This is a genomic window from Castellaniella sp. S9, assembly GCF_027257175.1.
Classification (GTDB): domain Bacteria; phylum Pseudomonadota; class Gammaproteobacteria; order Burkholderiales; family Burkholderiaceae_B; genus Castellaniella.
In genome coordinates, this window is the sequence record NZ_JAPFGD010000001.1 from 55,642 (window position 1) to 166,872 (window position 111,231).

Consider the following 111,231-nt stretch of genomic DNA (forward strand, 5'->3'; position numbering starts at 1 on the left):
GCCAGGGTGGCGACGGGCGGCCGGGTGCCGATTGTTACACCGTGAAGGACTCTCCGCAGCCGCAGGCCGCCTTTTCGTTGGGGTTGTTGAAACGGAAGCCCTCGTTCAGTCCCTCGCGGGCATAGTCGAGTTCCATGCCCTCGAGAAAGGGCAGGCTCTGGGGATCGATGTAGACGCGGGCCCCGAATTGCTCGAACAGGCGGTCCTCGGCCGATGCCTCGTCCACGTATTCGAGCTGGTACGACATGCCCGAGCATCCGGAGGGCTTGACACCCAGACGCAGGCCCAGGCCCTTGCCGCGCCTTTCAAGGTGGCGCTGGATGTGCCGGGCGGCTTGTTCGGTCAGAATGATTCCCATGGTTTACCTCTGCTTTTGCGTATAGTCGGCCACGGCGGCGCGAATGGCGTCCTCGGCCAGCATGGCGCAGTGCGCCTTGACCGGCGGCAACTGGAGTTCCCGGACGAAATCCTGGCTGTGGATGGTCAGCGCCTGGTCGAGCGACCGGCCCTTGAGCCACACCGTGGCAAGCGATCCCGCCGCGATCGCCGAGCCGCAGCCAAATGCCCGGAAACAGGCATCCTCTATGGTAGCGCCTTGCAGGCGAATCTGCAGCTTGAGGACCTCGCCCAATGCGGGTGCCCCGACCATCGCCGTACCGACACGGTCGTCCTGCGGGTCGAAAGAGCCGACGTTGCGCGGATTCCGGTAGTGATCCAGGACCGGCGCGCTGTATCCACGCACAGCCATCAGGATGCCTCCGATCCCGCCCAGGTGACGGCCTCGAGGTCGCGGCCCTGCTCGCGCAGCTCCCAGAGCGGGGATATCCCGCGCAGGCGCACGATCTGGGTGCGCAACGCCTCGATGGCACGGTCGATCTCGGCCTCGGTAGAGTAGCGGCCCAGGGTCAGGCGCAGCGAACTGTGCGCGAGCGGATCGCTGCGGCCCAGGGCGCGCAGCACGTAGGAAGGTTCGAGGCTGGCCGAGGTGCAGGCCGAGCCGCTGGAGACGGCCAGTTCCGGCAGGGCCATCAGCAGGGCCTCGCCCTCGATGTGCGCCACGCTGACGTTCAGATTGTGCGCCACCCGGCGATCCATGTCGCCGTTCAGGTACAGGTCGGGGATGTCGCGCAGGCCGGCCCACAGGCGATCACGCAGCGCGCGTATGCGGGCGACCTCGGCCGGGAACTCGAGCGCGGCCAGCGCATAGGCCTCGCCCATGCCGACGATCTGGTGCGTGGGAAGCGTGCCGGAGCGCAGGCCGCGCTCGTGGCCGCCCCCGTGCATCTGCGCCGCCAGGCGGACGCGCGGCTTGCGGCGCACGTACAGGGCCCCCACGCCCTTGGGGCCATAGGTCTTGTGCGCGGAGAAAGACATCAGGTCGACGTCCATGGCACGCACGTCGATGGCCACCTTGCCGGTGGCCTGGGCCGCGTCGGAATGGAACAGCACGCCGTGCTCGTGGCAGATCGCCGCCAGCGCGGCGATGTCCTGCACCACGCCGATCTCGTTGTTGACCAGCATGACCGAGGCCAGGATCGTGTCCGGGCGCAGGGCCGCGCGCAGCGCCTCGGGGTCGAGCAGGCCGTGGGCATCCACCGGCAGGACCGTGACCTCGAAGCCCTGGCGCTGCAGGTCGTGACAAGGATCGAGCACGGCCTTGTGCTCGGTGGCGACGGTGACGATGTGGCGCCCCCGGTCGCGATGGAATTCGGCCACGCCCTTGATGGCGAGATTGTCGGATTCGGTCGCCCCGGACGTCCAGATGATTTCCCGGGGATCGGCGCCGATCAGCGCCGCCACCTGGGCGCGCGCGCGCTCGACGGCGTCCTCGGCGTCCCAGCCATAAGCGTGGCTGCTGGAGGCCGGGTTGCCGAAACGTGCGCCCAGCCACGGCAGCATGGCCTGCAGCACCCGTTCGTCAACGGGCGTGGTGGCGGAATAATCCAGGTAGACGGGAGGGCTTGCGACCATCGGGGCTCCGGTTCAGGCCGATACGACCTCGCCTCGAGGGAAGATATCGGCGGTGACAGGCTTGATCGGGATCGAGCGCGCCTGGTTGGCTTCGTGCAACTGGCGCATGCGCTGCTGATCGACCAGATCCTGCAGCGATACGGAATCCAGGTACTCGACCATTTTACGACTAAGCGTGGCCCATAGGTCATGGGTCATGCATTTGCCGGTGCTGCCGTTGCGCCCGATGTTGCAGTTTTCCTTGCCGCCGCAGCTGGTGGCGTCCAGCGGCTCGTCGACGGCGAAGATGATGTCCGCCACGGTCATGTGGCGCGCCGCCCGCGCCAGCGTATAACCGCCGCCCGGTCCGCGGATGCTGTCGACCAGTTCATGGCGGCGCAGCTTGCCGAACAATTGCTCGAGGTAGGACAAAGAAATGTTCTGGCGCTCGCTGATCGCGGCCAGCGTCACGGGCCCGCTATGCTGACGCAGGGCCAGATCGATCATCGCGGTGACCGCGAAACGTCCTTTGGTCGTTAAACGCATGGTGGTTCCTTGCCTGGGGGGTGAGTGAATGGCCCAGCCGGCGGTACCCGACTGTTGAAGTCAAGTATATCAATTTACTTGACTAAAATACTCGGCTTTATGGCCTTGTTGCCCCCGGAACTTGATTTACATCATGCTCCCGGCGATAAACAGTAAAACGCCGCGCCTGAATGCCAAACGCCCCTTGCGGGGCGTGTCCGTGGCGGTCGGATCCTCAGGCCGCCTGGTACTGAAGCACGCGCTTGCGGACGAGTTCGAGCACACCCTGACAGGCGTCCTCGATGTAGTCGAGCACCTTGTTGAAGCCCTCGGGCGCCCCGTAGTAGGGATCGGGCACGGTGGCCTCCTCGTATTCGTTCGAGAAGCGCATCAGCAGCATCAATTTATGCTGGTAGACCTTGGGACATTGCTGCTGCAAGGCGGACAAATTTTCCCAGTCCATGGCGAGGATCAGGTCGAATTCGCGGAAATCCTGGGCGGTGATCTGGCGACCCACGTGGGTGGACAGGTCGTAGCCGCGCTTGCGCGCAGCCGCCTGGGCGCGAGGATCGGGGGCCTCGCCCACGTGAAAATTGTGCGTAGCCGCAGAATCGACGCGAACCACATCCGCCAAGCCCGCCTCGCCGATCATGTGCTGAAAGACACCTTGCGCGCTGGGAGAGCGGCAGATATTACCCGTACAGACGAAAAGTACTTTATTCATGATAGGTGAAAGTGTGCGGGAAAACCCGGAAATTGGCAAGCAATTTCGGGGGTTTTCCATAGTGGATCATCTTTTCCGCGGCCCGTGGAATCCCTTTTTTGCTGCGAGGCAGCATTCCGTGCGGCACCCGGGCAAATCCGCCAGCGGCATGCCGCATATGAGCTGTCGGTTTTTTCCAACGCTGCGCCGCCGGCATTCCCGCCCCGGCGTGCGGCTAAGTCAGCAAGGCGCGTTCCTTCAAGGCCTTCAAGGCGTCCCGCGCCGAGGCGGCCTGCTCGAATTCGAGGTTGCGGGCATGGTCGAGCATTTTTTCCTCCAGCCGGCGGATCTCGCGCGCCAGGGCCTTCTCGTCGTGCAGCGCGGCCTCGTCGTACGGTGCGGCGCCCGCCGGGCGGCCAGCCGCCGGGACCGAGACCCCGTCGATCAGGTCGCGCACCGCCTTGCTGACGCCCCGCGCGGTGATGCCGTGCGTCTCGTTGAAGGCGAGCTGGCGTTCGCGCCGGCGCTGGGTTTCCTCCATGGCGCGGCGCATCGAGTCCGTCACCTGGTCGGCATACAGGATCGCCCGGCCGTTGAGGTTGCGGGCCGCGCGGCCCATGGTCTGGATCAGGCTGCGCTCGGAACGCAGGAAGCCTTCCTTGTCGGCGTCGAGGATGGCGACCAGCGAAACCTCGGGGATGTCCAGCCCCTCGCGCAGCAGGTTGATGCCCACCAGCACGTCGAAGGCGCCCAGGCGCAGGTCGCGGATGATCTCGACGCGTTCGACAGTGTCGATGTCGGAATGCAGGTAGCGGACCTTGAGGCCGTTCTCGGCCAGGTACTCGGTCAGGTCTTCGGCCATGCGCTTGGTCAGGGTCGTGACCAGCACGCGCTCGTGGCGCGCCACGCGCAGCTTGGCCTCCCCCAGCAGGTCGTCGACCTGGGTGACCGCCGGACGCAGGTCCACCTCGGGGTCCACCAGCCCGGTGGGCCGCACCAGCTGCTCGACCACCTGGTCGGCGTGCTCGGCCTCGTAGGCGGCCGGCGTGGCCGACACGAATACACACTGTGGCATGCGCGCCTCGAATTCCTCCAGGCGCAGGGGCCGGTTGTCCAAAGCCGAGGGCAGGCGAAAGCCGAACTGCACCAGGGTTTCCTTGCGGGAGCGGTCGCCCCGGTACATGCCGCCCAACTGGCCGACGGTCACATGGCTTTCGTCGATGAACATCAGGGCGTTGGACGGCAGATAATCGATCAGCGTGGGCGGCGGCTCGCCCGGCGCCGCCCCCGAGAGGTGACGGGAGTAGTTTTCGATCCCCTTGCAGAACCCGAGCTCCTGCAGCATCTCGAGATCGAAGCGGGTGCGCTGCTCGAGGCGCTGGGCCTCGACGAGCTTGCCCTCGGCCGTGAGCACGGCCAGGCGCTCGCGCAGTTCCTCCTTGATGGTCTCGATGGCCCGCAACACGGTTTCGCGCGGCGTGACGTAGTGCGAACTGGGGAAAATCGTGAAGCGCACGAGCGGCTGCACGACCTTCCCGGTGAGCGGATCGAACAGGTCCAGCGATTCGATCTCGTCGTCGAACAGCGTGATGCGCAAGGCCTGCTCGGCATGCTCGGCCGGGAACACGTCGATCACCTCGCCGCGCGCGCGGAACACCCCGCGCGCGAACTCGGTGTCGTTGCGCTCGTATTGCATCGCCACCAGCCGGGCGAGGATCTCCTGGCGGGCGATGCGGTCGCCCTTGCGCAGGGTCAGGACCATCGCGTGGTAATCACCGGGGTTGCCGATCCCGTAGATGCAGGACACCGTGCCTACGATCACGGTGTCGGGGCGCTCGAGCAGGCTCTTGGTGGCCGACAGGCGCATCTGCTCGATGTGCTCGTTGATCGAGGAGTCCTTTTCGATGAACAGGTCGCGCGAGGGCACGTAGGCCTCGGGCTGGTAGTAATCGTAGTAGGACACGAAATATTCGACGGCGTTGCGCGGAAAGAACTCGCGCATCTCGGCGTACAGCTGGGCCGCCAGGGTCTTGTTCGGCGCCAGGACGATGGCCGGGCGCCCGGTGCGGGCGATGAGGTTGGCCATGGTGTAGGTCTTGCCCGAGCCCGTCACGCCCAGCAGGGTCTGGTACATCAGCCCGTCGCGCACGCCCTCCTCGAGGGCGTCGATCGCCGCGGGCTGGTCCCCGGCGGGCGGATACGGCTGGTAGAGCTGGAACGGGCTGTCCGGAAAGCGGACGAAGCCGGGTGCGGCCTGAGTCATGGGCAACTGGACACCTCTTCGGGAAACCCCTTATTATCACACCATTGTCCGTCGCGACAAAAATCGGCATTCAGCCTTCCTTTCCGTGCCTTTTCTTCTTTCCTAGCCTGCCCTCCCAAACCAACATGTCCTCCCTTTTCGCTTCCGTCGAACTCGCTCCGCGCGACCCCATCCTGGGCCTGAACGAACAATTCAAGGCCGACACCCGCGACTCCAAGGTCAATCTTGGGGTGGGCGTCTACTATGACGACCAAGGCCGCATCCCGCTGCTGAACGCGGTGCGCCAGGCCGAGACCCGCCTGTTCGAGCGCGCCGAGCCCCGCAACTACCTGCCGATCGACGGAATCCCGGGCTACAACACCGGCGCGCAGACCCTGCTGCTGGGCAAGGATTCGCCGCTGATGTCCGAACATCGCTCGCTGACCGTCCAGACGCTGGGCGGCACCGGCGCACTGAAGGTCGGCGCGGATTTCCTGCGCCAGATCCTGCCCGGCGCCCAGGTCGCGATCAGCAACCCCAGCTGGGCCAACCACCAGGCCTTGTTCGAGGCGGCGGGCTTTCCGGTCGTCAGCTACGATTATTACGACGCCGCGACGCACGGCCTGGACTTCGCGGGCATGCTGGCCTCGCTCGAGGCCCTGCCCGCGGGCACCATCGTGGTCCTGCACGCCTGCTGCCACAACCCCACCGGCGTGGACCCCACCACCGAGCAATGGGCGCAGATCGCCGACACCATCCAGTCCCGCCGCCTGGTGCCCTTCCTGGACATCGCCTACCAGGGCTTCGGCGCCGGCATCGAGGAGGACGCCGGCGTGGTGCGCCAGTTCGCCGATCTGGGGCTCACCATGTTCATCAGCTCATCGTTTTCCAAGTCCTTCTCGCTGTACGGCGAGCGCGTCGGCGCGCTGACCCTGGTGACGGGCAGCGACGACGAAAGCGCGCGCGTGCTCAGCCAACTGAAGCGCGTCATCCGCACCAATTACTCCAACCCGCCCACCCATGGCGGCGCCATCGTGTCGCTGGTGCTCAATACGCCGGAACTGTACGCCACCTGGGCGGGCGAACTGGCCGGCATGCGCGACCGGATCCGCGACATGCGCAGCCAACTGGTCGCGAAGATCCAGGCGGCCGGCGTCGAGCAGGATTTCAGCTTCGTCATGACGCAACGCGGCATGTTTTCGTATTCCGGGCTGACCAAGGCCCAGGTCGAGCGCCTGCGCGAGGACTTCGGTATCTATGCCGTCGGCAGCGGCCGCATCTGCGTGGCCGCCCTGAACAGCGGCAACATCGACTACGTGGCCCATGCCATCGCCCAGGTGATCAAGGGCTGAGCGTCCGCCTTGCCTTTTTGAGGGCTATCGGCCACAATTCAGACTGTGTTTATATACAGTTGATGCCCATGGCCCTCAAGCTCACCGCGCGGCAATCCCAGATCCTCGACCTGATCCGCCAGGCCATTGCCGCGAACGGCCGCCCCCCGACCCGCGCCGAAATCGCCGATGCCCTCGGTTTTCGTTCGGCCAATGCCGCCGAGGATCACCTGCGCGCCCTGGCACGCAAGGGCATGATCCGCTTGTCGGCTGGCACCTCGCGCGGCATCCAGCTCGTCGAGGGACACGAGGATGCGGCCCCCATCGTGGGGCCGGCCGCTCACGGGGCGGCGTCCGCGCCACGCCTGGTCCAGGCGGCCGATCATCTGCTGCTGCCCATCGTCGGGCGCGTGGCGGCGGGTCATCCCATCCTGGCGGCCGAACACGTCGAACGCGAAATTCCCGTCGGCGCCGGCTTGTTCAGCCAGGCACCGGACTACCTGCTGCGCGTGCGCGGCGCCAGCATGCGCGACGCGGGCATCCTCGACGGCGATCTGCTGGCGGTCCGGCGCAGCCCCGAGGCCCGCAACGGACAGATCGTCGTCGCCCGCCTGGGCGACGACGTCACGGTCAAGCGCCTCGACCGCCAGGGCGGCCGCCTGCGCCTGCTGCCTGAAAATCCCGACTTCCAGCCCATCCTGGTCGGCCCCGAGGACGATTTCGCCCTCGAAGGCATCGCCGTGGGCCTGATCCGGACCGGCGCCCTGCACTGATCCGCCGCCCAGGCGGCAAAAAGGCCACGCACGGTTTCCCGTACAAGTGGCCTTTTCGCCTCTGGGCAGGCTTCAGTGCTTGGTCACGTCGCCGTTGCTCGACCCCGCGGGACGCGAGGCTGCCACGGCCTCGGCCGCCAGGCGCGCGACCTCCTCGTCGGACAAGGGGGTGGGCATGTGCTGCAAGGCCACCTCCAGGACCCGGTCGATCCAGCGCACTGGAATGATGTCCAGGTGGTTCTTGACGTTGTCGGGGATCTCGACCAGGTCCTTGACGTTTTCCTCGGGAATCATGACGGTCTTGATCCCGCCGCGGTGAGCCGCCAGCAGCTTTTCCTTCAGGCCGCCGATGGCCAGCACCTCGCCGCGCAGGGTGATCTCGCCGGTCATGGCCACGTCCGAACGCACCGGGATGCCCGTGAGCGCCGATACCATGGCCGTGGTGATGGCGATGCCCGCCGACGGCCCGTCCTTGGGCGTGGCGCCCTCGGGGAAGTGCACGTGCAGGTCGCGCTTTTCGAAGGCCTGGTTGGCAATGCCCCATTTCTGGGCCCGCGCGCGCACCACCGTGCGCGCCGCCTCGACGGATTCCTTCATCACGTCGCCCAGCGAACCCGTGCGCACCACCGCGCCCTTGCCGGGCATGTCGGCCACCTCGATGGTCAGCAGTTCCCCGCCCACCTCGGTCCAGGCCAGGCCCGTCGCCAGGCCGATGCGGTCTTCCTTCTCGGCAATGCCGAAGGTATAGCGGCGCACGCCCAGGTAGTCGTTGAGATTGGCGGCATCGACCGTGATGCGCTCGGTGATCACGCCCGCCTTGCGGCCGCGCGTCACCGGGTTGGCCGCGAGCAGCTGCTTGACGACTTTGCGGCACACCTTGGAGATCTCGCGCTCGAGGGCGCGCACGCCCGCCTCGCGCGTGTAGTAGCGCACGATGTCGCGCACGGCGTCCTCGGTGATGGTCAGTTCGCCTTCCTGCACACCGTTGTTCTTCATGAGCTTGGGCAGCAGGTGGTCGAAAGCGATGTGGACCTTTTCATCCTCGGTGTAGCCCGACAGGCGAATGACCTCCATGCGGTCTAGCAGCGCCGGCGGAATGTTCAGGGTGTTGCTGGTCGCCACGAACATCACGTCCGACAAGTCGAAGTCGACCTCGATGTAGTGGTCCTGGAAGGTGTGGTTCTGTTCGGGATCCAGCACCTCGAGCAGCGCCGAGGACGGATCGCCGCGGAAATCCGCGCCCATCTTGTCGATCTCGTCGAGCAGGAACAGCGGGTTGCGCACACTGACCTTGGCCATGTTCTGGAGGATCTTGCCGGGCATCGAACCGATGTAGGTGCGGCGGTGGCCCCGGATTTCGGCCTCGTCGCGCACGCCGCCCAGGGCCATGCGCACGAACTTGCGGTTGGTCGCGCGCGCAATGGACTGGCCCAGCGAGGTCTTGCCCACGCCCGGGGGCCCGACCAGGCACAGGATCGGTGCCTTGAGCTTGTCGACGCGCTGCTGCACGGCGAGGTATTCCAGGATGCGTTCCTTGACCTTTTCCAGGCCATAGTGGTCCGCGTCGAGGACTTCCTCGGCGTTCTTGATGGAATTGTTGACGCGGCTCTTTTTGCGCCACGGCAGGCCCAGCAGCGTATCGATATAGTTGCGCACCACGGTCGCCTCGGCGGACATGGGCGACATGAGCTTGAGCTTCTTGAGTTCGGCGGCGGCCTTCTTCTGGGCCTCCTTGGGCAGATGCGCCTCGGCGATCTTGCGCTCCATCTCCTCGATGTCGGCGCCTTCCTCGCCTTCGCCCAGTTCCTTCTGGATGGCCTTGACCTGCTCGTTGAGGTAGTAGTCGCGCTGGCTCTTTTCCATCTGCTTTTTCACGCGGCCGCGAATGCGCTTTTCGACCTGCAGGATGTCGATCTCGGCCTCGAGCTGCGCCAGCAGCGCCTCGAGGCGGCCGGCGGCGCCGGTGGTCTCGAGCATGACCTGCTTTTGCTCGATCTTGAGGGGCAGGTGCGCGGCGATGGTGTCGGCCAGGCGCCCGGCATCCTCGATGCCCGAGAGCGAGGTGAGGATTTCCTGGGGGATTTTCTTGTTGAGCTTGACGTATTGCTCGAACTGGGCGACCACCGCCCGGCGCAAGGCCTCGGCCTCGGCGTTCTGGGAATGATCCTCGTCGACGCCGGCCACGTGCGCGGCGAAGTGGGTCTCGACGTCCGTGACCTCGAGGATGCGGGCGCGCTGCAGGCCCTCGACGAGGACCTTGACCGTCCCGTCGGGGAGCTTGAGCATCTGCAGGATGCTGGCGGCGCAGCCGATCTCGTAGAGGTCCTCGGGCGAGGGCTCGTCCTTGACGGCGGATTTCTGGGCAACCAACATGATGCTGTTGCCCGCCTCCATGGCGATCTCGAGCGCCTTGATCGAGCGGGGCCGCCCCACGAACAGCGGGATGACCATGTGGGGGAACACCACCACGTCCCGCAGCGGCAGCAGCGGGAGCTCGACGGGCTCCTGAGCGATGATTTGGGTAGCAGACATGGTTGCTTCCTTAAACTGATGACTTCCGGATGCAAAAGGACGCTGGAAAGCCCCTTTTGCGTGCATTGCCTGCGTGTTATATGGCGACTGGCGGCGAGGTTTCAAGGCCTCGCCGCCAGTTCAGTATAAGAGGATTTTCCGGCCCCGTGGGGCCGGGGGCATCCCTAGGCCGCGGCGGTGCGCAGGGGCTTGTCGTCGGATCCGTGGGCGTCGCGCGGGCCGGTGACCAGGGTGGGCGGCTGGCGGCCCTCGACCGCGTCCTCATCGAGGATGACGCGGTTGACGTCGCGACGCGACGGCAGGTCGTACATGGTGCCCAGCAGCGCCTGCTCGATGATGGAACGCAGGCCGCGTGCGCCGGTGCGGCGCTTGATGGCGCGACGCGCGATCGCGGTCAGCGCATCCGGGGTCACCTCGAGCTGGACGTCCTCCATCTCGAAGAGCTTCTGGAATTGCTTGACCACCGCGTTGCGCGGCTCGGTCAGGATGCGCACCAGGGTGTCTTCCTGCAATTCCTCGAGCGTGGCCACGACCGGCAGGCGGCCGACCAGTTCCGGAATCAGGCCGAATTTGATCAGATCCTCGGGTTCGGCCTCGGCGAAAAGCTCGCCCACGCCGCGTTCGGTCTTGGCCCGCACCGAGGCCGAGAAGCCGATCCCGGAGCGCTCGCTGCGATCGCGGATGATCTTTTCCAGGCCGTCGAAGGCGCCGCCCACGATGAACAGGATGTTGGTCGTATCGACCTGGACGAAATCCTGGTTGGGGTGCTTGCGCCCGCCTTGCGGCGGCACCGAGGCGACCGTGCCCTCGATGAGCTTGAGCAGCGCCTGCTGCACACCCTCGCCCGAGACGTCGCGGGTGATCGACGGATTGTCGGACTTGCGGGCGATCTTGTCGATCTCGTCGATGTAGATGATCGCGCGCTGGGCTTTTTCAAGTTCGTAGTTGCAGTTCTGGAGGAGCTTCTGGATGATGTTCTCGACGTCCTCGCCCACATAGCCCGCCTCGGTCAGCGTCGTGGCATCGGCCATCACGAAAGGAACATCCAGCATGCGCGCCAGCGTCTGCGCAAGCAGCGTCTTGCCCGAGCCGGTCGGCCCGATCAGCAGGATGTTGCTCTTGGTCAGCTCGACGTCGCCGCCCTTGGCGTCGGCGTAGCGGATGCGCTTGTAGTGGTTGTAGACCGCAACCGCCAGGTTGCGCTTGGGCGTTTCCTGGCCGATGACATAGCCGTCGAGGAAGGCCTTGATCTCGTGCGGCGCCGGCAGCTCGTTGCGCACGGCCTCGCGCGCCGCCTCCTGGGTTTCCTCGCGGATGATCTCGTTGCACAGGTCGATGCATTCATCGCAGATGAACACCGAGGGTCCGGCGATGAGCTTGCGGACTTCGTGCTGGCTCTTGTTGCAGAAGGAACAATGCAGCGTCTTGTCGTCGCCTGAACCTTTTCTTTCCGTCATAAAACTATACTCAACTCGCCTCGTTGCTGCGTGAAACCAGGACCTTGTCGATCAGGCCGTATTCCTGCGCCTCGTCGGCCGACATGAAATTATCGCGCTCGGTGTCCACACCGATGCGCTCGATGTCCTGCCCCGTGCGGTCCGCCAGGATCCTGTTCAGACGCTCGCGCAGGCTGAGGATTTCCTTGGCCTGGATCTGGATGTCGGAGGCCTGCCCCTGGGCACCGCCGGATGGCTGGTGAATCATGATACGCGAATTGGGCAAGGCGTAGCGCTTGCCCTTGGCGCCGGCGGCCAGCAGGAAGGCGCCCATGCTGGCGGCCAGCCCGGTGCACAGGGTGGACACATCGGGCTTGATGAATTGCATGGTGTCGTAGATCGCCATGCCGGCATACACCGACCCGCCCGGCGAGTTGATGTACAGCGAGACGTCCTTGTCGGGGTTTTCCGATTCGAGGAACAGCAGCTGCGCCACGACCAGGTTGGCCGACTGGTCGTTGACCGGACCGACGAAAAAGATCACCCGCTCGCGCAGCAGGCGCGAGTAGATGTCGTAGGACCGTTCGCCGCGGCCGGACTGCTCGATGACGATGGGGACGTAACCCAGCCCCGTGGGGACCACCGAATCCCCGCCATGCATGGCTGCATAGAAATCGGCGAACCTGGACATCAGCGCGTCCCCATCAAGGTGTCGAAGTCGACCGTCTCGGCGGTGACCTTGGCGCTGGCCAGGACGTGTTCGACGACATTGTCCTCGAGCACCAGGGACTCGATCTCGGCACGGCGCTGCCGGTCGGACAGGTAGTAGGCGACGACCTGCGCGGGCTGCTCGTAGCTTTGGGCGAATTCCTCGATGCGGGCACGGACCTGTTCGGGCTTGGCCTGCAGCTCGGCGGACTTGATCAGTTCGGAGACCAGCAGCCCCAGGCGCACGCGGCGCTCGGCCTCGGCCTTGAAGGTGTCCTCGGGAATGGGGATGGAATCGGCGTTGGGCAGGCCGCGATTTTTCAGTTCCTCGCGGGCGGCGGCGGTGCGGTTGGCGATTTCGCTGTCGACCAGCGCCTTGGGCAGGTCGAATTGGCAGGCGGCCGCCAAGGCGTCCATGACGCTGGACTTGGTGAGGTTCCTGGCGCGGGCCTTGGCCTCGCGCTCGATGTTGCCGCGCACGTCGGCGAGCAGCGCCTCGACGTCGCCTTCGGCCTGGCCCAGCGCCTTGGCGAAATCGGCATCGATCTCGGGCAGTTCGGGCTCGGCCACCTCGGTGACCGTGATCCGGAATTCGGCGGTCTTGCCGGCGACCGCCTCGCTGCCGTAGTCGGCCGGGAAAATCAGCGGGAAGGTTTTTTCCTCGCCGGCCTGCATGCCGGTGACGGCTTGCTCGAATTCGGGCAGCATGCGGCCCTCGCCCAAGACGAAGGGGAATTGGGTGGCGGTGCCGCCTTCGAAGGCGACGCCATCGATGGTGCCCGCGAAATCGAGGGTCACGCGATCACCGTCCTGGGCGGCGCGCCCCTCGGCGGGCTTGAAGACCGTGCGCTGCTTGCGCAGGATGTCGAGGGTTTTCTGCACCTCGGCATCGCCGACTTCGACCTCGCTGCGGGTGATCTCGAGGGCGGACAGCTCGGGCAGTTCGACGTCGGGATAGACCTCGAAAGTGGCGGAGAACGCCAGCACGTCGTCGCCCACGCCTTCGGTGCGGGGTTCGAGGCTGGGCGTGCCGGCCACGCGCAGCTTGGCCTCGCCGATGACCTTGTCCAGGGATTTGCCGATCTCGGTGTTGATCACCTCGTAGCGCACGCTGGGTCCGTGGCTGCGCTCGATGACCGACAGGGGCGCCTTGCCGGGACGAAAGCCCTGGATCTTGGCGGTGCGGGCGACGCGCTTGAGTTGCGCCTGGACCTCTTTCTCGATGTCGGCGACGGATACGGTCAGATCGACTCGGCGCTCGAGGCCGGACAATTTTTCAACCACAGGCTGCATTCGGGACCTATTGAAATAGTGAAATTGGACGGTAAACGACGTATTTTAGCGGAAACGGGAATCGCTCGCGGACCGCGGAGGCGCCGTGGGGAATCCCGCTATAATACTCGGCTTGCCGTGCGAACGTGGCGGAATTGGTAGACGCACCAGATTTAGGTTCTGGCGCCGCAAGGTATGAGAGTTCGAGTCTCTCCGTTCGCACCACGATACCAAATTAAACACGCGGTTTTTCGAGCGATCGTCTACAATCGCCCGCTCAAGGGGAGTAGCTCACCTTTCGCGGCATCGTCAATACGGCCCGCCTGCCTGCAGGTGCCCGGTGCCCCGGCAACCGATGGTTGGAGCAAGACCTTGCCCATGGGCAAGGTGCGTCTTCTCTATGACAGGCCTGGCCCTTGGTGGTCCAGGCCTTTTTGTTGCCAGGCCCGTGTCCGCGTTCCGGGCACGGCGGCGCGCATCCGGGCCCGGCTTGTTTTTCAACGTCAACGAAACACATCCTAAGGGAAATCGATGCTCGAATTCTTTCAAACACTGAGCTGGGTCGCGGTCTTCCAGATCATCATGATCGACATCCTGCTGGGTGGCGACAACGCCGTGGTGATCGCGCTGGCCTGCCGCAACCTGTCGCCCAAGCAACGCATGCAAGGCATTCTATGGGGCACGGCGGGAGCCATCGGTCTGCGCGTCGCGCTGATCGCCTTTGCCCTGACGCTGCTCAGCGTGCCGTTCCTGAAGATCATCGGCGCCCTGCTGCTGCTGTGGATCGGCGTCAAGCTCCTGCTGCCCGAGGAAGGCGCGCACGACAAGATCACCGGCGGGGCTTCGATCATGACAGCCGTCAAGACCATCCTGATCGCGGATTTCGTCATGAGCCTGGACAACGTCATCGCCATCGCCGGCGCCGCCCAGGGGGCGCATGCCGACCACCAGATCGGCCTGGTGGTATTCGGCCTGCTGGTCAGCGTGCCCATCATCATCTGGGGCAGCACGCTGGTGCTCAAGCTGATCGACCGCTATCCGCTGGTCGTCACCTTCGGCGCGGCGCTGCTGGGCTGGATCGCGGGCGGCATGCTGGTCACCGACATCGTGGTCGTCGAGCGTCTGGGCGAGCCCTCCACCCTGCTGAAACTGTCTGTCGAGCTCGTGTGCGCGCTGCTGGTCGTCGGCCTGGGATCGCAGTTGGCCAAGCGCAAGAAAGCGCATCAGGCACAAGGCTGAGCGGCGGGGCCGGGCGCGGGGGCCATCCGCTACAATAACCGCCTTTTCTCGAAACCGTCCGGGCATCGACCTCGATGCGCGGACGAGACACCGAGCGCCAGCACTGCGAGCCCGCCATGAACCGTACGTCACGACAGGACATCATCGAAGCCGCCTGGGAGGACCGCGCGTCCGTGGACCCGGGACAGGCGCCCGAGGCGCTGCGCGCGGCGGTGGCCGCCACGCTGGCGGAGCTGGACGACGGCACGCTGCGCGTCGCCGAGAAGATCGACGGCGACTGGCAAGTGCACCAGTGGGTCAAGAAAGCAGTCCTGCTGTCGTTCCGGCTGGAGAACAACCGCGTCATGGGGCAGGCGCCGCAGCTGTACTACGACAAGGTGCCGCTGAAGTTCCAGGACTACGGCGACGACGACTTCCGGCGCGGCGGCTTTCGCGTGGCGCCCACGGCCACGGTGCGCAGGGGCGCCTACATCGCCCGCGACGTGGTGCTGATGCCCTCCTACGTGAACATCGGCGCCTACGTGGGGGAAGGCAGCATGATCGATACCTGGGCCACGGTGGGCTCCTGCGCCCAGATCGGACGCCACGTGCACCTGTCCGGCGGCGTGGGCATCGGCGGCGTGCTCGAGCCCTTGCAGGCCGGCCCCACCATCATCGAGGACAACTGCTTCATCGGCGCCCGCTCCGAAGTCGTCGAAGGCGTGGTCGTCGAGGAAAACTCGGTCCTGGCGATGGGCGTGTTCATCTCGCAAAGCACCCGCATCTATGACCGCACGACCGGTGAGATCCGCACCGGGCGGGTGCCGGCCGGCTCGGTGGTGGTGCCGGGCGCCCTGCCGGCGGCCGACGGCAGCCACAGCCTGGCCTGCGCGGTGATCGTCAAGCGCGTCGACGCCAAGACCCGCGCCAAGACCAGCATCAACGATTTATTGAGGGCCTGAATGTCCCACTCGCCCGTGCGCGCCCTGTGCGAGGCGCTGATCGCCCTGCCCTCGGTCACGCCCGATGACGCGGGCTGCCAGGCCCTGATCGCGCAGCGGCTTGCGCCGCTGGGCTTCGTCTGCGAATCCATGGACAGCGGCCCGGTGGCCAACCTATGGGCGCGGCGCGGCACCGAGGCGCCCGTCCTGGTCTTCGCCGGACACACCGACGTGGTGCCCACCGGCCCGCTCGACGATTGGACGAGTCCGCCCTTCCACCCCACCGAACGCGACGGCCTGCTGGTGGGCCGCGGGGCGGCCGACATGAAATCCTCGATCGCGGCCTTTATCGTCGCCGCCGAGGAATTCATCGCCGCCCGCCCCCGCCACCGCGGGTCGATCGCGCTGCTGATCACCTCGGACGAGGAAGGGCCGGCCACCGAAGGCACCACGCACGTCTGCCGGCGATTGCGCGAGCGCGGCGAGGCCCTGGACTACTGCATCGTGGGGGAGCCCACCAGCGGCCAAACGCTGGGCGACACGATCAAGAACGGCCGGCGCGGCTCGATGTCCGGGCGCCTGACGGTGCACGGCATCCAGGGCCACGTGGCCTATCCCCACCTGGCCCGCAATCCGATCCACGCGGTGGCGCCCGCCTTGGCCGAGCTGGCCGGCACGCACTGGGACGAGGGCAACGCATATTTTCCGCCGACCACGTTCCAGGTCTCCAACATGCACGCGGGCACAGGCGCCGGCAACGTCATCCCCGGCGTCGCGGTCCTGGATTTCAATGTCCGCTTTTCCACCGCCAGCACGCCGCAGACGCTGCAGGCGCGCATCGCCGCGATCCTGGATCGCCACGGCCTGGACTATGGCCTGGACTGGACGATCAGCGGCCTGCCCTTCCTCACGCCGCAAGGCGCCCTGTGCGACGCGCTGCAGCAAGCCATCGCCGACGAGACCGGCGTGCAGGCCGTGCTCTCGACCACCGGCGGCACCTCGGACGGGCGCTTCATCGCGCAGATCTGCCCGCAGGTTGTCGAATTCGGTCCGATCAACGCGTCCATCCACCAGGCCGACGAGCATATCCGCCTGGATACGCTCGATCCGCTCAAGAACATTTACCGGCGCACCCTCGAGCATCTGCTGCCGGATGCGTCCTGAGCCGCCGGCACCTTTCTTCCAGAGACCGCCCATGTCCGTCCCCTATTCCGCCGAATTGCTCACGCTGCGCGATCTGCTGCGCTGGTCCATCAGCCGCTTCAACGCCGCCGGCCTGCATTTCGGCCACGGCAGCGACAATGCCTGGGACGAGGCGGCCTACCTGCTGCTGCACGGCCTGCACCTGCCGCTGGACACGCTGGAGCCTTTTCTGGATGCACGCCTGCTCGAGCGCGAGCGCCAGCGCTGCATCGACCTGATCCAGCAGCGGATCGCCACGCGCAAGCCCGCCGCCTACATGACGGGCGAGGCTTGGCTGCAGGGCCGGCGCTTCCTGGTGGACGAGCGTGTGATCGTGCCGCGCTCGCCGATCGCCGAGCTGCTGACCGATGCGCTGTCGCCATGGATCGCCGAGCCCGAAGCGGTCAGCCGGGTGATGGACCTGTGCACCGGCTCGGGCTGCCTGGCGATCCTGGCCGCCCAGGCCTTCGAATCCGCACAGGTCGACGCGGTGGACATCTCGCAGGGCGCGCTCGAGGTCGCGCGCAGCAACATCGCGCTGTACGGGCTGGAGAACCGCGTCCAGGCCCTGTATAGCGACGGCTTCGAGCAGGTCCCGGAGGGTACGGGCTACGACCTCATCCTCTGCAACCCGCCGTACGTGAATGCGCGCTCCATGGCGGTCCTGCCGCCCGAATACCAGCACGAACCGCGTCTGGCGCTGGCCGGCGGCGCCGACGGCATGGACCTGGTGCGGCGCATCGTGCGCGACGCGCCGCGCTTCCTCGCGCCGGAGGGCCTGCTGGTGCTCGAGATCGGTCACGAGCGCGCGCATTTCGAGGCCGCCTTCCCGAAGCTGGAACCCCTCTGGATCGAGACCGAGGCGACCAGCGACCAGATCATGCTGCTCCGGCGCGAGCAGCTCGAGCCGTGATCCGCGCCAGCGGCCTGGCCCTCAGGCGCGGCGCCAAGGTCCTGCTCGAGGGTGCCGAGTTCGTCGTGCATCCCGGCGAACGCATCGGCGTCGTGGGCAAGAACGGCGCGGGCAAGTCCACGCTGTTCGCGCTGTTGCGCGGCGAACTCGATGCCGATGCCGGCGCCCTGGAGATCCCTCCGGGCTGGCGCATCGCCAATGTCGAGCAGATCCTGCGCGATACCGGCCGGCCGGCGCGTGAATTCGTGATCGACGGCGACACACGGCTGCGCGCGCTGCAGGCCCGCCGCGCGGCAACGTCCGATGAGGATGGCCAGGCGATCGCCGAACTGGAGGCCGCGTTGGTCGAGGCGAACGCCTGGAGCGCGCCCTCGCGCGCCGAGCAATTGCTGGCCGGATTGGGCTTCGCCCCCGATGAATGGGAACGTCCCGTCGAAAGCTTTTCGGGCGGCTGGCAAATGCGCATCGCCCTGGCGCGCGCGCTCATGGCGCCCTCGGACCTGCTGCTGCTGGACGAGCCGACCAACCACCTGGACCTGGACGCCATGCTGTGGCTGGAGCGCTGGCTGTCGAACTATCCGGGCACGGTGCTGCTGATCTCGCACGACACGGAGTTCCTCGATGCGATCGCCCGGGCGATCCTGCATTTCGACCAAGGCACGCTGGTGCGCTACAAGGGCGGCTACGAGGCCTTCCTCGAACAGCGCGCCGAGCGCCTGCGCCAGAACCAGCTGGCGCGCGAGCGCCAGGCGCGCACGGCGGCCCACCTGCAATCCTTCATCGACCGCTTCAAGGCCAAGGCGACCAAGGCCAAGCAGGCGCAAAGCCGGGTCAAGGCGCTGGCGCGCATGCAGACCCTGGCGCCCCTGGCCGCTGAATCGGGGATCGACATACGCCTGCCCGATCCGGTCCAGACGCCCGACACCCTGCTGACGCTCGAGGCGGCCGAACTCGGCTATGCGGGGGCGGCGGACGGGCCTCGCCGCGTGCTCGAGGGCGTCGACCTGATCGTGCGCGGCGGCAGCCGCATCGGCATCCTGGGCGTCAACGGGGCCGGCAAGAGCACGCTGGTCAAGACCCTGGCGCGCGAACTCGCGCCCCTGGCGGGGGCCTACCGGCCGGCCAAGGGCCTGGAGATCGGCTATTTCGCCCAGCAACAGCTCGACGTCCTGGATCCGGACCTGACGCCGTTGCAGCATTTCGTGCGCATTGCGCCCGAGGCGCGCGAGCAGGAACTGCGCAACATGCTGGGCGGCTTCGGCTTCGGCGGCGCCATGGCCGATGCGCCCGTGGCGCCGTTCTCTGGAGGTGAAAAGGCGCGCCTCGCGCTCGCGCTGATCGTCTGGCGCAAACCCAACCTGCTGCTGCTCGACGAGCCCAGCAACCACCTGGACGTGGATACGCGAGAGGCCCTGGCGCGCGCCCTGGCGGGCTTTCCCGGCAGTGTGCTGCTGGTGTCGCATGATCGCCATCTGCTGCGCACCACGGTGGACGATTTCTGGATCGTGGCCGACGGCCGCGTCCAGCCCTTCGATGGCGATTTGGAGGACTACCGGGACTGGCTGCAGCGGCGCGGCACGGCTGCACGGGCGCAAGCCCGCGAAGACGCGCGCGCCGACACGCCCGCCGAACCCGGCCGCAAGACGCAGCGCCGCCTCCAGGCCGAGGCGCGCCAGCGACTGGCGGCGCAGCGCAAGCCCCTCGAGGAACGCCTGCGTCGCATCGAGGCCGACATGGCGCGCGCCGAGGCCCGCCTGAAAGACATCGACGCGCAAATCGCCGATCCTGATTTCTACACGGACGCGCATAAGGAGACCCGCCCCGCCTTGCTCGCCGAGCATGGCGAGCTCAGCAAGGCGCATCAGGCGCTGGAGGACGACTGGCTGCAGGTGCAGGAGGCCATCGAGGCGATCGAGCGCGAACCCGACCCGGCCTGATCGTCGCCGCGCGGCCGCGGCGGAACTGTCCGGCACCGCCATATTCCAGGCTTGAATAATCTAATACCGTTATATTCGTTCGGTATGAAGAACGGCATCCTTAGAATGAAAAACTGTTTCAACCTTCATTCCGAGTATGCTGATCATGAGCCGCCTGACCATTCAATCCATCGACACCGCGCATGCCGACGCGCAGGACCGCCTGCGCGCCGCGCAACAGGCCAATGGCTTTCTGCCCAACCTGCTGGGGGTGCTCGCCAATGCCCCCACCGCCCTCGAGACCTATCAGGTGGTGGGCGCCATCAATGGCCGCAACAGCCTCACGCCGACCGAGCGCGAGGTGGTGCAGATCACGGCGGCGACCTATAACGGCTGCGGTTTCTGCGTCGCCGGGCACACCAAGATCGCCTACAAGAAGCTGCAACTGCCTGAGCCTCTCGTGGAAGCCCTGCGCAACATCCAGGGCCTGGCCGATGCCAAGCTGGACGCCCTGGCGCGCTTCACCCTGAGCGTGCTCGAGAACAAGGGCCAGGTCCCGGACGAGGCCATCGAGGCCTTCAAGGCCGCCGGCTACAGCGAGGCCAACGCGCTGGACGTGGTGCTGGGCGTCAGCCTCGCCACGTTGTGCAATTACGCCAACAACCTGGCCAGGACCCCGATCAACCCGGAACTCCAGGCCTACGCCTGATCCTGGAGGCACCGGTCATGACCACAGCACGCTTGTCCGCGGCACAAGGCGAATCCCTCGAGGCGCTGATCCGCGAGGCGCTCGCCCCGCAGGCGCAGGCCATCGACCAGGACGGCCTGTATCCCCGCGAGTTCCTCCAGGCCTACGGCCGCCTGGGCGGTTTCTCGGCCGCCATTCCCCGGGCCCATGGCGGCCAGGGCCAAGGCCTGGCCGCGCAGATCGAGTCGATCGCGCTGGTCGGCCGCGCCTGCGGCTCGACCGCTTTCCTGGCCTGGTGCCAATCGGCCTGCGCCTGGTACCTGCTGCACTCGCCCGCCGAAGGCCCGCGCGAGCGCTACCTGCGCCCGATCGCCGGCGGGGAACTGCTGGCCGGCACCGGCATGTCCAACGCGGTCAAGCACCTGGCCGGCATCGAGCGCATCAACCTGCGCGGCCGCCGCGACGGCGACGGCTACCGGGTCAGCGGCTCGCTGCCCTGGGTCTCGAACATCGGCGAGGGCCATCTGGTCATCGTCGCCGCCGCAGTCGAGGACGGCGGCTACATCATGTTCGCCGTGCCGCCCGGCACGGACGGCCTCATCCTGCACGATTGCCCGGACTTTGCGGGACTGGCGGGTTCGGGCACCTACAACGTGCGCCTGAAGGACGCCTTCATCCCGGCGCACGACGTCATCGCCCGCCCCGAGCAGTTCCAGGCCTACATCAAGCGCATCAAGCCCGGCTTCGTGCTGACGCAGATCGGCATCGGCCAGGGCATCGCCGAGGCCAGCCTGCAGACCATCCGCGACAGCAACAACACCCACGCCCACGTGAATGTGTTCCTGGACGACCAGGCCGATACGCTGGAGGCCGAGCTGCGAGGCCTGCAGGACGCCACCGGCGTGCTGGCCGACCAGGACGATGCGGCGCGGCCGCTGGACATTCTGCGCGCCCGTGCGCAGGCCTCCGAATTGACCCTGCGGGCGACCCAGTCCGCGGCGCTGCATGCCGGCGCCAAGGGTTACCTGATGCGCCATCCGGCGCAGCGCCGCCTGCGCGAGGCCCTGTTCGTCGCCATCGTCACCCCGGCCCTCAAGCACCTGCGCAAGGAGATCCATGCGCTGGAAGAACAGCAGGCTGCCTGAACGCATGGATACCCTCCTGTCGATCGACCCCGCCGGCACCGAGGCGCGTCCCGAGGCCGTGCTGCTGGCGGCGCGGGACATCGTCCTCAGCTATCCCCGGCCGCAGGCGGCGCCGCTGACCGTACTGCGGGATTTCTCGCTGGAGCTGCGGCGCGGCGAGATCGTCGCAATCCTGGGGCCCAGCGGCGTGGGCAAATCCTCGCTGCTGCGCGTGCTGGCCGGCCTGCAGAAGGCCGAGCGCGGCGAGGTGCGTGTCGATGGACAAGTCCTGCACGGCCCGCATCCGCGGCTGGGCTTCGTATTCCAGGACCCCAGCCTGCTGCCCTGGCTGACCCTCGAGGAGAACGTCGGCTTCGGGCTGGATTTCAAGCACCAGCCCGCGCTGGATGCGACGCAACGGGCGCGGCGCGTCGACCGTGCAATCGCCGAGGTCGACCTTGCCCCCGCACGCAAGCGATTCCCCGACGAGCTCTCGGGCGGCATGGCCCAACGCGCATCGCTTGCGCGCACCTTGGCCCGCGAGCCCGAGATCCTGCTGCTGGACGAACCTTTCAGCGCGCTCGACGAAGTCACCCGCGAGGAAATGCAGACCCTGCTGCTGCGTATCGTCCAGCGCCACGGCACCGCCGCGATCCTCGTCACGCACGATATCGACGAGGCCCTCATCCTGGCCGACCGCATCCTGCTGATTGGCGAGCAACCCGGCCGCCTCATCGCCCAATGGACGATCAGCCAGCCACATCCCCGCGACGAAGTCGATCCGCGCCTCACCGCGATCCGCGTCGAGATCGTCCAGAAACTGCGCGCCACGCGCTCCATCCGAAAAACCTGACAGACACACCCCATGAAACTGCTCGATCTCTGCTGCGGCCCCGACGAAGGCACCCTGGCGCGCCGCCGCCAATTCCTGAAACTGTCCTCGCTGTTCACCGTGGCCGGCGCCCTGCCGCTGCTGCAGGCCGGCCGCGAGGCGCGCGCCGCCGAGCCCGATGCGCCCGTGCGGATCGGCTACCTGCCGATCACGGACGCCACGCCGCTGCTGGTCGCCCACCACAACAAGCTGTTCGAGGCACAGGGCCTGCAGGTCGAAAAGCCCCGGCGCTTTCGCAGCTGGTCGCAGATCGTGGAGGCCTTCCTCGCCGGCCAGGTCAACGTGGTGCATTTGCTGATGCCGATGACGATCTGGTCGCGCTACGGCAGCCGTTCGCCCGCCAAGGTGGTCGCCTGGAACCACATGGAGGGGTCCTGCCTCACCGTGCTGCCCGACGTCGACAAGCTCGAGGACCTGGGCGGCACCACCGTCGCCATCCCGTTCTGGTATTCGGTCCACAACATCGTCCTGCAGCGCATCCTGCAGGAGGCCGGCCTCGAGTTCATCAGCGAGGGCGAGCCCGGCGCCAAGCAGGTGAAGCTCGTGGTGATGTCCCCAGGCGACATGCTGCCGGCTCTGGGGTCGCGACGCATCTCGGGCTACATCGTGGCCGAGCCCTTCAATGCCATGGCCGAACTGCTGAAGGTCGGCAAGGTCTGGCGCTTCACCGGCGACGTCTGGCGCAACCACGCCTGCTGCGTGGTGACCATGCACGAACGCGATCTGCAGGAACGCCCGGACTGGTCGCAGAAAGTCGTCAGCGCCATCGTCCAGGCGCAGGTCTGGACGCGCGACCACCGCGCCGAAGCCGTGGACATCCTGTCGCGCGACAATGCGGCGGACTACACGCCCCATACCCGCGAAACCCTGGGTCGCGTGCTGCTCCCCTCGGCCGAACTGGACGCCGAATATGCCCGCACCGGCGCCATCCGCCATGCCGACTGGCAGGAAAAGCGCATCGACTTCCAGCCCTACCCCTTCCCGAGCTACACCGAGAAGCTGGTCGAGCTGCTGAAGACGACCTACGTGCTGGGCCGCAATGAATTCCTCCAGGAGCTGGACCCCGCCTTCGTGGCCCGCGATCTGGTCGACGACCGCTATGTCAAACAAGCGATCCAGGCCGCCGGCGGCATGGCCGCGTTCGGCCTGCCCGAATCCTTTACCCGCACAGAAACGTTCTCGGTGAGCTGATGAATACCCGCCTCGCTGCCCTTCCCGCCCGCCGGCGCCTCGCCCTGAGCGCCTGCGGCCTGCTGGCGCTGTTCGCCCTGTGGGCGGGCGGCATCGCCCTGATGGGCCAGGACCAGGGCATGGCGCGCCTGTTCGCGCCGGGCGTGGCGCTGAGCAGCCTCAGCGAGCTGATCGCCGGCAATGAGCTGACCGTGCACACCCTGGTCAGCCTGCGCCGGGTCGCGGTCGGCCTGTTCTGGGCCCTGCTGTTCGGCATCCCCATCGGCCTGGCGATCGGCTCGTCGCGCAAGCTGGAATCGGGCACCAGCGGGGCCTTCCAGTTCCTGAGGATGATCTCGCCGCTGTCCTGGATGCCGATCGCCGTGATGCTGTTCGGCATCGGCGACGCCCCCATTTATTTCCTGCTGAGCTTCGCCGCCGTGTGGCCCATCATCCTGAACACCAGCGCCGGCGTGCGCAGCCTGGACGGCCGCTGGCTGATGCTGGCCCACAGCCTGAGCGCCACCCGCCGCGAGATCCTCTGGCGCATCGTGCTGCCGGGCTCGATGGGCCACATCCTGACGGGCCTGCGCCTGGCGATCGGCATCGTCTGGATCATCCTCGTGCCCTGCGAGATGCTGGGCGTGAGTTCCGGCCTGGGATACTTCATCCTGGACACCCGCGACCGCCTGGCCTACTCGGAATTGATGGCGGTGATCGTGCTGATCGGCGCACTGGGCTTCGTGCTGGACACCGTCGCGCAGAAGCTGCACCGGCGCTGGGCGCGCGGGCGCGCCTGAGTCCACGCGGCGGATCCCGTCCCCCGCGATACGCGGCGCAAGAGGCCGGTCGCCCTACTCCAGGATTTCGAGCTTGGCCACGGCCAGGGCCAGGGTCTTGGCGCCGGCGTCGCGGAATTCGATCCGGGCCTGCGCGTCCTGGCCCGAGCCGGTGAGGCTGACCACGGTGCCCTCGCCGAAACGGGCGTGGCGCACGCCCAGGCCGATGCGGAAGCACTGCTCGCCCACTGTGACGCCGCTGGCGGCGGTGCGCGGTGCGCGTGGCGCAAAGGCGCTGCCGCCCTCGGCATGCCAGCCTGCGCCGCGCCGGAACGCGCCGCTCCAGGCGGGCGGCTCGGGCGCCTGGCGCGCACGCGGCGTAAGCCACTTCAGGTGTTCCTCGGGGATCTCGTCGAGAAAGCGCGACCGCATGGCATAGCGCGTCTGGCCGTGCAGCATGCGGCTCTGGGCCAGCGTCAGTGTCAGCCGCTCGCGGGCGCGGGTGATCGCCACATACATCAGGCGGCGTTCCTCCTCGAGCCCGCCCGGGTCGAGCAGGCTGTTTTCGTGGGGAAACAGGCCTTCCTCGAGACCGGTGATGAACACCACGTCGAATTCCAGCCCCTTGGCCGCATGGACGGTCATCAATTGCACCGCGTCCTCGCCGGCCTGCGCCTGGTTGTCGCCGGCCTCTAGGGAGGCATGGCTGAGGAATGCCGCCAGCGGCGACATGACGGCGGGCGGCTGCTCCGCCGGGCCGAAGGCGAGGTCCGCATTCGCGTCCTGCGCCCCGAGCGGCGCGGACGCCCCTGAGGCCGCGCCGGCGTGATCCTCGGGAATGCGGCCTGCGGCCAGACCCTGGAAGCCTTCCTCGGCGACGAAGGCCGCCGCGGCGTTGACCAGTTCCTGCAGGTTGTCGAGCCGGTCCTGGCCCTCGCGGTCGGCGCGGTAGTGCGCCTCGAGCCCGCTGCGGTGAACGACGTGGCCGATGAGCTCGGGCAGGTCCAGGGACTGCGCCTCGTGTGCCATGGCCTGGATCAACGCGGCAAAGCGCGCGAGGTTCGCGCCGCCCTTGCCCGCCACGTAGGGCACCGCGCCGAACAGGCTGACGCCGTACTGCGCGGCCAGGTCGGCCTGTTGCTCGAGCGTACGCGCGCCGATGCCGCGCGTGGGCAGATTGACCACGCGCATCCACGAGGTGTCGTCCTGCGGATTATCGATCAGGCGCAGGTAGGCCAGGACGTGCTTGACCTCCTGGCGCTCGAAGAAACGCTGGCCGCCATAGACGCGATACGGCAGGCGCGCGGAAAACAGGGCGTGCTCGATCGGCCGGGACTGCGCGTTGCTGCGGTAGAGCACGGCGATCTGGTGCGGCGCGCGACCCTCGCGGATCAGGGCACGGATCTCGTCGACCAGCCATTGGGCCTCGAGGGCGTCCGAGGCCTGCTCGACCACGCGCAAGGGTTCGCCCTCGGCCATCTCGGTCCAGAGGTTCTTGCCCAGGCGACGGGTGTTGTGTGCGATCAAGGCATTGGCGGCATCCAGGATGTGGCCATGGGACCGGTAGTTCTGCTCGAGGCGGATCACGTTGCCGCGCGCGTAGCGCTGTTCGAAGTCGGCCATATTGCCGACGTTGGCCCCGCGAAACGCATAGATGGACTGGTCGTCGTCGCCCACGGCGAACACCGGGGTGTGCGGCCCCGCCAGCAGCATCAGCCAGCGGTATTGCAACACGTTGGTGTCCTGGAACTCATCCACCAGGATGTGCTGGAAACGGCGCTGGTAATGTTCGCGGATCGGCGCCTCGCGCTGCAGCAGCTCATACGCGCGCAGCAGCAGTTCGCCGAAATCGACCACGCCTTCGCGCTCGCATTGGTCCTGGTAGCGCTGGTACAGCTCGGCCAGGCGGCGGCCCTGGGGGTCGCGCACGTCCAGGTCGGAGGGACGCAAGCCGTCCTCCTTGGCGCTGTTGATCATGCGCTGCACGTCGCGCGGCGGGAAGCGTTCGTCGTCGATGCCCGCCGTCTTGATCATGCGCTTGATGGCGGACAGCTGGTCGGCGCTGTCGAGGATCTGGAACGTCTGCGGCAATCCGGCATCGCGGTGATGGGCGCGCAGCAGCCGGTTGCACAGGCCATGGAAGGTGCCCACCCACATGCCGCGCGTATCCAGCGGCAGCAGCGCCGACAGGCGCGCCAGCATCTCGCGCGCCGCCTTGTTGGTGAAGGTCACGGCCAGCAGTCCGTAGGGGCCGGCCTGGCCGGTCTGGATCAGCCAGGCCATGCGGGTGGTCAACACCCGGGTCTTGCCGCTGCCGGCCCCGGCCAGGACCAGGGCGTGCACGGCCGGCTGCGTCACGGCCTCGCGCTGCCGTTCGTTCAAACCATCGATCATACGGCGTAGCGGCGCAGACGGTGCGAAAACTGTTCGAGGCCCTCGATGCCGCTTTGCTGGGCGCGCTGGCACCAGGCGCGCAGATCGGCCAGCAGTTGCTCGCTGCTGGCGCTGGAGGATTCCCACAAGGCGGTGAGTTCGCGGCGCATCTGCACCAGGGTCGAGAGCGAAGGCGCCAAGGCCAGGGCGCGATCCACCTCGGCGCGCTGCGCGGGCGCCAGGTCCGGGGCCTCGTGCAGCAGCCACTTGCGGCAGCGGCGCAGCAGCCGCCACTCGCCCTGGCGCCCGCGGGCGACGGCGAGTTCGCGAGCCACGGCTTTTTTCAGGACCCGGCTGTAGCGGGCCAGGACCTCGTAGCGGTGGGTGATGATGCCCTGCAGGTGCGCCATGTCGAGCGACTCGATCGGCACGGCCTCGGCGCGCTGCAGGCGCAGGCGCGGCGCCACCCGGCGCACCTGCGCCAGGCGCAGGGCCTGGAGAATGCGGATATAGCACCAGCCCAGGTCGAATTCATACCATTTGGTGGAGAACTTGGCCGAGGTGCCATAGGCATGGTGGTTGTTGTGCAGTTCCTCGCCGCCGATCAGCAGGCCCCAGGGCGACACGTTGGTGCTGTCGTCCGGGCAGGCATAGTTGCGATAGCCCCAGGCATGGCCCAGGCCGTTGACCACGCCGGCCGCCCAGAACGGAATCCAGGCCATCTGGATCGCCCACACCGTCAGCCCGATCACGCCGAACAGGGCCAGGTCCACGATCAGCATGATCAGGATGCCCAGCAGGTTGTGGCGCGAGTACAGGCGGCGCTCGAGCCAGTCATCGGGCGTGCCGTGGCCGAAACGCGCCAGAGTCTCGGGGTTGGTGGCCTCGGCGCGGTAAAGTTCGGCGCCGCGAAAGAACACCTTGGACAGGCCGAACACGGCCGGCGAATGCGGGTCGCCCTCGCGTTCGCACTTGGCGTGGTGCTTGCGGTGGATGGCGACCCATTCCTTGGTCACCATCCCGGTGGTCAGCCACAGCCAGAAGCGGAAGAAATGCATGACGGCCGGATGCAGATCCAGCCCGCGGTGCGCCTGGCTGCGATGCAGGAAGATCGTCACGGCCGCAATGGTGATGTGCGTCAGCACCAGGGTGACCGCGATCAATTCCCAGGCGTTCAGGTGCAGCAGGCCACCCTGCAGAAAGTGGAGCAAATCGTTCATGGCAATGGGCGAGGCCCTTGGTCAATCGAAATCATGAGGAAAAGTGTAGCCCACCCCCGCCGAACGCGTCAGGCGGGTTTACGCGGCCACGCCACGCACGCTCAGTCGGGCGATGCCTCGCCCGCCCCGTCGGGCCCGGTGGCCGGCGGCGCCGCGGGTTTGCTGCGCTGCATGACCGCGGCGAAAAAACCGTCGGTGCCGTGGCGGTCCGGCCGCAGGCGCAGAAACGGCCCGTCCATCTGGGGCACCGCGCAGCGGTCCGCGAGGATGGGGCCGGCCTCTAGCAGCGAGAATTCAGGGTGCTCGTCCAGGAAGGCCTGCACCTGGTCCTCGTTTTCCTCGGGCAGGATGCTGCAGCTGGCATACACCAGCCGTCCGCCCGGCGCGACGCAGGCCGCGGCCTCGCGCAGGATGCGCGCCTGGGTCTCCAGCAAGGATGCCAGGGCCTCGGGATGCTGGCGCCACTTGAGGTCGGGGTTGCGCCGCAGGGTGCCCAGCCCGCTGCACGGCGCATCCACCAGCACGCGCTGCGCCTTGCCGCGCAGGCGCCGCACCCGCGTGTCCTTGTGTTCCGCGATCACCACCGGCACGATGTTCGACAGGCCGCTGCGGGCGAATCGGGGCTTGGCGCGCGCCAGTCGCGCCGCCGAGACGTCGAAGGCATACAAGCGCCCGGTGGAGCGCATCAGCGCGCCCAGCAGCAGCGTCTTGCCGCCCGCGCCCGCGCAATAATCGATGACCATCTCGCCACGCCGGGGAGCGACCAGCGCCGCCAGCAGCTGGCTGCCTTCGTCCTGCACCTCGATCTCGCCGCGTTCGAACGCCTGCCAGCGATTGACGGGCGGGCGGCCCTCGATGCGGATGCCCCAGGGCGAATACGGTGTGGGCCGCGGCGACCAGCGCGCCTCGGGACCACCGGCCCAGGCCTCGAGCAGCGCCGCGCGTTCGAGCTTGAACGGATTGATCCGCAAATCCAGGGGCGCCGGGCGGTTGAGGGCTTCGAACAGGGCTTCGCCGTCCTCGAGGGCGGCCGCCCGTTCGGCCAGCCAGTCGGGCAGGCTCAGGCGCACGGCATCCGGCAGCGCGCGCACGTCGATGGCGCGCACGTGATCCAGCCAGGCGCGTTCATGCTCGTCCAGGCCCGCATCCAGGGTCGCGCGCGGCCAGACCGACGCCAGGCCCAGGATCGCCAGGCGCCGGGCCGCCGGTCCGTGGCCGCTCTCGGCGAACTGCCGATAGCGGCGCAGATGGCGCAGGACGTCGAAGACCGCCTCGGCGATCTCGCCGCGGTCCCGGCCGCCCGCCTTGGGATGGGCCCGGAACCAGCGCGACAGCACCGCATCGGCCGGATGCGACCACTGCAGGATCTCACCCAGGACCTGGCGCACCTGTTCGATGCGCGCCGCGGCCATTACGTACGGCCGCGGGGCCGCTGCGGGACTGCGCCGCGCACGGCGCGGCTGATCGGATCGGGTCATGGGTTCCATCAGGATATGAGGTCATGGGCCGTGAAGGCGCGCCGATCGACGCCGTCCACCCGCACCAGGCCGTCGTCGCCGATGGCGACCCGCCGGTCGGCCAGCCAGGCTGCGACCTCGGCATACATATGGTGTTCCAGCGCCAGCAAGCGCTGGGCCAGGGTGTCGGCGGTATCGCCCGGCAGCACGGGAATGGCGCCCTGGGCGATGATCGGCCCGTGATCCAGCACGGGCGTCACGAAGTGTACCGTACATCCGTGCCACTGTACCCCCTGCGCCAGGGCCTGGGCATGGGTGTGCAGGCCCGGAAAGGCCGGCAGCAGCGAGGGGTGGATATTGATGATGCGGCCCTCGAAGCGGCGCACCAGGTCGGCCCCCAGCACGCGCATGAATCCCGCCAGCAGCACGTAGTCGGGGGCGAGTTCGTCGATGCGCTGCGCCAGGGCCTGATCGAAGGCCTCGCGGCTGTCGTAGGCGCGATGCGGCAGGACCTCGACGGGTATGCCGCGGGACCGGGCCCAGGCCAGGCCGGCGGCGTCGGCGCGATTGGACAACACGGCGCAGACCTCGGCGCGCAGGCCGCGCGCGGCAATCGCCTGGACGATGGCCTGCATGTTCGAGCCGCGGCCCGAAATCAGGATGAGGAAACGCACCGGGGGTGAGGGCTGCTGCGCCAAGGTCTGGGCCTCCGACATACAATCGAGGCAAAATTGTAAACTCTTGCCTGTGAAATCCGCTCCCACACTTTATCGCGGCCTGCCGCGACGCGACTCGACTGCGCCCAGCGCGCTGACCATCGGGAATTTCGACGGCGTGCACCGGGGGCACCAAGCCATCCTCGCGCACGTCCGCGACCAGGCCGCGCAGCGCGGTCTCGTGCCCAGCGTCATGACCTTCACGCCGCACCCACGGGCGTTCTTTGCCCGGCGGGGCCATCGGCCCGAGCTCATCCCGACCCAGATCAGCGCCCTGCGCGACAAGGTCGAGGCCCTCAGCCGGCACGGCATGCGCCAGATCGTCATCCTGCCCTTCCGGCAGCGCCTGGCCGACATGGGCGCCGAGGACTTCATCCGCCGCCTGCTGGTGGACGGGCTCAATACGCGCTGGGTGCTGGTGGGCGAGGATTTCCGCTACGGCCGCCAGCGCAGCGGCGATATCGAGCTGCTGCGCGGGATGGGCGAAATCCACGGCTTCGAAGTGCGCACCCTGGCCGACGTCGTCGACGCCCAGGGCCGGCGGATTTCCAGCACCGAGCTGCGCACCGCCCTGGCGGTGGGCAACCTCGAGCGCAGCGCGGCGCTGCTGGGCCGGGACTACAGTATCAGCGGGCATGTGATCCACGGTCGCCGGCTGGGCCGCAGCCTGGGGTTCCCAACCCTGAACCTGCGCGTGCCCGAGCCCTGTGCGGCGCGCTCCGGGATCTACGTCGTGCGCGTGTGCGGCCTGGGTCCCGACGCCCTGCCGGGGGTCGCCAGCCTGGGCGTGCGCCCCACCGTCTCGTCGGACGGACGCCTGTTGCTCGAGACACACGTGCTCGATCATCGCGTGGACGCCTACGGTAAACTGGTGCGCGTCGAATTCCTCGAGTTCCTGCGCGACGAGGAAACCTTTCCCGATCTACCCACTTTGACCGCCGCCATCGAAAAGGATGTGCAAGGCGCTCGCGACTATTTCGCCTCCCATGGACTATAGAGACACCCTCAATCTTCCCGAATCCCCCTTCCCCATGCGGGGCAACCTGGCGAAACGCGAACCCGGCTGGATCGCGGCCTGGGAGGAAAAAAAGGTCTATGCCGCCATCCGCGAGGCGGCCCGTGGACGGCCCAAGTTCATCCTGCACGACGGCCCACCCTACGCCAACGGCGACATCCACATCGGCCACGCGGTCAACAAGATCCTCAAGGACGTCATCGTCAAGAGCCGCGACCTGGCGGGCTTCGATGCGCAATACGTGCCGGGCTGGGACTGCCACGGCATGCCCATCGAGATCCAGATCGAAAAGAAATACGGCAAGCACCTGCCGGTGGCCGAGGTCCAGGCCAAGGCGCGCGCCTACGCCGCCGAACAGATCGAGCGCCAGCGCAAGGATTTCAAGCGCCTGGGCGTGCTGGCGGACTGGAACAATCCCTACCTCACCATGAATCACAGCAACGAGGCCGACGAGCTTCGCGCGCTGGCGGGAATCATGAAAAAGGGCTATGTGTTCCGCGGCCTGAAACCCGTCAACTGGTGCTTTGATTGCGGCTCGGCGCTGGCCGAGGCCGAGGTCGAATACGCCGACCGCGAAGATCCGTCCGTGGACGTCGCCTTCGCCTTTGATGACCGCGCCGCCGTGGCGCGGGCCTTCGGCCTCGAGGGCGAGGTCGACGCGGGCGCCATCGTCATCTGGACCACCACGCCCTGGACGCTGCCCGCCAACCAGGCCCTCAACCTGCATCCCGACCATGAGTATGCCTTGCTGCGGCTGGCGCAGCCCCGGGACACCGGTCCGCTGTTGATCGTGGCCGCCGAACTCGCCGAAAGCTGCCTGCAGCGCTGGGGCCTCGAGGGCAGGATCATCGCCACCGCCGCGGGCACGCAGCTGGCCGGCCTGGCCTTCCGCCATCCGCTGCATGACGCCGACCCGGGCTACCGCCGCCTGTCGCCCGTCTACCTGGGCGACTACGTGACGCTGGACTCGGGCACCGGGGTCGTGCACTCGTCGCCCGCCTACGGCGTCGAGGATTTCCAGTCCTGCAAGGCGCACGGCCTGGCCGACACCGACATTCTCAATCCGGTCATGGGCAACGGCCACTATGCCGACAGCCTGCCGCTGTTCGGCGGCGAACTGATCTGGGCCGCCAATCCGCGCATCGTCGAGGCGCTGCGCGCCGCCGGCACGCTGCTGCATACCGAGGCCCACAGCCACAGCTACATGCACTGCTGGCGCCACAAGACGCCCGTCATCTACCGCGCGACCAGCCAATGGTTCGCCGGCATGGACCTGCGCCCCGACGGCGGCGCGAGCCTGCGCGAACTGGCCCTGGCGGGCATCGAGGCCACCGCGTTCTATCCGGCCTGGGGGCGCGCGCGCCTGCATGCCATGATCGCCAACCGGCCCGACTGGACGCTCTCGCGCCAGCGCCAGTGGGGCGTACCCATGGCCTTTTTCGTCCACAAGGAAACCGGCGAACTGCATCCGCGCACCGTCGAACTGCTGGAACAAATCGCCCAGCGCGTCGAGCGCGAAGGCATCGAGGCCTGGCAGACCCTGGACCCGCGCGAACTGCTGGGCGACGAGGCCGAGCACTACGAAAAGAACCGCGACACGCTGGACGTGTGGTTCGATTCGGGCACCACCCACGCCACCGTCCTGGGCGGGCGCGACCACCAGATGAAGGGCTCGCACGCGGATCAGCTCGCCTGGCCCGCCGACCTCTACCTCGAGGGTTCGGACCAGCACCGCGGCTGGTTCCATTCGTCCCTGCTGACCGGCTGCATGCTGTACGGCCGCCCGCCCTACAAGGGCCTGCTCACCCACGGTTTCGTGGTCGACGGCCGGGGCCGCAAGATGAGCAAGTCCGAAGGCAATGTGATCTTCCCGCAGGAGGTCTCGGACTCCCTGGGCGCCGAGATCCTGCGCCTGTGGACCGCCGCCACGGACTATTCGGGCGAACTGTCGATCAGCAAGCAGATCCTCGCCCGTGTCGTCGAGAGCTACCGCCGGGTGCGCAACACCCTGAAGTTCCTGCTGGGCAACCTGGCCGACTTCGACCCGGCGACGGACGCCCTGCCGACCGATGCGCTCTTGGAGATCGACCGATACGCCCTGCAGATGACCGCCGCCATGCAGGCCGAGGTGCGGGCCAGCTTCGAGCGCTATGAGTTCCACACCGCGGTCTCGCGCCTGCAGATCTTCTGCTCCGAGGACCTGGGCGCCTTCTACCTCGACATCCTCAAGGACCGGCTCTACACCGCAGGCCGCGACAGTGCCGCCCGGCGCTCGGCGCAAACCGCGCTGTACCACGTGACCCACGCGCTGCTCAAGCTGCTCGCGCCGATCCTGTCCTTCACCGCCGAGGAGGCCTGGAGCGACCTGCACGGCAGCGCCGAGACGCCCAGCATCTTCACCGGCCTGTTCCACGAGGTGCCCGCGCCGGCCGACGCGCAGGCCTTGTCGGCGCGCTGGACGCGGCTGCGCGAGATCCGCGCCGAGGCCATGCGCGAGATCGAGACCGTGCGCGCGCGCGGCGAGATCGGCTCGTCGCTGGCGGCCGAGCTCGACTTCCGTGCATCGGGCGACGACCTCGCACTGCTCCAGAGCCTGGGCGATGACTTGCGCTTTGTGTTCCTGGTCTCGCGCGCCGAGGCCCATGCCGCACAGGGGCCGCTGGCGATCGAGGTCCACGCCACCGGGCACGCCAAGTGCGCCCGGTGCTGGCACCACCGTCCGGACGTGGGCCACGATCCCGCGCATCCTGAATTGTGCGGCCGCTGCACCGACAATCTGTTCGGCGACGGCGAGCCGCGCAGCCATGCCTGAGTCCGCCCGGGCGGCGCGCCTGGCCCCGATGGCCGGCTGGCTGGCGCTGGCCGCCGTGCTGATCGTCCTCGACCAGGCCAGCAAATCGGCGGTCGAGGCCTGGCTGGCCTACGGCCAGCGGGTGCCCGTCCTGCCGGTGTTCGATTTCACCCTGCTCTATAACAGGGGGGCGGCCTTCAGCTTCCTCGCCGACGCCGACGGCGGCCAGCGCTGGCTGTTCACCGGCATCGCGCTGATTGCCGCCATCGTCATCCTGCGGCTACTCTACACCCATGCGGCTCAGCGGCTGTTCTGCGCATCGCTGGCCTGCATCCTGGGCGGGGCGCTGGGCAATGCCCTGGACCGCCTGGCCCATGGCCACGTGGTGGACTTCCTGCTGTTTTACTGGAAGGACTGGTATTTCCCGGCCTTCAACATCGCGGACATCGCCATCACCTGCGGCGCCGGCCTGCTGATCCTCGACGAGATCCTGCAGTCCCGGCGGCGCAAGGCGGCGCCCTGAACCGGAGGCATTCATGCTCGAACTTGCCGGCACTCGCATCGTACTGGGCCTGACGGGCGGCATCGCCTGCTACAAATCCGCCGAACTGCTGCGCCGCATGCTGGACCAGGGCGCGCAGGTGGACGTGGTCATGACCGAGGCCGCGACGCACTTCATCACGCCGACCACCCTGCAGGCCCTGTCGGGCCGCCCGGTGTACCTCGACCCGCTGGATGCGCGGGTGCCGAACAGCATGGCGCACATCACCCTCACCCGCGGCGCGGACGCCGTGCTGATCGTGCCGACCAGCGCCGATTTCATGGCCAAGCTCGCGCACGGGCACGCCGACGACCTGCTCTCGACCCTGTGCGTGGCGCGCGGCGAGGTCCCCCTGCTGATCGCGCCCGCGATGAACCGCGAGATGTGGACCCATCCCGCCACCCAGCGCAATGCGCGGCAGCTGCACGCCGACGGCGTCGCCCTGCTGGGTCCCGGCGAGGGTGACCAGGCCTGCGGCGAAACCGGCGAGGGCCGCATGCTCGAGCCCGGCCAGATCCTCGATGCGCTGGTGGCCTATTTCCAGCCCAAGGTGCTGGCCGGCCGGCGCGTGCTGCTCACGGCCGGCCCCACCAGCGAACCCATCGATCCCGTGCGGGTCATCACCAACCGCTCCTCGGGGCGCATGGGTTATGCCCTGGCGCGCGCCGCCGCCGAGGCCGGCGCCACGGTGGAACTCATTTCCGGGCCGACCGCCCTGCCCACGCCCCAGGGCGTGGTCCGCATCGACGTGGGCACGGCGGCGCAGATGCACGCCGCCGCGATGGCCTACGCGCCCAGGGCGGACATTTTCATCGCCGTCGCGGCGGTGGCCGACTGGGCGGTGGCCCAACCCTCGGCCGCCAAGCTCAAGAAACAGGACGGCCAGCCGCCGTCGCTGTCCTTCGTCCAGAATCCCGACATCCTCGCCGAGGTGGCCGCCCTGGCCGGCGGGCCCTGGTGCGTGGGCTTTGCCGCCGAGACCGAGCGCCTCGACGAACACGCCCAGGCCAAGCGCCTGCGCAAGGGGGTGCCGCTGATGGTCGGCAATCTCGCCCAGGACACCATGGATGCCGAATCGGCCCGCCTGGTGCTGTACGACGAGGCCGGCGCCCACCCGCTGGAGCCGCAACACAAGCTGCATGCGGCGCGCGCGCTGATCCGCGAGATCGCGCGCCGCATGCCTGGCTGAACACATTCTTGCCAACCCGGCCCCGTCCCGCGGACGCGCGGCCAATCCGCCCGGAGCACCATGCAATCCATCGCCCTGAAGATCCTCGACCCCCGGATGCACGACTGCCTGCCGGCCTACGCCACATCGGGCTCGGCGGGGCTGGACCTGCGCGCCTGCCTCGACGCCCCGCGCACGCTGGCCCCCGGGGACACCGACCTCGTGCCCACCGGCCTGGCCATCCACATCGCCGATCCGGCATACGCGGGCATGATCCTGCCGCGCTCCGGCCTGGGCCACAAGCACGGCATCGTACTGGGCAACCTGGTCGGCCTGATCGACTCCGACTACCAGGGCCCCTTGATGGTCTCGGTCTGGAACCGCGGCACGCAGCCCTACACCCTGCAGCCCATGGAACGCCTGGCCCAGCTGGTGATCGTGCCGATCCAGCAGGTGCGCTTCGACGTCGTGGACGATTTCGCCGACAGCGCCCGCGGCGCCGGCGGCTTCGGCAGCACCGGCCGAGGCTGAACGCCGGAGCCCGCCGAGGTCGCGCGGGCCGGCGCCGGCCAGACCGCCGTCAGGCCGCGTCTTCTTCGCCCAGGTAGGCCGCACGCACCTTGGGATCGTCGATCAGCTGCCGCGACGGCCCCGACAGCGTGATCTGGCCCGACTCCATCACATAGCCGCGCGCGCTGACCTCCAGCGCAAGGCGGGCGTTCTGCTCGATCAGCAGGATGGTGACCCCCTCGGCGGCGATGGCGCGCACGACCTCGAAGACCTTTTCCACCATCAGCGGCGCAAGCCCCATGGAGGGCTCGTCGAGCAGCAGCAGGCGCGGCTTGGACACCATGGCGCGGCCCATCGCGAGCATCTGTTGCTCGCCGCCCGAGAGCGTACCCGCCGATTGGCGGCGCCGCTCGGCCAGCCGCGGGAACAGCTCGAAGACGTGTTCGATCGTGGCGCGCACCTCGGCGTGGTCCTTGCGGGTATAGCCGCCGATGTTGAGGTTCTCCTCGATCGTGAGCTGGCCGAAGATCCCGCGCCCCTCGGGCACCATCACCAGCCCGTCGAGGACCATCTCGTGCACCGGCCGCCCGAGGATCGGCCGGCCGTCGTAGAGGATCTCGCCGCCGGCCGCCGGCACCAGGCCGCAGATGGCGCGCAGGGTGGTGCTCTTGCCGGCGCCGTTGGCGCCGATCAGGCTGACGAGCTCGCCCTGCCCGACCGTGAGGTCCAGGCCGCGGACGGCGCGAATGCCGCCATACGAGACGTCCAGCCGGCGGATCTCCAGCAGATTGGGGGTCGTCATGCGCGGTCTCCTTGCGAGGCGGCGGCACCCGCCCCCAGATAGGCCTCGATCACCTTGGGATCGTGCTGCACCTCGGCGGGCTTGCCCTCGGCCAGCACCTTGCCATATTCCAGAACCAGGACCCGGTCGCACAGGCCCATGACGAGCTTCATGTCGTGCTCGATCAGCAGCACGGTCACGCCGTCGGCGCGGATCTTTTCGATCAGGCGGCGCAGCACCAGGGTCTCGGACGCATTCATGCCGGCGGCCGGTTCGTCCAGCGCAAGCAGCATGGGCTCGGTGGCCAGGGCGCGGGCGATCTCCAGGCGGCGCTGATCGCCATACGGCAGGGAACGCGCCATGTGGTTGGCGCGCTCGCCGATGCCCACGTAGTCCAGCAGCTCGCGGGCCCGCGCCTCGATCGCGGCTTCTTCGTCCCGGGTGCGCCGGTTGCGCGTGATCGCGCCGAACACCCCGGCATGCGTGCGCACGTGGCGTCCGATCATGACGTTCTCGAGCGCACTGAGCGCACCGAACAGGCGGATGTTCTGGAACGTCCGGGCCATGCCGGCCTGTGCGATCTGGTGCGGCTTGAGCCGGGTGAATTCGCGGCCCATGAAATTGCAGGTGCCGGACTCGGGGATGTAGAGGCCGGTCATCACATTGAATAGCGTGGTCTTGCCCGCGCCATTGGGGCCGATCAGGCCGTAGATGTCGCCCTTGCGGATGGCGAAGCTCACGTCCGACAAGGCCTGCAGTCCGCCGAAGCGCTTGTTCAGCTTGTTGGCGACCAGCAGCAGGTCGCTGCCGTGGCCCGGATTCTCGCGTTCGACGGGTCTCATGCCTCGCCCTCCGTGCCGCGGGCGAGCTCGCGGCGCCGCACCGCCGAGGGCCACAGGCCCGCCGGACGGAAGATCATCACCAGCACCAGCGCAAAGCCGAACATCAGCATGCGGATGCCGTCGGGATCCAGCACCACCTCGCCGAAGGCCGCCTGCTGCAAAGGCACGACCACGGCGCGCAGCACCTCGGGAAAGATCGACAGCAGCAAGGCGCCCAGGATCACGCCGGGAATATTGCCCATCCCGCCCAGCACCACCATGCACAGCACCAGGATGGATTCGGTCAGGCTGAAGCTCTCGGGGCTGACGAAACCCTGCATCGAGGCGAACATCGCGCCCGCCAGTCCGCCGAAGGTCGCCCCCATGGAGAACGCCAGCAGCTTGATGTTGCGGGTATTGATGCCCATGGCCTTGGCGGCGATCTCGTCCTCGCGCACGGCCTCCCAGGCGCGGCCGATGCGTGAATTCTGCAGACGGGCGCAGACGATCACGATGAGGATCGTCAGCAAGAGCAGCAAGTAGTAGTATTTTTCCGGCCCCGTGATGCGAAAGCCCAGGATCTGTTCGCTGCGTCCGAACGAAAATCCGGCCACCGAGAATGTATCTACCCTGTTTATCCCTTGCGGACCGTTGGTGATGTTGATCGGTGCATCCAGGTTGTTCATGAAGATGCGCACGATTTCGCCGAAGCCCAGGGTGACGATGGCCAGGTAATCGCCGCGCAGCTTCAGTGTCGGCGCGCCCAGCATCGCCCCGAAGAACGCCGCCAGCACGAGTCCCGCCGGGATGATGACCCAGAACGGCAGGTGCAGGCCGAAATGCGGCGAGGCCAGCATCGCCCAGACGTAGGCCCCCACGGCATAGAAGGCGATATAACCCAGATCGAGCAGGCCGGCGAAGCCCACCACGATGTTCAGCCCCAGGGACAGCATCACGTACAACAGGGCGAAATTGATGGTGCGCACCCAGCTCTGGCCGTGCATGCCCAGCACGAAAGGCAGTACCGCCAGCACGACACCGGCCAGGGCGATGCCCAGCCAGACCTTGGGCGGCACGGATTTGGATGGTATCGTCATGCGCGGTCTCCGACCCGTTCACCCATCAGACCCGAGGGCCGGAACACCAGCACCAGGATCAGCACGATGAAGGAAAAGACGTCCTGGTAGTTGCTGCCGAACACGCCACCGGTCAGATCGCCGATGTAGCCGGCCCCCAGGGATTCGATGATGCCCAGCAGCAGTCCCCCCAGCATGGCGCCGCCCAGGTTGCCGATGCCGCCGAGCACGGCGGCGGTAAAGGCCTTCAGGCCCAGCATGAAGCCCATGGTGTACTGCGCCACGCCGTAATAGCTCACCACCATGATGCCGGCCACCGCGGCGAGCGCCGAGCCGATCAGGAAGGCGGCCGAGATGACCGTGTTGATGTTCACCCCCATCAAGCCGGCGACCTCCTGGTTCTGGGCCGTGGCCCGCATGGCGGTGCCCAGGCGGGTGCGATGCACCACGGCCAGCAGGCCGGCCATGATCAGCAAGGAACCGAACACAATGACCAATTGCAGGGTCGTCATGCGCGCCCCCAGGAACTCGTGGACGGTGGGCTCGATGATGCGCGGAAAGCTGAGGTAGTTGCGGCCCCAGACCATCATCGCGACGTTCTGGATGATGATCGAGACGCCGATCGCGGTGATCAGGGCGGTCAGGCGCGGCGCCCGGCGCAGGGGCCGGTAGGCGTAGCGCTCGGCGAGCCAGCCCAGGCCCATGCAGAACGGGATCGCGACCGCCAGGGCGGCGGCCAGCAGGATCACGGGCGAGGCGCCCGCCCAGGCACCGCCGACCAGGCTGATCACCAGCGTGGTCGCCAGCATGGCGCCGACCATCACGACGTCGCCATGCGCGAAGTTGATCAGGCCGATGATCCCGTACACCATGGTGTAGCCGAGCGCCACGAGGGCATAGACGCTGCCCACGGTGACCCCGTTGATCAATTGCTGCAGGAGGATATCCATACGTGTGTCCAGGACTGGGACGGGCCGGCGCCACCCTTGCGATCCGGCCGCCGCACGGGCGGGGCCGGGGGTCGGTCCGTCGATTCGTCAGGAAGTCCGGACGGCGCGCCCCTCGTGGAGGCGCGTGCGCCGCCCGGCGCATCGCGCTTACTCGGCGGCCTGGCTGACCATGCTCTTGAACATGGTCCACTTGCCGTTCTTGACCAGGTAGATGGTCACGGCGACTTCCTTGAGATCGCCCTTGCCGTCATAGGCGATGTGCTTGCTGGTGGCGCCGCTGCGCGCGAGGCTGGCGAGCTTGGGCAGGTACTTGGCGGGATCCGAGGAGCCGGCCTCCTTCATGGCGGTGATCATGTTCCAGGCGCCGTCGTAGGCGTAGGGCGAATAGACGCCGGGCTCGACGTTGAAGCGCGCCTTGTAGTCCTTGAGGAACTGTTCGCCGGCCGCCATCGTGGACAGGGGCACGCCCGCCAGCGAGGCATAGGTGCCGTCGGCCGCATCGCCGGCGAGCTTCAGGAAGGTTTCGCTGCGGGTCATCTCGCCCGACACCAGCGGCGCCTCGATGCCCAGGCGCACCATCTGGCTGCGCATCGGGCCCGACTGCGCGTCCAGGCCGCCGAAGAAGATCGCGGCCGGCGCCTTGGATTTGATGTTGGTGAGGATCGCCGTGAAATCGGTCGCCTTGTCGGTCGTGTATTCGCGGGCGATGATCTCGCCGCCCGCGGCCTCGACGGCCTTGGCGACCTCATCGGCCAGGCCCTGGCCGTAGGCGGTGCGGTCGTCGATCAGGGCGACTTTCTTGGCGCCCAGGTCCTTGACGATGAACTCGCCGTCGGCCGCACCCTGCTGGGTGTCGCTGGTCATCATGCGGAAGGTGGTGTCATAGCCCTGCTCGGTGTACTCGGGCGAGGTCGCCATGGCGATCTGCGGCAGGCCCGCATCGTTGTAGACGCGCGATGCCGGGATGGTCGTGCCCGAGTTGAAATGCCCCAGGACGCCCTTGACCCCTTCGTCGACGATCTGCTGGGCGACCTGCACGGCGGTGCGGGGGTCGGCCTGGTCATCGCGCGAGACGAGCTCGAATTTGGCGGTCTTGCCGTCGAGCTGGATATTCTGCTTGTTGGCTTCCTCGAGGGCCAGCTCCAGGCCGTTTTTCATGTCCTCGCCGTAGTGCGCCTGGGGTCCGGTCAGCGGCGCGGCGAAACCGAGCTTGACGACCTGGGTGTCGGCATGCGCCGGGCCGAAGGCGAGGCCGGCCAGCAGCGCGGCGGACGTGGCCAGCAGCTTGAAGCGTTTGGTGGATTGCATATCGTGGTTCTCCTTGGTGTCGGGGATGCCTGCGGCTCGTGGCCCATCCGGACGTCCCCTGTTGACTCAAAAACACATACAGTCTTCATGGACTGTCACCCTCGTCGCAGCCGCCGGGTGGCGGCCGCACGACACTAGCCGACCATCATCAGGCTGGCGTTGCCGCCCGCGGCCGCCGTGTTGATGCAGATCGATGTCTCGCGCACCAGCATCTCGAGCGCATAGCGGCCGCCTGCGGCCAGTTCCTCGCTGCGCAGCCCCAGGACCGGCACGATCGGCCCCGGCCGGTCCACGACCGCCGCGTTCAAGGCCAGCAAGTCGTCGCCGTCGCCCTCGAACAGCACGACCTGGAAATCCCCCGCGGCCAACGCGTCCTCGCCCGCCAGCACGACCGACGCGTCGCCCGCCTGGGCCTGGAAGGCCCGGCCCGCGGGCGTATCCATGAACAGCATCCGGTTGCCCGTGCGTCGGCAGGCATCGTGCTGCGCCTGCGCGCCCCGCGCCGTCAGCGCCCGGCACAATACAGTGCCGCGGGGCTTGAGGCGATAGACGTTGCTCTCGCCCGTGGGACCGGGCAGCACGCAGTCGGCGGCGTCGCGGCCCGGAATCCCGGCAACCGGCAGGCCCGCCGGCCCGCGCGACAGCAGCCGATGCAGGTACAGCGGGCCGCCGGCCTTGGGACCGGTGCCCGACAGGCCTTCGCCGCCGAAGGGCTGCACGCCCACGGTCGCGCCGACGATATTGCGATTGACGTAGATGTTGCCCGCGTTGACGCGTTGGACGATGTGCTGGATGGTCTCGTCCAGCCGGGTGTGCACCCCGAAGGTCAACCCATAGCCGCTGCCGTTGATGTCGTCGAGCAGCTCGTCCAGCGCCTCGCGCCGGTAGCGCAGCACATGCAGCACCGGCCCGAACACCTCGCGCTCGAGCTGCGACACGTGCGCGATCTCGATCAGCGTGGGCGGCACGAACGTGCCGTTGCGCGCCTGCTCGCCCAGCGACAGCCGATCGACCGCATGGCCGGCCTCGCGCATGGCGCGCACGTGCGCCTCGATGTGGTCCCGGGCCTCGGCGTCGATGACCGGCCCGACGTCGGTGGACAGCAGCTCGGGACGACCCACGCGCAGTTCCCGCATGGCGCCGCGCAGCATCTCGAGGGTGCGGTCGGCGCAGTCCTCCTGCACGCACAGCACGCGCAGGGCCGAGCAGCGCTGGCCGGCGGAATCGAAGGCCGAATTGAGCACGTCATAGACGACTTGCTCCGTCAGCGCCGAGGAGTCCACGATCAGGGCATTCTGGCCGCCGGTCTCGGCAATCAGCGGAATCACGTGGCCGCGCGCGTCCAGGCGCTGGGCCAGCGTCGCCGCGATGTGCCGGGCGACCTCGGTGGACCCGGTGAACATCACCCCGCGCACGGCGGGATCGGCGACCAGCCGGGCGCCCACGGTCTCGCCGCGCCCCGGCAGCAGCTGCACCGCATCGGCGGGAATGCCGGCGCGCCGCAGCGCCGAGACACCCAGCGCGGCGATCAGATTGGTCTGCTCGGCGGGCTTGGCCAGCACGACGTTGCCCGCGGCCAGCGCCGCACTGACCTGGCCGATGAAAATGGCCAGCGGGAAGTTCCAGGGACTGATGCACAGCACCGGGCCCAAGGGCCTATGGCTGTCGTTCGAGAACCCGCGCTCGATGCCGGCGCCGTAATAGCGCAGGAAGTCGACCGCCTCGCGCACCTCGGCGATCGCATTGGGGTAGGACTTGCCCGCCTCGCGCACGATCAGGCCGATGGCCGCCTGCATCTCGTCCTCGAGGATCTGTGCGGCCAGCCGCAGGCACTGGGCGCGCTCGGCCACCGGCGTCGACTGCCAGATGGGCGCCGCATACTCCGCGCGCCGCAGGGCCTGCTGGATATCGGCGTCGCCCGCCTCGACCACGCGGCCGACCACGTCGCGATGATCCGCGGGATTGAGGACCTCGCGGGCACGCGCGTCCTCCCAGACCCCGTCAGGCGCCGCCCGCCAGTCCTGCGCGGCGCTGCCCAGCAGCGCCGCCGACAAGGAGCCCAGGCGATGTTCGTTGCTGAGGTCCAGCCCGGCGGAATTCAGCCGGCCTTCTTGTTCGAGGTAGAGTTCGCGCGGCAGCGGAATGCGATCGTGCGGCGCGCCCAGCGGCTGGAGGCGCCGCGCCGCCGTCACCGGATCGGCCACCAGGACCTCGATGGGCAGATCCTCGTCGGCGATCTGGTTGACGAAGGACGTATTGGCGCCGTTCTCGAGCAGGCGGCGCACCAGGTATGCCAGCAGCGTCTCGTGCGTACCCACGGGCGCGTAGACCCGGCAGGGACGATTGAGCTTGCCCTCGGCCACCGGCCCGACGACTTCCTCATAGAGCGGTTCGCCCATGCCGTGCAGGCACTGGAATTCGTATTGCCCCGGATAGTAGTTCGCCCCGGCCATGTGATAGATCGCGGACAGCGTCTGGGCATTGTGCGTGGCGAACTGCGGATACACGGCCTCGGGCGCGCCCAGCAGCTTGCGGGCGCAGGCCAGGTACGAGACGTCGGTATGCACCTTGCGGGTATACACCGGATAGCCCTCGAGGCCGTCCACCTGCGCCCGCTTGATCTCGGTGTCCCAGTATGCGCCCTTGACCAGCCGCAGCATCAGACGGTGTTTGCTGCGCCGCGCCAGGTCGATCACGTAGTCGATGACGAAGGGCGCGCGCTTTTGATAGGCCTGGATCACGAAACCGATGCCATTCCATCCCGCCAGCCGTTCATCGAAGCACATCGCCTCGAGCAGGTCCAGGGACAGTTCCAGCCGGTCGGCCTCCTCGGCATCGATGTTCAGGCCGATGTCGTAGCGCCGCGCAAGCACCGCCAGCGCGATCATGCGCGGCAACAATTCGGCCATGACCCGGTCGCGCTGAGCGCGCGAGTAGCGCGGATGCAGCGCCGAGAGCTTGATCGAGATGCCCGGCCCCTCGTAGATGCCGCGGCCCTGCGAGGCCTTGCCGATCGCATGGATGGCCTGCTCGTAGGATTCGTAGTAGCGGCTGGCGTCCTGGGCGGTCGTCGCCGCCTCGCCCAGCATGTCGTAGGAATAGCGAAAGCCGACGTCCTCGAATTTGCGGCTGTTGGCCAGGGCCGCCGAAATCGTCTGCCCCGTGACGAATTGTTCGCCCATCAGCCGCATCGCCATGTTGACGCCACGCCGGATGAGGGGCTCGCCACCCTTGCCGATCAGGCGGGTCAGCGCCCGGGACAGGGTCTGTTCGCTGTTGACGCTGACCAGCTTGCCGGTGACCAGCAGTCCCCAGGTGGCCGCATTGACGAACAGGGACGGGGATTCGCCGACGTGCGAGCGCCAATCGCCATGGCTGATCTTGTCGCGGATCAACGCATCCCGCGTGGCCCGGTCCGGAATCCGCAACAGCGCCTCGGCCAGACACATCAGGGCCACGCCCTCCTGGCTGGACAGCGAGAACTCCTGGATCAGGGCCTCGACCCCCCCGGCCTTGCGCTTGCCGCGCAGCGCGGCGACCAGCCGATGCGCCAGGGCTTGCACCGCATCGCCATCATCCTGGGCGGCCAAATCCAGCAGCATGGGCACGCATTCGGGTTCCGGGCGCCGGTAGGCCGCCGTGATGGCCGCACGCAGCACGGACTGGGGTTGCACCTCTTGGGCAAACTCGTAGAACGGTTGCTGGCGTTCGGGTTCCACCACGTCCTCGGCAGGCTCGTCGCCCGCAAGGTGGCCGATCTCGGCCGGCAGCTGGCCGCGCTCGATCGCCTCGATGTAAGCCAGCAAGGCTTGTTTATGCAGCCAATGCGGCGTGCAGCCGAGGCCGTCGGCAATCTGCCGCAGGCGTTCGCGCAACGCCTCATCCACCTTAACGCCGAGAGTAACGGTAGCCATGATCAGAATCGTCCAGCCTGTCCAGCAACAACGGATGGCACCTTGGCCATCCGTTAGGTTTACCACCGGCATGCTATATCTTTAGATGGGGTTTCACCACTAGGGATAACCCAGGAAATGAAAAGTAAAACCCAGGTGGACCCGGCAGGGATTCAGGTGCAACTATCTCGCAAGATCGCTGGATCGTCCGGTGTGGGCGCGACCGGATCCATACGCGCGGCAATCACGTCCGCCAGCAGCGCAACCGCCGTGCGCTGGGCCTCCACCAGCGCCGCAACCCCCTGCCCCGCCGTCGGCACCCTCAGGACCACGCGGCACAGCTGCGCTCCGGATCCGGCATGGCGACCCTCGGCCCAGTTCGCCTCCAGGCCGGCATACTGGTTGAACACCAGGTCGAATCGTGTCACCTGGACGGCGACCTCGCGCAGTGGCAAATCCTTGGGCGCGGCCATCAGGCTGAGGTCGGGCACGTCCAGCGCGCGCGACACCCGGGCCGCCAGCGCCGCCCGGATCTGGTCGGCGAGAGGCGCCGCCCACAGGGACTCGTTCAGCAAGGCGACATCGGCGTCGGCGGCGTCGCGGCGCACCACCAGTTGCGGGCGATCGACCTCGGCGGGGATGCGCACGGCCTCCATGCGCACACCGTAATCCGCCGCGCGAACGGACGGCGACGGTTCAGCGGGCAAGGGGCCGGACAGACTGTAGTAGGCGCTGGGCGGGGCCGCGCACGCGCCCAGCAGCACGGCGATTCCCAGGCTGGCGAGTCTCATCATGTCTCCTTGAGTGTGCCGGCGCTAATGCAGATTGTCCGCCGGATGGCCCCGGACCAGGGCCTGGGGATGCGCCTGCAGATAATCCGCCAGAGTGCGCAGGGCACGCGCGGCGCGCTCCAACTCACCCAGCGTCGATTGCAGCCCCCCCAGCAGCGGCGCCTCGGGCCCGAGCGTCTGGCCGATCCGATCGAAGGAGCGCTGGACGGATTTCAGGGCCGCGGTCGCCTGCGGGGTCAGGCGGGTGTCGAACTGCTCGAGCAGCGAATTCAGGGACTTGAGGCTCGTATCCAGGTTCTCGCCGATCTCCTTGAACGGTACGGCATCGAGCTTGGAGACGATGCTGCCGACCTGGCGCTGCAACTGATTGAGGTCGCCGGCCACCGTGGGGATGCCCATGGCGCCGCCGGCGCTGGCGGCGGTCTCGGTCACGGGTTTGGTTTTGGGGAAGAAATCCAGGGCCACGTATTGCTGTCCGGTCACCAGCGCGGCGGAACGCAACTGCGCCCGCATGCCATGGTCCACCAGGCTCTGGAAGAGCTCTTCGCCGCTCTTGCCATTGGCGGCGGCAAGCAGCGAGTCGTAGGCCTCCGCAAAGCGCAGCGGATACAGGTCGGCACGAACGCGGGCAAAGAAATGCCGTTCCTTGGGATCGAATTCCAGGTCGATATCCACGACGTTGCCCAGTTCCAGGCCGCGGAAATCGACGGGGGCGCCCACCCGCAGGCCGCGCACGGACTGGTCGAAACGCATGACGATCTGCAGCGGCGGGCCGTCCGGATCGGCCAGGGCGTCGTCGCGTGTGGCGAACAGGGTGAACTCGTGATCCCGGGCCGCCGGCGTCCGGTCGGCCGCGCCGTCATAGGAGCTGACCTCGTCGGCCTGCGCGAAGGCGACCCCGCCGCTCAACACTGAGCTGAGGCCTGCGATGCGCATGTTGATGCCTTCGGGCGACAGGGTGACGTCGATGCCGCTGATATTCCAGAATCGGGAATCCGCCGTCACGAAGCGATCATAAGGCGCGTCCACGAAAAACTGGATGAGCACCGAACGGCCATCGTCGGCCATCTCGTAGCCCACGACGCGGCCCACCAGGATGCGCCGATAGTAGACCCCCGTCCCGATGTCGAGGGACCCCAGGTCGCGGGCGCGCAGCACATAGCGCGTGCCCTGGCGTCCGCTGGTCACCTCGGGGGGATGTTCCAGCCCGGTGAATTGGTAGGTCCGCGGGCCCTTGACCTCGGTGGGCGCGTCCACGCTGATATAGACCCCGGACATCAGCGTGCCCAGCCCCGACACCCCGGTGAGGCTGAGCTGCGGCCTCACCACCCAGAAGTGCGCATCTTTTTGGGTGATGTACTCGGACCCGTCCTGGTCGAGCTGGATGTCGACCTGCACCCCCTGGCGGTCGTCCGCGACCCGCAAGGCGCTGACCTGGCCGACGATCACGTCCTTGTAGCGCAGCTTGGTCTGGCCCGCCGCCAGCCCTTCGGCGGACTGGAACGTGACGGTGATGACCGGGCCGGTGCGCAGCCAATGGGTGACCAGCAGGGAGGCGCCCATGAGGACCGCCAGCAGGGGCACCAGCCAGATCCAGGACCAGCGGACGGCCTTTCCGGGGCGGATCGCGGGCTGTGCGGCCGCCATGGATTCGTCATCCCGTCCTGGTTCCGTCATCGTTCGCTGCCCCGTAGTCTGTCCCATCCCAAACGCGGATCATAGCTCATCGCGGCCCACATGGTCAGGACCACGACGGCACCGAAACTGAGCGCGCCCAGCCCGGGCAGGATGCGCATCAAGCCCGGGAAGTTGGCCATCGCCCCCATCAGGATCACCACGAACACGTCCAGCATCGACCATTGCCCGATGAATTCGACCAGTTCGTACATGCGGGTGCGCTGACGCTGCAGGCGGGCGCCGCGCGGGCGGCGAAACAGCATCAGCACCGCCAGGGCCAGCAGCTTGGTGATCGGCACCACCACGCTGGCCACGAATACGATCACCGCCAGATCCCAGGACCCCAGACGCCAGAGCTCGATCACGCCGCCGAGGATCGTATGGTCGCTGGTCCCCAGGACGGACTGGATGCGCATGACCGGCAGGACATTGGCCGGGATATAGACCACCGAGGCCGCGATGACGAGGGCCCAGACCCGTGCGGAGACATTGACGCGGCGCCGGTGCAAGCGTGCGCCGCAACGGTGGCAATGGCCGTCGACGGGAGCGCCCTGGACGCAGCCGCAGGAATGACAGGCCAGGCCGTGCCCGTGCGCCCCCGAGGCCTCGACCAGGCCCGCGCGCTCGGCGAGACTCCAGAGTTCGTGGGCATCCAGGCGGCCCAGGCCGGTGAGGAAGAACGACAGCGCAACCAGGCCCACCATCCCGGGCTCGACCGTCAGCGAGGCCATGCCGGCGAATTTGACCACGGCGACAAAGATCGCCAACACCAGGACCGGGGCCATCGACCAGGGCGTGATGGCATGCAGCAGCCGCATGCCGATTGTGAAGTCGCCCGGTATCCGGCCCGTGGAGATGCAGCGCACCGCCCACAGGGTCAGGATGATCTTGAACAGCGGAAACCAGAAGCCGAACAGGCCGGTCATGATCGACAGCAGCCAATCGCCCTGGTCCCAGATGTAGAGCAGCGCCTGCCAGTACGCCACGCTGACTTCCCGTCCTTGCAGCGACAGGCTGGCGATGGGAAAGCCCTGGGCGATGACGAACACCGCCAAGGTCGCCAGCGACATGGCGGTCCAGCCGTTCAAGTCCAGTACGCCCCGCCGGTACAGGATGGCGCCGCAGCACACGCAGGACGCGCGCGCCCGTGCCGTCAGTTCCACCCGTTCATGCAAGGTGTCGCATTGCGGGCAGGCGACCAGCCTCATGCCCGGCGGGCCCTGGAACCGGTCGACGCGCGACGCGTCCCCATCAATCCACGAGCTCGGGCTCGGGATGCGAAGGCTTGGGCACCGTGCCGCGATTGGCCGGGCCATCGGGGAAATTCAGAACCACCCCGCCCTGCTCGTCCACGCCCACCTCGACCAGCCCGCCATTGACCAGGCGCCCAAAGAGCAGCTCGTCGGCCAGGGCGCGCCGGATCGTATCCTGGATGAGCCGCTGCATGGGACGCGCGCCCATCGTCGGGTCGAAGCCCTCGCGGGCGAGGTGCTCGCGCAGCGCCGGGGTAAAGACCACCTCGACGTGCTTTTCGTGGAGCTGGTCCTCGAGCTGCATGAGGAATTTGTCGACCACCCGCAGGATGATTTCGCGCGGCAGCACGGAAAAGCCGATGATCGCATCGAGCCGGTTGCGGAACTCGGGGGTGAACAGGCGCTTGATGTCGGCCATCTCGTCCCCGCCCTTGGCCGGCGTCGCAAACCCGATGGCGTTGCGGTTCAGGGCCTCGGCCCCCGCGTTGGTCGTCATCACGATGATGACATTGCGGAAATCCGCCTTGCGTCCGTTGTTGTCGGTCAGCGTGCCGTGGTCCATGACCTGCAGCAGGATGTTGTAGACGTCAGGGTGCGCCTTTTCGATTTCGTCGAGCAGCAGCACGCAGTGCGGCTGCTTGGTGATCGCCTCGGTCAGCAGGCCGCCCTGGTCGAAACCGACGTAGCCCGGCGGCGCGCCGATCAGGCGCGACACCGTGTGCCTTTCCATGTATTCCGACATATCGAAGCGCAGCAGCTCGATGCCCAGCACAAAGGCGAGCTGGCGCGCGACCTCGGTCTTGCCCACCCCTGTCGGCCCCGAGAACAGGAACGAACCGATGGGCTTGTCGGGGCGGCCGAGGCCCGAGCGCGCCATCTTGATGGCGGCGGCCAGCGCCGCGATCGCCTGGTCCTGGCCGAAGACCACGGACTTCAGGTCGCGCTCGAGGGTGGCGAGCTTGTTGCGGTCGTCGGTCGAGACGCTTTGCGGCGGGACGCGGGCGATCTTGGCCACCGTGGCCTGGATCTCGGCCTTGCCGATGAGCTTTTTCTGGCGCGACTTGGGCAGCAGGCGCTGGGCGGCGCCCGCCTCGTCGATCACGTCGATGGCCTTGTCCGGCAGGAAACGGTCACTGATGTGGCGCGCCGCCAGTTCGGCCGCCGCCGTGATGGCCGCCGAGGAATAGCGCACCTGGTGATGCGCCTCGAAGCGGCCCTTCAGGCCCCGCAGGATCCGGATCGTCTGCTCGACGGAGGGCTCGGACACGTCGATCTTCTGGAAGCGGCGCGCGAGCGCGTGGTCTTTCTCGAAGATCCCGCGGTACTCGGTGTAGGTCGTCGCACCGATGCACTTCAGGTGGCCCGAGGACAGGGCCGGCTTGAGCAGGTTGGACGCATCCAGCGTACCGCCCGAGGCCGAGCCGGCCCCGATCAGGGTGTGGATTTCGTCGATGAACAGGATGGCGTTGCGGTTCTCGCGCAGCGACTTCAGCACGAGTTTCAGGCGCTGTTCGAAGTCGCCGCGGTATTTCGTGCCCGCCAGCAGCGAGCCCATGTCCAAGGCGTAGACCTGGGCCTCGTGCAGCACCTCGGGCACGTCGCCTTGCGTGATGCGCCATGCCAGGCCCTCGGCAATGGCGGTCTTGCCCACGCCGGCCTCGCCCACCAGCAAGGGGTTGTTCTTGCGGCGGCGGCACAGCACCTGGATCACGCGCTCGACCTCGGCCTCGCGCCCGATCAGCGGATCGATCCGGCCCTTGAGCGCCTCGGCGTTCAGGTCGGTGGCGTAGGTCTCGAGGGGCGATTTCTGCTGGTCGGACTTGGGGTCGGCGGCGGGAGGTTCCGCCCGCGGGCTGGCGCCCTGGGGCGGCCCGGCCTCGGGGGCCTTGGCGATGCCGTGCGAGAGGTAATTGACCACGTCCAGGCGCGAGATGCCCTGCTGGACGAGGAAATACACTGCGTGGGAATCCTTTTCGCCGTACATCGCCACCAGGACGTTCGCCCCGGTCACGGCAGCCTTGTTCGAACTGCTGGAGGAGACATGCATGATGGCGCGCTGGATGACGCGCTGGAATCCCAGGGTCGGCTGGGTGTCGACCTCGCCCTCGCCCGGGAATACCGGCGTGTTCTCGGCGACGAACTTGCGCAAATCCTGGCGCAGGGTTTCGAGGTCCGCCGCGCAAGCGCGCAACACCTCCACTGCGGCCGCGTTGTCCAGCAGCGACAGCAACAAATGCTCGACCGTGATGAATTCATGCCGGGCGGCCCGGGCCTCGACAAAGGCCATGTGCAGGCTGACTTCAAGTTCTTCGGAGATCACGCTTCCTCCATGCCTAATCGGAGCGGATGAATAAATCCATGGCTCTATTCTATGACTAAAACGCTATGGCGCAATGCCGGCGGCGCGGATCGCCGCTCGCGGGATCCCATCCGCTCAGGGCGAGACGGGCTCCATCACGCATTGCAGGGGATGCTGATCGGCATGGGCCATCCGGCGCACGGTGTCCACGCGCGTCGAGGCGACGTCGCGCGTATAAATGCCGCAGACGCCCCGCCCCTCGTGGTGCACCTTGAGCATGATGCGCTCGGCCTCGGGGTCGGTTTTGTGAAAGACTTCGCGCAGCACCAGGATGACAAAATCCATGGGGGTGTAGTCGTCGTTGAGCAGGACCACCTGGTACATGGGCGGCGGCGCCACGCGCACCGGGGCGGTGTCCTGCAAGAGTTCGCGCTGATTCTGGATATCGGTCGGCATTTCGCGAAAATACGAATCAAGCTAGCGGATCACAGCTGTGGAGCCTTGATACTAGTGGTTTCCATAGTTGACTAGCGAACGATGAATTAAGCATTATCGACGGTGTTCTTCGGGGTGGCCCGCGCGTCGGCGCGATGCCCGGGGGAACGGGTTTGGTGGCATCCGCTGCACCAAGGTATCAACCCCACACTATAGTCGAGAGGCTGGTCGCATGTCCGATTCAATCGAAAGCACCGGAGAGTCACAAAAACTGACTGGAACGGTAAAGTGGTTCAATGATGCCAAAGGCTTTGGCTTTATTACCCCCGACAATGGGGGCGAAGACCTGTTTGCGCATTTCTCGTCCATCCAGATGAACGGCTTCAAGACCCTCAAAGAAGGCCAGAAAGTCCTGTTCGACATCGCCCAAGGACCCAAAGGCAAGCAGGCCCTGAACATCACCGCCGCCTGACCGGACATGCCCAATGCCTGGATAACATCAAAAACAGACTTATTTTACCGCTGTGCAGGACTCGCCATGAGTCCTGTTTTTTTTATGCTGGCGGCCGTGGCGGCCACGCCCGCCGCCCTCGGGCAGACCGTGCTGCCGATGGCTGAACTGTCGGTGGGCGCGCACCGGGTGCAGGCCGAGATCGCCCGCACACCCCAGGCCCGCAGCCGCGGCCTGATGGAACGGCGCGGCCTTGCCCGCGACCACGGCATGCTGTTCGTGTTCGACGAGGACGAGCCGCAGTGCTTCTGGATGAAGAACACGCCGCTGCCCCTGTCGATCGCCTTCATCGACGCCCGCGGGCGGATCGTATCCATCCAGGACATGCAGCCCTACGCCCTGGATACGCACTGCTCGCCGGGGCCGGTGCGCTATGCCCTCGAAATGTCGCAGGGATGGTTCAATCGCGCGGGTATCTCGGTGCGGGACACGGTGTCGCCGCTGCCGCCGCCCTGAGGCGGCGGCGCGCCAGGCGGCGATCAGCCCAGGTTCTGGGCGGCGAATTCCCAGTTGACCAGCGCCCAGAAATTCTCGAGGTATTTCGGGCGGGCGTTGCGGTAGTCGATATAGTAGGCGTGCTCCCAGACGTCACAGGTCAAGAGCGCCTTGTCGCCGGAGGTCAGCGGGGTGCCGGCGTTGCTGGTGTTGACGATGTCCAGCGTGCCGTCGGCCTTTTTCACCAGCCAGGTCCAGCCCGAACCGAAATTGCCCGCAGCCGATTGCGTGAAGGCCGTCTTGAAGTCCTCGACGCTGCCCCACTTGGCCTCGATCGCCTCGCGCAGCGCGCCGGCCGGTTCGCCGCCGCCGTTGGGAGACAGGCTGCTCCAGTAGAAGGTGTGGTTCCACACCTGGGCGGCGTTGTTGAACACGCCACCGGACGACTGGCGGATGATGTCCTCGAGGCTGGCGGATTCCAGTTCGGTGCCTTCGATCGCCTTGTTCAGATTGGTGACGTAGGCCTGATGGTGCTTGCCATAGTGGAACTCGAGAGTTTCCTTGGAAATGTGCGGTGCCAGCGCATCCATTGCGTAGGGCAGCGGCGGAAGGGTAAAAGCCATGGTATTTCCTTCAAACAGACAGTGAACAGACACAGAAGCCGGACCGCTCACGCCGCGCAAAGGAACCGCGCGGCGGCGGGAAGCCTTTCAGAACCGGTGCGCCGTACGGGCCGACCGAACACGGCACTAGGCATCGGTGCGCACGATATCGGCCTGGGCGCGGCCCGTACCGAACTCGACGTCGATGCGTTCTCCAATGTTTAAGTCTAACGCATTTTTGACGATGGCCCCGGAGGGTCCGCGCACGATTGCGTAGCCGCGGCCCAGCACGCCGCGCGGGTCCAGCGCCTCGAGCCTGCCATGCACCGCCGCCAGCCGCGCCGCCCGCGATTCCATCCGGTGCGCGAGGGCGGCGTGCAGACGCTGAGTCGCCGCCGTGAGGCGCTGTCCCTGCAGGCGCAGGCGCTGCGCCGGCGAGACGAGTTGCGCAGCCGCCTTGTCCAACCGCATCGCCCCGCGATCCAGCAGGCGGCGCTGGGCGACGGCCAGCGCGCCCAGGGCGCCGCGCAGGCGGTCCTCGCACGCGGCGTGACTGTCGCAGCACAGCTCGGCCGCGGCCGTGGGGGTCGGCGCCCGCAGGTCGGCCACGAAATCGGCGATGGTGAAATCGGTCTCGTGCCCGACGCCGCTGACGACCGGAATCGGGCTGGCCGCGATAGCGCGCGCCAGCGCCTCGTCGTTGAAGCTCCAGAGATCCTCGAGGCTGCCGCCGCCGCGCACCAGCAACAGGGTGTCGACCTCGGCGCGCGCGATCGCCAGCGCCAGTGCATCGCACAATTGCGCGGCGGCCTCGCGGCCCTGGACCGGTGCGGGGTAGACCACCACCCGCACGTGCGGCGCGCGGCGCGCCATCACCGACAGCACGTCGCGCAGGGCGGCGGCGGCCAGCGAGGTCACCACCCCCACCGCGCGCGGCATGGGAGCCAGCGGCCGCCGGCGGGCCGGATCGATCAGCCCCTCGGCGGCCAGCCGGTCGCGCAGGCGCAGGAATGCCTCGTGCAAGTCGCCCCGCCCCGCCCGGCGCAAGGCCTCGACCTGCACCTGATAGTCGCCCCTGGGCTCGTACAAGGACACTTGTACGCGGAACTCGAAGCGCTCGCCCGGCTGGGGCACAAAGCCCACGGCCTGCGCCCGGCCCCGGAACATCACCGCGCGCACCGCGGCGGACTCGTCCTTGATCGAAAAATACCAATGCCCGGAGGCCGCGCGGGTGAAGTTCGAGACCTCGCCGCACACCCAGACCCGTGGAAAGCCCGATTCCAGCAGCCGCGCCACCTGCCGATTGAGCTGGCTGACCGTCAGCACGCCGTCCGGGCTCGAAGATCCGCCCCGCAGGCCGTCCGCATCCGAAAAATTCATGAAAACCTATCCACAGCAATGCGCCTTTTGTCAACTACGCCTATTTTCAAGCTTTTTGAGGCGCAACATTAAATATGACTTTAATGTCATCATGCAAGTTATTGATTCTAAACAATAAGGCAAGATATGAAGCCATGTTCGAAAATCAACCAATCAACCGACGAGATGCATGAAACAAGCGGATGACGGACCTTGTGCACAGAATTATCCACAGATTCTGTGGATACCATCCGCAAAGCCAGCAGATACGCCACTTTCGACCCCAAAGCCGCCATTTCACACGCCTCGCCGAGCCACGTCGGCGCGAATTTCAGGCCGCGCGGGCTTTTCCGCCGTAAAACCGCGACCCAGCGGCGAGCAGGCCTTAAAATAGCCGTTTCGCATCGCACCCCGAGAGGCTCATCTTGCTGGACATCATCGAGGCGGCCGGCTGGCCGATCTGGCTGCTGGTCGCCACGTCGGTCGCCACCCTGGCGATCATCATAGAACGATTCGTCGCCCTGCGCGAAAGCCGGATCATGCCGCCCGGCCTGCCCGAACAGGTGCTGGAGCTCATGCGCCGCCAGCAGGACCAGGCCGACACCATCCTGCGGCTGGCGCGGCAGTGCCCCATGGGCCGGATCCTCGCCGAGGTCGCCGCGCACCGCAACGAGCCCGATGCCTGGCGGCTGGATGCCATCGAGGACGTCGGCAAGGACGTCGCCTGGCGCCTCAACCGCTACCTGCCGGCCCTGGCCACCATCGCCGTGGTGGCGCCCTTGCTGGGCTTGTTCGGCACCGTGGTCGGCATGATCGAGATCTTCGGCGCCTACAATCCCTCCGGCAGCGACCCGGCCCAGCTTGCGCACGGCATCTCCATCGCCCTGTACAACACCGGCTTCGGCATCCTGATCGCCATCCCGGCGCTGATCTTTCACCGCTATTTCCGCTCGCGCGTGGATTATTTCCTGCACACGATGGAACGCGAGGCGGGCGTGCTGAACCGGCTGGTCAGCCACAGGGCCGTGACATGAACTTCCGGCCGGCGCCCCCCCGCGACGATCCCGAGATGAACCTGATCCCGCTGATCGACGTGCTCCTGGTGATCCTGATCTTCCTGGCGGCCTCGACCTCCTTCACCCAGATGCGCCAGCTGCAGATCGCGCTGCCCGAGGCCAGCGCCCAGGCGCTGGAGGACGACCGGCCGATCTCGCTGGCGATCAGCCAGGAGGGCCTGTACGCCCTGAACGGCGAGTACGTCGGCGCCGACGGCGACGAGGTGCTGGCGCAGGCGCTGCGCAAGGCGGCGCAAGGGCGCGATATGCCCACCCTGCGCATCAACGCCGATGCGCAGGCGACCCATGCCGCGGTGGTGCGCGCGCTCGAGGCCGCGCGCCTGGCGGGCATCGCGCGCGTGCACTTCACCACCCAGGCCCGGCCTTGAAGCGTCTCGAGGCCCGCCTGCACGACCTCTGGAACCGCCGCACGCTGGCCAGCGACCTGCTGCTGCCGCTGTCCTGGCTGTACGCCGGCGCCGCCGCCTGGCGCGCCCGGCAGGCCCGGCGCTCGGCCCCGGCGCGCGCGCCCGTGCCGGTGGTGGTGGTCGGCAACATCCTCGTGGGCGGCACCGGCAAGACCCCGGTCGTCATCGCCCTGTGCCGGGCGCTGGCCGCCCGCGGCTGGCATCCCGGCGTGGTCAGCCGCGGCTACGGCACGCCTGGCGGCCCGGAACCCCGCCTCTCGCGCGACGGCGCCGGCGCTGAGCGCCTGGGGGACGAACCCGCGCTGATCGCGCGCGCGACCGGCGTGCCGGTGGCCGTGCATCCCCGGCGGCCGCACGCCATCGCCGCCCTGCTGCACGCCCACCCGGCGGTGGACCTCATCGTCTCGGACGACGGCCTGCAGCACCTGGCCATGGCGCGCGACGTCGAGATCATCGTCCAGGACCGGCGCGGCATAGGCAATGGGCGGCGGCTGCCCGCCGGCCCGCTGCGCGAACCGCCCGCGCGCCTGGCGCGCGCCGACTGGATCATCGACAACGACACGGATGCGCCCTCGCGCCCCGGCGCGATCGGCATGCGGCTGCAGCCCGTACGCGTCGAACACCTGGCCAGTGGCCGGGTGTTCGCCTGGGACGACTGGCTGCGCGAGCACGCCGGCACGTCCTGCAGCGCAGCCGCGGCCATCGGGCAGCCGCAGCGCTTCTTCGACATGCTGGCCGCCGCCGGGGTGCGCCTGGCCCGCACCCTGCCCCTGCCCGACCACCACGACTATCGCGACGACCCGCTGCGGCACCTGCCGCCGGGGCCGGTCCTCGTGACGGCCAAGGACGCCGTCAAGTGCGCCGTCCCCGGCGATCCCCGCCTCTGGGCGGTGCACGTCGTGGCGGTCTTCACGGATCCCGCCTGGATCGACGCCCTCGATGAGCGGCTGCGCGCCGTGCGCGAGGGCTTGCGGCACAAGGCCGCCGACTCGCATTAAACTAGTCCTTTCCCCGCACCCTCCCCGGAGCCTCTGATGGAGAACCGCCTGCTACAAATCCTGGTTTGCCCGATCTGCAAAGGCGGCCTGCGGCATGACCGCGAGCGCCAGGAACTGATTTGCACGGCCGACAAGCTGGCATTTCCCATCCGCGACGGCGTACCCGTGATGCTCGAAGGCGAGGCGCGGGCGCTCGAGCCCGAGACGGCCCGATAGCCCGCCCGCCCATGGCCCCGCGACCGCATCCAGGGCACCCGGCGTGAGCTTCATCGCCGTCATTCCGGCGCGCGCGTCGTCCACGCGCCTGCCCGGCAAGCCCCTGCTCGACCTCGGCGGCAAGCCCATGGTAGTGCGCACCGCCCAGCGCGCCGCCCGCTCGGGCGCCGCGCGCATCCTCGTGGCCTCGGACCATGCGGACATCATCGAGGCGGTCCGCCGCGCAGGCTTCGACGCCATGATGACGCGTGCCGACCATCCGACAGGCACCGACCGGCTGTCCGAGGTGGTCCAGGCGTTGGCGCTCGATGACGATGCCATCGTGGTCAACGTCCAAGGGGACGAGCCCTTGATCGATCCCGCCGCGATCGATGCCGTGGCCGACCTGCTGGCCGCCCGGCCCGAGGCGGCCATCGCCACTTGCGCCAGCCCCATCTGCGATGCGCGCGTGTTGTTCGACCCGAACGCGGTCAAGGTGGTCTGCGGCGCCGACGGCGGGGCCCTGTATTTCTCGCGTGCCCCCATTCCCTGGGCCCGGGACGCGCTGTCCGATGGTGCACAGCGACTGGCGCCGGGGCTGCCGGCCTGGCGCCACATCGGGCTGTACGCCTATCGCGCCGGGTTCCTGCGGGCCTTCCCCGGTCTGCCGACGGGCGCGCTCGAGCGCTTCGAATCCCTGGAACAACTGCGGGCCCTGGAACACGGCTACCGGATCGTCGTCCATCTGGGCGCCGAAGATCCGGCCGCCGGGGTGGACACCGCCGCCGACCTCGAGCGCGTGCGCGCGCTGTTCGCCGCCGGCCAACCATGAATGCCCCACGCCGCGGCCGGCCATCCGGCACTGCAGGATTTGCTGCATTGCGGCATAATCAAAAACATTTTTCAAAAGAAAAACTTTTCGGGAGGAAACCATGCGTTTGATTCTGCTCGGCCCCCCTGGGGCCGGTAAGGGAACCCAGGCCGCCTTCATCACAGAGGCCTTCGGCATCCCCCAGATCTCGACCGGCGACATGCTGCGCGCAGCCGTCAAGGCACAGACGCCGCTAGGCCTGGAGGCCAAAAAGATCATGGATAGCGGCGGGCTGGTGTCCGACGAGATCATCATCGGGCTGGTACGCGACCGCCTGCGCCAACCCGACTGCGAGGCCGGCTATCTGTTCGACGGCTTCCCGCGCACCATCCCGCAGGCCGACGCCCTCAAGGACGCTGCGGTGCGCCTGGATTACGTCATCGAGATCGCGGTCCCCGAGGACAACATCATCGAACGCATGAGCGGGCGGCGCGTGCACGTCGCCAGCGGCCGCACCTACCACCTCGCGTTCAACCCGCCCCGGCGCGAAGGCCTGGACGACGAGACCGGCGAGCCCCTGATCCAGCGCGACGATGACCGCGAGGACACCGTCAGGCATCGCCTGTCGGTCTACCGCGAGCAGACCCGCCCCCTGGTCGACTACTACGCCGGCTGGGCCGGCACCGGCGATCCCGCCGCGCCGCGCTACGCGCAGGTTTCGGGCCTGGGGGCGGTCGACGAGGTCCGCCAGCGCATTCTCGACATCCTGCGCGGCTGAATCCGCGCCCCACGCCGACCGGAGGCCGCAATGGACATCCAGGACAAGGTATTCATCATCACCGGCGGCGCCTCGGGACTGGGCGCCGGGACCGCGCGCCGCCTGGCCGCCGACGGCGCCCGCGTGGTGCTCGCCGACGTCCAGGACGAGGCCGGCGAGGCGCTCGCGCGCGAGCTGGGCCAGGCCTACGTCCATTGCGACGTCACCGTCGAGGCCGACGCGCAAGCCGCCGTCGAGGCGGCGCGCGCGCGCGGCCGCCTGTTCGGCCTGATCAATTGCGCCGGGATCGCCCCGGCGGCGCGCATCATCGGCAAGGCCGGCCCGCATCCGCTAGACCTGTTTCGCAAGGTGATCGACATCAACCTGGTGGGCTCGTTCAACATGGCGCGCCTGGCGGCGCAGGCCATGGCCGACAACGCGCCCGAGCCCACCGGCGAGCGCGGCGTGATCGTCAACACCGCCTCGGTGGCCGCCTATGACGGCCAGATCGGCCAGGCGGCGTACGCGGCCTCCAAGGCCGGCATCGCCGGCATGACGCTGGCCATCGCCCGCGACCTGTCGCGCCTGGGCATCCGCTGCATGACCATCGCCCCGGGCATCTTCGGCACCCCCATGCTCTTTGGCATGCCCCAGGAGGTCCAGGATTCGCTGGCCGCCAGCGTCCCCTTCCCTTCCCGGCTGGGCCGCCCCGAGGATTACGCCAAGCTCGTGCGCGCCATCCTCGACAACGAGATGCTCAACGGCGAAACCATACGCCTGGACGGCGCCATCCGCATGGCGCCCAAGTAACGCCGGATGGGCCTGCTGCGATCGGCCGCCACCATCAGCGGCCTGACCTTTTTTTCCCGCATCACGGGGCTGCTGCGCGACGTCCTGATTGCCAGCGTCTACGGCGCGGGGCCGCTGACCGACGCCTTCTGGGTCGCCTTCCGCATTCCCAACCTGCTGCGGCGCCTGTTTGCCGAAGGCGCGTTCTCGCAGGCCTTCGTACCGATCCTGGGCGAGGTCCGCAAGCAGGGCGACCATGAGGACGTGCGCCGCGTCCTCGACCACGTGGCCCTGGTCCTGCTGGCCGTCCTGACCCTGGTCACGCTCATCGGCATCGTCGGCGCCCCCTGGGTGGTGACCGCCATGGCCAGCGGCATGCGCACCGCGGGGCGGGCGGCCGAATTCGAGGCGGCCACCTGGATGACGCGGCTGATGTTTCCCTACATCATCTGCATGTCGCTGGTGGCCTTCGCCTCCGGCGTACTCAACACCTACAGCCGCTTTGCCGTGCCGGCCTTCACCCCGGTGCTGCTCAACCTGTCGATGATCGGCGCCAGCCTGCTGCTGGCACCGCACACCGCCCAGCCCATCCATGCCTTGGCCATCGGCGTGATGATCGGCGGCATCCTGCAGCTGGCCGTGCAGTGGGCCGCCCTGGGACGCCTGGGCTTGCTGCCGCGCTGGGGCGCGGGGCTGCGGACCGCCTGGCACGACACCATCGTGCGGCGCGTCATGCGCCAGATGCTGCCCGCCATCCTCGGCGTCTCGGTGGCGCAAGTCTCGCTGCTGATCAACACCAACATCGCCACCTGGCTGGCGCCCGGCAGCGTCACCTGGCTGTCCTTCGCCGATCGCCTGATGGAATTTCCCACCGCCCTGCTGGGCGTGGCGCTGGGCACGGTGCTGCTGCCCAGCCTGTCGGCGGCCCACGCCGGCGGCGATCAGCACCGCTACAACGCCTTGCTGGACTGGGGCTTGCGCCTGGTGTTCCTGCTGGGCCTGCCGGCCGCGCTGGGACTGGCGCTGCTGTCCGACGGACTGGTGGCGGTCCTGTTCAACTACGGCGCCTTCGGCGCCGCGGACGTGGCCCAGACCCGCCTGGCCGTGATGGCCTATGCGGTGGGGCTGCTGGGGCTGCTGGCCATCAAGATCCTCGCGCCCGGATTCTATGCGAAACAAGACATCCGCACGCCGGTGCGCGTGGCCATCGTGGTCCTGGTCGCCACCCAGGCCCTGAACCTCATCCTGGTGCCTTGGCTGGCGCACGCGGGCCTGGCCCTGTCGATCGGCCTGGGCGCCAGCCTCAACGCCTTGAGCCTTGCGCTGCTGCTGCGCCGGCGCGGCCTGTATGCCCCGCGACCGGGCTGGGGGCGCTTCGCCCTGCGCCTGCTGCCCGCCCTGGCCGCGCTGGCCGCGGTGCTGCTGGCGGCGGGCCGGCACCTGGACTGGATCGCGCTGGCCGCCACGCCGGGCCTGCGCGCGGCCTGGCTGGCCGGCGTGTTGTGCGCGGCCATCGCAGCCTATTTCAGCACCTTGTTTTTATTCGGGTTTCGGCCGGCGGACTTTACACGGAAACCCGCTTAATATACACTTATCGTCTTTGCCGGGTTAGGTATTTGACGATTTGAATTTGAAATCGAGAATGTACAAGGCCTTGCCCAGCCCACGATTTCCAACGACAGCTTTCAACGACAGATTTCCATGGCCAATTCCGCTCAAGCCCGCAAGCGCGCCCGCCAGGCCGTTGCCCGCAACAAACACAATTCCAGCATGCGTTCGATGCTGCGCACCGCCATCAAGCGCGTGCGCCAGGCCATCGAGGCCGGCGACCAGGCTGCCGCCAACGAGGTCTTCCAAAAGACCAGCAGCATCATCGACCGCGTGGCCGACAAGCAAATCATCCACAAGAACAAGGCCGCCCGCCACAAAAGCCGTCTGTCGGCCGCCATCAAGGCCCTGGCCTGACCATCGGGCCGTCGGCTTGACCGGCAATACCCAAAAGGGCGCCCAGGCGCCCTTTTCGTTGTGTCCGCCCGCGGGCACGCCCGCCGCGGCGTCAATCCTCGCGGCGCCCCAGCAGCAGGAATTCCATCAAGGCCTTCTGGACGTGCAGGCGATTTTCCGCCTCGTCCCAGACCACGCTTTGCGGGCCGTCGATCACCTCGCCGGCGACCTCCTCGCCCCGATGCGCCGGCAGGCAGTGCATGAACACCGCCTCGGGGTCCGCGACGGCCATCATGGGCTCGTCCACGCACCAGTCGGCAAACGCCAGCCGCCTGGCCTCGTTCTCGGATTCATAGCCCATGCTGGTCCACACGTCGGTGGTCACCAGATGCGCGCCGCGGCAGGCCTCCAGCGGGTCGTCGAATTCACGCAGGACCGCGGCGGGCTGCGAGCCCACGCGGCGCGGGTCCAGCCGGTACCCCTCGGGCGCCGACACATGCAGCGTGAAGCCCAGCAGTTCGGCCGCCTGCAGCCAGGTGTAGGCCATGTTGTTGGCATCGCCGATCCAGGCCACGGTGCGGCCGCGGATCGGGCCGCGATGCTCGACGAAGGTCAGGATGTCGGCCAGGATCTGGCAGGGATGGAACTCGTTGGTGAGACCGTTGATGACCGGCACGCGCGAATGGGCGGCAAAGCGCTCGATCCGGGTCTGCTCGTAGGTGCGGATCATCACCAGGTCGACCATGCGCGAAATCACGCGCGCCGTGTCCTCGATCGGTTCGGCGCGTCCCAGTTGCGAGCCCTCGGTGGTCAGGTGGATGACCGAGCCGCCCAACTGGTACATGCCCGCCTCGAAGGACACCCGCGTGCGCGTGCTGGCCTTTTCGAACACCATCGCCAGATTGCGGTCGTGCAGGGTGCGGTGCGGCAGATAGCGCTTGAACCGGTCCTTGATGATCCGGCCGCGTTCCAGCACATAGAGGATTTCGGACTCGGAGAAATCCCGCAGCTGCAAGAAATGACGCAAAGGCCCGGGGGTGGTGATGGCAGACATACGAAGCCCTGGTTAAAACACGCATCTTACCGTGGGCGCCCGGCACGCGCAAAATCCCAATCAGATACAATGCGCGGCGAAGCTCGCCTCGCACTTCCCCGAGAAAATGCCCCCAGGCCGCAGCTGCCGCCCGCCGCCTCCACAAGAGGCTTGCCGGCGCAGAGGAAGCCGAACGGCACACGAGGGCGGGCTTTGTTCCTGGAAACCACATGACTGATCCCGTTCCGCAACTCATCATCCATGGCACCACCCTGGAGGGCCAGCGGTTCAGGCCCAGCGATTGGGCCGAACGCCTGGCAGGCGTCATGTCGCAGTTCCGGCCCGAAGGTTCCGCCCCGAATCCCCTCAGCTATTCCCCCTACGTCACCCCGCGCGTGATCGACGGCGTGCGTTGCGTGGTGGTCGACCACCGCCTGCGGCGCATCGAACCCCTGGCCTGGAAATTCGTCTGCGATTTCGCGCAGAGCAACCATCTGCGGACCACCGACATGGGCGCGGCGGACGCCGGCGAACCTACCGCGTCCCCTTGTCCTGCTTGAGCTGCGGGATCGCGGTCTGCTCGGACGTCGACAGCAAACCCGCCCGGGAGTAGGTGAAAAGCTTCGCCCGAGTGTCGACGATGTCGAGGTTGCGCATCGTCAGCTGGCCGATGCGGTCGCGCGGCGAGAACGTGGATTCGCCCTTCTCCATGGTCAGGCGCTCGGGCTGGTAGGTCAGGTTGGGCGAGCGCGTGTCCAGGATCGAATAATCGTTGCCGCGGCGCAGCTCGAGGGCCACCTCGCCGGTGACCGCGCGCGCCACCCAGCGCTGTGCGGTCTCGCGCAGCATGATGGCCTGGGGATCGAACCAGCGGCCCTGATACAGCAGGCGCCCCAGGCGCAAACCGTTGATGCGGTATTGCTCGATGGTGTCCTCGTTGTGGATGCCGGTGACCAGGCGCTCGTAGGCGGCGTGCAGCAGCGCCATGCCCGGCGCCTCGTAGATGCCGCGGCTCTTGGCCTCGATGATGCGGTTCTCGATCTGGTCGCTCATGCCCAGGCCGTGGCGCCCGCCGATGCGGTTGGCCTCCAGCATGAGTTCGACCGGGTCGGTGTACTCGACGCCGTTGAGGGCCACGGGGCGGCCCTCGTCGAAGCGCACCGTGACCTCCTCGGCGGGCACCTCGACCTCGGGCCGCCAGAAGGCCACCCCCATGATGGGCGAGACGATGCGGATGCCGGAATCGAGGTGCTCCAGGTCCTTGGCCTCGTGGGTGGCGCCCAGCATGTTGGAGTCGGTCGAATAGGCCTTTTCCGCCGACATCTTGTAGTCGAAGCCGTTCTCGCGCATGTATTCGGACATCTCGGCGCGGCCGCCCAGTTCGTCGATGAAGCGCTGGTCCAGCCAGGGCTTGTAGATGCGCAGTTCGGGATTGGTCAGCAGGCCGTAGCGATAGAAGCGCTCGATGTCGTTGCCCTTGTAGGTGCTGCCGTCGCCCCAGATGTTGACCGCGTCCTCTTTCATGGCGGCCACCAGCATGGTGCCGGTCACCGCGCGCCCGATGGGCGTGGTGTTGAAGTAGGTCACGCCGCCGGTGGAAATGTGGAAGGCATTGCACTGCAGCGCCGCGATGCCCTCGGCCACGAGCTGGGCGCGGCAGTCGATCAGGCGCGCGCCCTCGGCGCCGTAGCTCAAGGCCTTGCGCGGGATTTCGTCATAATCGGGCTCGTCGGGCTGCCCGAGGTTGGCCGTGTAGGCATGGGGCAGCGCGCCCTTGTTGCGCATCCACAGCAGCGCGGCGCTGGTGTCCAGGCCGCCCGAGAAGGCGATGCCGACCTTCTGCCCGATCGGCAGGTCTTCGAGTATGGTTGTGCTCATGTGAAATCCGGCAAGTCCGTTTGAATCGATCGGGCATTATATCGCCGGCCCCGTCAGGCAGCGCCCAGGGATCCTCGGAATCAGAGGGTCCCCAGGGTCTCGTCGAGCCAATCCATGGTCACGGCCGCCGACAAGGCCAGGTTGCTGGTCTGGCAATGCGCGTCCGCGCCCTCCAGCGCGGTGAACAGCCGCGGGGTGCACGGCCCGCCGACCAGGTCCTGGAAGACCTGCCATTGCCGCAGCGGTTCCGCGCCCTCCCCGTCGCCCACCAGCGCCAGCGAGGGGCAGCGGATGGCGGCCAGTTCCTCGGGACTCAGCCTGAAGTCCTTGATGCGGCGATAGGTCTGAACGAAGGAGGCCGGCCGGCCGAAACGCAGCATGAGGTTGCGCGACATGATGCGCTTTTGGGCGTTCATCACGGCATCCGGGATGTGCTCGAGGTCGGCCACCCCGAAGTCGTCCGACTCTGGCAGCGTCGCCGGATCCAAGCCGATGAAGGACGTCATGTAGGCGTGCAGGTCGATGATCGGCGAATTGGGAATCAGTGCCCGGATCCGAGGTTCGTGCGCCGCGATGCGCGAGGCGAAATAGCCGCCGAAGCTGATGCCCATCAGGGCCAGGCGGCGGGGATTCACGCCCGGCTGCGCGAGGGCGTAGTCCACCGCCTGCCGGCCGACCGCCTCGAATTCGGGGGCGAAATGGCTGGACGCGTTGAAGCGCCACGTGTCCATCTGGCCCGGCCCGGTGAACAGCAGGAGGTCGTAGCCGCGTTCCAGCGCCGCCCGGCCGTTGGCGATATAGGATTCCTCGAGGGTGCCATCGAACCCGCTGACGATCATTAGCACGCGGTCGCCGGCGCTGCGCGCGCCGCGGATGTGGTATGCGGGCAGGCGCAGGCCCTCGTGCGAGAACCAGAGCTCGACGCACGATGCCTCGTCCCATTGCATGGACCATAGAAAGGCCTGGCGGCTGGCCATGCCGTATTCCAGGTGACGGGGATCGTCTACCGGGCAATAGTATTCCGCCGCGCGATAGCTGTTGCAGGCCACCAGGTACTGGTCCCGGGCGCTGATCGCATGCCCGTTGCGCGCCCGCAGCGTGGCGTCCTCGGACTGGCGCCGGCCCGCCTCGGAAAATTCCAGCGACCACGAGGCCGGGTCCGCATCGCGGATCCTGGAGGCCGCCGCCAGGCATTCGCCGATCGAGGCGCCGCCGTATCGCACCGAACCCAACTGGCGCATGAGCTGGTGATCCATTTCGGGGTCCTGGAAGCCCTGCACCCTCGTGTGTCCGCGCTCCAGAGTCTCAACCATGTCTCCTCCCAAGGCCCGATGGGCCTGTCGGTCTCTGCTTGTCGATCTCTGTATGCTACTTTAATTCGTTACCACCCCGACACATTTCCCCACGAGGAACTTGCGAATGAGCACTCACCCGATCAGCCGCTTTCCGATCCCCGACATCGACACCCTGCCCGAGGACGTCCGCGCCCGCATCCTGGCCGTGCAGGAAAAGGCGGGCTTCATTCCCAATGTGTTCCTGGCCCTGGCGCATCGTCCCGCCGAATTCCGGGCGTTCTTCGCCTACCACGACGCCCTGATGGAAAAGGACGGCGGCCTCAGCCTGGCCGAGCGCGAGATGATCGTCGTCGCCACTTCGGGCGCGAACCAGTGCCAGTACTGCGTGATTGCCCACGGCGCCATCCTGCGCATCCGCGCCCGCAACCCGCTGATCGCCGACCAAGTGGCCATCAACCACCACAAGGCCGACATCAGCCCGCGCGAGGCGGCCATGCTGGATTTCGCCATGAAGGTGTCGCTGGATGCCCAGTCCATCGGCCAGGCCGACTACGACGCCCTGTACCCCCACGGCTTCAGCGACGAGGACATCTGGGACATCGGCGCCATCAGCGCCTTTTTCGGGCTCAGCAACCGCCTGGTGAATTTCGCCTCGATCCGGGCCAACGACGAGTTCTACCTGATGGGCCGGGTGCCGCGCGACCAGGCTTGAGGCCGTGTCCGGCAGGGGCGGCGTCCGGCGTCGGCCACAAGGCTGGACGGCGGTATTCCGGCGCCCCCGGGATGGCCCCACACAGCATCGGAATCTGCTAGAATTGCTGTCTTTCGGGGACGTAGCTCAGCTGGGAGAGCGTCGCGTTCGCAATGCGAAGGTCGTGGGTTCGATCCCCATCGTCTCCACCAGAACACACGCCTGACTGATTTCAGTCAGGCGTTTTGTTTTGGATAGCCTCCGGACGGTGCGGCGCTGCGACGCCGAGCCCATCCTGTGTCAAGCCCGCTGCCTATGCGTAAACCTTGACGAAGTAAATCAGGGACAATGCGAACCCTATGAATATGATGCCAATGCGCAACCACTGATGAGGAATATGCCGCGCAACCACGGCGCCGGCATACCCACCCACAGTGGCCGCTACCAGCATGATGAGCGTTTGCGACCATGCCACCTTGTTGGCCAGCACAAAAGTCGCCACCGCAACACTGTAGATAATCGCACTCAGCAGGTTCTTGAATGCATTGAGCACCAGAATATCATCAAGGCCGCCAATTGATAATGCTGCCAGCAGCAATATGCCCATCCCCGCGCCGAAGAAACCGCCGTACACGGCAACCGACAGGTAAGCGAGAGAGGAAAGGACCAGCTGGCTCCGCGAATCCAGTCTGAAACGAGCCCCCGCCTTTGTTCTCAGGGATTTCAACTGGTGGCTTCCGGCGAATAGAAGCGTGGCAAAAAGCAATAGCCATGGAATGAGGCTGGTGAAGACAGCCTCTTGTATTTGCAGCAGCAACAATCCGCCGCCTATCCCCCCGATGAACGAAATCCCGGCCAGCCGGGCGAGACCCGCCTTGTGCGCCACAAGCTCCCGACGAAACTCCCAGGCGCTCGAGAGGCTTGCCGGCCAAAGCGCCACCGCATTGCTTGCATTGGCAACGACCGGTGGAACCCCGACGGCCAGCAAGGCCGGGAAAGAGAAAAAAGTCCCTCCACCGGCCACCGCATTGACCGCGCCCGCAATGAATGCGGCCGCGACAAGGAACAAAACTTCAAGAAGGGTCATATGCGCCTGTGCCGGTACAGCCCGGAGAACTCCGCCATGATACGCGGAACATCCCGAATCAGGCGCCGGCCTTGCGCGCGGCGCGTTCCTTTTCCACCCGCTCGGTGACGTCGCGGTGGATTTAAAATCGCATTTGCGCATCGAGCAGCAGGCGCGCGTGATCCTTGCGCACAACCTGCGGCGCGCCGCTGCGGGGGCGCGAGCCGGCGCGGGCTCGCCCTCGGTCAGGATGGCTTGACGGCGACCTTCAACACGCCGTCGCGCTGGTTGGCGAACAGATCGTAGGCCTCGACGATGTCCTCCAGCGCATAGTGGTGGGTGACCAATGCACCCAGGTCCAGACGTTCGGCGGCGATCACGTTCATCAACCGGCGCATGCGCTCTTTACCGCCGGGGCACAGGGCGGTATTGATGCGGTGGTCGCCCAGGCCCGCGGCGAAGGCATCGAGCGGGATCGTCAGATTCTGCGAATACACGCCCAGGCTGGAGAGCGTGCCGCCGGGCTTGAGGCTGCGCAGGGCCTGCTCGAAAGTGGCCTGCGTGCCCAGCGCCTCGATGGCGGAATCCGCGCCGCGTCCGCCCGTGAGTTTCATGATTTCCGCGACCACGTCGCAGCTGCGAAAGTCGAGCGTGACGTCGGCGCCCAGCCGTCGCGAGATACCCAGCCGGTGATCATTGCCGTCCACCGCGATGATGGTGGTCGCCCCCAGCAGGCGCGCGCCGGCTGTCGCGCACAGTCCGATCGGCCCTTGGGCAAAGACCACCACCGTGTCGCCCAGGCGGATGTTGGCGTTTTCCGCGCCCTTGAAGCCGGTGGACATGATGTCCGGACACATCAGCACCTGTTCGTCGGTCAGGCCATCGGGAATCGGCGCGAGGTTGGCCTGGGCGTCCGGCACCAGCACGTATTCGGCCTGAGTGCCGTCGATCAGATTGCCAAAGCGCCATCCGGCAGTCGCCTTGTAGCCATGGCAGCCGCAGCGCCCGGAAGGGATCAGATAGCTGCCGTCCTGCGAGGGCACGCCATCCTGCGCCGCGTACGAGCCGAAGTTCGGGCAGATCGCGCCGGCGATGACGCGCTGGCCCTCGGCATAGCCGGTGACCGCGCTGCCGAGTTTCTCGATGATCCCTACCGGCTCGTGGCCGACCGTCAGGCCCGGCGCGACCGGATACTCGCCCTTGAGGATGTGGACGTCGGTGCCGCAGATGGTGGTCGTGGTGATGCGAACGAGCGCGTCGTTGGGACCGACATCGGGGATGGGTTTATCGGTCAGCTCGATGCGGCCGGGCTGGACGAATACAGCGGCTTTCATCATGGCAGCCATTGGGTTCTCCTGGCATGGAATCGGCGAGGCTGCGGGCGGGTGGCCCGCAGGTGATGGTTCCATGATATCGGCCGGCCACAGCCCGCATATTGCGCCAGATCAGAAAGCGGCGGCCTTGCGCGCGGCGCGCTCCTTTTCCACCCGCTCGGTGACGTCGCGCGCCATGGCGACCGAACCGACGACCGCGCCGTCCGGATCCTTGACCAGGGCGAAGGTCATCTCGACATAGAGCTTGCCGCCGCCCTTGGCCACCGCCCGCGTCAGCGTCGGCAGCCCTTGCAGCTTCAGGCTGCCGCTGTCGACGGCGGCGTGGTAGCCGGCCCAGTGGGCGGCGCGCAGGTGTTCGGGGATGATCAGGTCCAGGCTGCTGCCCAGGGCCTCGTCCGCGCCGAAGCCGAACAGCCGGCAGGCGGCCTGGTTCCAGCGCACGATGGTGCCCGCGCGGTCGGCGTAGATCAATGCATCGGACGTCTGCTCGATGATCCATTCGGCCAGGGCTGCGGCCTCGTCCATGGGGTGTTCTCCGGAAGGCGCGCGTTCGCCGCGCGGCGCGGCAGGCCTGCGGGATGCAAGGCGGCTGCCCCGTCTTTATACCGCCGGCGCACCCGCCGGGACAAACCGGCGGCTCAACGTCCGCCCAGGCCCTGCAGCAGTTTCCCGAGCTCGCCCTTCAGCGCGGAGGGCTGCGCCGGCAAGTCCAGGCGGCCCGGGGCGAGGGGCGCCACGGTCAGCGTCTCGACGCGGAACTCTGAACCATAGGACAGGACCCCCAGCCCGCGATCATCGAGGGCGCCCACGACCTGCTCCATCCCCTGCGCCGGCGCCTGCGAGGCGGTTTGCAGGCGCTGGGCGATCGCGGCCAGGACCTGCGTCAGTTCGCGCACCTCGGGCTGGTCGCCGAGGACGCCTTTTCCGCTGCGGTCCCGTCCCTCGAGATCGCGGTAAGAAACCTCGTAGACCTCGCCGGCGCGGCCGGCGACGGTCTGATGCTCGCCGGTGGGCTCGAGCGCGGTCAAGCTGTCGATCATCTGCGGGGAGGGTTTCCAGGCCAGGCTGCCCAGCAAACCGGCCGCCGCCTGCGCATCCATCGCCATGGGCGTCCCGTTCATCCGCAACACCGTGTAGAGGCGCCCGTCGCGCAGCAGGAAGTAGCCCTGCGCCACGCCGGACACGTCGACCCGGGCATCCGGCCCGTCGAACGCCACCGTCAGGGTCCGATCCCCCGCCCGCACCGTCGCCTGTGCCGCGGCCAGCACCGCGGCCGGCGCCAAACATCCCCACGCCAGCAACAGCCACGCCAAGCTTCGCATGCCGATCTCCTGAAAATCCCGGAACCCTTCCACGATAACGGTTTTGCGGCCGCGCGGCAGCAAGCAATCGGCTCAGTTGTGTCCGGATCTTGCGGCGCCCAGCCGGTCAGGACCGTGCCGGCGTCACGGGCATGGGATAGACCCGTCCATCGAACAGCCGTCGCGCCGTGCGGAAAAAGTATCCCCGCTCGGCCACCCAGTGATCGTCCGCGCGCCGGACCTCCGCGCCCACGGTGAGGATGCCGGAGGGCATGCCGATCCGCAGCACATCGCCCTGGGTGGGACGGGCCGCCTCGTGGACCAGGGTGCCCTCGATGCGCGCGGCGACCGCGATGCATAGCGAGGCCGTCAATTGCAGCGCCTGGTGGGGCTGCCCGCTGGAAATCATGCGCACCGTCAGGTCGACATCGCCGGCCGGGATGCAATCGCCCGACAAGGTCCGGGCATCCTGCGCGGGCGACACCATGCCCACGAACGGGATCATCCGCCGGGCCCGGGCCTCATCGGGGGTCGCGGCAATGCCCATCGCCAGGGAGGCCTGGACACGGATGCGCTCCAGCACCTGCAGGACATCGGGCCGGGCTGACAGATCGGCCGGCATCTCGATGCCGCCAAGCCCCAGGACTTCAGGGTTGACGAACACGCAGGCATTCGCGGCATCCACCATCGACACCCGGACCCGTCCCGTCCCCGGAACATCCAGCCACTGGGCCGCCTCGCCGGTGGGCAGCAGGCGGCCTGTGCTGGCGCCGCCCGGATCGAGGAATTCCAGGCGGATGGGCGCGCCCGGGTCCGCAATGCCCGGTATCCGGAGATCCCCGGCCACCCGTGCCCTGCCGTTGTCCACAGGAAAGAAGGCATGGATGATCTTGCCGGTGTTCGTGTTGTGGATGCGGACGCGGACCTCGCCGCCGTCGGCCGCGATCAATCCTTCGTCCACGGCGAACGGGCCGATCGCCGACGACATATTGCCGCAATTGCCGCCGTAATCGACGCGCGCCTCGTTCACCATGACCTGCCCGAAGGTATAGTCCACATCCGCGCCCGGCACGCTGGGCGGGCCCACGACACACACCTTGGAGACCGAGGAGACGCCCCCGCCCATGCCATTGAGCTGCCGGCCATAAGGGTCGGGGCTGCCCATCAGGGCCAGGAACAGGCCGTCCCAGTCCTCGCGCCGCGCGGGCAAATCCTCGCGATGAAAGATCAGGCCCTTGCTGGTGCCGCCGCGCATGAACACGGCGCGGATGCCGCCGGCACCCACGCGATTCGAAGACGATGCGTTCGTCATAGATAGTATTGCCTCGCCAGTTCCTCGTGGTCCTTTTCGAGTTCGGACACCGACCCCTCGGCGACCACCCGGCCGGCCCGCAGCATGTAGAAGCGGTCCACCACCTGCGCGGCCAGCAGCATGTTCTGCTCGACCAGCAGGATCGATACCTCGCCCTCATTGCGCAGATTGCGCATCATGGCGCCGATCTCTTGCACGAACAACGGCGACAGGCCCGCCGACGGCTCGTCGAACAGCATGACCTTGGGCTCGGCCATCAAGGCCCGCCCGATGGCAAGCATCTGCTGCTCTCCGCCCGACATGGTGGCCGCCCGCTGGCCGGCGCGCTCTTTCAGGCGCGGAAAGTAATGGAAGACCTTCTCGACATTGCGCTCGAAGGTCTTGGGCGCGCGCGCCAGGGATCCCAGACGCAGGTTGTCCAGCACGGTCAGATCGCCGAACAGGTCCCGTTCCTGGGACAGCTGCAGCACGCCTCGCCGCACGATCACGTGCGGCGGGCACTGATGGATGGGCTCGCCGCCCAGCGCCAGCGAGCCGGCGGCCGGACGCAGGAAGCCGGAAATCGTGTTCAGCAAGGTCGTCTTGCCCGCCCCGTTCGTGCCCAGCAGGCCGACGGCCTCGCCCTCGTACACATCGATGCTGACCTCGGACAGGGCCTGGGTCCTGCCGTGGCGCACGTCCAGGTCGGCAATATGAAGGATGGGATCAGCCATGGCCTAGATAAACCTCCAGCACGTCTTTGTTGTTGCGGACCTCGTCGGGCGGACATTGCACGATCTTCTTGCCGTAGTTGAGGACGAGCACCTGATCGGACACCGCCATGACGAGGTCCTGGACGTGCTCCACGAGCAGGACCGCGATGCCGTCGGCGGCCAGTTCGCGCAAGGATTGCCCCAGGTGGAGCCGGTCTCCGGGGGACAGGCCCACGGCGGGCTCATCCAGCATGATCAGTTCCGCGCCGGCCACCATGGCCCGGGCGATTTCGACCAGGCGCTGCTGGCCGAACGACAGGTCGCCGGCGAAACGCTCGGCCAGGTCGGCGATGCCCATCCGGCGCAGCATGTCGCGCGCCCTGCCGGTCGCATCGCGCTCGGCCTTGACCGAGGCCGGCGCCCCGACGACGCAGCCCCAGAAGGTGCTGGGCGTGGCAAGCTCGAGACCGGTCAGCACATTTTCCAGCACCGACATCTCGCGCAAGATGCCGTTGTTCTGAAAGGTGCGCCGAATGCCCAGCGCGGCGATCTGCGCGGGGCGCAAGCCGCTGATCTGCCGCCCCTTGAAGGCCACCGTGCCGCCGGTGGGCGCAATGAAGCCGCCGATCGCATTGAACGCGGTGGTCTTGCCCGCCCCGTTGGGCCCCATCAAGGTGAACACCTCGCCGGGCCGCACGGTGAACGACAAATCATCGACGGCGGTCAGGCCGGCAAAACGCACCGTGAGGTTCTGGACGTCAAGCATGTTCGCGCCCCTCCCGGTACAGGCGTTCCTGCATCCAGGGGAAGCGGGCGGACAGGAATCCGCCGATCCCCTTGGGCATCAGGAACAGCACCACGATCAACAGCAGGCTGAAGACGATTTCCTCCAGCCCCGGAAAATTGCGCAGCAACTCGGGCAGCCCGGTCAGCAGCACGGCGCCCACCATCGACCCCACCAGGCTCCCCAGGCCGCCGATCATCACGATCACGAAATGCATGAGCATTTGCGAGATGCCGAAGGTATCGGGGGACACACGGCCATTGAGCAAGGCATACAAGGCCCCGGCGAGGCCGGTGATCAAGCCGCTCCACGCAAACGCAAGGATTTTCGTGCGATTGACGGCAATGCCCAGCGATCCCGCCGCGGCCTCGTTGTTGCGGATGGCGACGAACGCCCGGCCGTAGCGGGAATGCAGCAGCCCCGCGCTCGCGCCCACGCCGATCACGACGACAAGCAGGAACAGGTAGTACTTGCCGACACCCTCCAGCGCGAACCCGAGCACGCCGATATCCGGGATGTTGAAGCCGCCGGAGCCGAAGGTGACGCCATCATTATGGACGTACATCCAGCGCATCAGCTCGCCGAAGGCCAGCGTGATGATGGCCAGGTAGTAGCCGCGCACCCGCAGCGCCGGCAGGCCCACCAGCGCGCCCGCCAGGCCGCCGCAAACGGTGGCCACCAGGATCGCCGGCACGGTGCCCAGCCCCAGATGCACCATCGACAGGCCCGCGGCATACGCGCCGATGCCGAAGAACGCGGCGCTGGCAAACGCCAGCTGGCCCAGATAGCCCAGGACGATGTTCAGGCCGACCGCCGCCAGGCAATACACCAGCATGGTGGTCGCGACGAACAGTTGATAATCGTTGATCATCAGCGGCAATACCAGCAATGCCGCCAGAATGATCGCCAGGCCGGCGCGCGATGCCCGCCTGCCGGACGTGGCGGTAGTCGGAGTCAATGATTTATCCACGACCTTGCCTCCATTCTCCAAGAATGCCCTGCGGACGCACGACCAGCACGACGATGATGGTCAGATAAGCGGTGATTTCCACCAGCGAACTGGCGACATAGCCTCCGATGAGGTTCTCCAGTACCCCGAGGGACAAGGCGCCGATCACCGCCCCGGGCAGCGAGCCGAAGCCGCCCAGCGTCATGGCGGCGAAAGCCTGGATCAGCATGTGCGCCCCCATGTCGGGATAGACCAGCGTGCTGGGCGCGATCAGGATGCCGGCCACGGCGCCCAGCATCGCCCCGGCGCCCCACATCAGGCTCTGGAACCGGGGCACGTTGATGCCCACCAGCGCGGCGCCGCGCGGCGTCTGCGAGGCCGCCTGGATGACCTTGCCCGCCTGCGTCCGTTGAAAGAAATAGAAAAAGCCGACGACGATCAACAGCGACGAGCCGGCCACCAGCAGATCCTGCGGCAGCAGGATGACAGAGCCGATCTCGATGGGGGCGCCGTCGACCAGGGGCTCGAGCGGCGCCACCTCGCGACCATAGAAAAAACGCGAAACGCCCTTGAACAGATAGGACAGCGCGATCGTCATCATGGCCAGGCTGATGTGCGGCGCGTTGCGCAAGGGCCGCATCAGCAGCCTCTCGATCAAGCTGCCGAACACGGCAAGCAGGACCAGCGCGAAGACAATGGACGCGGCATACGGCCAGCCCAGCACCTGCTGGGCAACCAGGATGGCGAAAGCGCCCAACATGAAGAACTCGCCATGGCAAAAATTGACGATCGTCGTCGAGCGATAGAGCACGGTCATGCCCAATGCCACCACCGCATACACGCTGCCGTTGACGAGCCCACTCACAATAAGCTGAGCCAGCATACAAAACCCTCATCAGTAGCCGGCTGGCCGCCCCTTCCGGAGGCGGCCAGCCGGATGAATCATCCCGCGATGCGCGAACTCGTCATTGCTTGGCGGGATAGGTGGCGACGATCTCGGCGCGATCCTTGGGCCAGTAGATCATCTTGCCGCTGGAGATCCCGGCGTGGACTTCCGGCGTGAAGGTCAACGGCCCGGACTGCAGGCCCGGATCGAAGTCCTTGAGCTGGTTCAGCTCGGCAATCACTTTTTCGCGGGTCAGGTCGGGCCCCGCGCGCTTGAGGGCCTCGACGATCGCCAATGCGCCGGTCATGCCCATGAAGCTGAGCGTCTCCACAGGCTCGTTCGGATAGTATTTGCGATACATGTCCACCCACTTGCCGAAGGCCGGCGCATCGAGCGTCCCGGACAGGGGATAGAACACGAACAGGTCCTTGGTGGCCTCGTGGTTGCCCACCCGATGCACCATGTCCTCGATCGACACACCCTGGGTGGTGACGGTCGGCGCCTTGATGCCGTACTTGTCGGCGCCGCGCAGGTACAGCGTCAGCTCGGGCGGGTACAGGATGGCCAGCACGACGTCGGGCTTGGCGCTGCGGATCTTCAGCAGCTGCGAGGTGGCGCTGGTGCTGCCGCGCTCCAGCCAGACGGATTCGACCGGCTCCATGCCCTTGCTCTTCATATATTCAAGCAAGGGGTTGATGTGCGATTTCCCCCACTCGTCGGAATGGCTGATGATCGCGATGCGCTGGGCATCCGGCTTGGACAGCGCGAAATCCAGCATCGTCCGCGTCACCGTCTGGGTGGTCGCGATCGGATGGAACAGGTTGGGCATGACGGGCGTCGAAATCGCGGCGCTGGCGGCGCCCAGGACCATATAGGGCAGTCCGGGGTTGCGCGCGAGTTCGGGCTTGATGGCCATCACCGTGCCGCTGCACCAGCCGCCATGGATCATGAAGACCTCATCCTGCGCGATCAGCTTCTTGGTCGCGGAAATGGTCTTGTTGGGATCGCAGGCATCGTCCTCGATGTAGAGCTCGATCTTGCGGCCATGAATGCCGCCGTGGTCATTGACGTCCTTGTAGACCGACGCCGCGCCGAACAGCGGCAGGGAGCCCACGGCCGTGGGACCCGTCAGGGGCCCGAACATGCCGATGCGGATCGTATCGGGGGTCACCCCCGTCTCGGCCGCGGCGGGCAGCGCCCCGGCCGACAAGCACGCGGCCAGGACAAGCGCCGCCTTCAACAATGGTTTCCTCATGTGTTCCTCCTAATGGAATTGAGTCGCCTTATTCATTCACCCCTCGCGGCGGCCAGCCGCCTGGGCGCCGGCGATGCGCCCGAATACCGCTCCCCTGAGGACCGACGTGGCGCCTGTGTAGGTCGCGTAGTACAGGCCGGTCATTTCCCCAGCCGCATACAGGCCTTCGATGGGTTCGCCATCGGCATTCAGGACCTGGCTCCTGGGGTTGATCTTGATGCCGCCGAACGTGAAGCAATTGCCGCAGATCACCGGATAGGCCAGGAACGGCCCCTGCTCGATCCGGCGTGCCCAGTGCGTCTTGGGCGGTTGATAGCCGGGCGCCGTGCCCAGGCCGTCGGCCTCCAGCGGATTGAAAGGCCCATCCACGCAAGCGGCGTTGTAATCGTCGACGGTCGCCTCCAATGCCAGCGGATCCAGCCCCAGGGCGGCGGCCAGTTCGCGCAGGCTCGCGGCCTGGATGGGCGGCTGGTCCGAGCGCACCGAACGGCGCCAGTTGGGCACATCCTCGATCCGGGAATCCAGGATGACCCAGGCAATGCCGTCGGGCTGCTTGAGGATCTGGCGGGTGATGCTTTCGTAGGTCGCATCGACCGTGCTCGGCGCCTCGTTGATGAAGCGCTGCGCGCGCTTGTTGACGAGGATGCCGTAGCTGAAGACCAGGACGATGGGCTCGGTCGCGCCCGAGCGCGGGTCCAGGGGCTCGGCGTGGATCTCGCTGAAGTCGCCGGCGGGCGCGGCGCCGATATCCAGCGCCATGCGGATGCCCTCGCCCTTGTTGTAATAACCGCCGCGGGCCACCGGCCTCAGGTAGCGCGCATCCGGGCCCATATAGCGGGCCAGCATCTCGGGATTGCCCTGGAAGCCGCCGCTGGCCAGCACCACCGATTTTGCCGTGAACCGCAGGCGCCGGTTCCCCGGGCCGTTGGCCTCGAGCCCGACCACCGCACCCTGGTCGTCCTGCACGAGGCGGCGCGCCGTGGTCCGGTAGAAAAACCGGGCGCCGGCTTTCTCGGCCGCCGGCGCCAGCGCCTCGACGATCGCCAGGCCGCCGCCCACCGGGCTGAGCCGCGTGGTGCAGGTGGTAATGAAATAGCTGGGCTGCGAGTCGAAGCGCACGCCGAATTGCTTCATCCATTGCAGGGTCGGACCGGCGCGCTCGGCCAGGGTGCCGATCAGCTCCGGATCCGTGAAATTCAGGACCTTGACGATCGATGACCAATTTTCAAAATCGTTGACCGCCTCGGACACCAGGACCGGATCCAGGTGATGGCCGGCGTTTTCCGCAAAATGGCTCTCCAGATCGTCGGCGACCTCCGCGTCGTTCTTCATCCGCATCTGTGCTTCGGTCCAGCGGGTCTGGCCGCCGCGCTCATCGACATCCGAGCGTTCGAGCAGGGCCACGCTGGCGCCCTGCTCCAGGGCCTCGAGCGCGGCGGACAGGCCGGCCACGCCGCAGCCTACGATGACGACGTCAAAATCCAGGTGTTCCGTCTCTTGGGACATGAGACCTCCTTCATTGCTCATCAGTTGCACCCGACTTCAGCGGCCTCAATAGCGGCGCACGAAAGGATTGGGCATGTCGAGGTCGGTGGAGACCCAGACGCTCTTGGCCTCCATGTATTCCTTGACCGCCTCCACGCCGCCCTCGCGGCCCAGTCCGCTGTCCTTGAATCCGCCAAAGGGGGTCGTATAGCTGGTCGAGCGGTAATTGTTGATCCACACGGTGCCGGCGCGCAGGCGCTCGGACAGCAGCATTGCGCGGTGCAGGCTCTTGGTCCACACGCCCGCCGCCAGGCCGAAGCGGATGTCGTTGGCGATGCGGATCGCGTCCTCCTCGTCCTTGAACTTCAGGATCGACAGCACTGGGCCGAACACCTCCTCCTGAGCGATGCGCATGGCATTATCGACATCCACGAAGATCGTCGGTTCCACGAACTGGCCCGCGCCGTAGCCCGGCCCCTGCAGCGCGCGGCCGCCGGCCACGCAGCGCGCGCCTTCCGCCTTGGCGATGTCGATGTACTTCAGGACTTTTTCGAACTGCGGGCGGGTGGCCACCGGCCCGATCTGCGTGGACGGATCCCCGGGGTCGCCGATCTTCGCCGCTTGCGTGATTTTCAGCAAGCGCTCGACGAATTCGTCATGGATGGATTCCTGCACCAGCAGGCGCGAGCCCGCCATGCAGGTCTGCCCGCCCGCCGAGAAAATACCCGTGATCACCCCGTTGGCCGCGCGGCCCAGGTCGGCATCGTCGAAGATGATGTTGGGCGACTTCCCGCCCAGCTCCAGCGACACGCGCTTCAAATGCTCGGCAGCGGTCTTGTAGACCTTGCGGCCCGCCTCGTCGCCACCCGTGAACGCAATGCGCGCGACCTTGGGATGGCTGACCAGGTGGTCGCCGATCTCCTGGCCGAAACCGCTGATGACATTGATCACACCCGGGGGGAAACCCGCCTCCTCCGCAAGCTTGGCCAGCTCGTACAGGGACACGGAGGTGAACTCGGAGGGCTTGCACACGATGGTATTGCCGGCGCACAGCGCGGTGCCCAGCTTCCAGGCCGTCAGCAGCAGGGACGAATTCCAGGGCGTGATGCTGGCCACGACGCCCATGGGTTCGTAGCGGACCATGTTGAACACGCCGGGCTTGTCGATGGGCACGATGGAGCCCTGGATCTTGTCGGCCAGGCCGCCGTAGTAATAGAAGTATTTGGCCATGTACTTCACCTGGCCCAGCACCTCGCTCATCAGCTTTCCATTATCCCGGCTCTCGGCCTCGGCCAGCCGCTGCGCATCGCGCTCGACCAAGGCGCCGAGCCGGTGGATCAGCATGCCGCGATCCGACGCCGACAAGCGGGACCAGGGTCCCGCAAACGCCGCCGCGGCCGCCTCGACGGCGCGATCCACATCCACGGTATCCGCCCGGGGCACTTCCGCCCAGGCTTCTCCGGAGAACGGATCCAGGCTCTCGAACCAGCTGGACGAGTTCGGCTCGACCCATTCATTGTTGATGAACAGCTGATAACGCAACATCGATAGACTCCTGTCAAATACTCGAAAAGCAGACCTTGGATTCGAGTATGATGGCAAGGAGTTGATGCGTAAAATGATTAATAATCAATAGTTGATGAGCATTACGCAAGTATCAGATGGAGACATCACGATGAGGCGCAAAATCCCGAACACCACTGCCCTGGCCGTCTTCGAGGCGGCCGCCCGGCACGGCAGCTTTGCCGGGGCGGCCAACGAACTCTGCCTGACCGAGAGCGCCATCAGCCGGCAGATCGCGGCCCTGGAGAACTACCTCGAGATCAAACTGTTCACTCGGGTCAAGCGGCAAGTCGTCCTCAACGACGCGGGGCGCGCCTATGTCAAGAACATCCGCAAGAGCCTCGCCGATCTGGAGGCGCACACCCTCTCGCTGATGACCGACAAGGGTGACGATGGTGTGCTGGAACTCGCCGTCATCCCGACCTTCGCGAACCGCTGGCTGCTGCCACGGCTGCGGGATTTCCAGAGCAAGCATCCGAACATCCGGATCAACATGGCCGAAAAGCCGCTGCCCTTCCTGTTCCAGGACACGCAATTCGATGCCGCGCTGCATTTCGAGCACCCGAGCTGGACGGGCGTGGTCAAGGTCGACCTGTTCGAAGAGCGCCTGGTGCCCGTGCTGAATCCGGCCTTCTTCGATGTGGACCAGCTGCGATCCCCATCCGACCTGCTGCACATCCCTTTATTGCACAAGGCCTCGCGGCCGGAAGCCTGGCGACGCTGGTTCGAACTTTCGGGCCCCGCGCCCAGCGCCTCGGCTCTCGGCCCCCGTTTCGACATGTACGGCATGATCATCGAGGCGGCGCGCTCGGGCCTGGGGGCCGGATTGGTACCCCGGTTCTACGTGGACAACGAGATTCACAGGCATGACCTGGTCGTGCCGTTTGAGCTCGAGCTATGGCATGAGAAGCGCTATTGCTTCGTCTACCCGGAACACAAGAAGGACTCGGCGATCGTCCAGGTGTTTCGCGACTGGCTGCTGGAGGCGAAGAAACCCTTCGACGTTCCCGTGGCCCGCCCCGGCCGCCAGGGCAGGAGGCGCAAGGCCGCATGATGCGCCGGCCGCGGCGGCCTCAGAATCCGGCCAGCACGATTTTCCCGACCGTATGCCCGCCTTCGATCAAGGCATGGGCCGCTCGCAAATTCGCCGCATTGATCACCCCGAGGTTCCGCGTGGCGGTCGCCCGCAGTTCGCCCGCATCCACCCTGCGCGCGACCTCGTCCAGGATCTCGTGCTGGCGCGCCATGTCGGGCGTCTTTTGCATGGGGCGCGTAAACATGGCCTCCCAGTGGAAGGAGACGCTCTTGGTCTTGTAGAGGCGCAGGTCCAGCGGCTCGGGATCGTCGATGAGGCCAAAACGCCCCTGCGGCGTGATCACCCGGGCAAGCTCCGCCCAGGCGCGGGCACTGGTGTGGCAGGAAAAAACATAATCGATCGTCCCCACGCCAAGCGCCTGGATCTGCGTATCCAGCGCCTGATGATGGTCGATGACATGGTCCGCGCCCAGCTCGCGCACCCAGGCTGCACTTTCGGGTCGCGAGGCGGTCGCGACCACGATCAGGCCCGCGCCGCGGGCCAACTGGATCGCCATGGACGGCACGCCGCCCGCGCCGCCCAGAATCAATATCGAGCGCCGCGGCAAGGCCTGGCGCGGCACCTCCAGACGATCGAACAGCATTTCATACGCCGTCAGCGAGGTCAGCGGCAGCGAGGCCGCGGTTGCATGGTCCAGCGACGTGGGCTTATGGCCGACGATGCGTTCGTCAACCAACTGGAATTCAGCATTCGACCCCGGACGATCCAGCACACCGGCATAGAACACGCTGTCGCCGGGACGAAACAAGGTCACGTTGCGCCCGACCTTCTCGACCACGCCGGAGGCATCGTAGCCGATGATCCTGGGCTGCTGCGGCGTGCCGCGCAATGCCTTGCGGCTCTTGATGTCGCGCGGGTTGACGGCCACCGCCTCGATCCTGACGAGCAGGTCGTGGTCGCCCGGCTCGGGCACCGCGCACTCGAAATCAAACAGTGAACGCTCGTCCTCAGTCGGCAGACTGTCCACATAACCGATCGCTTTCAAATCACTCTCCTCGTTTCGTCGTGTGCTGCTGGCCCGACAAACATGCTAGCGCACATCGTTGATCCCGCGAGAATATCAACGGGCTTGCCGCCGGCTCGCGACCGGCGCCCTCAGAGGGAGGGGACGATGCTCAATCCTCCGGCGGATCCGTGCACAGGGCGTGACGCAGGTTCGCCTGCGTGATGCTGGCGCCGGGCGGCACGCTGCTGGTGATCCAGACATTGCCGCCGATCACCGCGCCCTTGCCCAGCGTCACCCGCCCGAGAATGGTGGCGCCGGCATAGATCACCACGTCGTCCTCGACGACGGGGTGGCGCAGCCCGCCCTTTTCCAGGTGCCCTTCCTCGTCGGTGGCGAAACGCTTGGCGCCCAGGGTCACGGCCTGGTAGATGCGCACCCCCTTGCCGATCACCGCCGTCTCGCCGATCACCACCCCGGTGCCATGATCGATGAAGAAACTGTCGCCGATCTGGGCGCCGGGATGGATGTCGATCCCCGTCTGGCTGTGCGCAAGCTCGGCGATGATCCGGGCCAGCAGGGGCAGACCGAAGGTATACAAGGGGTGCGCCAGGCGGTGGTGGATCAGGGCCAGCACCCCCGGATAGCACAGCAGCACCTCGTCGACGCTGGTGGCCGCCGGATCGCCGCCGTAGGCCGCCAGCACGTCCAAGTCCAGCTGCCGGCGGATGGCCGGCAGCGCCTGGGCGAACCGGTCGATGGCCTCGAAGGCCTGCGCCTGCAGCGCCGCCTCGTCCCGCGGATCGTGGCGCGAGGCATAGCGCAGTTCCAGACGCGCCTGGTCCAGCAGGCGGTGCAAGGCTGTGTCCAGCGTGTGGCCGACGTAGAAATTCTCGCTGGTGTGGCGCAGGTCCACGGGCCCCAGGCGCATCGGGAACAGCACGCCCTTGAGGGCCTCGACGACCTCGGCCAGGGCGATGCGCGAGGGGAACTCCCGCGCGTCGGGCTCGCGGGACCGTTTCTGCGAATCGCGCCATTCGGTGCGGATACCGTCGAGGGCCTGCACCACCCCCGTGACATTGAAGCTAGCCATATCTTGATCCTGTTGCTCGCGGCTCACGGACTCTTCCGCAAGCCGCCGTCCCGCGCGGCAAAACACCCGCGCGACAGAGTGTAAAACGTTTGCGCCTCCGAGGACTCAGAGCTCGACGGCGCGGCCTTCGCGGGCGCTGAGCGCCAGCGCCTCGAGCGTGGCCGCGGTGTCCAGGCTGGCCTGGGCATGGCGCCCGATCAGCGCGGCATCCCCAGCGGCCACGGCCCGGGCGAACGCCTCCGCCGCAAAGCGGAACCCGCTGCCGGTCGGCGCATGAACATCCTCGAACGGTATCGTGCCGGCGCCACCCCGGCGCACCCGCAACTGGCTGGGCTGGTAGCCGTGGGGATCGCCGGCCCGGTCGCCGGTGTGGTTCAGAAACTCGGTGTCGATGGTCCCTTCGGCGCCGGCAATCGTCGCCCGGCGCTGATTGGCGACATCCATGGCGCAGGCGAACTGCGCGCGGCGGCCGTCCGCATAGAACAGCGTGCCGCTCATGCTGATGTCCACACCCGTGGGGGCCCAACTGGCGTCGGCGCGCACACTGGAGGGCGCACAACCCATCACCAGCCGGATCAGGCTCAGCGGATAGCTGCCCGCATCCAGCAACGCCCCGCCGCCCAGGTCCGGCTGCATGCGGATATTCGTGTCGCCGCCCAGCAGCGGAAAGCCAAAGAGCGCCTGCATCGAGCGCACCGAACCGATCGCCCCCTCGCGCAACAGCGCCAGCATGGCGGCGGTCTGGGGCTGGAACTGGTAGGGATAGGCCTCGAGCAGCATGACGCCGTGGCGCTGCGCGGCGTCGAACATCGCCTGCGCCTCGGCGCGATTCAACGCCAGCGGTTTCTCGCACAGAATGTGCTTGCCGCTCTCGGCGGCCCGGATCGCCCAGGCCGCATGCAGGCTGTTGGGCAAGGGAATGTAGACGGCATCGATGTCGTCATCGGCCAGCAAGGCCTCGTAGCTGCCCAAGGAACGGCCGATGCCGACCTCCGCCGCAAACTGCGCGGCAACCTCCGCCTTGCGGCTGGCCACGGCGGTGAGGTGTACCGCCGCACTGGGCGCCACGTCGCGCGCGAACTGGCGCGCGATGTTGGCGCATCCCAGAATGCCGAGGCGCAAGGGCCGGAAGGAAGGGGAATCCATGCTCATGGTCGAATCACCTGTCGAGTCGGAAAACAAAAGCGGCACCTCGCTGGGCGGCGCAAAACAGCACGGTAATGCAAGTCGGCTTGGCCCTGCAATCCCATGCAAGGATGCACGGCGGCCGCCGTCCGCCCACCGCCATGCGGCGGCCTCATTCATAATGAGTGCTTTCCCTTTGCATGCACGGATACCGATGGCCGACAGGCATACCCTTTTACTGGTGGGCGGCGAACTTTGCGAGCGCACGGCGGCGCTGCTCGATCCCGCACAATGGCGCTGCATCGGGCTGCGCCGGCGGGCGCGGCCCGATGCGGGCGGCCGGATCGCCTGGCGGGCGGCCGACCTGCGCAACCGCGACAGCCTGTCGTGCCTGGGCACGGATGCGGGCGCCGGCATCACCCACATCCTGTACGCCCCTGCCCCCGATGGACGAAACCCGGCGGACTACGATCAGGTCTATCCGCAGGGTTTGTCGCGCCTGCTGGACTGCCTGGCGCCGAGCGGCCGCCGGCGGCTGCGGCGCTGCGTGCTGGTGGGTTCGTCCGCCGTCTGGGGCCCCGCCGACGGCTGGGTGGACGAGGACACCCCAGCCGATGGTGCCGATTTCCGCGCACGGGCGCTGCTGGATGCGGAGGCCAGGCTGCACACCGCCCTGCCGGCGGGCGTGGGCGTCGCCCTGCGGCTCAGCGGCCTGTACGGCCCCGGACGTCGGCGCCTGCTCGATGGCCTGCGCGCCGGCACGGTCGCAGCGCCCGACGGCCCCGGCCATTGGGCGAACCGGATCCACATCGACGATGCCGCCCAGGCCTGCGCGCACCTGCTGGCCCTGCCCGATCCCGCGCCGCTGTACATCGGCACGGACGATCATCCCCTGCCGACGGCGGATCTGTACGGGGCCCTGGCGCGCCTCGTGGGCGGCCCCGCCCCCGCCAGGCGCGCGCGGGCGCCCAGCGGCAAGCGCCTGTCGAACGCAAGGCTGCGGGCCAGCGGCTGGACGCCGGCGTGGCCGAACGCGCTGGACGGCTACGCCGCCTGCCTCGATCGGGATGGCCGCACAGCGATCGCCGACGCCCCGCACGTCCAGGCACGGCGCGATCTGGTACGCTGACCGCACGGCCTCAGCTCGCCACGGTTGCGCACATCCCCCTCCAAAGGAACGTAAAATGCCCAAGACGCCCGCCCTTTTCATCGGCCACGGAAGCCCGATGAACACGCTCGAACAGAACGGCTATACCGAGGCCTGGCGGGCATTCGGACGGCACCTGCCCCGCCCCAGGGCCTTGCTGGTCGTATCCGCCCACTGGTATTTCGGTGCCACCGCGATCACGGCGATGCCGCAGCCCCGGACCATCCACGATTTCTACGGCTTTCCACAGGCCCTGTTCGACTTCGAGTACCCGGCCCCGGGCGACAGCGACCTGGCCCGCGAGATCACCGAACTGGTCAAGCCCCAATGGATCGGCCTGGACCGGGACCAGTGGGGCCTGGACCATGGCACCTGGTCGGTGCTGGCGCACATGTATCCGGATGCCGACATCCCCGTGCTGCAGTTGTCCATCAACGCCTTGCGGCCCCTCGACTATCACCTGCAGCTGGCCGCCAGCCTGGCGCCGCTGCGCGAACAAGGCGTGATGATCGTCGCCAGCGGCAACGTCGTGCACAATTTACGCGAGTTGCAATGGAAGCAGCCGGACCTGGCGTACGACTGGGCCGAGCGATTCGACGATGCCGTGGCGGAACAGCTGTCACAGGCGCCCGCCGACATCCTGCGCGTGCTGGATCACCCCGACTATCGCCTCGCCGTGCCCACGCCGGATCACTTCATCCCCCTGCTCTACCTGGCGGGGCTGGCGGCGGCGGACGGCAAGGCCCTGGAACCCCTGGTCCGCGGCCATGCCATGGGCTCGATCTCGATGAGCTGTTTCGGGCTGGGGGCGGACATCGAACTGCGCAAGGACCCTGGATGTGCGGCCAAACTGCCGACGGGCGTGCCGCCGGACCAGACCAATATGTAGCGAGGCTGTGGCCTCGAACCACTACCCGATTCAGAACTGCCGCGCAGCGCCCAGGGACGCAAGCTCGACGACCTCGGCCCCGCAGGCCCTGACCAGTTCGGGATCGTGGCTGGCAAACAGCACGACGCGGTCGCGCGACCAGGCCTTGAACTGTTCGGCCAGCGCCGCGCGCGCCGGCGCATCCAGGCCGTTGCCGGGACCATCCGCGACGACGACCGCAGGCGTCCCCAGGGCGGCGGCGGTCAGATAGACCTTGCGCCGCGTGCCCGTCGACATCTGCTCGAAGCGCTTGTCCAGGTGCGGCGTGAGTCCCAGGCGATCCGCCCAATCGAACACCGCCTCGTCCAGAGCCGCGTTCTTTTCCGCGGCAAGCTGCTGCAGCAGGCCGCGCCCGGTCTGCGCGGGAAACGCCAGACAATCGTCGGGCACATAGGCCAGGCGCGCCTTGGCCTGCAAGGGTGTCTCGGCCATGGAATGCCCATCGATCCAGACCCCGCCCTCATCGGGCGCGATCACGCCCGCGACCATGCCCAGCAGGGTCGACTTGCCGGTGCTGAGTTCCTCGCACAGGGCCACGCAGCCGGGCGCAAAGCTGCGGGTCAGCCCCTGGAATACGAGAAGGTCGTCGTAGCGCTTGCCCAGATTGTCGATGCGTAGCATGGCGCCCAGTGTACGCAGGAACGCCGCGGGCCGCCAAACGACCCGCCCCGAGGGCACACGCGCCTCAGTCCGGCAAGGCGTAGGCCACCAGATAATCCCCCATCTTGGTGCCGAACGAGCCGTGGCCGCCCGCCATGATGACCACATATTGCTTGCCGTTCACCGCGTAGGTCATGGGCGTGGCCTGGCCGCCGGCCGGCAGGCGCGCCTCCCACAACAGGCTGCCGTCGTCGACGTCGAAGGCGCGCAGATAATTGTCCTGCGTGGCCGCCACGAACATCACATTGCCGGCGGTCGAGATCGGCCCGCCCAGGCCCGGCACGCCGATCTTCAGCGGCGGCAACTGGAACAAGTGCGGCAGGCTGTCGCGGATGGTGCCGATGCGTTTTTTCCACACCACCTGGTGGCTTTGCAAATCGACGCCGGCCACATAGCCCCAGGCAGGCGCCTTGCACGGCAGGCCCAGCGGCGACAGGAAAGGGTTGATCGTCACGCCATACGGGGTGCCGTACATGGGCTGCACCCCGCTTTCCGAGCCGGTGCCCTCGCCTTTTGCCCGGTTTGGATCCTCGGGGATGAGCCGGGACACGAACGGCAGGCCGATCGGATTCATCAGCGCCACCTGGCGGTCCCGGTTGACCGACATGCCGCCCCATTCGAACACGCCCAGGTTGCCCGGAAAGACCAGCGTGCCGTTCTCGGACGGCGGCGTGTAGATGCCGTCATAGTTCAGGCGATGGAACATCACGCGGCAGACCAACTGGTCCAGCATGGTGGCGCCCCACATGTCCTTGTCGGTGAGCCTGCCCTGCGGGGCGAGATCCAGCGCCGAGAACGGCTGGGTCGGCGCGTAGTGCTCGCCCTGCGTTTGCGGGCCGCGCGCCACGCGTTGCGGCACGGGCTTTTCCGTGATCGGCACGATGGGCTCGCCATTGCGGCGGTCCAGCACGAACACGTTGCCGGTCTTGGTCAGCACGTAGATCGCCGGCACGGTCCGGCCGTCGGCCAGCCTCACGTCCATCAGCGAGGGCTGCGCCGGCACGTCCATGTCCCACAGATCGTGATGCGTCGTCTGGAAGTGCCAGATCAGGCGGCCGGTGGAAGCGTCCAGCGCCAACACGGAATTGGCATAGCGCTCTTTCAATTCGCCGCGGTCGCCGCCCCAGATGTCGGGCGTGCCCACCCCCGTGGGCACATAGACCACATCGGTCTGCCCATCATAGGCCAGCGGCGCCCAGGCGTTGGGCGAATTGTGCACGAATTCCGTGTGTTCCCCCGGCATCGCATTGGGGTTTTCGGCGCCGGTGTCGAACACCCATTTCAACTCGCCGGTGCGCACGTCGTAGCCGCGGATCACGCCGGACGGCTCCTGATTGGAAAAGTTGTCCGTCACCGAGCCGCCGATCACGATCGTCGTCGCCGTCACCACCGGCGGCGAGGTCGGGTTGTAGCCCCCCGGATACGCGTGGGGCATGCTCTTCTGCAGATCGATTTCGCCCTGGTCGCCGAAATCCCCGCACACGCTGCCATCGTCGGCATTCACCGCGATCAGGCGCCCGTCGTTGGTGGGCAGCAAGACCTTGCGCGGGCAGACGGTCGAGACCGAGCCGTCGGCCTCGGCCTGGCTGGCCGGAAAACGCTGGACATTGGCCGCATCATGATAGGCCACCCCACGGCAGGTCAGATGCTGGAAAGACTTGTCGGCCTGCAGTTTCGGATCGAAGCGCCACAGGCGCCGGCCGGTGGCGGCGTCCAGCGCGTCCAGGAACTGATGCGGCGTGCACAGGAACAGTGTGTCGCCGACCTTGATCGGCGTCACCTCGTTGGTGGTTTCGCCCGAATCATTGTCGCTGCGGAAATCGCCCGTGCGATAGGTCCAGGCCACCTGCAGGTTCCCGACATTTTCGTCGTTGATCTGCGTCAACGGCGAATAGCGCACCCCGCCCTCGGTGCGCGCGTAGGACGGCCAGTCCTCATTGGCCACGCCGGGCACCGGCTGCGCCTCGGCAGGCTGCGCGCGGGCGAACGTCCCGTTGATTTCCTGCGGATCATTGAACACGCCATAGCCCAGCACCGCCAGCATGGCCACCATCGCCACGCCCATGGCCGCCTTGGCCGGCCGAGGGGACACGAGCCCGCGCGTGGCCGCCGGCAGCAGCAGCCACAACCCCAACAGGAACAGCAAGTCATAGCGCGGCGCCAGCGCCCAGAAATCGGTGCCGACCTCCCACAGCCCCCAGACCAGCGTGGCAGCCAGAATCAGCGCGTACAGCCACAAGGCCGCCGTTCGCCCCCGCATCAAGAGCCCCGCACACACCAGCAGCGCCACACCCACCACCGCGTAGTACCAGGAACCGCCCAGTACCGCCAGCCAGGCGCCGCCAAGCAGGGAGAAAAGCGCGATCAGGAGCAGAACGATCCAGCCCAGAGTCTGGGCCACGCCCCTGTTTCGATTGGTCGAATCCATGGGAGTCATCCTTGCGTGTGAGGCATGGCGACCACTCTATCACGGGGATGGGTACGGTGACCTGAACGGTGGGGGGTACCGAAACGCGAGTTCCTCGTCTACCCTACGCTCGTAGGTTTCACGCACGACGACGCGCATCGATCAAGCCCGTGCTTTATGGGCGGCAATCGCCGCGTCCAGTCTCTGCTGGCCTCGTGCCTTGGCTTTCTGCGGGTCCATGCCGGGCTGACCCGCACGAATCTCCCGCATGCCTTTGATGGCATCGTTCAACTGGTCAACCTCAAAACGGATCCGTGCCTGCTGTTCAAGTCGATGGTAGTAGTCGAGCTTGCGAGCATCCACCAGGGCGACATAGCTCTCGCCATTGCGCGTGATGATCTTTTCGCTGCCTGCACGAACGGCCTCTGCCAGTGCCTTCAGGTCGATGCGGACCTTGTTGAACGGGACGATGTCTTGAGAGGATCAGGAGATGATCTTGACCTTGCACGACGATGGACTCACCAGTCACCTTTCGAGCCCATCTAGGGCGGGGCAGCAGCTCTCAGTCTTCGTATCAACCCCGCTGGACAAATGCGTTCACCCAAGCCGGCCCTGCCGACGGAGGCTGCCTATAGTGTCCGGTGAACTCGGCAACAACCAGGAAAGCCCTTGCCGTTCTCAATTAACGTATATACAATAAATGCAAATCGTCTGCGACCCTGTCAAACGTGCAAAAACGCTCGAAGAGCGCGGATTGGACATGCACTTGGCAGGCCAGGTATTCGCAGGCAAGCACTTTACCGCGCCAGATGGCCGGACTGATTACGGCGAACCTCGCTACATCACCATCGGTGAAATGGCTGGCAGGATGGTCGTTCTGGTTTGGACGCCGCGCGGCGCGGCACGCCGCATCATCAGCATGAGGAAAGCAAATGCCCGCGAACAAGAAAGGTACGCACGCCACCTCGGTTGATCATGACGATGCGCCGGAGCTTACGGATGCTTGGTTTCAGGAAGCCGAACTTCGCGATGGCAACAAGGTCATCCGACGAGGGCGCCCGAAGTCGGTGGCCCCGAGCGTGTCCATCAGTCTGCGCGTCCCACCGGACGTTCTGGACCGGTGGAAGAGCACCGGGCCAGGGTGGCAGACCCGCATGGTGACGGCCCTCAAGAGCCACGCACCGAAATGAACCTATCAGAAAACATGCATACGCCGCTACTTCTTTGGCACCGCTGGCTACGCAGCACTATCAATGGTCCGGCCCCGATGGCCTGCCCAAGGGAGAGGCCGCCAGGATTCAATCGTCAAACACATCGTCCAGGGTTTCGGCATCGAGGATGTTTAACGACCATGTCTCGAGCTGTGCGGCGGTGGCCGAACGGATACGTTTGTCCGTGGCCTCGGGGACTTCGCCGAATTTGCGAGCCAATTGCCGCAACAGCAGTTCGGCCTGACCGCGCCTCAATCCAACCCGCTCGGGTGTGGTGATGTATGTCATTGCATGCTCCTGTTCCAGGGCCTCCAATGCCCGCATATAGTCCGGTTCCAGCGCCTCGGGCAGTGCAATCATCCAGTCGACCAGCCTGACCAGGGCGTCGATGTCGCCCCGGGCATATCCATAGCCGGCCAGGCAGCGCATCAGCTCGACCTTGGGGTCCAGCCGTGCCGCCTTGCGGCGGAACCACAGGGCGGTCAACTGCGCCATCATGACCACGGCAAACGGATTCGATGGGGCGATGGCCTCAAGTTCATCCCAGCGCCTGAGCCATTGTGCCATGTGGACCACGGGCAAGGTGAACCGCACGCCTTGGCCGAGGAACTCGTCGCGGTGGACCAGGTGTGAATCGCCGCCACGGCTGGCGGTGAGGATGCCGAGGCTGTAGATGGGCTGGATCGGGCTGGAGCCGTAACGGTCCTCGAGGCGGTAGCGGTATTGATACATGCGCCGCGCAAAGAGGCGCCTGGCCTTTGGGCCGGCGCCGCCGCCCTGAACCTCGACATGGATCAGCAGCCTTGCCAACCCGCCATCGCGGCGGCGCACGAGAATGAGCTTGTCGGTGTAGAGGCGACGGGGCGCTTTGCCTGCACCATTGCCTGACCCCACAAAAACTACGGCACTCAAGCCCGGCGGCTTGTCGCCGACGCGCAAGAACCGGGACTCGGCCTTGCCGCAGCCCCCAGAGATTCTCTGAACAAGTCACCGCGCCGCATGCACTCATCCCTGCTGCAAAGCATCACCACCTAAACCTTCCCCCGCCCCGACCGTAAACGCGGATGTACAGGAAATACCGGGCCTGCCCGACACCCAGGTGAAGGGCCAGGATTCCACCCGAAAGGGCTTTCCTGGCCAACCGGCAGTAACAAGCCGCTGCCTTCCCCCTACAGGAGTAATCCATGTCTGTTATCAATACCAACTACCTGGCTCTGGTTTCCCAGAACAACCTGACCCGGTCGCAAGGCGCTCTCGGCACTGCCATCGAACGCCTGTCCTCCGGCCTGCGCATCAACAGCGCCAAGGACGATGCTGCCGGTCAGGCCATTGCCAACCGCTTCACCGCCAACATCAAGGGCTTGGCCCAGGCTGGTCGTAACGCCAACGATGGCATCTCCATCGCCCAGACCACCGAAGGGGCGCTGAACGAAATCAACAATAACCTGCAACGCATCCGCGAGCTGTCGGTTCAGGCCGCAAACGGAACCAACTCTGGCTCCGATTTGAAATCCATACAGGACGAAATTACGCAACGTCTCGAAGAAATTGATCGAGTTTCCAAGCAAACTCAGTTCAATGATGTGGATGTGCTGGCACAGACCCGCGCTCTGAGCATACAAGTTGGAGCGAAGGATGGCGAGACCATCGACATCAACTTGCAGAAGATCGACTCTGCCTCTCTGGGTCTCGAAAACTTCACTATTGAAAAGAAAGTTCTGAATGTCGGGGACGCAATTGATACCGCAGACGGCATAACCGGTACCGGTTCAGCTGGCATTGACACTAACTTCGCTGCCGCAAAGACTCAATTGGTAGCTGCGGGTGTAGACATTAGTGGTGGCGTAACGCTCCACCAGGTTCACGATAGCGAAGGAAACGCCCAAGACGCCTATGTACTGAAGGTCGGTTCAGACTTCTATGCAGCCCAGTTCACAAATGCTACGGACCCCACTGCTGATCCCGCCGCCGTAAGCATTGCGGTCACCACCGTTGATTACACGGATAATAGCGGCAACACAACGGGTGTCACGGCTCTCACCAAAATTGGTTTGAATGAGAATGATGAATTCGTGTCGTACGCCACTGTGCAGAGTAATTCTTTTGTTGTCGCGACAAACGTGACTTCAAGTACGCCAGTCGCCACCACTACGAGCGTGTGGGGATACGCTGCGGACACAGCAACCGTTGACTTTAGTGACACAGGGGCTACAGAGCAATTCTCCGTTGGCGCCGCCGGTGACTCAATGAGCAAGCTCGATGAAGCCCTGAAGCGTGTCGATGCCTTCCGGAGCGAACTGGGTGCTGTGCAAAATCGTTTCGAATCCACCATCGCTAACCTGAGCAACACCGTCACCAACCTTTCTGCAGCCCGCTCGCGCATCGAAGACGCCGACTATGCCGTCGAAGTCTCCAACATGACCCGCGCGCAGATCCTGCAGCAGGCCGGCACCTCGGTTCTGGCGCAAGCCAACCAGGTTCCGCAGACTGTCCTGTCGCTGCTGCGTTAATTCGCAGTCTCGACAGCCGCTCCCTGGTCGATCTACGGAGAGCGATCTGAAACGAAAGGCCGCTAGTCCCAGCAGTGGGATTGGCGGCCTTTTTCTTGGCCGGTAATCAATGGTTTGATCGTAAGTGCGCCATAAACCCCATTCTTCCCTGAGTTTCTTGCCAAGGGCATAGTTCTGCCATCGTACTTTTTGGGATTGACCGATGACAGACACCAAGGATTGGGCCGCGCATTTAGCCGCGATCGAAGCCGAAGGCATCAGCACGCAAGCGTATGCGCGGCGCGAAGGGATATCGGCGGCGACGCTGTATTACTGACGCAGGCGCCTGAAGCCAGCCGTTCAACGGTCACCGACTGTGTCCTTGGTGCCGGTACAAGTCAAAGAAGAGACGGTCGCCCAGCGCTGTACCGTCTGGCTGGCGCCCGGTGTACGGTTGGAGTTGGGCGCACTGCCGCCGGCCTGGTGGCTGTCGGCAGTGACGGCGGCGGTTTCGCGCCAGATGCGCTGATGCATCCGGGCAGTCGTATTGGCAGCGTCTACCTGTGTCGCGAGCCGGTGGACTTCAGGAAGTCAATTGGGGGCTTGTCGGCGCTGGTCGAGCAGCAACTGGAGATGAGTCCGTTTGGCGATGCGCTATTTGTGTTCATCAATCGCCAGCGCGACAAGATCAAGGCGCTGCATTGGCATCGCAATGGCTTCTGCCTGTGGTACAAGCGGCTGGAGAAACAGCGTTTTGCCTGGCCGACGTTAGCCCAAGAGCAGCCCACCTGCACCTTGACGATGCAGGAGTTGGAATGGCTGCTCGAAGGCTTTGATTTATGGGCGCATCAGCCGCATAAAACCTTGCATTATGCGGCCACGACATAGGGCATAAAAGGTAAAATGGCGGGCATGACTTCAGCCCCCGCCATGCCCGCTATCGCTTTGACGGAAATCGATCCGTCCAAGTATGGCGTGACGGTGACGCCTGGGCTTAAACGCCTGATGCGGGATATCCAGGCGCATGCCGAGATCCATTTGCAGGCGCGTCTCCAAGCCCGGCTGCGCGAGCAGATGGACGCCGAGTACGAGGCCCGCTACGAAGCCAAGCTGCAAGAACAATTGGTCGCCCGCATCCAGGCGTTGTTCGAGCAACTGGTGCTCAGTCGGCGTCGCCTGTTCGGGCGCAGCAGCGAAGCCCTCTCGACGCAGTTTCGACTGTTCGATGAGGCCGATGCGTTGGGCGCCCAGACGACCGAGGCTGATGAGCTCGCACCGCTACCGAGCGCCCAGCCCTCGGTCAGCGCGCCGCGCAAGCCCGCCGCGCGCGGCAAGCGCCAGCCGCTGCCGGTGGAGTTGCCGCGCATCGACATCGTGCATGAAGTGCCTGAAGCCGAGCGCACCTGCGCCTGCGGCACGCCCATGGTCCAGATCGGTGAAGACGTGAGCGAACAGCTGGACATCATCCCCATGCAGGTGCGGGTGCTGCGTCACGTGCGCAAACGCTACGCCTGCCCGGGCGGCGACGCCGCGCCGGTCACCGCCCCGGTGCCCGCTCAGGTCTTGCCCAAGAGCAATGCCAGCGGCGATCTGCTGGCGATGCTGCTGACGGTCAAGTATGTGGACGGGCTGCCGCTGGCGCGCTTCGAGCATGTGCTGGGCCGCAGCGACGGTGTCGAGCACCTGGTGTGCTGGGCGCATGCGCGCCGGGGCTTTGTCGAGGCCGCCAAGGTGCAGGGCAAGGGCAAGCGCGGGCGGGCCGATGAGGCCATTGCGCTGATCGGCAAACTGTATCGGATTGAACGCGAGTGCCAGAGCGCCACCGACGCGCAGCGCCTTGCCGCCCGCCAGGCGCATAGCCTGCCGGTGCTGGCCGAACTGCGGAGCTGGCTGGATAAGACACGCCCGCAGGTCGTGCCTGGCCTGGCGCTGGGCCGCGCGCTGGCCTATCTGGACAGATACTGGAACAAGCTGACACGCTACACCGAGCGCGGCGACCTGCCCATCGACAACAACCGCTGCGAGAATGCCATCCGCCCCTTCGTGGTGGGCCGAAAGAGTTGGCTGTTCAGCAACACACCGGCGGGCGCGCACGCCAGTGCACTGATCTACTCGCTGGTGGAGACGGCCAAGGCCAATGGGCGAGAGCCCTATACGTGGTTGCGCACGGTGCTGCGCGAATTGCCCCGCGCCCGCACGGTGCAAGACTACGAGGCGTTGTTGCCGTGGAATCTGGCTCTTGAAACCTTGGCGGTACAAGCCATTGACGCGACCTCGCTGCGCCACGCCCCGTCGTGAACGTAGTCGCGTCCCATCCCCCCTTGTGACATGACGAGCGAGCGTAAAACCCTTCTGGATCGTGAATTGTTCACCGAGGCCTTGCGCCATATGAGCGAAGCCGATCTGCGATACCTGAACCGCATGGTGGTCGAGCGGCTGAATCTGCTGGATCAGGCCAGGAGCACGGTGCAGTTGGCGCAGTTTGCCCAGGGCGACCGGGTCAGCTTTATCGCGAACGACGGTATGGAGAAACATGGCACGGTTCTGCGGTTGAATAAGAAAACGGTGAGCCTGCGCACCGACGACCAGATGCTCTGGAAAGTCTCGCCAGGATTGCTGCGTAAACCCGGCCGCTGAGACTTGAGAACTTTACCGCCGACCGCCCCCGCAGAAAACCATGGGGTTTATGGCGCACTTACCATCGCGACGAGTTCCTCGGACAGGGTGTACGGTTCACCTTTCCCGTGGTCCACATGGCACAATGGCTGAATCGCTGGGATGCGCTCGAGGCCTTGGCGCTGGCAAACCCCTTTGCCGTGGTCGTGATGGCGCAGTTGACGGCGCTGCGGTTCCGCCGCAAGGCGGCACGGCTGGACCCCAAGGTCGAGCTGATGCGCCGCCTGGCCGGCTACGGATACGCCCGGGGCGACATCGACGCCCTGGTCAGGCTGGTCGACTGGATGATCGCACTGCCCGAGGCGCTGGAACCGGACTATATGCGGGCATTGGAAGCCCTGGAACAGGAGCATGCAATGACATACATCACCACACCCGAGCGGGTTGGATTGAGGCGGGGGCGTGCCGAGGGGCGCGTCGAAGGGCGAGTCGAGGGGCGAGTCGAGGGCCAGGCCGATCTGCTGTTGCGGCTATTGGCTCGCAAGTTCGGCGAAGTCCCCGAGGCCATGTCTGAACGCGTCCGCACGGCGACCGCCGCGCAGCTCGAGACCTGGTCGTTAAACATCCTCGATGCCCAGACCCTGGACGACGTGTTCGGCGACTGAATCCTGGTGGCCTGTCCCTCGGGCAGGCCATTGAGGCCGGACCAATGGATTCGGTCGCCTCGCATCAGGTTGCGACGGCCAGCCCTCGCTCCGAGGTTGCGGCGTAGGCAAACACATCATAGCCACCGCAAGCCAACCGACCTGCGAATATCCCACCGTACTTCCCACAGGGACAATTTCATTCACCGCGCCGCGTCCCGTGGTTGTACCTTTCAGGGAACATGCCAGCGCTTGATAGTCAACGTCGGCTTGGCCCGCCGCGCAGACGCGCCGAGGGGCTCATTGAAGGCTGCATCGAGGCCGTCTACCCCAACGCCGTATCCAGGAACATCATCACCGCAAACCCCGCCATCAGGCCCACCGTCGCTGCCGTCTGGTGGCCGTTGCGATGGGTCTCGGGGATGACCTCGTGCGACACGACAAAGATCATCGCCCCCGCCGCCAGGCCCAGGCTGATCGGATAGGCGATCGGGAAACCGCTGGCGATGCCCACGCCCACGAGGGCGCCCAGGGGCTCCATCAGGCCCGAGGCGATGGCGACGAGGATGGCGACCGTCGACGACAGGCCGATGGCGCGCAGCGCGATGGCAACCGCCAGGCCCTCGGGCACGTCCTGTATGGCAATGGCCGTCGTCAGCGGCAGCCCCACCGACATGTCGCCGCGCGCGAAGCTGACGCCGATGGCCATGCCCTCGGGCAGGTTGTGCAGGATGATGGCCAGCACGAACAGCCACACGCCGCTGATGCGCTGGTCGATGGGGCCGTGCGGCCCCGAGGTCTCGTGGGCGTGCGGCGTGAAGTAGTCCAGCCCCAGCATCAGCAGCACACCCAGGCCCAGGCCGGCTACGACCGTCAGCGCCGCGCCCGCCCCTGAATCCAGCAGCGCCTCGGCCGCGGCGAGGCCGGGCAGTATCAGCGAAAACGAGCTGGCCGCCAACATCATGCCGGCCGCAAACCCCAGCATGCAGTCCTGTGTGCGAACACGGATGTTGCGCAGGCCCACTGCCAGCAGCGCACCGACCGCGGTCGCGCCGAATCCGGCCATCCCGCCCAGGGCGGCATAACCCAGAAAGACGCGATTCTGATCGGAAAAAGCCTCGATGCCGCTGGCCAGCAGCAGCCACAGCACTGCCAGCACGGCCGCCAGCAGGCCCCAGGCAATGGGCTTGTGGGCGCGCAGTTGATCGTGCCACGCGCTGATGAGCCCGGCTGGAACCGCGGAAGTGTCATTGGCCGCCATGCATTCTCCTAAAAACCGCGCATCGGAACGACTCGAATGATAAGCATCATACCGCCCCGTACAAGCCCGCATGGATCATCGCGCCGCCCGACACCCTTCCTCGGCGTAGACCCCTCTACAGTAAGGGGTCCCTATCCAAGGGAAATGTTCGATTAAATGATATATCATTTTTGATCCAAATGTGGCATCATGAAAGGCAAGGACATCATCAAAATGCTTGAAGCCCATGGCTGGGCTGTGCTGCGTCAGGAAGGCAGCCACGTCCGCATGGGCAAGGGAAATGCCCGCACAACGGTCCCGCTGCATGGTGCCCGTGATGTGAAAGCCGGCACACTGGCCAATATTCAGCGACAAACCGGAGTGCGGCTGAAATGAAGGAAACCGCCATGGAAATCCGATATCCCGCCATCCTCTCCGAGGAACCCGAGGGGGGATTTTGCGTCCAGTTTATTGACCTGGACGAGGCATTCACCGAAGGCGATTCGCTGGAGGAAGCCTTGTTCAATGCGGTCGAGGTGCTGACGCTGACGCTCGAGAGCCGCATCTCCGAAGGCATGGCGGTACCCGAGCCCAGCCAGGACATTGAGGACGGATACTATATTTCCCCGGACGCCAAGACTCAAAGCGTATTATTGCTGCGTGCCGCTCGCGGCGACCGCAGCCTGGCTGATCTTGCGCGAGCGCTCGAAACCAGCTGGCCCCAGGCCAAGCGCCTGGAGGATCCGCGTCACTGGCCCAGTCTGAAAACCTTGGACAAGGCGGCTCGGGTGCTCGGCAAACGCCTGGTGCTCAGTATCGAATGACGGACCTCGACCCATACCTTGAACATCCTTGAAACCCCTCTGCCCGGCGTCCTGGTCATCGAACCGCGGGTGATAGCCGACGAACGCGGCTATTTCATGGAAACCTATAGCGCCCGACGCTACCGCGACGAGGCCGGCATTGCCCTGCCCTTCGTGCAGGACAATGTGTCGCGCTCGCGGCAGGGCGTGCTGCGCGGCCTGCATGTCCAGCGCCGCCATCCGCAGGGTAAGCTGATCCAGGTACTAGAGGGCTCGGTATTCGACGTGGCGGTGGACGTGAATCCCGATTCGCCGGATTTCGGCCGATACGCGGCGGTGGCCTTGTCCGCCGCCGATCACCGCCAACTCTGGATTCCGCCGGGCTACGCCCATGGCTTCTGTGTCACCAGCCACACGGCGACCCTGCACTACAAATGCACCGACTACTACGATCCCGCCGATGAGTGGGGCCTGGCCTGGAACTGCCCGGACCTGGCCATTCCCTGGCCGATCGATGAACCCATCCTGTCGGAGCGGGACCGCCATCATCCGGGCCTGGTGGACCTGGCCCGCCGCTTGCGCGAACAAGACTGGAAAAACAGCGGGTAGGTAGTTTCCACGGTGACGATCCGGGTGCAGGAGGCCAGCCGGCGACCCTGGATGTCCTTCATGATGTATTCCCTGCAGGCGAACAGATTCGTCCCGACAGAGCACGCACTCCAAACAGGGTGTGTATAATACACATGAAAAGCGCTGAATTGATCAAACAACTTGAACAGGCGGGTTGGCAGCGGTGTGGCGGCAAAGGTTCGCATCAGGTCTACCGCCATCCCTCGCAGCCGGGCCACATCAGCGTGCCACACCCCAGGAAAGACTTGGGTGTCGGCCTGGTGGCAAAGCTGCTCAGGCAAGCTGGCTTGAAGTGAGGAACCCCATGAAATATCCAATCGCCATTGAACCCGGTAGCGATACCCGGGCCTGGGGTGTGGCGGTCCCCGATCTTCCGGGCTGTTTTTCAGCGGCTGACGAAGGCATTGACCAGGCGATCGAGACCGCCAAAGAGGCGATCGCCCTCTGGATCGAGGACGCCATCGATGCGGGCGAAACAATCCCCTGCCCGTCCAGCATCACCGACCTGCAAAAATCGAGCGATTACCAGGGATGGATCTGGGCCATCGCCGAAGTCGACCCGGCCCTGATCGATGACAGCATAGAGCGCGTCAACATCACCTTGCCGCGGCGTATTTTGGCGCGCATCGACGCCCGGGCTCGCAAGGCGGGCGAAACCCGCTCAGGATACATCGCCCGCATGGCCCTGCTGCAATAGCAGGGCGCACGCCCTACAGCGCCTCGATCGCCGGATAGAACTCGCGGTTTTCACGCAGCATGCGCGCATGCACGTCGCGCAGGATGGTATTGGCCTCGTCGCGGAATTGCTCGGGGTTGCGCGTCAGCTGAGTGGCGTTGCTCCAGCGGCGGGCAAAGTTGATGAAGGCATTGGCGATGCCCTTCATGTCGTCCTGGTAGTCCTGCGCCATCGAGGCCATGGCCGCGTTACCGCTGCGGCGCAGCGACGGATACAGGATGCGGTCCTCGATGGCCAGATGGGTGGTGATGACGGTGGACAGCGCCTTGAGTTCATGGGCGATGTCCACCGCATGATCGACGATGCCCTGGTGCGCAAGCTTGCGCAGCGCGGCAATGCCGCTGAGGATGTCCACGTGCTGGTGCTTGAATCGGTCGATGTCCATGATGGGTTTCCCTTGGAGTGCGCGCCGGTGGCCTCCACCGGCTTTAAGATTCATATTATATATATCTTAATCGACAGGCAATATGACACGCATCCCCCGTCGGGATATTCGCTCAGATCAGCTTGTTGAAAACCTCGTCGTCCCCGGGGGTGTGCTGCCAGGAATGATGGGCCAGCCAGGCGCGGATCCGCGCGATCGCCTGCGAACGCAACTGTGAAATGCGTCCTTCGGTGACGCCCATCACGGCGGCGATTTCCTTTTGGTTCAGGTCCTGCTCGAACTGCAGGGACAACAGCAGCTGCTCGCGTTCGGGCAGGTCCTGGATCGCCTCGATCAGGGCCTTGCGCAATCCCTGGTGCACCAGCCAGTCCAGGGGATTGCCCCCCCGGTCATGCGCCTCGCCGTCGATGGGCAGGCCGTCCTCGCTGCCCTCGCGGTGGCGCGCCAGGTCCTCGTACATCAGGATCTGCACGCCGCGCGCCTCCTCGAGGAGGGTCTGGTATTCCGCCAGGTCCAGGCCCATTTCCTCGGCGATCTCGCCCTCGGTCGCCGGCCGCAGCAGGCGCTGGCTGAGGGCGTGGATGGCCTCCTCGATGCTGCGCGCCTTGCTGCGCACACTGCGCGGCAGCCAATCCTGGGCGCGCAGTTCGTCGAGCATGGCCCCCCGGATGCGTGTCATGGCATAGGTCTCGAACTGGGCGTCGGGCTGTTCCTGGTAACGCCGGGCGGCGTCCAGCAGGCCCATCATGCCGGCCTGCATCAGGTCGTCGAGTTCGACGCTGGCGGGCAGCTTGCCGATCAGGATCAGCGCCTGGCGCCGCACCAGCGGCGCGTATTGTCCGACCAGCAGGTCTTCGGAACGGGGCATTGTGGAATCGGTGGGCCTGTAGGGGATGGGACGCCATCCAGTATGCACGAAAAAAAACGGCCCGTTACGCCGAGAAACCGCCAAATCACCGAGGTATCCGAAATTCCCTCCCTAAACTTCCCGGGGCCGCGCCCGTTATAGGGGTCGTGCGAGGGTCTGCCCAGCGCCGCCAGCGGCGGCCTGGCCCGGCGATCCCATACCGACAGAGGAGCCCCCATGATTCCACCGATTGGCCACCCCCTGGCACCCATCGCGACGGGCCTGGCCCCCACGGTCGCGGAGCGGCCCGATACGCCGCCGCCAGGCGCCCGCGTGGCGGGCGCCCAGGACGCCTCCTCGGCCGGCACCTCGACCGCCGGCGGGGAAACCGGCCACGGCGACCTCGCGGCGCGCCAGTCATCGCTGGACAAGGCCCTGGAATCGGTCAATCACAGTCTCGAGGCCTGGTCCACCGGCATGCGCTTTGAAATGGACGAGGACGCGCAACGCCTGGTGGTCTCGATCATCGACAGCACGACCGGCGAGGTCTTGCGCACGGTGCCATCGGACGCGGTGCTGCGCGTGGCCAAGATGATCGTGCAATTGCAGGGGTCGGGCGTCGACACCCAGGCTTGAGGCGATCATGAACGGACGCGCATTTGAATTACGTTTGATTTCCCCCGCTGACGTCCGGATTGCCCGGACGGGAACGCGGCGATAATAGCGGTACGGAGCACAATCATGGCCACAGTTTCTTCCATCGGCGTCGGGTCCAACCTGCCGCTCAACGATCTCCTGACCAGCCTGCGCGAAAACGAAAACCAGGCCCTGGCGCTGATCCAGAGCCGCCAGGTCGCGGTGCAGACCAAGGTGTCCGCCTACGGCAAGCTGCAAAGCGCCGTCTCGACCCTGCAGACCGCCGCCCAAGCCGTCGGCAAGGCCGACGCGTTCGGCGCCCTCAAGGCCGCCACGGCCTCCGAGGCGTTTTCCGCCGCCGCCGACAAAACCGCCATCGCCGGCCAGTATTCGATCCAGGTCGACGCCCTGGCCACCGCCCAGACCCTGGTCGCCCAGGGACGCGCCGATCGCGAGGCGGCCATCGGCACGGGGGGCTCGGTCACGATCACCCTGGCCAATGGCGAATCCCATACGGTGGACCTGACCGACAAGGACACGTCCCTGAACGGCTTGCTGGCCGCCCTGAACGCCGACCCGGATGCGGGCGTCAACGCCACCCTGGTGAACGACGGCTCGGGCGCGCCCCATCGCCTGCTGCTGACCAGCCGCGCCACGGGCACCGAATCGGCCGTGGCTTCGATCACGGTGGACGGCAATGCCGAACTGGAGGCCTTCCTCGGCTATGACCAGGCCGCCGGCACCGGGGACTTCACCGAGCAGGCCGCGACCAACGCGCAGTTGTCGATCAACGGCATCTCGATCACCAGCCAGACCAACTCGATCGAGGACGCCATCGACGGCCTCACGCTCACATTGAAACAAACGACCGACGCGCCGGCGTCGCTGTCCGTCACGCGCGACGACACCGCCGCCACCAAGGCGATCAACGACTTCGTCAAGGCCTACAACAGCCTGCAGGGCACGATCAAGGCCCTGACCGCCTACAACATCGACACCCAGGAATCCAGCGCCCTGACGGGCGATTCCCTGGCGCGCCGCATCCAGACGGAAATGCGCGGCGCGCTCAACGGCGCGCTGGGCGGCATCGACGGCCTGTCGCTGTCGCGCATCGGCATCACCACCGACCCCGCGTCCGGCGAACTCAAGGTCGACGACAAAATGCTCTCCAAGGCCCTGTCCGACAATCTCGAGGGGGTCAGTTCGCTATTTGCCGGCGCCAACGGCGCGGGCACGCGGGTGGCCAGCGCGGCCGAGGCCTTTACCCGCAGCGGCGGCCTGTTCAGCACGACCACCGACAGCCTGAACGAGACGGCCAAGCAAATGCAGCAACAATACGACGCGACCGCCGACCGCATCGACCAGCGCATGGAAACCTACCGCAGGCAGTTCACGCAACTGGACGCCATGGTGGCCCAGATGAATTCCCTCAGCAGCTACCTGACCCAGCAGCTCAGCATGCTCGGCAACCTCAACGACTCCAACAACAAGTAATCCCGCCCGATGATGACCTACGCCCCCCGTTCACGCGCGGCCCGCACCGCCGGCGCCTACGCCAGCGTCGGACTCGAATCCGAAGTCCTCGGCGCCACCCCCGAGCGCCTGATCTCGCTGCTGTTTCGCGGGGCCCTGACCGCCACCGCGCAGGCGCGGCTGCACATGGGCAACGGCCGCACCGCCGAGCGCGGGCAATCGATCTCGAAGGCGATCGACATCGTCGAAACCGGGCTCAAGGCCAGCGTCGACCCCGAGCGCGGCGGCGACGTGGCGCGCCACCTGATCGCCGCCTACGAACTGATCGTGCGCAACCTGCTGCAGGCCAACCTCAACAATGATCCGTCCAAGCTCGAATCGGCAGAAAAACTCCTCAGCGACCTGGCCGACGCCTGGCATGCGGCGGCCGATCCCCAGTTCGAACGGCCTCCCGCACCCTGAACGACCGCATTCCGTCATGGCATCCAGATCCCCCGTCCTGCGGCAATATCAGCTGATCGCCGCCCTCAGCAGCCAGATGCTCGCCAAGGCCGAGGCGCAGCAATGGAACGACGTCATCCAGCTGGGCGCGCAGTACAGCCAGGCCGTCGAGGGCCTGCGCCGGTTCGACGCCCTGGGCGACGAGGATCGCATGGCGCGGCGCGAACTGCTGACCCGCATCCTGGACGATGATGCGCGCATCCGCCACCTGGCGGCGCCCGAGCTGCAGCGCCTGGGCCACCTCATGGGTGACATCAAGCGCCAGCGCACGGTGCTGCAGACCTATCACATGTCCTCCGAATGAGTATCGGGGCCCCGTCGAATCTGGGCACGCTGCTGATCCAGCGCCTGGATGCGGTACTGGGCACCACGCTGGGCCAGCAGGCCAACCTGGCATCGGGCGCCCGGCCCACGGCGGTCACCCAGCCCGGCAATGCCGAGAATCCGGGCGCGCTGCAGAACCCCGGACAGCGCCACCCCCGCGAGGCGGTGGACGCGGCCGGCGCCCAGGGGCGCGGCCAGGCGGCCGTCGGCAAATCCTCCGGCGCGACGGCGCTGGACGACCGGATGGGGCGCGCCGCGACCTACAGCAACACCACCGCATCGGCGCCCACGACCCTCGGCTTCGCCGCGCGCATCATCCTCGCCTTGCTCGCCCAGTATCCGCAGGCCGACCCGGCGGTGCGGGGCCGCACCCCCCTGCTGGACGGACGTGCGGCGCGCCCCGGCGCAGCCCCGCCCCCATCGCTCGCAACGGCATCGACGGGCCAGGCCGCCACGGCCGGCTCCGCCGCGCCGCCGGCCGCGCCCGCCGCTCCAGCGCCCGGCGCCCTGGGGCCGGGCGGCGCACTCGGCGCCTGGACGACGCTGGCCGGCACCCTGGACCCACACGGCGCCCTGGCGGCACGGCTGGGGCAGTCGCTGTCCCAGGCGGTCCAAGGCAGCGGCCTGTTCTATGAATCCCATCTGGCGGCGCTGGCCTTTGGCAAGGCCCGGGCCGGGGATCTGGCGCGCGAGCCCCAGGCGCGCTTCGTTGCGCGAACGCCGGGCAACGCGGCTACGGGCACCAGTGCGGCGGGCACCAGCCCGGGTTCGACCGCAACGGGCCAGGCACCGCCGGCAGCCGGCCCGCAAGGGACACCGCCGGCGATGCCGGCGATGCCCGCCACAACCGATCCCGCCAGCGCTCCAGCGCAATCCAGCACGGCCGGCACCGCTTCCACGGGTCCCGCGGCGCAGGCGGCCCCGGCGCCTCAGGCGCCGCCGATTCCCGGCATCGATCCCCAGGCCCACCTGCTGGTTCGCCAGCAGCTCGAGGTCCTGGCGAACCAGGCCTTCGCCTGGCAGGGCGAGGCTTGGCCGGGCGCCGGCATGGATTGGGAAATCCGGCGCCATGCGCGGGACGGCGAAGGCGCCGGCGGCGGCACCGATCATTGGTCCACCCGCCTCGATCTGTCCCTGCCGGCACTGGGCCAGGTTCAAGCCCGCCTGACGCTGGCGGGGGACCAGCTGGTCATGCGGCTGGCGGCGCCGGACAGCGCCGAGCGCCTGGGCGGCGCCGTCGAGACGCTGCGCGCCCGCCTGCTGGCCCAGGGCCTGCGGGCCAGCCAGATCGCCGTCCTCGCCCGCGACGATGCGGACGCGGACCTCCCGCCGCCCTCCTCGGCTGCTGCGACCCCCGACGGCCATGACCAGACGCACCCGGCCTGAATCCGACCGGCCCAGCGCGGTCGCGGTTTCGTACGACACCAGCGACAGCGCGCCGCGCGTGGTGGCCAAGGGCTACGGCACCTTGGCCGAGACCATCGTGCGCACTGCGCGCGAACACAATCTGTATGTCCATGAATCGCCGGAGCTGGTGGGCTTGCTGATGCAGGTGGACCTGGACACCCACATCCCGCCGCAGCTTTACGTGGCGGTGGCCGAACTGCTGGCCTGGTTGTATGCGCTGGACAGCGAGGACGGCGCCCGGCGGCTGGAAGCCCCGCGCCCGCCGCCCGCGTCCTAGTGTCGTGTCTGGCTGATTCCGATTTAAGTGACCAAACCAACCAGACACGACACTAGATCGCCATGTTGGCGATTTCCTTGTAGGCATCGACCAGGCGGTTGCGCACCTGCACGGTCGCCTGGAAGGCAAGGCCGGCCTTTTGCATGTCGATCATGACGTCATTCAGGGCGATGCCCGGCTCGCCCATCTGGAAGGCGCGCGCCTGGGCATTCGCGGCGTTCTGAGCCTCGGACACCCGATCGAGCGAACGAGCGAGTTCGGCCGCAAAGCCGCCCTGGACGGATACGGCGCCAGCACTGGATTGGGCAGGCAGCCCCTGCGCCGCGCGGGTTACGGCGCGCATCTGGGCGAGCATGTTTTCGACGTTGGCCAGGGCTTGGGCTGTGATCATGGCAATCCGCAATCCGCGGCCGTCGACGCGACAGCCGCCATGCGGGCACTATACGGCGGCGGGCGCCGGGGCAAGGCCGTCAACAGCACGGCGTTCGGGCCGCAATTCCCCGCTTTGGCGAGCCGGCCGAAGGCCGTGCCCGTGCAACACCCTTAACTAAGCCCCAAAACACAGGTTTTTCGGCGCTTGGGCCGCTGGGGTTCACAGCGATAATGGCCGCCATCGTCCGCCAATTCTCGCAGCACCCCGTATGCACATCATTCAGACCATCGAGTCCAGGCCCCTGGATTTCCAGGCGCACCCGCGTGCGCGCCAGGCATGAGCCCCATGACCGACTGGATGAGCCGCTACCCGGTCCTGAACCGGCTGGCCGTACTGCCGCGGCCCGTGCTGCTGGCCGTGGGCGCGGGGCTGATCGCCGTGGTCGTCGTCGCGGCGCTGTGGCTGCGCGAGGCCGAATACCGCAGCCTGTTCACCAACCTGGAAAACCGCGACGGCGGGGCGATCGTCTCGGTGCTGAACCAGCGCAACATCCCCTATAAATTCGCCGACAACGGCACCACCATCCTGGTGCCGGCGGACCAGGTCTACGCCCTGCGCCTGCAACTGGCCGAACAGGGCCTGCCGCGCGGCGGCAGCGTCGGCTTCGAGCTGCTGGACCAGCCGCGCTTCGGTGCCAGCCAATTCACCGAGCAGGTCACCTACCAGCGCGCCCTCGAGGGCGAACTGGCCCGCTCGATCGAGGGCATGCATCCGGTCCGCTCGGCTCGGGTGCACCTGGCGATCCCGCGCCAGTCCCTGTTCGTGCGCGAGCGCGAGGCGCCCACCGCCTCGGTGCTGCTGACGCTCTATCCCGGCCGCAACCTCAGCGAGACGCAGGTCTCGGCGATCGCCTGGCTGGTGTCCTCCAGCGTGCCGCACTTGAACGCCGATGCCGTCTCGATCGTCGACCAGGACGGCCACCTGCTGTCGGCCCTGGCCGGCGAGGCCGGCATGGACGGCACGCGGCGAAATTTCGTCGCCGACATCGAGCAGCGCACCGTACAGCGCATCCTGACGCTGCTCAATCCCATCGTAGGCATCGGCAACGTCCGCGCGCAGGTCAGCGCCACGGTGGACTTCTCGCAGCGCGAGCAGACCTCCGAAGTCTATCGCCCCAACGAGACGCCGGGCGAGGCCGCGGTGCGCAGCAAACAGACCAGCGCCTCGCTGCAGAACGGCGCGCAGCCGCCCCAGGGCGTGCCCGGCGTACTCTCCAACGAACCCCCGCCCAACGCGCTCGCACCGATCCAGGTCCCGCCCGCGAACCCGAACCCGGCGCCAAACCAGGCCCAGGCCGCGAACCAGGCCCAGCAGCCGGGGCCGGCCAACGCGCCGACCGCCGGAACGCCCGTCGCCGGCACGCAGCCCGAGGCCCAACGGGTGTCCTCGCGCAATGACGCCACGATCAACTACGAGGTGGACCGCACCATCAGCCACGTCAAGCACGCGCTGGGCAACCTGCAGCGCCTGTCGGCGGCGGTGGTGATCAATTACCGGGACACCGGGGACGGCGCCGCGCCGCTGGATCCGGCCGACATGGAAAAGATCGATGCGCTGGTGCGCCAGGCCATGGGCTTCTCGGCCGAGCGCGGCGACACGCTGAGCGTGGTCAACAGTGCCTTTACCGACACCACGCCGCGCGTCCCCGCCTGGGAAAACCCGGTCTACCAGGGGTATGCCATGCAAGCGCTCAAGGGCCTGCTGATCCTGCTGGTCGCGATTTTCCTGTGGCGCTCGGTGCTCAAGCCCATCATCCACGGATATGCCAACGCGCAGGTCGAGCGCGCCAAGCACGACGCCCGCCGGCAGGCGGACCGCGAACAGCAGCGCATGGCCCAGGAGCGCGCCTCCGAGATCAGCCGCTACGAGGACAACCTGGACACCGCGCGCACCATGGCGCAAAAAGACCCGCGCGCCGTCGCCATGGTGCTGCGCTCCTGGATGAGCAAGAATGAAAAGCCCTGACACCGACATGGCGCGCTGCGCCGTTCTCATGATGTCGATCGGCGAGGACGCCGCCGCCGAGGTCTTCAAGTACCTGTCGGCGCGCGAGGTGCAGCAGATCGGCGCGGCGATGGCCAACCTCAGGCAGGTCACGCGCGCCGACGTCGACGGCGTCCTCGAGGAATTCCGGCGCGAGGCCGACCAGTTCCTGGCCGTCACCCTGGGTTCGGACGAGTACATCCGCTCGGTGTTGACCAAGGCTTTGGGCACGGACCGCGCCGCCGGCCTGATCGAGGACATCCTCGAGGCGGGCGAAGGCTCGGGCTCGGGCATCGATGCCCTGAACTGGCTGGAGCCCTCGAACGTGGCCGAGCTGATCCTGGACGAGCACCCCCAGATCATCGCCACCATCCTGGTGCACCTCGAGCGCGACCGCGCCTCCGCCGTCCTGAACCTGCTGCCCGAGCGCCTGCGCCACGACGTGATGATGCGCATCGCCACCTTCGGCGGCGTGCAGCCGTCGGCCCTGCACGAACTCACCGACGTCCTCAACTCTGTGCTCTCGGGCCAAGGGGCGAAGCGCTCCAAGATGGGCGGGGTGCGCACCGCAGCCGAGATCCTCAACTTCATGTCCAGCGCGGAGGAGGAGGCCGTCGTCAGCAACCTGCGCGAGATCGATCCGGACCTGGCCCAGCGCATCGTCGACGAGATGTTCGTCTTCGACAACCTGGTCGACGTCGAGGACGCGGCCATCCAGGCCATCCTCAAGGAAATCGACACCGCGGCGCTGACGATCGCCCTCAAGGGCGCGGCCGACGAGGTGCGCGCCAAGTTCTTCAAGAACATGTCCAACCGCGCCGCCGAGATCCTGCGCGACGACCTCGATGCCCAGGGTCCGGTGCGCATGTCGCGGGTCGAGACCGAGCAAAAAGCCATCCTCATGGTGGCGCGCAAGCTCGCCGAATCCGGTCAGATCAACCTGACCATGGGCAACGACGAATATGTCTAGGTCCGGGTCCGACCTTGCCGCGCGGGCGGCCTGGCAGCGCTGGGAGATGGACTCGCTCGAGACCCTCAAGCCGCGCGCCGCCGCCCGGACGCCCCAGGCCGAGGGCGACAAGGCCGATTGGCTGCGCCAGCGCGCCGAGGCCCTGGCGCAGGCCCGTGAACAAGGCCATTCCAGCGGCTACGACGCCGGATTCGAACAGGGCCGGCGCGAAGGCCTGGCGCAAGGGCTCGAGGAAGGCCGGCGCGCCGGGCTCGAGGCGGGCGAACGCGAAGGCCGGGCGCTGGGCGAGCGCGCCGGGCATGAGGAAGGCGCCGAGGCCGCGCGCGAACAGGCGCGCCGCCTCCAGGCGCTGGCCGATGCCTGCGCGCAATCCCTGGACACGCTCGAGGCCGAGGTCGGCCGATCCCTGATCGCCCTGGCCGTGCGCATCGCCGAGCAGGTCGTGCGCACCAGCCTGCGCGACCAGCCCAACCAGATCCTGGACCTGGTCGGCGAAATCCTCCAGAACGGGCCCGCGCCGGACGTGGGCGTGCAACTGCGCCTGCACCCCGACGACCTCGGACTGGTCCGCGAATTCCTGGAACAGGACGCCGAGCCGGCCGGCCCGCGCCTGGTCGCCGACGAGCGCATCACGCGCGGCGGCTGCATCCTCGAGACCGCCCAGGGCACGATCGACGCCACGCTCGAGACGCGCTGGCGGCGCGTGATCGCCGCCCTGGGGCATACGCCCGGCGCCCTATGAGTGCATCATCCCCCGACACCCTCTTGCAGACCGCCGGCGACCGCTGGCGCGCCCTGCTCGAGGCGGGCGAGCGGCGCATCGACGCGCGCCCGCCCTGGCGCGCCAATGGACGCATCACGCGCGCCACCGGCCTGGTCCTGGAGGCCACCGGCCTGCAACTGGCGGTCGGCGCCGCCTGCAGGATCCAGATTTCGCCGGGCGGCGACCAGTGGGCCGACGCCGAGGTCGTGGGTTTCCACGCCCAGACGCTGTACCTCATGCCGCAAAGCGACATCACCGGACTGCCGCCGGGCGCCCGGGTGGTGCCGGCCGAGACCCTGCTGCTCGAACCGCCCACGCTGCCCACGCACGCGTGGCAGGACGATCCGCCACCGCCCGCCGACCATTCGCGCCGGCTGCCTGTGGGCCAGGCCCTGCTGGGGCGGGTGCTGGACGGGGCCGGGCGCCCGCTGGACGGCCGCCCGCTGCCCCCGGACCTGGACATGGCGCCGCTCACGGCGCGGCCCATCAACCCGCTCACGCGCGCGCCGGTCGACACCGTCCTCGACGTGGGCGTGCGCGCGATCAACGGCCTGCTGACCGTGGGCCGCGGCCAGCGCATGGGCCTGTTCGCGGGCTCGGGCGTGGGCAAGAGCGTGCTGCTGGGCATGATGGCGCGCTACACGCAGGCCGACGTCATCGTGGTGGGCCTGATCGGCGAGCGCGGCCGCGAGGTCAAGGAATTCATCGAACACAACCTGGGGGTGGACGGCCTGGCGCGCTCGGTGGTGGTGGCCGCGCCCGCGGACGTCTCGCCGCTGCTGCGCATGCAGGGCGCCGTCTACGCGACGCGCCTGGCGGAATATTTCCGCGACCAGGGCCGGCACGTGCTGCTGATCATGGATTCGCTGACGCGCTATGCCATGGCGCAGCGCGAGATCGCCCTGGCGATCGGCGAACCACCCGCCACCAAGGGCTATCCGCCCTCGGTCTTTGCAAAACTGCCGACGCTGGTCGAGCGCGCCGGCAACGGCGCGCCGTCGGCCAGCCATGCGGCCGGCTCGATCACGGCCTTTTATACCGTGCTCACCGAGGGCGACGACCAGCAGGATCCGATCGCGGACTCGGCGCGCGCCATCCTCGATGGCCACATCGTGCTGTCGCGCAGCCTGGCGGAATCCGGCCACTACCCCGCCATCGACATCGAGGCCTCGATCTCGCGCGTGATGGCGGCCATCGTGCCGTCCGGGCAGTTCCGCCTGGTGCACCAGTTCAAGCGCATGCTGTCCCGCTACCAGCGCAACCGCGACCTGATCGCGGTCGGCGCGTACACCCCCGGCAACGATCCCGAGATCGACCGGGCGATCGAGCGCTATCCCTGGCTCGAGGGATACTTGCAGCAAGGCATCGAGGCGCGCGTCGACTACGCGGCCGCGACCGGCGCCCTGGCGGGCGCGGTGGGCCAGGAGGCGGACCATGGCGAATGAGCGCACACCGCTGGCGGTGCTGATCGAACTGTCGCAGACCCGGGTCGACGAGGCCGGCCGGCTGCTGGCCGAGCTGGGCACCCAGCGCCGCCAGGCCCAGGACCAGCTGGACACGCTGGACGGCTATCGCAGCGACTACACCCTGCGCCTGCAGCTCAGCACGCAAGGCGGTCTATCCGCCTCGAATTACCATAACTTTAGGCGGTTTATCGCCACTTTGGACGAGGCGATATCCCAGCAAAATAAGATCATCGCCCAAATCGACACGCATCTCGATGCCGGGCGCCAGCGATGGACCGCCGAAAAGCGTCGGCTCGGCTCCTACGAGGCTCTCCAGGCCCGCCAGGATCGCCAGGCCCGATACCGCGAGCAGCGCCTCGAGCAGCGCGTCAGCGACGAACTGTCGGCCGGCCTGCACCGGCGCGCGCGACGTGCCCATTGATTCGGAAACCAGCGATGAACGTGCCTCTGATCTCCTCCACCGTCCCTGACGCCCAGATGCCCGGCCTTGCCGGGCGCGGCGCCGACGTGGCCGACGCACCGGGATTCTCCGACACGCTCTCGCAGCGGCGCGACCAGCTCCAGAACGCCGCTCGCCCGGCCCGTACAGCGGATGCGGCGGCCCGCGAGGGGGACGTTCCAGCCAATGACGAGAGCGCATCGCGTCCCCTGACGCCCGAGGAAACCCTTGCCCTGCTTGCCGCCGGCGCCACCCTCCCCCTCATGGGGACCGCGCAAGCGGTGGCCCGTGCCGAGGCCGCGGCCGCGGAATCCGGCGCCGCGCCGAACGGACGCGCCGTGGCGGACCAGACGGCACGGACGAACGGACGCGCGCCGACGGACGAACGCATCTCGACCGCCACGGCGGCCGACGGCGATCCGCAGGCACCGCTGCGGACCGATCCGCGCGCCGCGCTCAGCCAGGCGGATGCCGCCGTACCGGCCGGTGCCCGCAGTCGTGCGGAATCCGCCGACGCCGCCCTCGTCCAGGTCCAGGCCTCGGACGCCGGTGCCGCGCCGCGCGAACGGACGGCGCGGGAGGGCATGTCGGGCGTATCCAGCACGCCGGCTACGCCTCGGAGTGTGCGCGCCGCCGCTGATCCCCTCGCCGCCCAGGCCGCCAATTCCATCCCGCCGGGCCTCGCGGCCGCGTCCGCCATGGCGCGCCAGGAATCCTCCATGGCCCAGGCGCCGGGCGCCGGTGCCGAATCCGCCATGGCGCAGCTTGCCGTCAGCCTGCC

Annotated in this window: 110 protein-coding genes and 2 tRNA genes (1 of these 112 only partly in view); 59 read left to right on the forward strand and 53 right to left on the reverse strand. The window is 67.1% G+C overall.

The window, feature by feature from the left end:
* Window positions 1-34: 34 nt before the first annotated feature.
* The 6 genes from iscA to uvrB form a co-directional block, all read right to left on the reverse strand.
* Window positions 35-358, reverse strand: coding sequence for an iron-sulfur cluster assembly protein IscA (gene iscA / locus OOZ48_RS00275; RefSeq protein WP_269494082.1), 324 nt, complete (start codon window positions 356-358; stop codon window positions 35-37).
* A gap of 3 nt (window positions 359-361) precedes the next feature.
* Window positions 362-748: an iron-sulfur cluster assembly scaffold protein gene (locus OOZ48_RS00280; RefSeq protein ID WP_269494085.1), complete on the reverse strand. Its 387-nt coding sequence runs from the start codon at window positions 746-748 to the stop codon at window positions 362-364.
* Window positions 748-1,971 carry an IscS subfamily cysteine desulfurase gene (locus OOZ48_RS00285; RefSeq protein WP_269494088.1) on the reverse strand — a complete coding sequence of 408 codons (1,224 nt, stop codon included), beginning with the start codon at window positions 1,969-1,971 and terminating at the stop codon, window positions 748-750. Before OOZ48_RS00285 ends, OOZ48_RS00280 begins: the two co-directional genes overlap by 1 nt.
* A 12-nt stretch (window positions 1,972-1,983) precedes the next feature.
* The gene (gene iscR / locus OOZ48_RS00290) at window positions 1,984-2,496 is read right to left on the reverse strand and encodes a Fe-S cluster assembly transcriptional regulator IscR (RefSeq protein ID WP_269494091.1); all 513 of its coding nucleotides are present in this window, start codon (window positions 2,494-2,496) and stop codon (window positions 1,984-1,986) included.
* Window positions 2,497-2,710: 214 nt separating this feature from the next.
* Entirely contained in the window at window positions 2,711-3,202 is a 492-nt protein-coding gene (locus OOZ48_RS00295; protein ID WP_269495376.1) for a low molecular weight protein-tyrosine-phosphatase, read from the reverse strand.
* A gap of 211 nt (window positions 3,203-3,413) precedes the next feature.
* Complete coding sequence (gene uvrB / locus OOZ48_RS00300) at window positions 3,414-5,441, reverse strand: excinuclease ABC subunit UvrB (RefSeq protein ID WP_269494094.1); 2,028 nt, start codon at window positions 5,439-5,441, stop codon at window positions 3,414-3,416.
* Between the two features lie 125 nt (window positions 5,442-5,566).
* On the opposite strand from uvrB, the gene OOZ48_RS00305 reads away from it, so the two are divergent.
* Both OOZ48_RS00305 and lexA read left to right on the forward strand, forming a co-directional pair.
* Window positions 5,567-6,772, forward strand: a complete 1,206-nt coding sequence (locus OOZ48_RS00305; protein ID WP_269494096.1) for an amino acid aminotransferase — start codon at window positions 5,567-5,569, stop codon at window positions 6,770-6,772.
* A gap of 68 nt (window positions 6,773-6,840) precedes the next feature.
* A complete protein-coding gene (gene lexA / locus OOZ48_RS00310; RefSeq protein WP_269494099.1) occupies window positions 6,841-7,524 on the forward strand; it encodes a transcriptional repressor LexA in 684 nt (227 codons plus the stop codon).
* A 72-nt stretch (window positions 7,525-7,596) separates the two neighbouring features.
* Here lexA and lon read toward each other — a convergent pair whose 3' ends face one another.
* The 4 genes from lon to tig form a co-directional block, all read right to left on the reverse strand.
* On the reverse strand, window positions 7,597-10,056 hold the full coding sequence (lon, locus tag OOZ48_RS00315) for an endopeptidase La (RefSeq protein WP_269494100.1): 2,460 nt from the start codon (window positions 10,054-10,056) through the stop codon (window positions 7,597-7,599).
* A gap of 164 nt (window positions 10,057-10,220) precedes the next feature.
* Entirely contained in the window at window positions 10,221-11,513 is a 1,293-nt protein-coding gene (gene clpX / locus OOZ48_RS00320; RefSeq protein WP_269494102.1) for an ATP-dependent Clp protease ATP-binding subunit ClpX, read from the reverse strand.
* Between the two features lie 10 nt (window positions 11,514-11,523).
* Window positions 11,524-12,183: an ATP-dependent Clp endopeptidase proteolytic subunit ClpP gene (gene clpP / locus OOZ48_RS00325; RefSeq protein WP_269494106.1), complete on the reverse strand. Its 660-nt coding sequence runs from the start codon at window positions 12,181-12,183 to the stop codon at window positions 11,524-11,526.
* Window positions 12,183-13,493, reverse strand: coding sequence for a trigger factor (gene tig, locus OOZ48_RS00330; RefSeq protein ID WP_269494107.1), 1,311 nt, complete (start codon window positions 13,491-13,493; stop codon window positions 12,183-12,185). The genes clpP and tig overlap by 1 nt, the downstream gene beginning before the upstream one ends.
* 119 nt (window positions 13,494-13,612) lie before the next feature.
* Here tig and OOZ48_RS00335 point away from each other — a divergent pair.
* From OOZ48_RS00335 to OOZ48_RS00385, 11 genes are all read left to right on the forward strand, one after another.
* Window positions 13,613-13,697: transfer RNA gene (locus OOZ48_RS00335), tRNA-Leu, on the forward strand.
* 306 nt (window positions 13,698-14,003) lie between these two features.
* Window positions 14,004-14,711, forward strand: coding sequence for a TerC family protein (locus OOZ48_RS00340; protein WP_269494110.1), 708 nt, complete (start codon window positions 14,004-14,006; stop codon window positions 14,709-14,711).
* A gap of 116 nt (window positions 14,712-14,827) precedes the next feature.
* Window positions 14,828-15,652 (forward strand): 2,3,4,5-tetrahydropyridine-2,6-dicarboxylate N-succinyltransferase, encoded by an 825-nt coding sequence (gene dapD, locus OOZ48_RS00345; RefSeq protein WP_269494114.1) that lies wholly within the window; start codon window positions 14,828-14,830, stop codon window positions 15,650-15,652.
* The gene (dapE, locus tag OOZ48_RS00350; RefSeq protein WP_269494116.1) at window positions 15,653-16,795 is read left to right on the forward strand and encodes a succinyl-diaminopimelate desuccinylase; all 1,143 of its coding nucleotides are present in this window, start codon (window positions 15,653-15,655) and stop codon (window positions 16,793-16,795) included.
* 31 nt (window positions 16,796-16,826) lie between these two features.
* Window positions 16,827-17,726 carry a 50S ribosomal protein L3 N(5)-glutamine methyltransferase gene (prmB, locus tag OOZ48_RS00355; RefSeq protein ID WP_269494119.1) on the forward strand — a complete coding sequence of 300 codons (900 nt, stop codon included), beginning with the start codon at window positions 16,827-16,829 and terminating at the stop codon, window positions 17,724-17,726.
* Window positions 17,723-19,663, forward strand: coding sequence for an ABC-F family ATP-binding cassette domain-containing protein (locus OOZ48_RS00360; protein ID WP_269494120.1), 1,941 nt, complete (start codon window positions 17,723-17,725; stop codon window positions 19,661-19,663). The genes prmB and OOZ48_RS00360 overlap by 4 nt, the downstream gene beginning before the upstream one ends.
* Window positions 19,664-19,808: 145 nt before the next feature.
* Window positions 19,809-20,351, forward strand: a complete 543-nt coding sequence (locus OOZ48_RS00365; protein WP_269494122.1) for a carboxymuconolactone decarboxylase family protein — start codon at window positions 19,809-19,811, stop codon at window positions 20,349-20,351.
* A gap of 17 nt (window positions 20,352-20,368) precedes the next feature.
* Window positions 20,369-21,475 carry an acyl-CoA dehydrogenase family protein gene (locus tag OOZ48_RS00370; RefSeq protein ID WP_269494124.1) on the forward strand — a complete coding sequence of 369 codons (1,107 nt, stop codon included), beginning with the start codon at window positions 20,369-20,371 and terminating at the stop codon, window positions 21,473-21,475.
* Between the two features lie 4 nt (window positions 21,476-21,479).
* The gene (locus OOZ48_RS00375) at window positions 21,480-22,307 is read left to right on the forward strand and encodes an ABC transporter ATP-binding protein (protein ID WP_442867509.1); all 828 of its coding nucleotides are present in this window, start codon (window positions 21,480-21,482) and stop codon (window positions 22,305-22,307) included.
* A gap of 12 nt (window positions 22,308-22,319) precedes the next feature.
* On the forward strand, window positions 22,320-23,537 hold the full coding sequence (locus tag OOZ48_RS00380) for an ABC transporter substrate-binding protein (protein ID WP_269494129.1): 1,218 nt from the start codon (window positions 22,320-22,322) through the stop codon (window positions 23,535-23,537).
* A complete protein-coding gene (locus OOZ48_RS00385) occupies window positions 23,537-24,316 on the forward strand; it encodes an ABC transporter permease (protein ID WP_442867499.1) in 780 nt (259 codons plus the stop codon). The genes OOZ48_RS00380 and OOZ48_RS00385 overlap by 1 nt, the downstream gene beginning before the upstream one ends.
* A 54-nt stretch (window positions 24,317-24,370) precedes the next feature.
* On the opposite strand, the gene OOZ48_RS00390 is transcribed toward OOZ48_RS00385, so the two are convergent.
* From OOZ48_RS00390 to purN, 4 genes are all read right to left on the reverse strand, one after another.
* Window positions 24,371-26,689: a UvrD-helicase domain-containing protein gene (locus OOZ48_RS00390; RefSeq protein ID WP_269494132.1), complete on the reverse strand. Its 2,319-nt coding sequence runs from the start codon at window positions 26,687-26,689 to the stop codon at window positions 24,371-24,373.
* Window positions 26,686-27,888, reverse strand: a complete 1,203-nt coding sequence (locus OOZ48_RS00395) for a DesA family fatty acid desaturase (RefSeq protein ID WP_269494135.1) — start codon at window positions 27,886-27,888, stop codon at window positions 26,686-26,688. Before OOZ48_RS00395 ends, OOZ48_RS00390 begins: the two co-directional genes overlap by 4 nt.
* A 101-nt stretch (window positions 27,889-27,989) precedes the next feature.
* Entirely contained in the window at window positions 27,990-29,300 is a 1,311-nt protein-coding gene (locus tag OOZ48_RS00400; RefSeq protein WP_442867510.1) for an RsmB/NOP family class I SAM-dependent RNA methyltransferase, read from the reverse strand.
* 74 nt (window positions 29,301-29,374) lie between these two features.
* Window positions 29,375-30,061 carry a phosphoribosylglycinamide formyltransferase gene (purN, locus tag OOZ48_RS00405; RefSeq protein WP_269494139.1) on the reverse strand — a complete coding sequence of 229 codons (687 nt, stop codon included), beginning with the start codon at window positions 30,059-30,061 and terminating at the stop codon, window positions 29,375-29,377.
* 31 nt (window positions 30,062-30,092) lie between these two features.
* Here purN and OOZ48_RS00410 point away from each other — a divergent pair, with 31 nt between their 5' ends.
* From OOZ48_RS00410 to dut, 5 genes are read left to right on the forward strand one after another with little or no spacing between them, the layout of a single operon-like run.
* Window positions 30,093-31,058 (forward strand): bifunctional riboflavin kinase/FAD synthetase, encoded by a 966-nt coding sequence (locus tag OOZ48_RS00410; RefSeq protein ID WP_269494142.1) that lies wholly within the window; start codon window positions 30,093-30,095, stop codon window positions 31,056-31,058.
* Complete coding sequence (ileS, locus tag OOZ48_RS00415; protein WP_269494145.1) at window positions 31,048-33,888, forward strand: isoleucine--tRNA ligase; 2,841 nt, start codon at window positions 31,048-31,050, stop codon at window positions 33,886-33,888. Before OOZ48_RS00410 ends, ileS begins: the two co-directional genes overlap by 11 nt.
* The gene (lspA, locus tag OOZ48_RS00420) at window positions 33,881-34,390 is read left to right on the forward strand and encodes a signal peptidase II (protein ID WP_269494148.1); all 510 of its coding nucleotides are present in this window, start codon (window positions 33,881-33,883) and stop codon (window positions 34,388-34,390) included. The genes ileS and lspA overlap by 8 nt, the downstream gene beginning before the upstream one ends.
* Window positions 34,391-34,403: 13 nt before the next feature.
* Window positions 34,404-35,597 (forward strand): bifunctional phosphopantothenoylcysteine decarboxylase/phosphopantothenate--cysteine ligase CoaBC, encoded by a 1,194-nt coding sequence (coaBC, locus tag OOZ48_RS00425; protein WP_269494151.1) that lies wholly within the window; start codon window positions 34,404-34,406, stop codon window positions 35,595-35,597.
* 60 nt (window positions 35,598-35,657) lie between these two features.
* Window positions 35,658-36,107, forward strand: coding sequence for a dUTP diphosphatase (gene dut, locus OOZ48_RS00430; protein ID WP_269494154.1), 450 nt, complete (start codon window positions 35,658-35,660; stop codon window positions 36,105-36,107).
* Window positions 36,108-36,156: 49 nt separating this feature from the next.
* Here dut and OOZ48_RS00435 read toward each other — a convergent pair whose 3' ends face one another.
* From OOZ48_RS00435 to clpS, 11 genes are all read right to left on the reverse strand, one after another.
* The gene (locus tag OOZ48_RS00435) at window positions 36,157-36,888 is read right to left on the reverse strand and encodes an ABC transporter ATP-binding protein (RefSeq protein WP_269494157.1); all 732 of its coding nucleotides are present in this window, start codon (window positions 36,886-36,888) and stop codon (window positions 36,157-36,159) included.
* Entirely contained in the window at window positions 36,885-37,709 is an 825-nt protein-coding gene (locus OOZ48_RS00440) for an ABC transporter ATP-binding protein (protein WP_269494159.1), read from the reverse strand. The genes OOZ48_RS00435 and OOZ48_RS00440 overlap by 4 nt, the downstream gene beginning before the upstream one ends.
* On the reverse strand, window positions 37,706-38,785 hold the full coding sequence (locus tag OOZ48_RS00445) for an ABC transporter permease subunit (protein ID WP_269494162.1): 1,080 nt from the start codon (window positions 38,783-38,785) through the stop codon (window positions 37,706-37,708). The genes OOZ48_RS00440 and OOZ48_RS00445 overlap by 4 nt, the downstream gene beginning before the upstream one ends.
* Window positions 38,782-39,714 carry a branched-chain amino acid ABC transporter permease gene (locus tag OOZ48_RS00450; RefSeq protein ID WP_269494165.1) on the reverse strand — a complete coding sequence of 311 codons (933 nt, stop codon included), beginning with the start codon at window positions 39,712-39,714 and terminating at the stop codon, window positions 38,782-38,784. The genes OOZ48_RS00445 and OOZ48_RS00450 overlap by 4 nt, the downstream gene beginning before the upstream one ends.
* A gap of 147 nt (window positions 39,715-39,861) precedes the next feature.
* On the reverse strand, window positions 39,862-41,022 hold the full coding sequence (locus OOZ48_RS00455; RefSeq protein ID WP_269494168.1) for a branched-chain amino acid ABC transporter substrate-binding protein: 1,161 nt from the start codon (window positions 41,020-41,022) through the stop codon (window positions 39,862-39,864).
* Between the two features lie 134 nt (window positions 41,023-41,156).
* Entirely contained in the window at window positions 41,157-44,936 is a 3,780-nt protein-coding gene (gene putA, locus OOZ48_RS00460; RefSeq protein WP_269494171.1) for a trifunctional transcriptional regulator/proline dehydrogenase/L-glutamate gamma-semialdehyde dehydrogenase, read from the reverse strand.
* 152 nt (window positions 44,937-45,088) lie between these two features.
* Complete coding sequence (locus OOZ48_RS00465; RefSeq protein ID WP_269494174.1) at window positions 45,089-45,709, reverse strand: PqiC family protein; 621 nt, start codon at window positions 45,707-45,709, stop codon at window positions 45,089-45,091.
* A gap of 21 nt (window positions 45,710-45,730) precedes the next feature.
* Window positions 45,731-47,383: a PqiB family protein gene (locus OOZ48_RS00470; RefSeq protein ID WP_269494177.1), complete on the reverse strand. Its 1,653-nt coding sequence runs from the start codon at window positions 47,381-47,383 to the stop codon at window positions 45,731-45,733.
* Window positions 47,380-48,591, reverse strand: a complete 1,212-nt coding sequence (locus OOZ48_RS00475) for a paraquat-inducible protein A (protein ID WP_269494180.1) — start codon at window positions 48,589-48,591, stop codon at window positions 47,380-47,382. The genes OOZ48_RS00470 and OOZ48_RS00475 overlap by 4 nt, the downstream gene beginning before the upstream one ends.
* A gap of 43 nt (window positions 48,592-48,634) precedes the next feature.
* A complete protein-coding gene (gene clpA / locus OOZ48_RS00480; RefSeq protein ID WP_269494183.1) occupies window positions 48,635-50,956 on the reverse strand; it encodes an ATP-dependent Clp protease ATP-binding subunit ClpA in 2,322 nt (773 codons plus the stop codon).
* A gap of 114 nt (window positions 50,957-51,070) precedes the next feature.
* Window positions 51,071-51,391, reverse strand: coding sequence for an ATP-dependent Clp protease adapter ClpS (clpS, locus tag OOZ48_RS00485; RefSeq protein ID WP_269494186.1), 321 nt, complete (start codon window positions 51,389-51,391; stop codon window positions 51,071-51,073).
* A gap of 211 nt (window positions 51,392-51,602) precedes the next feature.
* On the opposite strand from clpS, the gene OOZ48_RS00490 reads away from it, so the two are divergent.
* Both OOZ48_RS00490 and OOZ48_RS00495 read left to right on the forward strand, forming a co-directional pair.
* Window positions 51,603-51,842, forward strand: a complete 240-nt coding sequence (locus OOZ48_RS00490; protein ID WP_269494189.1) for a cold-shock protein — start codon at window positions 51,603-51,605, stop codon at window positions 51,840-51,842.
* A 66-nt stretch (window positions 51,843-51,908) separates the two neighbouring features.
* Window positions 51,909-52,337, forward strand: a complete 429-nt coding sequence (locus OOZ48_RS00495) for a DUF192 domain-containing protein (protein ID WP_269494192.1) — start codon at window positions 51,909-51,911, stop codon at window positions 52,335-52,337.
* 23 nt (window positions 52,338-52,360) lie between these two features.
* Here the strand turns inward: OOZ48_RS00495 and sodB are convergent, their stop codons facing one another.
* Both sodB and xseA read right to left on the reverse strand, forming a co-directional pair.
* Entirely contained in the window at window positions 52,361-52,939 is a 579-nt protein-coding gene (gene sodB / locus OOZ48_RS00500; protein WP_269494195.1) for a superoxide dismutase [Fe], read from the reverse strand.
* A 126-nt stretch (window positions 52,940-53,065) separates the two neighbouring features.
* On the reverse strand, window positions 53,066-54,298 hold the full coding sequence (gene xseA / locus OOZ48_RS00505; RefSeq protein ID WP_269494198.1) for an exodeoxyribonuclease VII large subunit: 1,233 nt from the start codon (window positions 54,296-54,298) through the stop codon (window positions 53,066-53,068).
* Window positions 54,299-54,702: 404 nt separating this feature from the next.
* Here xseA and OOZ48_RS00510 point away from each other — a divergent pair, with 404 nt between their 5' ends.
* The 9 genes from OOZ48_RS00510 (at window position 54,703) to rpsT (ending at window position 61,275) form a co-directional block, all read left to right on the forward strand.
* Window positions 54,703-55,311, forward strand: a complete 609-nt coding sequence (locus OOZ48_RS00510) for a MotA/TolQ/ExbB proton channel family protein (RefSeq protein ID WP_269494201.1) — start codon at window positions 54,703-54,705, stop codon at window positions 55,309-55,311.
* The gene (locus OOZ48_RS00515) at window positions 55,308-55,721 is read left to right on the forward strand and encodes an ExbD/TolR family protein (protein WP_269494204.1); all 414 of its coding nucleotides are present in this window, start codon (window positions 55,308-55,310) and stop codon (window positions 55,719-55,721) included. Before OOZ48_RS00510 ends, OOZ48_RS00515 begins: the two co-directional genes overlap by 4 nt.
* Complete coding sequence (gene lpxK / locus OOZ48_RS00520) at window positions 55,718-56,758, forward strand: tetraacyldisaccharide 4'-kinase (protein ID WP_269494207.1); 1,041 nt, start codon at window positions 55,718-55,720, stop codon at window positions 56,756-56,758. Before OOZ48_RS00515 ends, lpxK begins: the two co-directional genes overlap by 4 nt.
* 36 nt (window positions 56,759-56,794) lie before the next feature.
* Window positions 56,795-56,974, forward strand: a complete 180-nt coding sequence (locus OOZ48_RS00525) for a Trm112 family protein (protein ID WP_269494210.1) — start codon at window positions 56,795-56,797, stop codon at window positions 56,972-56,974.
* A 43-nt stretch (window positions 56,975-57,017) separates the two neighbouring features.
* The gene (kdsB, locus tag OOZ48_RS00530; RefSeq protein ID WP_269494213.1) at window positions 57,018-57,785 is read left to right on the forward strand and encodes a 3-deoxy-manno-octulosonate cytidylyltransferase; all 768 of its coding nucleotides are present in this window, start codon (window positions 57,018-57,020) and stop codon (window positions 57,783-57,785) included.
* Window positions 57,786-57,885: 100 nt separating this feature from the next.
* Window positions 57,886-58,542, forward strand: coding sequence for an adenylate kinase (gene adk / locus OOZ48_RS00535; RefSeq protein WP_269494216.1), 657 nt, complete (start codon window positions 57,886-57,888; stop codon window positions 58,540-58,542).
* Between the two features lie 30 nt (window positions 58,543-58,572).
* Window positions 58,573-59,331: a 3-hydroxyacyl-CoA dehydrogenase gene (locus OOZ48_RS00540; RefSeq protein WP_269494219.1), complete on the forward strand. Its 759-nt coding sequence runs from the start codon at window positions 58,573-58,575 to the stop codon at window positions 59,329-59,331.
* A gap of 6 nt (window positions 59,332-59,337) precedes the next feature.
* On the forward strand, window positions 59,338-60,894 hold the full coding sequence (murJ, locus tag OOZ48_RS00545; protein WP_269494222.1) for a murein biosynthesis integral membrane protein MurJ: 1,557 nt from the start codon (window positions 59,338-59,340) through the stop codon (window positions 60,892-60,894).
* A 117-nt stretch (window positions 60,895-61,011) separates the two neighbouring features.
* Window positions 61,012-61,275 (forward strand): 30S ribosomal protein S20, encoded by a 264-nt coding sequence (gene rpsT / locus OOZ48_RS00550; RefSeq protein ID WP_269494225.1) that lies wholly within the window; start codon window positions 61,012-61,014, stop codon window positions 61,273-61,275.
* A 91-nt stretch (window positions 61,276-61,366) separates the two neighbouring features.
* Here the strand turns inward: rpsT and argF are convergent, their stop codons facing one another.
* Window positions 61,367-62,308, reverse strand: a complete 942-nt coding sequence (argF, locus tag OOZ48_RS00555; RefSeq protein WP_269494228.1) for an ornithine carbamoyltransferase — start codon at window positions 62,306-62,308, stop codon at window positions 61,367-61,369.
* A 209-nt stretch (window positions 62,309-62,517) separates the two neighbouring features.
* Between argF and OOZ48_RS00560 the strand changes: the two genes are divergently transcribed.
* On the forward strand, window positions 62,518-62,847 hold the full coding sequence (locus OOZ48_RS00560; protein ID WP_269494231.1) for a DUF3579 domain-containing protein: 330 nt from the start codon (window positions 62,518-62,520) through the stop codon (window positions 62,845-62,847).
* Here OOZ48_RS00560 and argG read toward each other — a convergent pair.
* Complete coding sequence (gene argG, locus OOZ48_RS00565; RefSeq protein WP_269494234.1) at window positions 62,822-64,165, reverse strand: argininosuccinate synthase; 1,344 nt, start codon at window positions 64,163-64,165, stop codon at window positions 62,822-62,824. The two genes, OOZ48_RS00560 and argG, sit on opposite strands and share 26 nt — an antisense overlap.
* 80 nt (window positions 64,166-64,245) lie before the next feature.
* Entirely contained in the window at window positions 64,246-65,478 is a 1,233-nt protein-coding gene (locus OOZ48_RS00570; protein ID WP_269494237.1) for an alpha/beta hydrolase family protein, read from the reverse strand.
* Window positions 65,479-65,584: 106 nt separating this feature from the next.
* Between OOZ48_RS00570 and OOZ48_RS00575 the strand changes: the two genes are divergently transcribed.
* Together OOZ48_RS00575 and OOZ48_RS00580 are read left to right on the forward strand one after the other, a co-directional pair.
* On the forward strand, window positions 65,585-66,172 hold the full coding sequence (locus tag OOZ48_RS00575) for a peroxidase-related enzyme (RefSeq protein WP_269494240.1): 588 nt from the start codon (window positions 65,585-65,587) through the stop codon (window positions 66,170-66,172).
* A gap of 115 nt (window positions 66,173-66,287) precedes the next feature.
* Window positions 66,288-66,363: transfer RNA gene (locus tag OOZ48_RS00580), tRNA-Ala, on the forward strand.
* A gap of 101 nt (window positions 66,364-66,464) precedes the next feature.
* Here OOZ48_RS00580 and OOZ48_RS00585 read toward each other — a convergent pair.
* The 12 genes from OOZ48_RS00585 to OOZ48_RS00640 all read right to left on the reverse strand — a co-directional run bounded on the left by OOZ48_RS00585 (window position 66,465) and on the right by OOZ48_RS00640 (window position 78,760).
* Window positions 66,465-67,238, reverse strand: coding sequence for a sulfite exporter TauE/SafE family protein (locus tag OOZ48_RS00585; RefSeq protein WP_269494243.1), 774 nt, complete (start codon window positions 67,236-67,238; stop codon window positions 66,465-66,467).
* Between the two features lie 224 nt (window positions 67,239-67,462).
* The gene (locus tag OOZ48_RS00590) at window positions 67,463-68,563 is read right to left on the reverse strand and encodes an NAD(P)-dependent alcohol dehydrogenase (protein ID WP_269494246.1); all 1,101 of its coding nucleotides are present in this window, start codon (window positions 68,561-68,563) and stop codon (window positions 67,463-67,465) included.
* Between the two features lie 99 nt (window positions 68,564-68,662).
* Entirely contained in the window at window positions 68,663-69,076 is a 414-nt protein-coding gene (locus OOZ48_RS00595) for a PAS domain-containing protein (protein WP_269494249.1), read from the reverse strand.
* Between the two features lie 113 nt (window positions 69,077-69,189).
* The gene (locus tag OOZ48_RS00600) at window positions 69,190-69,873 is read right to left on the reverse strand and encodes a hypothetical protein (RefSeq protein WP_269494251.1); all 684 of its coding nucleotides are present in this window, start codon (window positions 69,871-69,873) and stop codon (window positions 69,190-69,192) included.
* A gap of 106 nt (window positions 69,874-69,979) precedes the next feature.
* A complete protein-coding gene (locus OOZ48_RS00605; RefSeq protein ID WP_269494253.1) occupies window positions 69,980-71,164 on the reverse strand; it encodes a 2-methylaconitate cis-trans isomerase PrpF family protein in 1,185 nt (394 codons plus the stop codon).
* Window positions 71,161-71,877: an ABC transporter ATP-binding protein gene (locus OOZ48_RS00610; RefSeq protein ID WP_269494255.1), complete on the reverse strand. Its 717-nt coding sequence runs from the start codon at window positions 71,875-71,877 to the stop codon at window positions 71,161-71,163. Before OOZ48_RS00610 ends, OOZ48_RS00605 begins: the two co-directional genes overlap by 4 nt.
* Window positions 71,870-72,622 (reverse strand): ABC transporter ATP-binding protein, encoded by a 753-nt coding sequence (locus tag OOZ48_RS00615; protein WP_269494258.1) that lies wholly within the window; start codon window positions 72,620-72,622, stop codon window positions 71,870-71,872. The genes OOZ48_RS00610 and OOZ48_RS00615 overlap by 8 nt, the downstream gene beginning before the upstream one ends.
* Window positions 72,615-73,598, reverse strand: coding sequence for a branched-chain amino acid ABC transporter permease (locus OOZ48_RS00620; RefSeq protein WP_269494262.1), 984 nt, complete (start codon window positions 73,596-73,598; stop codon window positions 72,615-72,617). Before OOZ48_RS00620 ends, OOZ48_RS00615 begins: the two co-directional genes overlap by 8 nt.
* 4 nt (window positions 73,599-73,602) lie before the next feature.
* A complete protein-coding gene (locus tag OOZ48_RS00625) occupies window positions 73,603-74,472 on the reverse strand; it encodes a branched-chain amino acid ABC transporter permease (protein ID WP_269494265.1) in 870 nt (289 codons plus the stop codon).
* Between the two features lie 82 nt (window positions 74,473-74,554).
* Complete coding sequence (locus OOZ48_RS00630; protein WP_269494268.1) at window positions 74,555-75,730, reverse strand: ABC transporter substrate-binding protein; 1,176 nt, start codon at window positions 75,728-75,730, stop codon at window positions 74,555-74,557.
* A 36-nt stretch (window positions 75,731-75,766) separates the two neighbouring features.
* Window positions 75,767-77,236: an FAD-dependent tricarballylate dehydrogenase TcuA gene (gene tcuA / locus OOZ48_RS00635; protein WP_269494271.1), complete on the reverse strand. Its 1,470-nt coding sequence runs from the start codon at window positions 77,234-77,236 to the stop codon at window positions 75,767-75,769.
* A 45-nt stretch (window positions 77,237-77,281) separates the two neighbouring features.
* Window positions 77,282-78,760 (reverse strand): aldehyde dehydrogenase, encoded by a 1,479-nt coding sequence (locus OOZ48_RS00640; protein ID WP_269494274.1) that lies wholly within the window; start codon window positions 78,758-78,760, stop codon window positions 77,282-77,284.
* Between the two features lie 130 nt (window positions 78,761-78,890).
* Here OOZ48_RS00640 and OOZ48_RS00645 point away from each other — a divergent pair, with 130 nt between their 5' ends.
* The gene (locus OOZ48_RS00645) at window positions 78,891-79,832 is read left to right on the forward strand and encodes a LysR family transcriptional regulator (RefSeq protein ID WP_269494277.1); all 942 of its coding nucleotides are present in this window, start codon (window positions 78,891-78,893) and stop codon (window positions 79,830-79,832) included.
* A 19-nt stretch (window positions 79,833-79,851) separates the two neighbouring features.
* On the opposite strand, the gene OOZ48_RS00650 is transcribed toward OOZ48_RS00645, so the two are convergent.
* From OOZ48_RS00650 to OOZ48_RS00660, 3 genes are all read right to left on the reverse strand, one after another.
* A complete protein-coding gene (locus OOZ48_RS00650; RefSeq protein WP_269494279.1) occupies window positions 79,852-80,859 on the reverse strand; it encodes a zinc-binding alcohol dehydrogenase family protein in 1,008 nt (335 codons plus the stop codon).
* Window positions 80,860-80,989: 130 nt separating this feature from the next.
* Window positions 80,990-81,910 (reverse strand): serine O-acetyltransferase EpsC, encoded by a 921-nt coding sequence (gene epsC, locus OOZ48_RS00655; RefSeq protein ID WP_269494281.1) that lies wholly within the window; start codon window positions 81,908-81,910, stop codon window positions 80,990-80,992.
* Window positions 81,911-82,015: 105 nt separating this feature from the next.
* The gene (locus OOZ48_RS00660; protein ID WP_269494284.1) at window positions 82,016-83,062 is read right to left on the reverse strand and encodes a Gfo/Idh/MocA family protein; all 1,047 of its coding nucleotides are present in this window, start codon (window positions 83,060-83,062) and stop codon (window positions 82,016-82,018) included.
* Window positions 83,063-83,249: 187 nt separating this feature from the next.
* Here OOZ48_RS00660 and OOZ48_RS00665 point away from each other — a divergent pair, with 187 nt between their 5' ends.
* Both OOZ48_RS00665 and ygiD read left to right on the forward strand, forming a co-directional pair.
* Window positions 83,250-84,164, forward strand: coding sequence for a hypothetical protein (locus OOZ48_RS00665; RefSeq protein ID WP_269494286.1), 915 nt, complete (start codon window positions 83,250-83,252; stop codon window positions 84,162-84,164).
* A 55-nt stretch (window positions 84,165-84,219) separates the two neighbouring features.
* Complete coding sequence (gene ygiD, locus OOZ48_RS00670) at window positions 84,220-85,071, forward strand: 4,5-DOPA dioxygenase extradiol (RefSeq protein ID WP_269494287.1); 852 nt, start codon at window positions 84,220-84,222, stop codon at window positions 85,069-85,071.
* 30 nt (window positions 85,072-85,101) lie between these two features.
* On the opposite strand, the gene OOZ48_RS00675 is transcribed toward ygiD, so the two are convergent.
* From OOZ48_RS00675 to OOZ48_RS00685, 3 genes are all read right to left on the reverse strand, one after another.
* Window positions 85,102-85,731: an ABC transporter ATP-binding protein gene (locus tag OOZ48_RS00675; protein ID WP_269494289.1), complete on the reverse strand. Its 630-nt coding sequence runs from the start codon at window positions 85,729-85,731 to the stop codon at window positions 85,102-85,104.
* Window positions 85,732-85,795: 64 nt separating this feature from the next.
* Entirely contained in the window at window positions 85,796-88,198 is a 2,403-nt protein-coding gene (locus OOZ48_RS00680; RefSeq protein WP_269494291.1) for a glucose/quinate/shikimate family membrane-bound PQQ-dependent dehydrogenase, read from the reverse strand.
* Window positions 88,199-88,339: 141 nt separating this feature from the next.
* Window positions 88,340-88,540, reverse strand: a complete 201-nt coding sequence (locus OOZ48_RS00685) for a hypothetical protein (RefSeq protein ID WP_442867500.1) — start codon at window positions 88,538-88,540, stop codon at window positions 88,340-88,342.
* A 337-nt stretch (window positions 88,541-88,877) separates the two neighbouring features.
* Here OOZ48_RS00685 and OOZ48_RS00690 point away from each other — a divergent pair, with 337 nt between their 5' ends.
* The gene (locus OOZ48_RS00690) at window positions 88,878-89,150 is read left to right on the forward strand and encodes a BrnT family toxin (protein ID WP_269494294.1); all 273 of its coding nucleotides are present in this window, start codon (window positions 88,878-88,880) and stop codon (window positions 89,148-89,150) included.
* The gene (locus OOZ48_RS00695; RefSeq protein ID WP_269494296.1) at window positions 89,110-89,367 is read left to right on the forward strand and encodes a BrnA antitoxin family protein; all 258 of its coding nucleotides are present in this window, start codon (window positions 89,110-89,112) and stop codon (window positions 89,365-89,367) included. Before OOZ48_RS00690 ends, OOZ48_RS00695 begins: the two co-directional genes overlap by 41 nt.
* Before the next feature lie 108 nt (window positions 89,368-89,475).
* Here OOZ48_RS00695 and OOZ48_RS00700 read toward each other — a convergent pair whose 3' ends face one another.
* Window positions 89,476-90,300 (reverse strand): DUF4351 domain-containing protein, encoded by an 825-nt coding sequence (locus OOZ48_RS00700; protein ID WP_269494299.1) that lies wholly within the window; start codon window positions 90,298-90,300, stop codon window positions 89,476-89,478.
* Between the two features lie 272 nt (window positions 90,301-90,572).
* Between OOZ48_RS00700 and OOZ48_RS00705 the strand changes: the two genes are divergently transcribed.
* The 5 genes from OOZ48_RS00705 to OOZ48_RS00725 all read left to right on the forward strand — a co-directional run bounded on the left by OOZ48_RS00705 (window position 90,573) and on the right by OOZ48_RS00725 (window position 95,158).
* A complete protein-coding gene (locus OOZ48_RS00705; protein WP_269494302.1) occupies window positions 90,573-91,898 on the forward strand; it encodes a FliC/FljB family flagellin in 1,326 nt (441 codons plus the stop codon).
* 462 nt (window positions 91,899-92,360) lie between these two features.
* Window positions 92,361-92,765 (forward strand): IS66 family insertion sequence element accessory protein TnpB, encoded by a 405-nt coding sequence (tnpB, locus tag OOZ48_RS00710; protein WP_269494305.1) that lies wholly within the window; start codon window positions 92,361-92,363, stop codon window positions 92,763-92,765.
* 117 nt (window positions 92,766-92,882) lie between these two features.
* A complete protein-coding gene (tnpC, locus tag OOZ48_RS00715; protein WP_442867511.1) occupies window positions 92,883-94,175 on the forward strand; it encodes an IS66 family transposase in 1,293 nt (430 codons plus the stop codon).
* A gap of 30 nt (window positions 94,176-94,205) precedes the next feature.
* Complete coding sequence (locus OOZ48_RS00720) at window positions 94,206-94,514, forward strand: hypothetical protein (RefSeq protein WP_269494308.1); 309 nt, start codon at window positions 94,206-94,208, stop codon at window positions 94,512-94,514.
* Between the two features lie 116 nt (window positions 94,515-94,630).
* Window positions 94,631-95,158 (forward strand): DUF4351 domain-containing protein, encoded by a 528-nt coding sequence (locus OOZ48_RS00725; protein ID WP_269494310.1) that lies wholly within the window; start codon window positions 94,631-94,633, stop codon window positions 95,156-95,158.
* Between the two features lie 304 nt (window positions 95,159-95,462).
* Here OOZ48_RS00725 and OOZ48_RS00730 read toward each other — a convergent pair whose 3' ends face one another.
* Window positions 95,463-96,398 (reverse strand): ZIP family metal transporter, encoded by a 936-nt coding sequence (locus OOZ48_RS00730; RefSeq protein ID WP_269494312.1) that lies wholly within the window; start codon window positions 96,396-96,398, stop codon window positions 95,463-95,465.
* A gap of 189 nt (window positions 96,399-96,587) precedes the next feature.
* Between OOZ48_RS00730 and OOZ48_RS00735 the strand changes: the two genes are divergently transcribed.
* From OOZ48_RS00735 to OOZ48_RS00755, 5 genes are all read left to right on the forward strand, one after another.
* A complete protein-coding gene (locus OOZ48_RS00735; protein ID WP_269494315.1) occupies window positions 96,588-96,773 on the forward strand; it encodes a type II toxin-antitoxin system HicA family toxin in 186 nt (61 codons plus the stop codon).
* A gap of 11 nt (window positions 96,774-96,784) precedes the next feature.
* Window positions 96,785-97,201: a type II toxin-antitoxin system HicB family antitoxin gene (locus tag OOZ48_RS00740; protein ID WP_269494317.1), complete on the forward strand. Its 417-nt coding sequence runs from the start codon at window positions 96,785-96,787 to the stop codon at window positions 97,199-97,201.
* A gap of 18 nt (window positions 97,202-97,219) precedes the next feature.
* Complete coding sequence (gene rfbC / locus OOZ48_RS00745) at window positions 97,220-97,789, forward strand: dTDP-4-dehydrorhamnose 3,5-epimerase (RefSeq protein ID WP_269494320.1); 570 nt, start codon at window positions 97,220-97,222, stop codon at window positions 97,787-97,789.
* 134 nt (window positions 97,790-97,923) lie between these two features.
* A complete protein-coding gene (locus OOZ48_RS00750; protein WP_269494323.1) occupies window positions 97,924-98,106 on the forward strand; it encodes a type II toxin-antitoxin system HicA family toxin in 183 nt (60 codons plus the stop codon).
* A gap of 8 nt (window positions 98,107-98,114) precedes the next feature.
* Window positions 98,115-98,507, forward strand: coding sequence for a type II toxin-antitoxin system HicB family antitoxin (locus OOZ48_RS00755; protein ID WP_269494326.1), 393 nt, complete (start codon window positions 98,115-98,117; stop codon window positions 98,505-98,507).
* Between the two features lie 13 nt (window positions 98,508-98,520).
* On the opposite strand, the gene OOZ48_RS00760 is transcribed toward OOZ48_RS00755, so the two are convergent.
* Complete coding sequence (locus OOZ48_RS00760; RefSeq protein WP_269494329.1) at window positions 98,521-98,931, reverse strand: hemerythrin domain-containing protein; 411 nt, start codon at window positions 98,929-98,931, stop codon at window positions 98,521-98,523.
* Window positions 98,932-99,043: 112 nt separating this feature from the next.
* The gene (locus OOZ48_RS00765; protein ID WP_269494331.1) at window positions 99,044-99,799 is read right to left on the reverse strand and encodes an RNA polymerase sigma factor FliA; all 756 of its coding nucleotides are present in this window, start codon (window positions 99,797-99,799) and stop codon (window positions 99,044-99,046) included.
* A 216-nt stretch (window positions 99,800-100,015) separates the two neighbouring features.
* On the opposite strand from OOZ48_RS00765, the gene OOZ48_RS00770 reads away from it, so the two are divergent.
* The 6 genes from OOZ48_RS00770 to OOZ48_RS00795 all read left to right on the forward strand — a co-directional run bounded on the left by OOZ48_RS00770 (window position 100,016) and on the right by OOZ48_RS00795 (window position 104,396).
* Window positions 100,016-100,414 carry a flagellar protein FlaG gene (locus OOZ48_RS00770; RefSeq protein ID WP_269494334.1) on the forward strand — a complete coding sequence of 133 codons (399 nt, stop codon included), beginning with the start codon at window positions 100,016-100,018 and terminating at the stop codon, window positions 100,412-100,414.
* Window positions 100,415-100,519: 105 nt separating this feature from the next.
* A complete protein-coding gene (fliD, locus tag OOZ48_RS00775; RefSeq protein ID WP_269494336.1) occupies window positions 100,520-101,908 on the forward strand; it encodes a flagellar filament capping protein FliD in 1,389 nt (462 codons plus the stop codon).
* 9 nt (window positions 101,909-101,917) lie between these two features.
* Window positions 101,918-102,349: a flagellar export chaperone FliS gene (fliS, locus tag OOZ48_RS00780; RefSeq protein WP_442867501.1), complete on the forward strand. Its 432-nt coding sequence runs from the start codon at window positions 101,918-101,920 to the stop codon at window positions 102,347-102,349.
* 16 nt (window positions 102,350-102,365) lie between these two features.
* Complete coding sequence (locus OOZ48_RS00785) at window positions 102,366-102,692, forward strand: flagellar protein FliT (protein WP_269494338.1); 327 nt, start codon at window positions 102,366-102,368, stop codon at window positions 102,690-102,692.
* Complete coding sequence (locus OOZ48_RS00790; RefSeq protein ID WP_269494341.1) at window positions 102,689-104,098, forward strand: flagellar hook-length control protein FliK; 1,410 nt, start codon at window positions 102,689-102,691, stop codon at window positions 104,096-104,098. The genes OOZ48_RS00785 and OOZ48_RS00790 overlap by 4 nt, the downstream gene beginning before the upstream one ends.
* Window positions 104,076-104,396 (forward strand): EscU/YscU/HrcU family type III secretion system export apparatus switch protein, encoded by a 321-nt coding sequence (locus OOZ48_RS00795; RefSeq protein ID WP_269494344.1) that lies wholly within the window; start codon window positions 104,076-104,078, stop codon window positions 104,394-104,396. The genes OOZ48_RS00790 and OOZ48_RS00795 overlap by 23 nt, the downstream gene beginning before the upstream one ends.
* A gap of 52 nt (window positions 104,397-104,448) precedes the next feature.
* Here OOZ48_RS00795 and fliE read toward each other — a convergent pair whose 3' ends face one another.
* Window positions 104,449-104,787 carry a flagellar hook-basal body complex protein FliE gene (gene fliE / locus OOZ48_RS00800; RefSeq protein WP_269494347.1) on the reverse strand — a complete coding sequence of 113 codons (339 nt, stop codon included), beginning with the start codon at window positions 104,785-104,787 and terminating at the stop codon, window positions 104,449-104,451.
* Between the two features lie 318 nt (window positions 104,788-105,105).
* Between fliE and fliF the strand changes: the two genes are divergently transcribed.
* The 6 genes in view from fliF to OOZ48_RS00830 are tightly spaced (at most 14 nt apart) and all read left to right on the forward strand, a layout consistent with a single transcriptional unit that may run on beyond the window.
* Window positions 105,106-106,794 (forward strand): flagellar basal-body MS-ring/collar protein FliF, encoded by a 1,689-nt coding sequence (gene fliF / locus OOZ48_RS00805; RefSeq protein ID WP_269494350.1) that lies wholly within the window; start codon window positions 105,106-105,108, stop codon window positions 106,792-106,794.
* The gene (gene fliG / locus OOZ48_RS00810; RefSeq protein ID WP_269494354.1) at window positions 106,781-107,782 is read left to right on the forward strand and encodes a flagellar motor switch protein FliG; all 1,002 of its coding nucleotides are present in this window, start codon (window positions 106,781-106,783) and stop codon (window positions 107,780-107,782) included. Before fliF ends, fliG begins: the two co-directional genes overlap by 14 nt.
* Window positions 107,775-108,524, forward strand: a complete 750-nt coding sequence (gene fliH / locus OOZ48_RS00815; RefSeq protein WP_269494357.1) for a flagellar assembly protein FliH — start codon at window positions 107,775-107,777, stop codon at window positions 108,522-108,524. The genes fliG and fliH overlap by 8 nt, the downstream gene beginning before the upstream one ends.
* On the forward strand, window positions 108,521-109,990 hold the full coding sequence (gene fliI / locus OOZ48_RS00820) for a flagellar protein export ATPase FliI (protein WP_269494361.1): 1,470 nt from the start codon (window positions 108,521-108,523) through the stop codon (window positions 109,988-109,990). The genes fliH and fliI overlap by 4 nt, the downstream gene beginning before the upstream one ends.
* Window positions 109,980-110,432, forward strand: coding sequence for a flagellar export protein FliJ (gene fliJ, locus OOZ48_RS00825; protein WP_269494364.1), 453 nt, complete (start codon window positions 109,980-109,982; stop codon window positions 110,430-110,432). The genes fliI and fliJ overlap by 11 nt, the downstream gene beginning before the upstream one ends.
* Window positions 110,433-110,446: 14 nt before the next feature.
* A protein-coding gene (locus OOZ48_RS00830; RefSeq protein ID WP_269494367.1) for a flagellar hook-length control protein FliK crosses the window boundary here: on the forward strand, window positions 110,447-111,231 show its 5' portion. 529 nt of this gene lie beyond the right edge of the window; only the first 785 of its 1,314 coding nucleotides appear in the window; it begins with the start codon at window positions 110,447-110,449; its stop codon lies beyond the right edge, outside the window.

Bases quoted from the DNA above. Each gene is read 5' to 3' on its own strand.
- iscA (WP_269494082.1), bottom strand. From the start codon at position 358: ATGGGAATCATTCTGACCGAACAAGCCGCCCGGCACATCCAGCGCCAC.
- OOZ48_RS00280 (WP_269494085.1), bottom strand. From the start codon at position 748: ATGGCTGTGCGTGGATACAGCGCGCCGGTCCTGGATCACTACCGGAAT.
- OOZ48_RS00285 (WP_269494088.1), bottom strand. From the start codon at position 1,971: ATGGTCGCAAGCCCTCCCGTCTACCTGGATTATTCCGCCACCACGCCC.
- iscR (WP_269494091.1), bottom strand. From the start codon at position 2,496: ATGCGTTTAACGACCAAAGGACGTTTCGCGGTCACCGCGATGATCGAT.
- uvrB (WP_269494094.1), bottom strand. From the start codon at position 5,441: ATGACTCAGGCCGCACCCGGCTTCGTCCGCTTTCCGGACAGCCCGTTC.
- OOZ48_RS00305 (WP_269494096.1), top strand. From the start codon at position 5,567: ATGTCCTCCCTTTTCGCTTCCGTCGAACTCGCTCCGCGCGACCCCATC.
- lexA (WP_269494099.1), top strand. From the start codon at position 6,841: ATGGCCCTCAAGCTCACCGCGCGGCAATCCCAGATCCTCGACCTGATC.
- lon (WP_269494100.1), bottom strand. From the start codon at position 10,056: ATGTCTGCTACCCAAATCATCGCTCAGGAGCCCGTCGAGCTCCCGCTG.
- clpX (WP_269494102.1), bottom strand. From the start codon at position 11,513: ATGACGGAAAGAAAAGGTTCAGGCGACGACAAGACGCTGCATTGTTCC.
- clpP (WP_269494106.1), bottom strand. From the start codon at position 12,183: ATGTCCAGGTTCGCCGATTTCTATGCAGCCATGCATGGCGGGGATTCG.
- tig (WP_269494107.1), bottom strand. From the start codon at position 13,493: ATGCAGCCTGTGGTTGAAAAATTGTCCGGCCTCGAGCGCCGAGTCGAT.
- OOZ48_RS00340 (WP_269494110.1), top strand. From the start codon at position 14,004: ATGCTCGAATTCTTTCAAACACTGAGCTGGGTCGCGGTCTTCCAGATC.
- dapD (WP_269494114.1), top strand. From the start codon at position 14,828: ATGAACCGTACGTCACGACAGGACATCATCGAAGCCGCCTGGGAGGAC.
- dapE (WP_269494116.1), top strand. From the start codon at position 15,653: ATGTCCCACTCGCCCGTGCGCGCCCTGTGCGAGGCGCTGATCGCCCTG.
- prmB (WP_269494119.1), top strand. From the start codon at position 16,827: ATGTCCGTCCCCTATTCCGCCGAATTGCTCACGCTGCGCGATCTGCTG.
- OOZ48_RS00365 (WP_269494122.1), top strand. From the start codon at position 19,809: ATGAGCCGCCTGACCATTCAATCCATCGACACCGCGCATGCCGACGCG.
- OOZ48_RS00370 (WP_269494124.1), top strand. From the start codon at position 20,369: ATGACCACAGCACGCTTGTCCGCGGCACAAGGCGAATCCCTCGAGGCG.
- OOZ48_RS00375 (WP_442867509.1), top strand. From the start codon at position 21,480: ATGGATACCCTCCTGTCGATCGACCCCGCCGGCACCGAGGCGCGTCCC.
- OOZ48_RS00380 (WP_269494129.1), top strand. From the start codon at position 22,320: ATGAAACTGCTCGATCTCTGCTGCGGCCCCGACGAAGGCACCCTGGCG.
- OOZ48_RS00385 (WP_442867499.1), top strand. From the start codon at position 23,537: ATGAATACCCGCCTCGCTGCCCTTCCCGCCCGCCGGCGCCTCGCCCTG.
- OOZ48_RS00390 (WP_269494132.1), bottom strand. From the start codon at position 26,689: ATGATCGATGGTTTGAACGAACGGCAGCGCGAGGCCGTGACGCAGCCG.
- OOZ48_RS00395 (WP_269494135.1), bottom strand. From the start codon at position 27,888: ATGAACGATTTGCTCCACTTTCTGCAGGGTGGCCTGCTGCACCTGAAC.
- OOZ48_RS00400 (WP_442867510.1), bottom strand. From the start codon at position 29,300: ATGGCCGCGGCGCGCATCGAACAGGTGCGCCAGGTCCTGGGTGAGATC.
- purN (WP_269494139.1), bottom strand. From the start codon at position 30,061: ATGTCGGAGGCCCAGACCTTGGCGCAGCAGCCCTCACCCCCGGTGCGT.
- ileS (WP_269494145.1), top strand. From the start codon at position 31,048: ATGGACTATAGAGACACCCTCAATCTTCCCGAATCCCCCTTCCCCATG.
- lspA (WP_269494148.1), top strand. From the start codon at position 33,881: ATGCCTGAGTCCGCCCGGGCGGCGCGCCTGGCCCCGATGGCCGGCTGG.
- coaBC (WP_269494151.1), top strand. From the start codon at position 34,404: ATGCTCGAACTTGCCGGCACTCGCATCGTACTGGGCCTGACGGGCGGC.
- dut (WP_269494154.1), top strand. From the start codon at position 35,658: ATGCAATCCATCGCCCTGAAGATCCTCGACCCCCGGATGCACGACTGC.
- OOZ48_RS00435 (WP_269494157.1), bottom strand. From the start codon at position 36,888: ATGACGACCCCCAATCTGCTGGAGATCCGCCGGCTGGACGTCTCGTAT.
- OOZ48_RS00440 (WP_269494159.1), bottom strand. From the start codon at position 37,709: ATGAGACCCGTCGAACGCGAGAATCCGGGCCACGGCAGCGACCTGCTG.
- OOZ48_RS00445 (WP_269494162.1), bottom strand. From the start codon at position 38,785: ATGACGATACCATCCAAATCCGTGCCGCCCAAGGTCTGGCTGGGCATC.
- OOZ48_RS00450 (WP_269494165.1), bottom strand. From the start codon at position 39,714: ATGGATATCCTCCTGCAGCAATTGATCAACGGGGTCACCGTGGGCAGC.
- OOZ48_RS00455 (WP_269494168.1), bottom strand. From the start codon at position 41,022: ATGCAATCCACCAAACGCTTCAAGCTGCTGGCCACGTCCGCCGCGCTG.
- putA (WP_269494171.1), bottom strand. From the start codon at position 44,936: ATGGCTACCGTTACTCTCGGCGTTAAGGTGGATGAGGCGTTGCGCGAA.
- OOZ48_RS00465 (WP_269494174.1), bottom strand. From the start codon at position 45,709: ATGATGAGACTCGCCAGCCTGGGAATCGCCGTGCTGCTGGGCGCGTGC.
- OOZ48_RS00470 (WP_269494177.1), bottom strand. From the start codon at position 47,383: ATGACGGAACCAGGACGGGATGACGAATCCATGGCGGCCGCACAGCCC.
- OOZ48_RS00475 (WP_269494180.1), bottom strand. From the start codon at position 48,591: ATGAGGCTGGTCGCCTGCCCGCAATGCGACACCTTGCATGAACGGGTG.
- clpS (WP_269494186.1), bottom strand. From the start codon at position 51,391: ATGCCGACCGATATCCAGAATCAGCGCGAACTCTTGCAGGACACCGCC.
- OOZ48_RS00490 (WP_269494189.1), top strand. From the start codon at position 51,603: ATGTCCGATTCAATCGAAAGCACCGGAGAGTCACAAAAACTGACTGGA.
- OOZ48_RS00495 (WP_269494192.1), top strand. From the start codon at position 51,909: ATGAGTCCTGTTTTTTTTATGCTGGCGGCCGTGGCGGCCACGCCCGCC.
- sodB (WP_269494195.1), bottom strand. From the start codon at position 52,939: ATGGCTTTTACCCTTCCGCCGCTGCCCTACGCAATGGATGCGCTGGCA.
- xseA (WP_269494198.1), bottom strand. From the start codon at position 54,298: ATGAATTTTTCGGATGCGGACGGCCTGCGGGGCGGATCTTCGAGCCCG.
- OOZ48_RS00515 (WP_269494204.1), top strand. From the start codon at position 55,308: ATGAACTTCCGGCCGGCGCCCCCCCGCGACGATCCCGAGATGAACCTG.
- OOZ48_RS00525 (WP_269494210.1), top strand. From the start codon at position 56,795: ATGGAGAACCGCCTGCTACAAATCCTGGTTTGCCCGATCTGCAAAGGC.
- adk (WP_269494216.1), top strand. From the start codon at position 57,886: ATGCGTTTGATTCTGCTCGGCCCCCCTGGGGCCGGTAAGGGAACCCAG.
- OOZ48_RS00540 (WP_269494219.1), top strand. From the start codon at position 58,573: ATGGACATCCAGGACAAGGTATTCATCATCACCGGCGGCGCCTCGGGA.
- murJ (WP_269494222.1), top strand. From the start codon at position 59,338: ATGGGCCTGCTGCGATCGGCCGCCACCATCAGCGGCCTGACCTTTTTT.
- rpsT (WP_269494225.1), top strand. From the start codon at position 61,012: ATGGCCAATTCCGCTCAAGCCCGCAAGCGCGCCCGCCAGGCCGTTGCC.
- argF (WP_269494228.1), bottom strand. From the start codon at position 62,308: ATGTCTGCCATCACCACCCCCGGGCCTTTGCGTCATTTCTTGCAGCTG.
- OOZ48_RS00560 (WP_269494231.1), top strand. From the start codon at position 62,518: ATGACTGATCCCGTTCCGCAACTCATCATCCATGGCACCACCCTGGAG.
- argG (WP_269494234.1), bottom strand. From the start codon at position 64,165: ATGAGCACAACCATACTCGAAGACCTGCCGATCGGGCAGAAGGTCGGC.
- OOZ48_RS00570 (WP_269494237.1), bottom strand. From the start codon at position 65,478: ATGGTTGAGACTCTGGAGCGCGGACACACGAGGGTGCAGGGCTTCCAG.
- OOZ48_RS00575 (WP_269494240.1), top strand. From the start codon at position 65,585: ATGAGCACTCACCCGATCAGCCGCTTTCCGATCCCCGACATCGACACC.
- OOZ48_RS00585 (WP_269494243.1), bottom strand. From the start codon at position 67,238: ATGACCCTTCTTGAAGTTTTGTTCCTTGTCGCGGCCGCATTCATTGCG.
- OOZ48_RS00590 (WP_269494246.1), bottom strand. From the start codon at position 68,563: ATGGCTGCCATGATGAAAGCCGCTGTATTCGTCCAGCCCGGCCGCATC.
- OOZ48_RS00595 (WP_269494249.1), bottom strand. From the start codon at position 69,076: ATGGACGAGGCCGCAGCCCTGGCCGAATGGATCATCGAGCAGACGTCC.
- OOZ48_RS00600 (WP_269494251.1), bottom strand. From the start codon at position 69,873: ATGCGAAGCTTGGCGTGGCTGTTGCTGGCGTGGGGATGTTTGGCGCCG.
- OOZ48_RS00605 (WP_269494253.1), bottom strand. From the start codon at position 71,164: ATGACGAACGCATCGTCTTCGAATCGCGTGGGTGCCGGCGGCATCCGC.
- OOZ48_RS00610 (WP_269494255.1), bottom strand. From the start codon at position 71,877: ATGGCTGATCCCATCCTTCATATTGCCGACCTGGACGTGCGCCACGGC.
- OOZ48_RS00615 (WP_269494258.1), bottom strand. From the start codon at position 72,622: ATGCTTGACGTCCAGAACCTCACGGTGCGTTTTGCCGGCCTGACCGCC.
- OOZ48_RS00625 (WP_269494265.1), bottom strand. From the start codon at position 74,472: ATGCTGGCTCAGCTTATTGTGAGTGGGCTCGTCAACGGCAGCGTGTAT.
- OOZ48_RS00630 (WP_269494268.1), bottom strand. From the start codon at position 75,730: ATGAGGAAACCATTGTTGAAGGCGGCGCTTGTCCTGGCCGCGTGCTTG.
- tcuA (WP_269494271.1), bottom strand. From the start codon at position 77,236: ATGTCCCAAGAGACGGAACACCTGGATTTTGACGTCGTCATCGTAGGC.
- OOZ48_RS00640 (WP_269494274.1), bottom strand. From the start codon at position 78,760: ATGTTGCGTTATCAGCTGTTCATCAACAATGAATGGGTCGAGCCGAAC.
- OOZ48_RS00645 (WP_269494277.1), top strand. From the start codon at position 78,891: ATGAGGCGCAAAATCCCGAACACCACTGCCCTGGCCGTCTTCGAGGCG.
- epsC (WP_269494281.1), bottom strand. From the start codon at position 81,910: ATGGCTAGCTTCAATGTCACGGGGGTGGTGCAGGCCCTCGACGGTATC.
- OOZ48_RS00660 (WP_269494284.1), bottom strand. From the start codon at position 83,062: ATGAGCATGGATTCCCCTTCCTTCCGGCCCTTGCGCCTCGGCATTCTG.
- OOZ48_RS00665 (WP_269494286.1), top strand. From the start codon at position 83,250: ATGGCCGACAGGCATACCCTTTTACTGGTGGGCGGCGAACTTTGCGAG.
- ygiD (WP_269494287.1), top strand. From the start codon at position 84,220: ATGCCCAAGACGCCCGCCCTTTTCATCGGCCACGGAAGCCCGATGAAC.
- OOZ48_RS00675 (WP_269494289.1), bottom strand. From the start codon at position 85,731: ATGCTACGCATCGACAATCTGGGCAAGCGCTACGACGACCTTCTCGTA.
- OOZ48_RS00680 (WP_269494291.1), bottom strand. From the start codon at position 88,198: ATGGATTCGACCAATCGAAACAGGGGCGTGGCCCAGACTCTGGGCTGG.
- OOZ48_RS00690 (WP_269494294.1), top strand. From the start codon at position 88,878: ATGCAAATCGTCTGCGACCCTGTCAAACGTGCAAAAACGCTCGAAGAG.
- OOZ48_RS00695 (WP_269494296.1), top strand. From the start codon at position 89,110: ATGCCCGCGAACAAGAAAGGTACGCACGCCACCTCGGTTGATCATGAC.
- OOZ48_RS00705 (WP_269494302.1), top strand. From the start codon at position 90,573: ATGTCTGTTATCAATACCAACTACCTGGCTCTGGTTTCCCAGAACAAC.
- tnpC (WP_442867511.1), top strand. From the start codon at position 92,883: ATGCGGGATATCCAGGCGCATGCCGAGATCCATTTGCAGGCGCGTCTC.
- OOZ48_RS00720 (WP_269494308.1), top strand. From the start codon at position 94,206: ATGACGAGCGAGCGTAAAACCCTTCTGGATCGTGAATTGTTCACCGAG.
- OOZ48_RS00725 (WP_269494310.1), top strand. From the start codon at position 94,631: ATGGCACAATGGCTGAATCGCTGGGATGCGCTCGAGGCCTTGGCGCTG.
- OOZ48_RS00730 (WP_269494312.1), bottom strand. From the start codon at position 96,398: ATGGCGGCCAATGACACTTCCGCGGTTCCAGCCGGGCTCATCAGCGCG.
- OOZ48_RS00735 (WP_269494315.1), top strand. From the start codon at position 96,588: ATGAAAGGCAAGGACATCATCAAAATGCTTGAAGCCCATGGCTGGGCT.
- OOZ48_RS00740 (WP_269494317.1), top strand. From the start codon at position 96,785: ATGGAAATCCGATATCCCGCCATCCTCTCCGAGGAACCCGAGGGGGGA.
- OOZ48_RS00750 (WP_269494323.1), top strand. From the start codon at position 97,924: ATGAAAAGCGCTGAATTGATCAAACAACTTGAACAGGCGGGTTGGCAG.
- OOZ48_RS00755 (WP_269494326.1), top strand. From the start codon at position 98,115: ATGAAATATCCAATCGCCATTGAACCCGGTAGCGATACCCGGGCCTGG.
- OOZ48_RS00760 (WP_269494329.1), bottom strand. From the start codon at position 98,931: ATGGACATCGACCGATTCAAGCACCAGCACGTGGACATCCTCAGCGGC.
- OOZ48_RS00765 (WP_269494331.1), bottom strand. From the start codon at position 99,799: ATGCCCCGTTCCGAAGACCTGCTGGTCGGACAATACGCGCCGCTGGTG.
- OOZ48_RS00770 (WP_269494334.1), top strand. From the start codon at position 100,016: ATGATTCCACCGATTGGCCACCCCCTGGCACCCATCGCGACGGGCCTG.
- fliD (WP_269494336.1), top strand. From the start codon at position 100,520: ATGGCCACAGTTTCTTCCATCGGCGTCGGGTCCAACCTGCCGCTCAAC.
- fliS (WP_442867501.1), top strand. From the start codon at position 101,918: ATGATGACCTACGCCCCCCGTTCACGCGCGGCCCGCACCGCCGGCGCC.
- OOZ48_RS00785 (WP_269494338.1), top strand. From the start codon at position 102,366: ATGGCATCCAGATCCCCCGTCCTGCGGCAATATCAGCTGATCGCCGCC.
- OOZ48_RS00790 (WP_269494341.1), top strand. From the start codon at position 102,689: ATGAGTATCGGGGCCCCGTCGAATCTGGGCACGCTGCTGATCCAGCGC.
- OOZ48_RS00795 (WP_269494344.1), top strand. From the start codon at position 104,076: ATGACCAGACGCACCCGGCCTGAATCCGACCGGCCCAGCGCGGTCGCG.
- fliE (WP_269494347.1), bottom strand. From the start codon at position 104,787: ATGATCACAGCCCAAGCCCTGGCCAACGTCGAAAACATGCTCGCCCAG.
- fliF (WP_269494350.1), top strand. From the start codon at position 105,106: ATGAGCCCCATGACCGACTGGATGAGCCGCTACCCGGTCCTGAACCGG.
- fliG (WP_269494354.1), top strand. From the start codon at position 106,781: ATGAAAAGCCCTGACACCGACATGGCGCGCTGCGCCGTTCTCATGATG.
- fliH (WP_269494357.1), top strand. From the start codon at position 107,775: ATGTCTAGGTCCGGGTCCGACCTTGCCGCGCGGGCGGCCTGGCAGCGC.
- fliI (WP_269494361.1), top strand. From the start codon at position 108,521: ATGAGTGCATCATCCCCCGACACCCTCTTGCAGACCGCCGGCGACCGC.
- fliJ (WP_269494364.1), top strand. From the start codon at position 109,980: ATGGCGAATGAGCGCACACCGCTGGCGGTGCTGATCGAACTGTCGCAG.